The sequence below is a fragment of the Arhodomonas sp. SL1 genome (assembly GCF_052060015.1).
Classification (GTDB): Bacteria; Pseudomonadota; Gammaproteobacteria; order Nitrococcales; family Nitrococcaceae; genus Arhodomonas.
Genome location: NZ_JBPODZ010000005.1, coordinates 1 through 111677 on the forward strand (window position 1 = coordinate 1; position 111677 = coordinate 111677).

The following is a 111677-nucleotide window of genomic DNA, read 5'->3' on the forward strand; positions in this document are numbered from 1 at the left end:
CCTCGCGTAGTTGTGCCAAAAATGCCAACCGCCCACCGACGGATCAATAACTTATCGCTGTGGCTGTGGAACTTGAGGGCCCGGGCCCATGCGGCCACAGCTCTGTGGCGGTCTGGCGCGCATCGGACGGAATACGCGGCCACCAGGGCCCGGCGCCAGGCGCGACAATCATGTGGTCGGAGTAGTGAGGTGGTCGCCGTCATGCCCCACCTCCCTCGTCGGTCCGTTGGCGGAGGATATTGGCGGTTTCGGCTAGCCCCGCGGTATCAGCCTCCCGTGCCAGGGCATTGAGTGCCGCCCGCTGTTCCTCGGAGGAAAGCCAGTATCGCGTCGTGGTGGTCGGGGCGCCCATGTACCCACGTACCGTTTCGGATCGGCGGTCTACGGTGATCCCGTACTGGGCGGTGATAGCGCTGACCGTCGATGGCAACACCCAGTCGTGGAGGTGGCCCACCGCCTCGAAGCGATTGAGACTGCCACCGCGCGCCATGTAATGGAGGACGCGGCGACGCTTTGTCCACCAGCGGACGGGTGGGGTATGCTGCTCGCGAGTGCTCTTGCTGGCGCGCTCGCCCTCCGCCCCCGGCCCAGCGACGGCCGGGGGTTCTAGTTCGTGTTCGGCCATGATCCACCTCCCGGTTATTCCGCTGCCGCGGATAGGAAGGTCCGCCGGTCATGGTCATCGAGTACATCCACCGGCCAGCGCGCAGCGTTGGGCGCTATCTTCACGGGCCGCGGGATGACCCCGTCAGCCGCCCACTTCCACACAGTCGTCCGCGCGATCGAGTAGCGAGCTGCTACCTGGCGATCGGTGAGATATTTCGGGGCAATGTTCGCGTCGGGCATCTCCGTCTCCTGCGTTGGAGGACGGGGTACCGGACACGGTGGGGAGGTTGTAGCGCTGGATGGATCGGCGGTATCGTCATGGACGCACGCACGCCACCCCGTATCTACTCCGTCACCATCGGGCGTGGCTGTCGTTCGCAGCGGCCAGCCGGCGCCCTAAGCCGGTACCGGGCCCGGCGGTGTTGCCGCACCGTCGGGCCCTTTCTCGTCCTATGTTGTCGGTCGGAGACCACTTTAGGCGATCGCCTAACCCGTTGTGTAGATGCAGGATTTGCACATTACGTGCAGATGGCAGGAAACGAGATAACACGATTAATCATCTTTCATCGTTTCTTATCGCTGCACGCTTCCAGGCCCGATAATTCCCGACGAACGGTAGGTTTCGTTACGGTTCGGACTATCGTGATGCCGGGTCACCGCTGAGGGCAACGACGTTGTCCCACTGGGCGCTGCCGACTTCCCCGGTGAGTTCTGCGAGATGCGATGCCCAGGCGTGAAGCGGTGCGCGGGCCATGCGCTCACGCCGTTTGATATAGCTGGCGGTTACCGTCTTCGGCTGGTGGCCGAGGACCGCGGCGATCGCTTCCTCGGAGCACTCCAGGCATTCGGCCAGCTCGGTAGCCACTACACGGCGCGCGTCGTGTGTACCGGGCGGGCGCTCATAGTCCGCGAAGATCCGCCGTAAGGTCGCGCGCAATGCGCCGTCTACCCGTACCCCACCAGTCTCCGTCCTGTTCGGAAACAGGAAGCCATCAGCGGTAGTCTCCGCCATCGCCTGGTCAACAACGGCCCGGGCCGCATCGCTCAATGGTACCCGGTGCGGATGCCCCATCTTGCGGCGCTCGCCGGGGACATGCCAGACGCCGCCCTCGAGGTCCAGCTCCTCCACGCGCAGCCCACCTACTTCGCCGCCCCGTTGGCCGGTCAGGAGAAGCAACCGCAGCGCGAGCCTGGCAGGCAGGGCCCCGGTGGCCGGATCGAACGTGCCGGACCACCACCGCCGCACCTCGTCATGCGAGAGCGCGCGCGTCGGCCCTACCGGCTGCTTCACTGTCACGTAGACGGCCGGGCTCTGCTCGATCACCCCGCGCTCTACGGCGAAGCGGAGCATCCGACGGAACACGGCGAGTACCTTCCCGGGCTGCCGGCTGTTCCCGGCCTCGCGCACCTGGTCAATCACCGCTACCACGTCCCGGCGGTGCAGATCGCCGAGCGGCACCTTCCCGAGCTCCGGGATGACCCAGCGGTTCAGGATCTGCTCATCGACGCGCCAAGTCTTCTTGTTCGGTTTGGCGTGGAGGCGTATGTACTCGTCGGCGAAATCGGTCACCGTCGGCATAATCCGCCGCTCGTGCCGCGCGCGTTGCGCCTCCGCCGCCGGGCTCACCCCGGACCGTGCCAACCGACGCGCCTCCTCGGCCCGCTCCCGCGCCTTCGCGAGTGTCAGATCCGCGAGCGTTCCGAGCGTCATCACCTCGGTCTTGCCGTGCAGCTTGTAGCGGAGGCGCCAGGACTTCCCGCCGCCAGGATTCACGCGCAGCGATAGACCGTTGCCGCCGTCATACAGGTCGTAGGCCCGTTCCGCCGGCTTGGCCTGCTGAATCGCCTTCGCCGTGAGCTGATGCCTCGTTCCCGCCATGCTCCCTCCCGTAAGGGTCACTTCCAGGGTCACCTCAGGGTCACCCCGAGGGTCACCTTTACGAGGTTATGGCAGTAGACGCGGAGCGACAAGGATAGCCGATGAATGGCGGTATATCAGTTGGTTGCAGAGGTGTCGGACGGCGAGGATGGGACAGAAACGACGGCCGTAGTCAGGTCGCCTTGGATCTCATAATCCCTTGGTCGCTGGTTCGAATCCAGCCGGGCCCACCATATTTTTCAAGGAGATACGACAGTAGAAACCGGTGCGAGCGCTCTGCAGCGTCCACTTTGTGTCCACTGCGTTGAAGTATACCAAACCATGTTTCGCCTCCATGCTGTCGTGAATGCGGTTGTGAAAGAGGGACGCATCAGTTTCGACATAATGGGTCACTTCCGCTTCTGGACGCGCTGCGCTTCACGCCCAGTCACATTCGTCCGATTTTTCTGCGTAAGAGTGATCGGCCGTTGAAAACGTTCACCCGTTAGTAATACTAAAGCACTATGAGTAACAATTTCAAAGAGAAGACAAACGCCGCCACTCGGGTATACTTAATTCTTTCAAGTGCGGCGGGTAAAAACCCGAACACGTCAACAATCGACGTTTGGACAGATGTGTTTGGAGTCGAGGGAGGGCGACAAGCGGAACGGAACATGGCGGTAACGGATTCCCTAAATGCGCTTACAAGGGAGTTTCATAGTGCTCAAGCTAAGATGCAGGAGTCCGGGTTTTACGGCGATCTTTGGAACCCCTATTTTTCTCGAATAGAAAAAGCCCTTCAAATGGACAATTTGTCGACAAACTGGAATGACAAAAAAAAGTACTTGGACGAGGCAACGTTGCTATCGTTACAGTGGTGTGCTTCTGTGCTTCCGGATGACAATGGTTTAGTAGAAGAGGAGTTGCTATCAGAAATAGAAACAAACTTGGATACAATAAAGAATCTACTTCATGAGAAAACGTTCCCGGATGATTTGCGGACCTTTATAGAGCGACAGGTGCAAATAATTGAAACGGCGTTGCGTAAGTATAAAATTATGGGTGAGCGGGCTTTTCGTGACGCGTTTTTTGAGGGCTATAGCGAAGTCATCGACCATCCAGAAACAATAGATGAGTATGGTGCGGACGAAACCGTAAGCAGACTTGGTGAAATTTGGAAGGCCATTAAAAAAGTTCCCACAGCAGCCATCGCGGTTAATCGTACATTACAAGCCGGGGAAGGAATATCCTCTCGGGTTGCGGGGTTTTTGGAAAACTTTGGGGTTTCCGGAGGTGGCGTTTAGCAGAGGGAGGCAAAGCGGATCGGCTTAATACCTAGAGTCTCTTTATAGTTATCACATCGTGGCCATTAAAAATCCAGCGACAAAATATTATCGTGCTGCGTTCCGGGTTTACGATCAAAGTTGTTAGGCGTCGGCGTCATTGTCGGGGTGTACTATGATTGTGGACCGTGATTATCACGATTTGAGACGCCATCTCGCTTCTCTTCGGGGAGTGATTCATATAATTCAGCCACCTTTTTTGGATGCGATATCATTTGTTCCGCAATTAGATTAATTAGCTCAAAAAGGTGCTCGGCTATTTCTCGATTGTCATTCAGATCAATGTTTCCCGGATGGACCGCGTCATTGCCCACGATACGCACGTAATCTAAGGCCCTTTGAACCATAGGATTTAGGCCCTGTTGGACCATGCTGGCGATATCAGAATTGATATTTCGTCCAGGATAGCCAAGGTGAATACATAGATGTTGTAGGGCTAGCCGCAAAAGGGCAGCAGCACCTTTGGGAGAATCCTGTATGATGGCGCGCCCTTCGTTATATAGGTCTTTGATATGTTCAGGTAGATCACCATTCGGAGTGAGATCAAGAGAGTGTCGCGGATAGATTAGATTATCAAAAACCCATACGGAAAACTCTTTGCAATTATAGCATTGGGCTACGTGTAAATTCGCGAGTTTCGTAGTGAGATTTGATCCAGTAGATTCCCGGTCCGTGAACAGGCGCCCTGTATGTATACGCTCCATATAACGAAGCATTTCGTCTCTTGTGTGGGACGGTATATCCGCATGATCACGAATATATGCAATAGTTTTATCGGTCGGTATGTTTGGCGTCGGATTTTCTCCGGAAAGACGTTTTAGGTATAGAGAGCTCCACGTTTGAGTCGTAAATGCGGTGCAATGTGGGCACGCAAAAGCGGTTTTGGTTATTGCTGGGATATTAGACATATACCGTGACCATAAGCGTTTGATTAGGAATAGGAAAGGGCAACAAGTTGAATAGGTGAACTTGGGCGCGAGATTGTTGTATCTATTATTTCTTTGCCATGGGAATAACGGGTGTTTTGGTGAGTATGATTTCGCGGACGACTACTGTATTTGCTAATTTATCATGCCAGGATTGTTTCCGGGGATCGAAAGCGGCCCATAGGAAGCCAAGAAATAAGGGCAAAGCGGATATCACATAGGCTAAATATCGCCCGATATGCTGACCTAGTCCGGCGTGTTTCCCGCTATTAGCGTCGACGATCCGCGCACGGATTAGCATGTTTCCAGGTGTCGCCTGCGTTATTTCCCAAAAGCTGATAATGATAATGGCGGGCAGGAGCCAGTTAATAAAGAAATCGGCTTTGCCGATTATCATCTCACCCGAGTAGAAGTAGTAAGGGCCGTATACTAGCGAGGTGAGGAAGCCACAGATAACCATTAGAAGGAGGCTATCCACGAGCATGGCGAGTGCTCTTACCCAAAAGCCGGCGTACTCAAGATTCTTTTCCGTCATCCTTGAAGTTCCTTCTTCTTACTTTCACTTTTCGTTGACTCGGATTGGTCCTGTCCCCCAACAGCAGGCAACCGTTTTTTTGTTGCCGTTCTTATTTGGTCCCTTCTTGGTCGCCGTTCCTGGCTGCGAACCAGCGGCTAGCGGCTTTGCTGGCAGCTAGGAGGCTTCCGCTGCCCCATCCGAGTCCTTGCGCGCCTTCTCCGTCGCTGGGTTAATCTGGCCCTGCTCCGGCATGGTCTTCCCGGTGAGGAGCCAGTAGCTGTATTGAGGCCAGTGGTTAGCGATGGCCTCCATTACCTCTTGGCGTGGGGAGCTGCCGCGCTGTTCGATTCCCTGAATAGTCCGCATCGAGACGCCGAGGAGTTCGGCGAACTTCGTTCGGCCCAATCCCTCAGTCTCGCGGATCTCCTTAATCCTCATCCCTATGGTTGACATGCTACACCTGTGGCATATACTTGCCCGGTAAGTGCCACAGATGTAGCAGCTACAATCCGCGCACTGTGGGGCAACGTGGCTAACTATGTGAGATCGAGGATATGGAAGACCTCAACGCCCGGCAACCCGCAATGGTCCCCGTGATGTCCCGCCAGCGTTTCGCCGAGCTGGCCGGCGTCGAAGACGGGGTGGTGCGAGGCTGGATCGAGCGCGGCCAGATCCCGACGATCAAGGTCGGCAAGCACCGTCTCATCAACGTGGCGCTGCTCCACGACGAGTGCATGAAATCGGAGGACTGGTCATGACCGCCATGCCCTCCATCGACCCCCCGGAGCTCGAGCGCCTGCACGCCGCCGTCGATCGTGTCGCCCGTGCGGCGGAACCGTTCGACGACACCGCCCAGGCCCGGGCGAAGTCCGCCAACTGGTCCGGGGCGCTGGCCATGATGGTCCGCGATGGCGTCATCGCCCCGGAACGCCTGGCCGAGTACGCCGAGTACTTCGAGGCCCTGGCTGCCTTCAAGGAGGGCCGGCCATGACCGCCCCCGCCAGCGCCGCCCTACCCGTCAGCACCTACCGGGGCCGCTTCCAGACCCAGCGCGGCCACCGCTCCGTGCTGGTCGCCGCCCTGGATCACTGCCAGGTCCTCCTGGACGGCGAGGCCCGCACCGACACCGCCGGCGCCCCGATCCTCGGTGTCATCCGCACCACCCTGGCGGAATGCCAGGCTTACGCCCCCGAGCTCCGCCTGCCGGAGACCCGAGGCGAGGCCGCCCCGGCCATCGCCCGCGCCCGTAGGCGGCTGGTCGAACAGGGCGCCGATGCGGCCACCCCCACCAACTGGCGCGCCGACTTCGATGCCTGGCTCACCTTCGAGTGCGGACGCGGCTCCGACAACTACCGCCACGGCGAGGTGAAAGGCGAAACCGGCCCGCTCCTGGACGAACGCGCCCGGGCGACGATCCTGATGACCGGACTGGTCCACGCCGACGCCTGCGCCCAGCTCGCCGAAGGCGAAACCGCGGAATACGCCGCCCTGGTGCTCTGCCGCTCCGCGTTGAAGGCCTGCCGCGACTACTGCGCGGGCCTGCGCCACCCCATGAACCTCACCGAGGCCCGCCAGCTACTCAACAAAGCGGCGGACCAGCTCATCGCCGCCGGTGTCCCGGCGAACGGCTTTCCCGATGCCGAGCGCAGCACCGCCGAATGGCTCCGCGTCAGCCTCGGCGAAGACTGCGAACGCATCGCGCCTGAGTCCCTGGCAGGAGGCGTTTTGTCCGTGCTCCCCGCCTCCCCCGCCTTCACCCGGGCGCACCGGGTGTTTTCTACACCATCCCGGCCGGGACCGGCCTCTGCGGCCCGCCGGGGACCTGGTGAGGGCACCGAACGCCGACCGGTGCCCGGTTTGTAAACGTCGGCGCAAAGGAGCGTGCAACCATGATGCAGCAGGTATTGGATGTGGACGTCCTCGGCATTCGCCGGGTCCATGTCGACGGCAACACCTACACCAAGCTCTATCTCGCCGAGCGCGTCGATGATGGCGACGTCAAAGGCGTCATCCCCATGACCATGCCGGCGGACCCCAAGCTCGTCGACCAGCTCGACGCCACCCAGCTCCCGCGCCAGCACAAGCTCCGGGTCCGTCTCCAGATGGCCGGCGGGGGCAAGACCGGGATGTTCGCCCTGGAGGTCCTGCCCGACGATGCCGCCGGCAATGGCGGTGGGCGCAGTGGCGGCACCGCCAGTGCCGCGGCCGGCAGTGGTGCTAGCGCCTCCGCCGAGGCCCCGGCCTCCCGGAAGGGGGCGTAATCCCCCATGGCCGTACTCCTCACCTGCAGCGAGGACTGGCAGATCGACGCCCAAGGGGCGCCGGTGTGCCCCGGAACCGCTGCCGTGGTCGAGGAGACGGCCTACCAGGCATGGCCGGGGATCACCTACGACCAGGCGAATCAGCTGATTGCGGCGGCGCTGTTCGTCCTGGCCCTGGCCTTCATCGTCCGCCGCGTTCTGCGACTGCTCAGCTAAGGGAGGAAACCCCATGCAGCTCACCGACACCATCAAGCGCCATGCCGCCCGCACCGGGGCGGCGATGACCACCGCCCTGGCCTCCGGTGCGGCCATGGCCGAGTCCTCGGGTATCGACGTCTCCGAGGCCACCAACGCCATCAGCTCCGATGGCGCCTCGGCGATCTCCGCGGTCGGCGGCGCCATCATCGGCCTCGCCGGCCTGGCGGTCGTCTACAAGTGGGTCAAGGGCGCGATCTTCTCCTAATCGCGCCCTCTGGCCTCTCTCCCCCGGCAAGGGGCGGGCACCGCCCCGCCCCTTTCTTCATGCAGGGAGGAAAGCAATGCCCACCGATCCGCTGCCCTGGCTCTACATCGCCGTCGTCCTTTCGGCCGCCTACTTGATGGTCGGGGGGAGCTGATGGGGCGTGCCAGTTGGGTGCTCGTCGTGATGCTCGCCGCACCGGCGAGCGCGTTCGCGATCAGCATGGAGGGCCTGGAGGAGGCAAACCTGGGGGGTGCCGGTTGGTACAACTGGACCGACGACCAGGGGCAGTGGGAACAGGCCTTCAACAACTGCTACGCCGATCCGCTCAGGTTCGGCTGCACCGATGAGAAGACCATCCATCCCGGCGGCTATGACGCCTACCGGTTCGTGGAGTGGTGGTCGTGCGCGGAGGGCGAAGGCCAGGTCATGGATAACGGTACGGGCTATTGCCGCACCGAATGCCCCACCGACTACGAAACCAGCTTTTCGTTTCCAAATGCCTCTAGCCTTGCCGAGGTGCCCGAAAGCATTTGCTATCGCGGCTGCCAGCTCAGTGAAACCTTTGCGGCGGGTAACCAGGACGTCGGCTATTCGGCCAGTTACGTCTCGACCGGTGAGACCTGCCTGTATGAGGACGAGCAGCCCGAAATGGAGGAGGAGGAAGAGCCGCCGCCGGAGGATGACGACGACGGCCAGGACGATTCGAATAGCGATGACGACTCGGGCTCTGACGACGACTCCGGCTCGGACGATGATTCCGGTTCCGACGATGACTCGGGTTCCGGTGGCGGAGGCGGCGGAGGTGGTGGTGGTGACTCCGGCAGTGGTGACGGGGATTCCGGCGACGGCGGTGGAGGCGATGACGATTCCGGCTCCGGGGATGACTCCGAGGGCGGCGACGACAGCAGTGGCGGCGACGGTGACTCGGACCCCGATGGCGGTGGCACCGGCGGCGGTGGTGGCGATGGCGATGACTCCTCCGGCGGAGACGACTCCACCGGCGGCGAGGACGACGACAACAACGATGACGACTCCAATAACGACGATGATTCGAACAACGACGACGACTCCAACGACGACAGCAACCAGGACGGCGATGACCAGGAGGGCGGAGACGACGACACCGGCGGGGATGATGAATCCGGGGGCGATGACGACTCCGGCGGGGACGATGACAGCTCCGGCGGCGATGACGACTCCGGCGGCGGCGGTGGTGGCGACGGTGACGAGGGCGATGGCGAGGGGGAATGTGACCCGGCCACCGAGGAATGCGACGAGGGCGGCAATGAGTACGGGGAGGGTTCCTGCGAGAGTGCGCCGAGCTGCGACGGCGACCCCATCCTCTGCGCCATCGCCCACGAGCAATGGAAACAGCGCTGCGCCGCCGAGGAATGGCGCGAGGACCTGGAGGGCTCGGAGGAGTACAACAACCAGGACTCGCTGCTCGATGACTCCGAGGCCAACGCTCCCAATACCAAGGAGATCGATCTAAGCCAGGAAGTCGACCTCGATGCGTCCGGCTTCGAGCTCTCCGAGGCCTGCCCGGCCCCGCACACCGTCTCGCTGGGGCTACCGGGTATCGAGAGCTTCACCATCGAATACGATCCGTTCTGCGAGCTCGCCGACCTGATCCGGCCCCTGCTGCTCGCGTTCGCCTACTTCTTCGCGTCCGTCATCGTGCTTCGGGGGGTGAGCTAATGCCCGCGATCCTCGCACCCATCGCCGTGTTCCTCGCCGGCATCGCCGGCAGCCTCGTCGCCCGCGTGCTCACCGCACTCGGCCTGGGGCTCGTGACCTACGTCGGCGCGAGCGCCGCCGTCGAACAGCTGAAGGGCCAGATCTCGGGCGCCTTCGGCAACCTCGGCGCCAACACCGTGGCCATCGTCGGGCGCCTCGGCGTCGACGAGGCCATGACCATCATCCTCTCCGCCTGGGTCGCCACCCTGGCGGTGCAGGGCATCACCGGCGGGGCCAAGCACATCGCCCCGGTCAAGGGAGGGTAACCCATGCTCACCCTGGTCACCGGCACCCCCGGCGCGGGCAAGTCGCTGTATGTGATTCACACCCTCCAGGAGGTCACCGAGCGGCCGGTCTATTATCACGGTATCGAGGACCTGAAGCTCCCGTGGTATCCGCTCGAGGAACCGCGCAACTGGCCCGAGGAGGTCCCGGACGGGGCCATCGTCGTCCTCGATGAGGTGCAGCAGTACTTCGGCCCCCGGGGCCCGCAGCAGAAGGTCCCCGAAGGCGTCGCCGCCCTGGAGACCCACCGCCACCGGGGCATTGATCTGTACTTCATCACCCAGCACCCCAACCTCCTGGACCACCACGCCCGGCGCCTGGTCGGCGAACACGTGCACCTGAAGCGCAACTTCGGTGCGCCGTTTGCCACGCTCTACCACGGCAACGAGGTCATGGACCCCAAGGACCGCGGCGAGCTCGCCAAGGCGCAGAAGACCCAGTGGCGCTATCCCAAGAAGACCTTTTACCTGTACAAATCCGCCGAGGTCCACACCCACCGGTTCCGCCTGCCGAAGAAGCTCCTGTGGGCCATCCCCGCCCTGGCGGCGGTGGTGGGTGGTGCCTGGTACGGCTATCAAACCCTGTGGGGCGAGGATGGCATCGCCGGGGGTTCGGGGACCGATCCGGCCCCCACCGCCCCAGCGGAACCCGCACCGGGCCAGGCCCCGGCGCCGGAGCAATACGCCGGCACCGAACGCCGCCCGGCCCCGCGCCCGCAACCGGTGGACTGGCGCGAGCGCATGACCCCCGAGGTCCCGGGCCTGCCGTGGACCGCGCCGCTCTACGCCGAGGCGGCCAAGCCGAAGACCGTCCCCCGCATTAAGGCCTGTGTCGCGAGCGAGGACCGCTGCACCTGCTACACCCAGCAGGCCACGCGCATCAGCGGCGTCGATGACGCCACCTGCCGGCGCATCGTCGAGCATGGCTACTTCGACTTCATGCGCGACCCCGAAGGCAACGACCGCGAGCGCCAGCAGGCCGGCCGCGAACGCCTGCGCGAGCGCCTGGCGAGCTACCGCCGTGTGCGTGCTCTCCAGGAGCAGACCCGGCGCATCCGTGCCGGCGACTACGACGGTACCAACGTCCCCACTGGCGGCGGCGTCGGCCCGGCGGCCAGTCCCTCGGCGGGCGAGGGCTGGGAGAACGCCGAGCGCGGCGAGCCCGTGCGGGCCCGGCCCCACGGTGTGGAGATCACCGAATGACTGCCCGCACCGCCTGGCTCGATGGCCTGCGCGGCGCCGCGCTCGTGCTCATGGTCGTCGACCACCTGGCGGTCTTCGGGTATCTCCCCGACGAGCTCCGCGCCGTCACCCGCCTGGCCCTGCCGGGCTTCATGTTCGTTGCCGGCTGGCTCTGGCGCCCGGGCCTTCGCCCCCGGCTGCTGGAGGTCATCGTGGCGGCGGCGGCGAGCTGGGGACTGTGGTTCCTGGTGGCCGGCCCGATGGTCCCGGTCCTGGTGGTCTTCTGCCTCACCTACCCCCTACTCGGCCTCGCCCGCCGGGCGCCGGTCACCGCCCTGGCCGTCTCCGTCCTCCAGCTCTCGGCCTGGCCGATCCCCTGGGCGGGCTACCAGCCCGGCGCCGTGCTCGCCTTCCTGGTGCTCGGCCAGCTCGCCTGCGTCCACGGCCTCGGCGAATGGCAGGGCCTGGGCCAGCGCCTCGCCTGGCTCGCCCCGGCGGGGCGCTGGCCGCTGACCCTCTACCTCGGCCACCTGGCGGTGCTGGTGGCCCTGCACGGGGCGAGTACCGCAACCCCGCCCGCCAGCGGAAACGCCACAGCGGCCACCGCACCCGCTGCCAGCGCGGCCGCGCTCGTCCCCGTAGTCCACAGGCCGAGGGGTCCCTCGATAGACCCCGTGGCCTGTGGACCCACGGGGGCGAGCCTCGAGCTCTGGCCCTACCGGCCAGCCCAACGGCACCCCATCGGGGCCCGAATCCCGGCCCGGGCGCCACCCGCGCCCGCCCCGCCCGGCGGCGAAGCGGCGCAGGCGCGCAGCGCCGCGCCGCTCGCCGCCGGCGCGCCTTGCGCGCAGACGTACCTGTAGCACGTCTTAAGACGCACAGACCGGACCGGACGAAAGAACACAATGCGCCACAAAAGGAGCACGGCAGATGGCGAAGAAGTTTGCGGAACGGGTTAGCTTCGCATCCTTGATGGATGGCACCACCGACCCCCATGGCCGGGAATTCCTCATGCCCGACCGTCCGGTGGACCTCTCCGGGGTACGTATCCTCCATGTGGGGGTCGATACCATCCGCCAGCTCTACCACGGCCGCGTGAAGGTCGAATCGATCGGCCGCATCCATGCCGGGGCCCGCTTCGAGTCCAGCGACATCGTCCAATGGGCCGACCGGGAATGGCTCGTTGCCGGCGGCGGTCGAAGCGGCTACCGCTATCGCCTGCAGAACAACGAACTCGGCCTCATCGTCCTCCTGGGCAGTCGCTACAAGAACCTCCGTGACGCCGGCTCGCATCTCAAGATCGAGTGTTCCCCGCACTTCCTCAAAGACCAGGGTCCCGAGCAGGTGCAACGCCTCCTCGACGAGCTCGCGGCTACCCTCCTGGAGGAACCGACGCCCCACAGCTGCGCCGTCCACCTCGCCGTCGACGTCCAGGGCTGGAAACCGCCCAAGGACCTGGAAGAACGCCTCAAGACCAAGGCCCGGCGGAAGGTGGAGCACACCGGCATTGACCGCCTGGAGCTCGTCGGCGGTGAGACCTGCCAACGCTACGGCGGCGGCCAGTCCTACCTATTCGGCGGCGCCAACTCCGTACAGTTCGCCCTCTACCGCAAGGACCTGGAAGCCTACGCCCGCGACAAGCTCGACTATTGGGAAGGCGTATGGGCCGAGGCGCCCGAAAGGGGGCTGGATGACCGGGGCCACGACCCCGACAAGGCGGTATGGCGGCTGGAATGGCGCTTCCACCACAGCGTCGTCCAGCAGATCCAGACCGAGCAGGGCCAGGGCTTCGAGAGCTACCAGGCCATCGCCCCGTACCTCACCAGCCTCTATCAATACGGTCTCAACCTCTTTCGCCTCGACTACTCGTGCAGCTACATCGACCCGTTTTGGCAGTTGCTCACCGAGGACATCACCATTGCGGCCGAACAGGAAATGCTCACCGTCTGCCGCGTCTACAAGACCCCCGGACGGGGCAACGAAAAGAACCTGGCCCTCGCCCTGGGCAACATGCTCAGCCTCTACGCCCGCAAGGGCTACAAGGCCCACCGCGTCATTGCCCACCTGCGCCGTGCGGGCTTCTGGCAAGACCTCTGCGCCTACTGGCGCCAGCGAGACCTCGACCCCCAACAGGTCATCGAACACGGCCTGGCGGTGCGAAGACTCGCCACCTGAGCCTATGGCCATCAAGAAGACGAAAACGGGTTGGCAAGCGGATATCCGCCCTGGTGGTGGCCGTGGTCGTCGGATCCGTAAGACCTTCCGGACCAAAGGCGAGGCGAAGCGGTTCATTGCCTGGATCGAGACCGAGCATATCCAGGGACGCGAATGGAATCCGGGTCAGCAGGATAACCGGCGGCTCCTGGAGCTCGTGGCCTCCTGGTATCACCTGCATGGTCGCGAACTACAGGACAGCAAGGGTCGTCGGCGCAAGCTTGAGTGCATCGCGATCGAGCTGGGCAACCCCATCGCCCGCCACGTCACGGCCGAAGACTTTACCCGGTACCGTGCGCGGCGCCTCGAATCGGGCGTTACGGCCTCAACGGTCAACCATGAACACGCCTACCTCCGTGGCATGTTCAACGAACTCCGCCGCTTGGGCGACTGGAAGGGCGACAATCCCGTAGCCGGGATCCGCCAGATCCGGGTACGCGAACGCGAGCTGACCTACCTGACCAGTTCCGAGATTCAGGCGCTCTTGGTGGAGCTCCGGAAGGCCGACCGCCTTGACGCATACCACGTGGCACGAATCTGCCTCGCCACCGGGGCACGATGGTCAGAGGCCGAGACCCTGGAGGCCGACCAGGTGAAGGCCGACCGCATCGTTTTTGTGCGCACCAAAGGCGGCCGCGTGCGGACTGTGCCGGTGGACCCTGAGCTCCTGGAGGAAGTGAAGACTACAAACGAAGGCCGGCTATTCAGGTCCTGTTACTACACGTTCCGCGGCGCCGTGAAGCGTGCTGGCCTGGAGCTTCCCCGCGGCCAGCTGGCCCATGTGCTTCGCCACACCTTCGCCAGCCACTTCATCATGAACGGTGGCAACCTGCTGACCCTGCAACGGATCCTCGGCCATACCGACATTCACATGACCATGCGCTATGCCCACCTGGCACCGGATCACCTGACCGAAGCGCGGGAGTTCAACCCGCTGTGTCACGGTGTCCAGGGCGTGTCCTAGCATCCAGCCACAACAGTGGCGCCAAGTGGCGCATCGAGACCGTAACGCACTGATTCACCGCAGATAGTGGGCGACTGTGGCCCCTGGGGCCGCTCTCATAATCCCTTGGTCGCTGGTTCGAATCCAGCCGGGCCCACCAAGCCATGCCCAGGAAATGGCCACATTGTGGCCACCGAACCGAAGGGCACTGAACCATCACAGCGCCCAACACCGTCCCTTTTGCGCCGGCGCTGGGCCTGATTGCAGGCGCCGAGCCTCCTTCAACCCCCAGCGCGGCGGCTCGCACTGCCGGCTGGCCCGGCATTGATCTGCGAGAGCGGTTCGTTGACGTCCAGGATCTGCGCCTCTATTCCGGTGACGCCCATGTCCTGGAGGCGGGCGGTGTGCTTTTGCCGATAGGCCTCGGCATCCTCGCGGTTTGAGAATAGATAGACACCGCCGGCCCGCCGAGCCTGCGGGTCCTCGGTCCAGATCTTCCACAGCAGGCCGGGCTCATCATTGATCGATCTCGCCAGCGGGGTCATGGCCTCCACCATTGCCTCGCCGAAGGGGCCCTCGAAAGGGAAGTGAATCTGCAGGATTGCGGCCATCACGCCTCCCTGTGTCGCTCGGTTCGCATCCTAGCGGCGGCGCCGGAGCGCCGGTACGGAGTGACACGTATACCATACCCTACCCGGGTGCCGGTCTCATGGAGGGGAAACGTCAACGCGACCCCTCGTACCTGAACAGGAGACTATCATGAGCGCCGAGTACCACATCCAGACCCCGCCGCAGAGCCTGGACAACGCCGACGACAAGGCCCGACCGCTTCTGGAGCAGGCGCGGGAGAAGCTGGGCTTCCTACCCAATATGTACCAGCACATGGCCAAGGTGCCGGGCGTGCTGGACACTTACCTCCACGGCTACGAGCTGTTCCGCAATGAATCGGGGTTCTCGCCCCCGGAGCAGGAGGTGGTGTTCCTGACCATCAGCCGTGAAAACGGCTGTGCCTACTGCATGTCCGCCCACAGCATGCTTGCGGAGAAGGCCTCCCAGGTGCCCGGCGAGGTCACCGAGGCGCTACGCCAGAACCGGCCGGTGCCGGATGAACGCCTGGCGGCCCTATCGGAGTTCACCAGCCGTATGTTCCATACCCGCGGACGCCCGACACAGGCCGATGTGGACGCCTTCCTGGGCGCCGGCTTCGAGGAGCGCCACATCATGGACATCGTGCTGGCCTTGGCGGTGAAGACGCTGAGCAACTACTCCAACCACCTCAACCATCCGCCGGTGGATGACGTCTTCGCCGCCCACGCCTGGAACGGCTAAGCGCCAACGGGCCATGCGCCGCCCCAACGGAACGCCACCGCCGCCAGGGCAGCGGAATCGACTCACACCGCGAGGTACTCGTCCCGCAGCTCCTTGTTGTCGAGTACTTCCTTGGCGCTGCCCTGGTAGGCCACCTCGCCCATGTCGATGATTACCGCCGAGTCGGCAAGCTCCAGCGCCGCGATGGCGTTCTGCTCGACGATGACGGTGGTGATGCCGAGCGCCTTGACGTGGGCGACGATGCGCTCGATCTCGGCGACGATCTGCGGGGCCAGGCCCTCATAGGGCTCGTCGAGAAGCAGGAGCTTGACCTCCCTCGCCATCGCCCGGGCCACCGCCAGCATCTGCTGCTCACCGCCGGAGAGGGTGACGGCGTCCTGGCGGCGGCGCTCGGCGAGCCGGGGGAAGTGCTCGTAGATCTCCTCCAGCGGCCAGCCGATTGGGGGCGCCACCTGGGCGACGATAAGGTTCTCCTCCACGGTGATACCGGGGATGATCCGGCGATCCTCCGGGACGAGCTGGACACCGGCCCGCGCCGCCTGATTGGCATTGCACCGGTGCAGGGCCTGGCCGGCGAGGTGGATCTCACCCTGGCGCAGCGCCGGCTCGTGGGCCCGGGCGATGGTACGCAGGGTCGAGGTCTTGCCGGCGCCGTTGCGGCCGAGCAGGGCCATCACCCCGCCCTCCGCCACATCGAAGCTCATGCCCTGGAGGATGTAGCTCTCGCCGTAATAGGCATGCATGTCCCGGCAGGACAGGAAGGCCTGGTCGGCATGCGTCTGATCGAACTTCTCCGCGCTCGTGCTCATTGCTCCTCCCGTCCGCCGCCGAGATAGGCCTCGACCACCCGTGGGTCACCCCGTACGTCCTCCGGCCGGCCACTGGCGATGACCCGGCCCTGGGCGAGCACGGTGATCTGCTCGGCGAGGCTGAACACCACGTGCATGTCGTGCTCGATGACGATCTTGGTCATGCCCCGCTCGGCGATGCGGCCGAGCAACTCCACCGTGCGGTTGGTGTCGTGACGGGACATCCCCGCCGTGGGCTCGTCGAGCAGGAGCAGCTTGGGATGCGCGGCCAGGCATACCGCCAGCTCCAGGCGCCGCTTATCGCCCCGCGAAAGGCTCTGGGCGGGCTCGTCGAGGTGTTCGCCGAGCCCGACATCGGCCAGGGTCTCGGCCGCCTCGTCGGTTATCGCGTGCCCACGCCCGAGGCTCTCCCGCACCCGTACGGAGAATTGACCGTCACGCTTGGCCAACGCGGCGATGGAGACGTTCTCGAGCAAAGACAGCGCCGGGAAGATCTGCGGCGTCTGGAACACCCGGGCGATGCCCCGCTGGATGATGTCGTGGGGCTTGATGCCGCGAAGCTCGCGGCCGTCGAAGCGTACCGTGCCCTGATCCGCCTCGATCAGCCCGATGAGCACGTTCAGCAGCGTCGATTTACCCGCCCCGTTGGGCCCGATGATGGCGTGGACCGACCCCTCCGGCACCTGGAGATTCACGTCGCTCAGCGCCTGCAATCCGCTAAAGTGCTTGGAGACGCCCTGGACGTCGAGCAGATAGGACTCATTGGCTTGGCTCATGGGTGACTCCTCCGGATCATTCCGAGACGCCGGTCCGCGCCGCGCTGCCGCGCTCGCGGGTCTTGCGCATGGACTCCGGGGAGTCCGGGACATTGTGCCGCCGCCCCGGGACGCGATGGCCGAGGGCCTTGCGCACCCGCCGCCAACCGTCCACGAACCCGCCGGGCAGGAAGATCACGATCAGCACGAAGATCAGCCCGAGGATCAGCTTCCAGAGCTCACCGATCTCCGCCTGGACCACGTTCTCGAAGAACATCATGAATGCCGCGCCGATCATCGGCCCGATCAGGGTGTTCACACCGCCAATCACGGACATGATCACCACCTCGCCGGAGGTGGACCAGTGCAGGAACTTGGTGGCCACGTAGGGCTCATAGACCACCATCAACCAGCCCGCGAAACCGGCGTAAATGCCACTGATGAGGTAGGCCGTCATCTTATAGGCCATGACGTTGACGCCGGTGTACTCGAGCCGCATCTGGTTCTCCTTGATGGAGCGCAGCATCAGCCCGAACGGCGAACGCCGGAGCTGCCGCGCTGCAGCGAACCCGATAACCAGAACCACCGCCGCCAGGTAAAACACGTTAAGGCCGGTCATATGCAGGCCGAAGAGGTTCGGCTGCGCGCTCATGGTCAGGCCGTTATCCCCGCCGGTCCAATCCTGGAAGATCGACAGCGCCGCCGCGTGCAGCATCTGCGCGAAGGCGAGGGTCAGGATGGCGAAGTAGATGCCGCTGCGGCGCAGGGTGAGGAAACCGAGCACCAGCGAGAGCGCGATGATCACCACCAGGGTGACGATCAGTGCCAGGAGGATGTTCTCGGAAACGTGAAGGAACATCAGCCCGCTGGTGTAGCCGGCGGTGCCGAAGAAGGCCGCATGGCCAAAGGACAGGTACCCCGTGAACCCCAGCAGGACATCAAAGCCGAGGGCGAAGAGCGCCCAAATGAGGATCTTCGTGGCCAACGCCTCGTAACCGCCCAGCAAGGGCAGCCAGAATGGCATGCTGAAGACCAGCACGGCGAAGGCACCGAGGACCTTGATCTCCGTGACCCATCGGTTTTGGCTTTGCCCGGTGCTCATTCGAGTACCCCTTTCTTACCCAGCAGCCCGCGCGGGCGAACCAACAGCACGACCACAGCCACCAGGTAGATAACGATCTGCTGGATGGCCGAGTACTCCGCGGAGAACGATAGCGCCATCCCGAGTAATACCGCCGCGATCAGCGCCCCGGGCAGTGAGCCCATGCCACCGATGACCACCACCAGGAATGAGGGCACCAGCAAGTGCATGCCCACCTCCGGTGTAACCTGGGTGACCGGCCCCCCAAAGACGCCGGCGATGCCGGCGATCAGCGCACCGAGGCCGAAAACGATGGCGAAGCGGGCGGTGATATTGATGCCGAGGAAACGCAGCATCTCCGCGTCACGCATGCCCGAGCGCACCACCAGCCCGAAGCGGGTGAACTGCAGCAGCGAGAACAGCGCGGCAATGGCGAGCAAGGCGACCAGGACCAGGATGATCCGCCAGGTGGGATAGAAGAGCATGCCGTCGATAAACGGCATCCACACCGAGATCATCTCCTGGAAACGGGGGACATCAGGGATGGTGGCACCCGTGCCGTAGAACATCATCTGCCCCTGGCCCCAGTCGGGCACCGGATAGGGAATGTTGTTGGCGCCGAAGATCGCCTTGGCCCCCTCCTCCACCACCAGGGCGATACCGAAGGTTACGAGGATCTGATCCGTGTGCGGCCGGTCATAGAAACGCTGAATAATACCCCGTTCCAGGGCGATACCCACCACGAACAGCAGGGCGGGCACCAATACCACCGCCGCCCAAAAACCCAGATGGGCACCGATGGTGACGGCGGCGTAGATGGCGATTACGTACAGGGCCCCATGGGCGAAATTGACCACGCCCAGGGTGCCAAAGATCAAGGTCAGCCCCAGGGCGATCAGGGCGTAGATCGCCCCCATCTGCAGCCCAGTGACCAACTGGAGGAATACATCGTTCGCGGACATCATTTCACCTGTTGCGGCGCGCTGCGCAGCGCTGGCGCATTCGCGGGCAACCCCGATGCGGGGAGGAAGACCCGGCCCCGATAAGGGCCGGGTCCGGGCTCACACGCCCCGACTCAGGCCGGCTCGTAAGGACCGAGCTCCCCGGGGAAGGTGTCCACGGGGTACATGACGTCGTCGCGCTTGACCTGCTGGTGGACCTTGAGCAGGTCGAACTCGCCGCTCTTCTCGTCCGGGCCCTTGCCCTGCACCACCAGGATGTCCTTGAAGCACTGATGGTCGCCGCCGCGATAGAGGGCCTCGCCCGGGCCGGCGCCGGTGAAGCGGAAGTCCTCCAGCGCGCGGATCACTTCCGGCGGATAGAAGGTGCCCGCCCGCTCACAGGCATTGGCGTAGAGCAGGGTCTGGACGTAGCAGGTCTGCGCCGCCTGGGAGGGCGGGAAGCCGTACTCCGCCTCGAAGGACTTCACGAAGGCCTGGGAACCCGGGTCCTGGAGGGTCCAGTTCCAGTTCGTGGAGCCGAACACGCCGTCGATGTTCTCGGCGCCGGCGCCCTGGGCCATGAGGCGGCTGTACAGCGGGACCACCACCTGGACGTCCTTGCCGTTCTTCTGCATGTCGCGCACGCCGAACTGAACGGCCTGGGTGAGGGAGTTCACCATGTCGTTGCCGTAGTGGTTGAGCACCAGCACGTCGGCGTCGGAGTTCAGGAAGGCGGTGAGGAACTGCGAGTAGTCCGTGGACCCGAGGGGGGTCATGATGTTGTTGACTGTGCTCCAGCCCTCGGCCTCGGTGAACTGCTTGATGGACTCATACTGGGTGTGGCCCCAGGTGTAGTCCGCGGTCAGATGGAAGGCGCGGCGGTCCGTTCCGTATGCACCCGCGAGCACCGGCCCCAGGGCCTTGCCCGACATATAGGCGTTGAAGAAGTGGCGGAAGCCGTAGCGACGCTTGTCCTTTCCGGTGGTGTCGTTGGAGTGGGTGAGACCCGCCATGAAGATGATGCCCATCTCCTGGGCGAGGTACTGCTGGGCAATGGCCACCGCCGAGGAGGAGCCACCGCCGTACATGATCACCCCGTCGCGCTCGATCATCCGCCGGGCGCTGGTGCGGGCGGCATCGGGGTTGGTCTGGGTGTCGCCCTCGACGTAGTCGACCTTTTTGCCCAACACACCCTGACCGGTCAGGGCGCTCGGCTTGAGGGTCTCGAGCATGCCCCCGCCGTTGTTGAGGTGCTTGACGGCGAGCTTGTAGGCGCGCAGCTCATCGGCCCCCTCGTCGGCGTAAGCACCGGTCTGGGGCACGTTGAACCCGAGCATCACCGTGTCGCCCTTGACGGGGAAGTTACCGATCGCGTCCTGTGCCCAGGCGTTGCGGCTGAAGATCATGGGCCCGGCCCCGGCGATCAGCGCCGATGCGGCCCCCGCCTTGAGCACCCGGCGGCGGCTCCAGCCGCCCTGGGAATGGTCGTCGTTATGGTCGGTCATCGCTCTCTCCTCCTTTGCACCGGTTCGGCATTGCGAAGCCGGAAGGTACGCGGCCCGGGCGGGCCGCCTCTTGTTATCTGTGTTGAGACTACTGCGACTCTGTTAACACAACAATAACTACCTAAAAACTCGGGAGATATTTGTAAATAAATTGCACAGATACGAGTAAATCTGTAAAACTTGAAAATCGACAGGGAGCTTGAGGAGCGCGAATCCATGGCACACCACCCCCCGGTGGGTCAGCGGGTACGCCACCAGCGCCAGCACCTGGGCCTGACGCAAGCGGCGCTGGCCCGGTCAGTGGGCATATCGCCGAGCTACCTCAACCTCATCGAGCACAACCGCCGCCGGATCGGCGGCAGCCTGCTGCGGCGTCTCGCGGACGTGCTCGAGGTGGATCTGCACTCGCTGTCGGGCGCCGAGGAAGCACGCACCGAAGCGGACCTGGTGGAGGCGCTGGCGGATCCGGTCTTCGCAGAGACCTCACTGGGCACGGACGACGCCGCCCGCATCGCCGCCGAGCCGGAGCTCGCCCGGGCGGTCCTTACCCTGTATCGGGCCTATCACGACGCCAACGAACAGCTGCAGCTCCTCTGCGAGCGGGTGAGCTCGGACCCCTTCCTGGAACAGCTCAGCCACCGGATCCTCACGCTGATCACCTCCATCCGCTCGATCTCCGAGATCCTGCGCGACTATGGCGATCTCAGCGGCGAGCAGCGCCGGCAGTTCAGCACCGCCCTCGCGGAGGGGAGTGAGGCCCTGACCGCCCGCACCGCAGAGATGTTCGAGTTCATCAACGGCCGCGGCGCCCACAACCCGGCCCCCTCACCGGCCGAGGAGGTGGATGACGTCATCTACGACCATAGCGCCCACTTCCCCCGGCTGGAGGCCTCCGCGGACGCCGTGCGCGGACAACTCAGCGATGGGGCCCCTCCCGGGATTGCGGCCTTGCAGGAGCACCTCGAGCAACACCATGGCGTTACGGTGAGCGTCCGCGACCCCGCGGCTCTCGCCCCCCGGAGCACCCGCTTTCACACCAGCGAGCGGACGCTGCTCCTCTCCGAGGCGCTACCCGAGACCGGGGTGCGTTTCGAGCTCGCCCGCGCGATCGCCCGACTGGATGCCCCGGAAGTAGTAGCCGCCGCTGCCGAAGACCCACGGCTGACTACGGAAGAGGCCCGTCAGCGATGCCGCGAGGCGCTCTACAGCTATTTCGCCGGCGCATTGCTGTTCCCGTATGAACACTTCCTCACCGCCGCGGAAGGCCTCCGCTATGACATCGAACGCCTGCAGCAGCGCTTCGGTGCCAGCTTCGAGCAGGTCTGTCACCGCCTGTGCACGCTGCGACGCGCCGGCCGCGAGGGCATCCCGTTTCACTTCGTCCGCACCGACATCGCCGGCAACATCGACAAGCGCTTCAGCGCCTCGGGCCTGCGCCTGCCCCACTACGGCGGCGCCTGTCCGCGCTGGGTCCTGTACTCCGCGTTCCGCCATCCCGGCGAGATGCTGCGCCAGCTCGCGCGTATGCCCGATGGGACCAGCTACCTGTTCATCGCGCGCGCGCTCACCCGCGCCAACCATGGCTTCAATAGCCCACGGAGCCATTACTCGGTGATGATCGGCTGCGACATGGTCTACGCACGCGACATCGCCTACGCCGACGGTCTCAGCACCCACCCGGAGGCAACGGTGGAGGTGGGGGTGAGCTGCCGTCACTGCCCCCGCGAGGCCTGCGCCCAGCGCGCGCACGAGCGCCTGCCCCAGGGAGGCGAAGCGAACGGCTGAACGCGACGCGCCTGCGAGCATCGCGATCGTGATGATGAATGGCACACCGATATGGGCGTGTATACTCGGGGGCAAAGTCATAGCACCCAGCCTCCCCCGCCGAATGGAACGCAACCATGGAAAAGAACCCTGACAAAGGCTATGTCGCCCTGCTGGGCTGGAGCCTCAACGCCGTCGAGGCCGCCGAGAACTTCGACCGCCGCTACCTGGTGGTGGCCCCCGACTGGGCCGAGGAATACTGCGAGCAGCACAGCATCCCCTATATCCCCTGGAACTTCGAGCGCCTCAACGACCGTTCCATGGAGATAGCCGAGCTGTTGCGTGACAAGGGCGTAGACGTTGCCATCCCGCTGTTCGAGGAGACGGTGGAATGGGCCGGCGCCATCAACGCGGTGCTCATGGACAACCCACGTCTGCACGGGCAGGCGGTGCTGTTCCGCGACAAGGCCCTGATGAAGCGCCGCGCCCAGCTCGGCGGCATCCGCGTGGGCATCTTCGAGGAGGCCCATGACCATGATGACGTCATCCGCTTCCTCAAGCGCGTCAATCAGACCCTGCTCAAGCTCGACGGCGACCCCAACGATCCCATCCATCTCAAGGCCTTCGACAAGGCCGGCTGCCTCGGCCACCGGGTCATCCGCACGCCGGACGAGATCGACATGATCCCGGAGGAGGAATTCCCGGTGCTCATGGAGAGCCATCTGGACGGCTGGGAATTCGCCGTGGAGGCCTGGATCCACGACGGCAAGATCCGCTTCCTCAATATCTCCGAGTACGTGACCCTCGGCTATTCGGTGTTCGTGCCCGCCACGCCGGAGCTGGAGAGCTGGCGGCCGTTGATCGAGAAAGAGATCGAGAAGCTGATCAAGACCTTCGACATCCAATACGGCCAGATCCACCCGGAGTACTTCGTCACCTCGGATGGCACCATGTACTTCGGCGAGGTCGCCTACCGGCCACCGGGGTTCAAGGCCTTCGAGCTCATGGAGCGCGCCTACGGGTTTAACCCCTATCAGGCCTCGATCCTGGTATTCGACCCCAAGACCACCGAGGAAGAGGTCGAGGCGTTCTTCCCCACCCCCGTGGTGGGCGCCAAGGGCTATGCCGGTTGTTTCGGGGTCTACCCTCGGCGGCGGGTGGTCAGCCGCCTGGAGATCCCCGAGGAGACGGAGAACCATCCCTATTTCGACTACCACGAGCTGACCCCGCCTATGGAGGAGACCGTCACCAAGCGGACCGCCTTCGGTACCCACTGGGGGCTGGTATTCTTCTTCGGTGACGATCCCCACCGGATGCGGGACCTGCTCAAGCACCAGGAAGAGCTGGACTTCTACGTCTAGCAGCCCTGTCCGAACGCAGTGGAGAGCCTGCCAGCGTGACACCCCCCAGCGACGACGAGCGCAGCGGCGCCCCCCTGCCGGGCCTGCTGGTCAAGCTCGACGATGCCGGCGCCGCCCTCGCGGCGGCGCCGCCGTTCTCCAAACCGGCCAAGCTCGGGCGCGTGCTGGATACGGCGCGGCGGGTGATGCTCCAGGAAGGGGGCTGCGCGGCCATCGAGGCCCGCATCCAGGCCCTCGAGGAGGCGGGGCTGTTCGAAGGCTCGGACTGGGCCACGCCCCAGATCCTGGTGCCCTCGCTGACCACCCACGCCCTGCAGAGCCCGGATGCGAACACGGTAGTCATCGAGGCGCTCAGCGAGCTACGGATGCTGACAGTGGGGCGGGGGGAATACCTGCACCCACTGATCTCCATGGAACAGGCGCACCACTACCTGACCCAGGTGCTCGCCATCAACCTGGCGATGGTGTTCACCCCGCCCGGCGAGGCGGAGCGGGCCACCCAGGGACGGCTGGCCGAGCTCCCACGCGTGGTGCTCCGTCACCTCGCGGAGCGGATCGGCTACGAGCACATCATCGACCAGCTCATCGACGAGATCTGGCGGATGCTACGCCAGCGCCCGATCCAGGTGGACCCGATCAAGCAGATGATCACCCAGATCGCCATCTGCCGGGCGGATCCGGCGATCGACCTGGGCGCCAGCGGACACGGTGCCGAGCGGCTGGTGAGCAGCCTATTCGCCCCCACCAACGCCAGCCGGGACGACCCGGGACTGGAGGTCTTCGAGGAGCGACTCGCCTGCCTCGACAATGGGGCACTGCAGTCCGAGGCCACCGGCTTCGCCCGGGCCATGCACGACACCGGGCTCGCCTCCCCCTACCACGCGGCGTTCCTGCGCTTTTTGCGGGCGAACGCCGATCACCTCCTCGCCGATGCCCTCGGCCTGTCCAACACCGGCCGCGATGGCCTGCTTTGCTACCGTGAGCTGGTAATGGCCTTGATCGACGAGGCCGTCCTGCCCGCCACCGCGCAGTCGGTGTACGGGCTGGCGATGCTGCTGGAGCGGGGCATCCTCTACCAGTCCGCCGTCGCCCCCGCACTATGGCGCCAAATCGCCCTGCCACTGTCGGACTGGGCCGCCAACCGCCTGTGGCTGGCCTACGGCGACACCGTGGCGCCGCGCACCCGGCTGCTGGAAGGCGTACTCATGGTGCTCGGCCTGCCGTTAGGGGTGGGCCAGGGCAATAACCCCACCTGCCAGTCCGCCCGGGCGTTGTCCATGTGGTCGTACAACGATCCGGATTACCTGCTGCAGATCCTCGCGTGGGCCGCCCGGGATGACGAGGTGATCATGCACTTCGAGGGCCGGGCGATCTCTTCACGCAGCTGCCTGGACGGGCGACCGCTGCCCATCGACCTGGACCCGGCATCGCTCATCCTCGTCCCGCACCTGGACCACATCTACCATGAGATGGGAAGGCTGTGTGCCGAGCGCGGGGGCGACCCCCACCGCTGGGTAAACCCGGAGTTCCACGGCTGGTGGGTGGGGCGGGGCTTTCGCATCAACGTCGACGTGGCCACCGGCGAGATCACCGCCCTAGAGGACTTCCTCCGCCACTTCTATGGCTACTACCATCCCTACTACAACGGCAACCAACCGCTCATTCATCCCCAGCCGGCCGGGATCGCGGTCACCGATACTGCGGCCCGGTTCATCGGCTGGCATGCCATTGCCATCCAGCGGGTCGCCCTGGACCCGGCCGGCGCGATGCGCGTGTATTTCTTCAACCCCAACAACGACAGCGGCCAGGACTGGGGGGACGGGGTACGTGTCAGCACCGCGGACAACGGCGAGCTCTCCGGCGAGGCCTCGCTGCCCTTCGAGCAGTTCGCCTCGCGGCTGTACATCTTCCACTACGACCCACTGGAGCGCGGCGCGCCTGCCGCCGTCTCCGCCGCGGAGCTCGAGGCCGTCACCGGCTACATCCAGCGCAGCTGGGGCGCGGATCGCATGCCCGTCTCCGTGAAGGACGGGGACCCGTCGCCCTGAATCCCCCTCGCCGCCATGGCGGACTCGGCTTGATGGACGAATGCGCTTACGGCCTAGTAAGGCCACTGTAAGCGTGAACTGCTACGTTTTGGGGTGCATGGCAACGACAAAGCGGAGGGGAGAGATGATGCGAAAAACCCTGTTGCGCGCCACGATAGGGCCGATGCTGACCGCGTTCGTACTGGGGTCGACATCGGCTTTCGGGGCCCAGTCCGACGACATCAAGGTCAATCTGGAGCGCCCGGAGCAGGCCAGGATTACCACGGGCATCAACGTGATCCAAGGATGGGCCCTGGCACCCGACGGCATCGATCGCGTGGAGCTCTACATCGACGAGGATCCGGACGGATCGCCGAACCAGGTGCTCGCCTATGGTGGCTCGCGTTCCGATGTCTGCGCCGGGCGGACACCCACGCCGCCGGACTGCCCAAACGCCGGCTTCGCGGCTACGTTCAACTACAACCTATTTGACGACGGCCGGCACGAGTTCACGGTACGGGCGTACGACAATAACGGGGATCACAACGACGATTCGGTACGGTTCACGGTGAAGACCCTCGGCGAGGAGTTCGTCGACGGCGAGAGGATCTCCCTGCCGGCCTTCCAGATCCGCAATGTGCTCAAATCCAACTCGGGCGCCGACAACCAGCGCTACAACGTGGAGTTCGAGTGGAGCACGGCAGCCCAGGCGTTCGTGATGACCGACATTGAGGAGCGGGCCAGCCTCATCGCCTTTCTCCCGCCCACAGCCCCGAGTGGGCTTACCGCCACCAAGGCGAGCGGCAACGTCGAGCTGGAATGGACGGACACGACGAACAGCGGCGACATCGGCCAGGAGCAGTGGTTCGTCGTCGAACGGAAATTCAGCATCCTCCCCGGTGGCGGCGAATTTCGCGTCATTGGGGTGACGCGGGCGGAGGCCACCGAGTTCGTCGACGACGACGTCATCCTCACCGTCGGCATCGGCAGCCTCGCGGGCACCTATACCTACCGGGTAAGCGCCGCTGTGCCCTCCGGCACGAGTGCCAGCGGGGAGGTCGTGGTGAATCAGACCCAGGACTCCTTGGTTGACGACTCACCCGACCTGGATCTCTAAGGCCACACGCTGGGCGTAAAACGCGGGGGCCTCACTTTGGCCCCCGCCATCGTCATCGGATACCGCGGGCGTCCAGCTCCGCGCCGAGCTCGTCAATGAACGCCCGGGCACGATCCCGATCCCGCCGCGGAGTCATCAGGCTCACCGCCACGAACAGCGCCACTGAAAGCCCGGCCGACCAGAACGCCGGCGGCACGCCGAACGGCGCGTAGCCGCCGAGCTGCATCACCGTCACTGCGATACCGGCCACCAGGATGCTCGAGATGGCCCCGGCGGCGGTGCCGCGGCGCCAGAAAAAGGCGCCGACGATGGCCGGCACGGTGACCAGCAGCCCCGTGGAGGACGCCACCGACAGGATGGATATGAGGTCGAGCTCGAGCCGGGCGAAGAGCACGGCGATGACCGTCATCACCACCACCACCAGCTTGCCCGCGAGCAGCTCGCTCACCCGCCGATCGGTGCCGAGCCAGGGGCGATAGACGTCATGGGAGACCATGGCCCCGAGCGTGAGGAGGATGGAGTCCACGGTGGAGACCGCCGCGGCGAGGATCCCGACCATCAGCACCACGGCCACGGCGGTGGGGATCACCTCCGAGCCGATGAGCCGCGCCGTGGCGAGGTCCGGCTTGTCCAGCCCCGGCAGCAGCGCCAGCGCCGAGAAGCCGAAGACCACGGAAACCACCGTGTAGACAAACCCGAGCAGCAGGAAACCAGCGATCATGGTGCGCATCGCCCCCAGGCTCTCCGTGGTGTAGAGCCGCTGGCTCACCTGGGGATTGCTGATGGAGAAGAAGAACCAGGGCAGGGTCAACGCCAGGAAGGTCTTCAGGTCGAACAGCCCGGGACCGGGCACGGTGAGCCAGTCGCCGCGCTCGCTCTCGATCGTGTCGATGAAGCCCCCCACGCCACCGAGGGCGGCGAGGACGAAGCCCACGGCGATCAAGCTGGTGACCAGCATGATCACCACCTGCAGGACATCGGTCCACAACACCGAGCGCAGCCCCGCCACCAGCGTCCAGACCAGCGTGAACGCCGCTCCGAGCAAAATCCCCGCAGTAAACGGCACGGCACCATCGCTGGCCCCAGAGAGCAGATAACCGATACCCATGAGCTGGACCGCGCTGTAGGGGACCAGGAACACGCAGGAGGCGAGGGCGACGATGGCCGCCAGCGCCCGGCTACCGTAGCGGTCACCGAGCATCTCCGAGGGCGTGACATAGCCGAAGCGCCGGCCCACCAGCCAGAAGCGGGGGCCGAAAATCACCACCAGCCCGAGGCCGGAGAGATAAATGAGCTCGAAGCCCAGCGCGCCGACGCCACCGGCATAGGTCAGGCCCACCAGGCCCACCATCATGAAGGCACTGTAGGTGGTGGCACCGTAACTCAGCGCGGAGACGATGCCCCCAACCCGCCGGCCAGCGAGGTAATACTCGGTGACGCCCTCACCCAGGCGCCGCCGGGATGCCACGGCCACCGCCACGCCGAGCACCGCGTAGAGGATCAGGACGAACCACACCGCCGCGGTCATACCCGCCACCCCCGGAGAATGCGCAGTATGATGGCGATCGCCGCCGCCCCGAAGACGAGCCAGAACAGGAAGGCGGCGGCGAAGCGCTCCTGTCCCTGCAACAGGGCGTAGGGCACGACCACTGCCAGCACGATCAGCACCGCCAGCGTGATCAGCCAGCGCCCACCCCGTGTACGGTTGTCGTCCATTACACCCCCGTGTTGACGCCCCTTCGCACCCGCGGTCAGCCGGCGGCGAGCAGGCGGCGCGCCCGCTCCACGTGCGGGACCGTGTGCTGTGCCGGCAGGCCATCCAGCAACCGGGCAAGCCGCTCGCGCTCCTCACGGCCGTCGGCGGTGGCGGTGATACCGTAATCGAGACGCACGGACTGGATCCGGATCAGCTCCATTACGGCATCCTGCTCCGCCGCCAGGGCCTCGGCATGCCGGAGATCGACGTCGGCGGCCTCGCGATCGCGCTGCATCAGATAATCAATCTCGCCACGACGCCGGTAGAGCTCCGGAAGGAAACGTTTGTTGCCGATGCGTGCCACATCGGCCATGGCCTGGGCGAGCACCGAGCGCGCCGGCGCCAGCCGGCCAAGGCCGATAAGGGCATCGATCTGCAGCCGCAGCAGGATCGTGCTGACACCATACATCACATGACGGATGTCGCTCACCGCCTGCTGGAGGAGCCGAAGGCCGTCCCGATCCCCGCTGCGGGCCCGGGCCCAGCCCAGCAGCGCCTGTCCCGCCCGCCGCCACAGGGCATAATCGCGCTCCTCGGCGACCCGGAGGAGGCGCTTGGCGACCTCGGCCGTGGTCTCCACGTCCCCCCCATACTGGGCGATCAGGGCCTGAAACGTGTAGCAGAAGACCTGGCTCGGGGGGTGCCCCTCGGCGTCCGCCTTGGCCACGGCGGCATCGGTGACCTCCCGGGCCCGCCCCGTTTCCCCGAGGCACCACAGCGTGAGCGCCCCGAAGGACTCCCCCGCGAGCGCGGGGTCGTCGCCGAACGCCCCTACCAGGGCACCATGATCACCGTCATCGTAGAGGCCCGTCAGGGTCTCGAAATACTGGCGGGCGCCATGCAGATCGCCCCAGGAGAAACGGCAGTTGATCTGCGCGTAGTATGCGGCCAGCCGCCTCACCCGGTCATCCTCGCTGTCCGCGAGCTCCAGCATCCGGTCGGCGATGCGCTGGGCCTCGGCGAAACCGGCATGGGAGCTGGCACCGTGCCATTCCCCCCAGAGGAGGAGGAAGTGGCGGCCGGGGTCCGCCTGCCACGCGTGCAGGGCACGGGCCCGCTTGAAGGTGGCGTATACCCGGCCGTCGCCGTAGCCGCGGCTCGCCATATCGGCAAGGCCCAGACCCAACAGGCACTCCACCATGCGCGCCCGGCGGGTTTCCTCGTCTCCGAGCTCCTCAGCAACGGACAAGGCATCACGGAAATGTCGGGACGCCTCATCGTGGGCCGCCCGCGCCAGGGTCTGGTAGCCGGCCCGGATCCGGTAGGGCAGGGCAGCCACCGGCTGTTCCCCGCGAGTGAGATGGTGGGCCAGATAGCCCGGGCGCTGCCAGGCGATCTCCGGGTAGCGCTCCTGGATCACCTCAGCGATGCGCAGGTGCCTCTCGGCGCGCTCGCTGTCCAGCTGGCTATCATAGACCGCCTCCCGGATCAGGGCGTGACGGAAGCGGTACCAGTGGGTACCGCCCAGACCGCGGGCGCTACGTTCAACGAAACCCGCCGCCATAAGATGCTCCAACCCGGCCTCGATCTCGTCGCCGTCCAGGGTGGCAATGGCGGCGAGCATCTCCCCGTCGAACTCTCGGCCAAGGGTCGCGGCGAGCTGTGCCAGGCCCCTGGTGGACCCTAGGCCCTGCAATCGGGCGGAGAGCAGGTCCCGGAGCGTCGCCGGCACCGTGACCGCCATCGCATCCTGGCGATGCTGCCGGGCGAGCTCCTCGATGAACAACGGAATACCGTCGGCATAGTAGAGGATCTGCCGGCGCATCTCGGCGGGCATCTCGCCACCGGCGATGGCATCGAGGAGCTCCGCGCTCTCTGACTCGTTGAGGCGCTGCAGGTGCAGCCGTACTACGGGATCCTCGCTGCGCCAGGGATAGACGGTCCCGGGCCGGCCGCTCACGAGGAACAGCAACGGCCGTTCGGCAAGCCCCTCGATGGCCCGCCTCAACAGCATGACGGTAGTGGGGTCGATCCAATGCAAATCCTCGACCACAACCAGCAGTGGGGCACGGGCCGTGAACGCCGCAGTGACCTCCATCAAGAGGTCCAGGAGGCGGTCACGCTGTTCCACGGCGTCGGCGAGCGCCTCCGTCATCCCCTCACGGCACGCCGACGGGTCCGTGTCGAGCAACCGCCGCAGTCCCCGGGCGGCGTCATCCGGCAGGTCGCCACACTCGGCCAGGAACGCCTCCATGGCGGCATCCCAGTCCGTGCCATCGCCGGGCGTCAGCCTCCGCTCCAGATGGCGGCGCAGGGCGTCGATAACTGGGTACAAGGGCTGGCGGCGGTGCTCCGGGGAGCAGCGGAGGTGGAAAACGATCCCGCCACCGGCGTATACCTCGTTGAGCCACTCCTCGACGAGACGGGTCTTGCCCACCCCCGCCTCCCCCTCGACGATAACCCGCTGCAGCCCGTGGCGGGGCACCCGCCGCCATTCCCGGCGCAGGTGCTCGAGCTGGGCACGGCGCCCGATGAATGGCGACACACCACCGAGTTGCCGCGAGATCGCGATCCGGTCCTCGAGCTGGCGGTCCGCAGTCACCTGATAGAGGGCATGCTGCCCCGCCGGATCTTCCAGCGGCCGACTGTCGAAGCACGGGTACACGCGGGTATGAACGGCGGCGGTAATCACACACGCATTCGCAGGCGTGCGCTCGGCGAGACGGGAGACCGCCTCGGAGAGGTCCCCGGCGGGATCGGGGAGCGCCGGGCTGCCGGTGGTGAGCAGCCAGTCGGAATCGACGGCCACCTGGAGCGTTCCCCCCGCCTGCACGGTCCGGACGATGCGGAAGGCGGCGCGTACGGCCTGCATGGTAGTAGTGTCACCCGCCTCCGGCAGCCCGAAGTAGATGATCAGCCGCCCGCCGTGGGAGCGCCCCGGAAGCCCCCCGAATTCTTCCACGATCGCACCCACCTGCCGGCTCACGTCACTATAGACCCGCGCACGCTCTTCGGGACCATGGGTGGCGTCGGGGCGGAAGGTCACCGCTACCACGCTGACCAGACGGCGCTCGAGCCCAGAGCCTTCGTCGGCGAGCGCCAGGCGGCGCATCTGCTCACGGCGCGTCAGCAGCCGCTCGCCGAGGGCCACGGTCTCCGCCTCCGGCGTCCGCCCTTGCTCCTCGAACAGGCGCTCGGCAAGCGCATCATAATGGCGGATGGCCTCGTCCACGGCCTCGTTATGATGGAGCAGACGAAGGAGAATGCGGTGAGCCGCCTCGGCGTCAGGCTCTATGGTGATGAATCGACGTGTGTAGTCCAGGGCCCGCTGTATCGCCCCGGCCCGGGTCAGGCAGGCGGTGAAACGCTCCAGGACCGCCACCACGGCGTCACGGTAGTAACGGCGGCACCGGGTCAGCCATTCCGCCACCGACGGCGGCAGGTCGCCGGAATCGAAACCCTGGAGGAACGGGCCACCATAGGTGTCCAGCACGGCCTGCATCCCCTCCAACGCCGGACGGCAGGCCGCGGTGTGGCGCCCGTGACCACAGCAGGGCGGGTCCCGGGTCAATACTTCGACATCCACCCAGTGCGGTTCCTCGCTGCTGAAGCGCACCGCATCACGGCTGAGCTCGATCCAGTCATGGGCGCCATCGCAAGCTGTGGCCAGCCGCTGACGCAGCTGGTAGAGGGCCTGGCGAAGGTTGTTGCGGCCAGCACGATCGCTGAGCTCCGGCCAGAAATCCGCGGCGATCCGCGCCCGTGGCACGGCGACCGCCTTCTCAACGGCGAGATAGGCGAGCAGGGCACCGGATTTCGTCCCCTCGAGGCCCTCCACTGGCCGCCCGTCCACAGACACCGTCATGGGTCCGCAAAGTCGCAGGCTCAGACCCCTCATTCGGAAATCCCCCTCCGGCCCGGGAATGGGACAACCCCAAAGGCCACTACAGGATTGTCGTCAATCTTTCGTTCGTTTTGTTGTACAAACGGGTACTGTATCAAATATGGACTTCCGCACCCTCGAGACGTTCGTCTGGATCGCGCGGCTCGGCAGCTTCCGCGCCGCCGCCCAGCGGCTCTATGCCTCCCAACCTTCGGTGTCCTCGCGCATCGCCAACCTCGAACGCCGGCTCGGGGTGGCGCTGTTCGACCGCGCCGGCCGCGGCGTCTCGCTGACCCCCCGGGGCCGCGACATGCTCGTCTATGCCGAGCGACTGCTGGCGCTACAGAGCGAGATGCTGGACGCCGTGGCCGAGCCGGACGCGATCCAGGGAAGCATCCGCCTCGGCGTGGTGGAGACCATCGTCTACACCTGGCTACCCGAGCTCATCGAACAGGTGAATGAGGCCTATCCCGCCATCAGCCTGGAGCTGGATGTAGACACTTCGGTAAACCTCGCCGAGAAGCTGGCGAGCCACGACGTGGACATCGCCTTCCTCATGGGCCCCGTGAACCAACCGGACATCGCGAGCCAGGCGCTGTGCCGCTATCCCCTGGAGTGGGTGGCGAGCCCGACCCTGGCCCTGCCGCCGGAACCCGTCCCGCTGACGGAGCTGGCGCGCTGGCCGGTGATCACCTACCCTCGCCTGAGCCAGCCCCATCTTGCCCTGCAACGGCTGCTCAGCCGCGCGGGGGCGCGCCTGCGCATCCACGCCAGCTCCTCGCTGGCCACCATCATCCGCATGACCGTCGACGGCATAGGCGTCAGCGCCCTGCCCCCTGAGATCATCCGCAGCGAGCTCGACCGTGGGGCGCTGAGACCCTTTCGCGCCGAGGTAGCGCCGCCGGAGCTCGCCTTCCACGTCGCCTACACCGACACCCCCGAGTTCACCGTCTCCCGGGCGGTGGCCGATCTGGCCATTCAGATCGCGGCGGGGACATCGGGTGATAGAGATTCCTGATCAAAGTTGATCCGAAATATCGATTGGACCAAATAGGCGCTGTCGCCTAAGCCTATAGGGAGGCCAAATGGTGCAACGGCAACGCCTATGCGATCGGCAGAGCACAACGACACGGGGACCGGCACCGATGTCCGGCTCGCGTCCCGAGAGGGTCGGCTAACCGGCCAGACCGCCGGCCTCGCGCCTGGTTACGTGCAGGTCAATCTGGTCATCCTCCCAGAGGCAGAGGCGGCGGCATTCCTGCGCTTTTGTACGGCCAACCCCAAACCCTGCCCCCTCATCGCCGTCTCGGAACCGGGCGCCCGCGACTGCGCCGCCCTCGGCGCCGACCTGGACATCGCCCGGGACGTGCCCCGCTACCGCGTCTTCCGGGACGGCGAGGTGGTGGCAGAGCCCACGGCGGTGGACGAGCTCTGGAGGGATGACCTGGTCACCTTCGCCCTGGGCTGCTCGTTCACCTTCGAGCATGCCCTGCTCGCCGACGGCATCCCGCTGCGTCACGTGGCCGAGGGACGCAACGTGGCGATGTACCGCAGCAACATCCCACTGACCGCGGCAGGACCCTTCAGCGGCGAAATGGTCGTGTCCATGCGGCCGCTGCGCCCGGCGGACGCCATTCGCGCCATACAGATCTGCACCCGCTACCCCGGCGTGCACGGGGCGCCGCTGCACATCGGCTACCCGGAACACATCGGTATCGATGACCTGCAGCACCCCGACTACGGGGACCCGGTGGCCGTGGCCGAGGACGAGCTGGCGGTGTTCTGGGCCTGCGGGGTCACGCCGCAGCGCGCCCTGGAGGCGGCCGGCCTGCCTTTCGCGATCACCCACAGCCCGGGACACATGCTGGTCACCGATCGAAGCGACCACGAGCTCGCATTGCTGTGAGCCGCAACGACAACGATCGACGAGGAGCGAAGCGATGAAGAGACCAATCACTGCAACCGCCACTGCCGCCCTGTTGCTGGGCGGCGCCGCCCAGGCCCAGGACCTGCCGGCCACGGAGTTCGCCTACGTGGGGAGCTGGTCCAGCCTGTCGCTGTATCAGAACTTCGAGAAGCCCTTCTGGGGGGAGCACCTTGCCGACGCCTCCGACGGGCAGGTCACCGCCGAGGTCACTACCTTCGACCAGATGGGCCTCGGTGGCGGCGAGGTATTCCGCCTCCTCTCCCAGGGGGTGTTCGACGTGGGCTCCACCGTGGGCGACTACACCGTCTCCGACGCACCGGAGCTCGAGGGTATGGACATGCCCATGATGGCCCCGGACGTGGCCACCGCCCGCGAGGTGGTCGCCGCCTACAAGCCGGTGCTCGATGACATCCTCTCCGAGCGCTTCGGTGCCAAGCTCATCGCCGCAGTGCCCTACCCCTCCCAGGTGGTGTTCTGCAACGCCGAGATCGACGGCCTCGCCGATCTCGAAGGCAAGAAGATCCGCGCCAGCGGCCGCAGCACGGCGAACTTCCTCGAGGCCATCGGCGCGGAGGGAATCACCCTAAACTTCAGCGAGGTGCCCGGCGCGCTGGAGCGCGGGGTCATCGACTGCGCGGTCACCGGCTCGCTGTCCGGCTACAGCTCAGGCTGGCACGAGGTCTCCACCCACCTCTATCCCCTGCCGGTGGGCGGCTGGGACTACGTGGTCACGGCCATGAACGGCGACAAGTGGGACGGCCTCGCCCCGGAGGTCCAGGACTGGCTGATCACCCAGGCGGAGGACCACTACGAGGACCCGGTGTGGTCATCGGCGGTGGACGAGACCGAGGAGGGCGTCGCCTGCCTGACCGGCCACGGCGAGTGCGGCCGCGGTGATGCCGGCGACATGACCCTGGTGGAGGCCACCGAGGAGGACTTCACCTACGCCCGCAGCCGCCTCGAGGACGAGGTGCTGCCCGCCTGGGCGGAGACCGTCGATCCCGACGACCTCCGGCGCTGGAACGAAACCATCGGCGAGGTCACCGGCCTCACCGCCGAGGCGAAGTAAACCCACCGTTAGCCCCGGCCCCCCGCGGGGGGCCGGGTACGGGCGTCCCATGGCACGCATCGCACACCTACTCGACCGCCTGCTCGCCGGCATGAGGAGCATCTCCCTGTGGCTTGCAAGGCTCGGCGGCCTACTCATACTGGCCACGGTGGCCATGGTAGCCCTCGAGATCGCCAGCCGCGGCCTGTTCGGCCGCACCATGGGCGCCTCCACCGAGCTCTCCGGCTACGTGCTGGCCATTAGCGCGAGTTGGGCCTTCGCCTACTCGCTGCTGGAAAAGGCCCATATCCGCATCGACGTGGTCTATGTGCTCATGCCACGACCCGCCCGTGCCCTCATGGACCTGCTGGCCCTGACCGCCCTGGCACTGTTCTGCCTCTTCGTCGTGGGAGCGGCCGGCGAGGTCGCGATGAAGTCCTTTCTCGGCGGCTCCGAGGCCAACACCCCGCTACGGACACCGCTGTGGATCCCCCAGGGCCTGTGGGCCGCGGGGCTCGCCTGGTTCAGCCTGGTGGTGGCCGCACTGCTGCTGCGGGTGCTGGTAGCACTGGCCGGTGGTGACACCGCGAGCATCCAGCGCGTGGCCGGCAGCCGTACCCTCGACGAGCAGATCGCCACCGATACCGAGGAGGGACGGGCATGATCGGCATAGCCCTGCTCGTCCTGCTCGCGCTGCTGGTGCTGAGCATCCCGGTGGCGGCGACGCTCATCGCCCTGGCGCTGTTCCTCGACGAGTTCTACTCGCCCTTCCCCCTGTTCCGGGCCATGGGGGAGGTGCTCTGGTCGGCCTCCGACAGCTTCCTGCTGATCGCCATACCGCTGTTCATCCTCCTCGGTGAGGTGCTGGTCCGCACCGGGGTGGCCCGCAAGACCTACGAGGCCCTGGAGGCCTGGCTGTCCTGGCTGCCCGGCGGGCTGCTGCACGCCAACATCGGCACGGCGACGCTGTTCTCGGCCACCTCCGGCTCCAGCGTCGCCACCGCCGCCACCATCGGCACGGTGGCCATGCCCCAGGCCGGCCGGCTCGGCTACGACGAGCGGCTGTTCGCCGGCTCCATCGCCGCCGGCGGGACCCTGGGGATCATGATCCCGCCGTCGATCAATCTCATCGTCTACGGCTTCCTCACCGAGACCTCCATCCCGCGGCTGTTCGCGGCAGGGCTGCTGCCGGGGCTAATGCTCGCGGGCCTGTTCATACTCGGCACGGCGGTGATCTGCACCCTGCGGCCGGGGCTCGGCGGGCCGCGGCGCCATCACGACTGGAGACGGCGGATCACCGGGCTGTGGCACCTGGTGCCGGTGCTGGGCCTGTTCGCGCTGGTGGTCGGGTCGATCTATGCGGGCTGGGCCACCCCCACCGAGGCCGCGGCCCTCGGCGTTGTGGGCGCGCTGGCCATCGCCGCCGCGATGCGACGGCTCACCCTTCGGGTCCTCATCGACGCCGTCGACGGCACCATGCGCACCACCGGCATGATCATGCTGATCATCATCTCCTCGTACTTCCTCAATTTCGTGCTCGCCTCCGCCGGGGTCACCCGGGACCTGGAGGCACTCATCGAGGGGGCGGGCCTGGGGCCCTACGGCACGCTGGTGCTGGTGATCGGGCTCTACATCGTGCTGGGCTTCTTCGTGGAGACCCTGTCGCTGATGGTGATCACCATCCCCATCGTGGCGCCGCTGATCATCGCCCAGGGCTTCGACCCGGTATGGTTCGGCATCCTGCTGATCCTGCTCATCGAGATGGCGCTGATCACCCCGCCGGTGGGCCTCAACCTCTATGTGGTCCAGGGGGTGCGCGGCCACGGTTCGCTCAACGAGGTGATGCTCGGGGCCTTGCCCTACGTGGGGCTGATGCTGCTGACCGCCGTGCTACTGGTCCTCGCACCGGGAATCGCCCTGTTTTTGCCTTCGGTACTCAACTAGACAACGGAGACCCCCATGCTACGTTTCACCCTTGATGGCGAGGCCGACATCGAGGTCGACATCCGCGAGTTCGTCATCGCCGGCTGGGCCGGCCGCGACGATGCCGCCATCCAGGAACACATCGACGAGCTCCGTGCCATCGGCGTGACCCCACCCTCGGCCACCCCGCTGTTCTACCGGGTCGGCTGCAACCTGGCCACCACGGCCCCGGAGGTGGAGATGCTCGGCGAGCACACCAGCGGCGAGGTGGAGGTGCTGCTGGTGGGCACCCCCGACGGCACCTGCGTAGGCGTGGGTTCCGACCATACCGACCGGCAAGCGGAGTCCTGGTCGGTGGCCCATTCCAAGCAGTTGTGCCCCAAGCCGGTCGCCGCGGAGCTGTGGCGGCTCGAAGACGTCCTGCCCCATTGGGATCAGCTGCGACTCGCCTCCCACGTCGTCGCGGACGGCGACCGGGTGAGCTACCAGGAAGGCCCGGTCTCCGGCCTCCTCCCGCCGGGCGACCTGCTCGAGCGCTTCGGCCGCAAGGAGATCGCTCTGCCGACGGGCACCGCCATGCTCTGCGGCACCCTGCCGGTGGCCGGCGGGCCACGGCCGGCGGCGCGCTTTGAGATGGCACTCATCGATCCGGTCCGCGGCCGCCGCATCGAGCATGCCTATGCGGTGCGCCCCCTGCCAGTCATTGCCTGAAGGGCCAGCCCATGGAATCGCCACGCCCGCTCACCGAGCTCGCCGAGGCCATCGCCACCGGCCGGGAGACCGCCGCGGCCACCCTGGAGCGCGCCCTGATGGGCACCGAGGAGGCGCCGGACGCCCACACCGCCGTGTTCGCCGGCACGGCCCGCGCCCAGGCCGCGGCCTGCGACCGCCTGATCGCCGCCGGCGCCCCGGCCGGCCCCCTGGGCGGGGTCCCGGTATCCCTGAAGGCGCTGTTCGACGTCGCCGGCCGGGTCACCCATGCCGGCTCCCGGGTGCTCGCCGATACACCGCCGGCGGCGCGGGATGCGGCCGCTGTAACGCGGCTGCGCCGGGCAGGGGCGGTGTTTACCGGCCATACCGTTATGACCGAGTTCGCCTACTCCGGCCTGGGGCTCAACCCCCACTACGGCACCCCCGGAAACCCCCATGGCGAAGCCCGCATCCCCGGGGGGTCCACCTCCGGCGGCGCGGTGTCGGTGGCCCTGGGCATGGCCGCGGCGGCCCTGGGTACAGATACCGGCGGCTCGGTGCGCATCCCCGCGGCCTTCTGCGGGCTCACCGGCTTCAAGCCCACCCAGCACCGGGTGCCGCTGGAGGGGGCCTTTCCGCTGTCGTACAGCCTGGACTCCGTGGGCCCCATCGCCCCGCGGGTCGCGGACTGCGCGCTGATGGACGCCGTGCTCGCCGGCGAGCCGGAGCGGGCGTTCCATGCCGCCCCGGTGGCGGGGCTGCGCCTGGCCCTACCGGACCGCTACCTCCTCGACGACATGGACGACCCCGTGGCGGGGGCCTTCGAACGCGCGCTCTCCGTCCTCAGCGAGGCCGGTGCCCGCGTCACCACCGTGGCCCTGCCGGAGCTCGACGATCTCGGTGAGCTCCTCGCGGGCGGCGGCCTCACCGCCGCCGAGAGCTACCACGTCCACCGCCACCTCCTCGCTGAGCGGCGGGACCGCTACGACCCGCGGGTGTGCACGCGCATCGAGCGCGGGGCCGATCTCTCCGCCGCCGACTACCTGGCCCTGCGGGATGCCCGGCACCGACAGAAGGAGACCATGGACCAGCGCCTGCAGGAATTCGACGCCATCCTCGCACCGACCGTACCGGTGGTGCCTCCCGCCTTCGCCGAGCTCGACGCCGACGAGGACTACGCCCGGACCAACCTGCTGGTGCTGCGCAACCCCACCGTCGGCAACCTGCTGGATCTCTGCGGGATCACGCTGCCCTGTCACCGTCCCGGAGAGCTGCCTGTGGGGATGATGCTCCTCGGCCGGGGTGGCAATGACCGCCGGCTGCTGGCCCAGGCCGCCGGCGTGGAGGCAGTGCTGGACGACACGCGACGGTGATGACCCTTTCGCTGCTGGTGAAGATGGCCACCACGGCGGTGGTGGTCATCGGGGTCACCCTGGCGGTGGCCCGCCTCGGTCCGCGCCTGGGGGGCGTGATCGCCGGCACCCCCATCGTCCTCGGCCCGGCGTTCTTCTTCCTGGGCCTGGAGCGCTCCGCGGACTTCGTCGCCGAGGCAGCGCTAGCGGCCATTCATGCCCTGACCGCGACGCTGGTGTTCCTGATCACCTATGTGGCGGTAGCGGGTCGTCTGGGGCCGGTAACAAGCTTGCTCGCGGCAGTGACAGCCTGGGGCCTGTCGGCCAGCGCCTTCGCCACGCTCCCCGGGGGCTATCCCCTGGGTCTTGTGGTCTACGTGCTGGTGTTCGGCCTTGCCTTGGCCGCCCGTCGGTGGCTCCGGCTGTCCCAGCCGCGGGTACAGGCGCCGAACCGCTGGCTCGACCTGCTGCTGCGGGGGCTCGCCGCCGGCGTGCTCGTGGGGGTAGCGACCACCGTGGCGGCCGCCGCCGGGCCGAAGATCTCCGGGACGCTGACCGGGTTCCCAGTGGGCTTCACCGTCATCGCGCTCACCCTGCACCAGCGTTTCGGCGCGCCGGTAGCCCGGGCCACCCTGGCCGCCGCCCAGGGCGGCATGTTCAGCCTGGTAGCGTTCGCCGCCGCCGCGGCGGCCACCGCCCCCGCGCTGGGGGGCATGGGGGCATTCTGGCTGGCGCTGGGGAGCTCGCTGGCGGTGAGTACCGGCCTGTTCGCCCTGAGCCATTTCACCGACGAGCAACGGCCCCGCCGGGGCCGGGAGGCACCATGAGCGATGAACGCGGGGAGCGGGGCACCACCGACTCCCGGACCAGCGGCGAGAACAACCGACGGATCCTGCGCCGCGATCCGCATCCCCACCTGTTCCGGCCCGTGACCTTCCGCGGCGTGACGGCACGCAACCGCATCATGCTCTCACCGATGTGCCAGTACTCGGGCAGCGACGGCCTCGCCAACGACTGGCATTTCATGCACCTAGGTGCCCGCGCTGCCGGCGGTGCGGGGATCGTGTTCACCGAGGCGGTCCACCTGCAACCCCGGGGCCGAATCACCCCCCACTGCCTGGGCCTGTGGAACGACGAGCAACGCGACCGCCTCGCCCGGATCGCCGGTTTCATCGACGAACGCGACGCCGTAGCGGGCATCCAGCTCGGCCACGCCGGGCGCAAGGCATCGGTGGGCCGGCCCTGGGAGGGCTCGCGACCCATCCCGCCGGAACAAGGCGGCTGGCCGGTGGTCTCCGCCTCGGGGCTGCCCTACGCGGAGGGTTGGCCGGTGCCGCGGGCGATGAACGACAGGGACATCGCCGACGCCCTGGAGTCGCTGGCCGCGGCGACCCGACGGGCCCGGGAGGCGGGCTTCCGGATCCTGGAGCTCCACGGCGCCCACGGCTATCTCATCCACCAGTTCCTGTCACCGCTGAGCAATCAGCGGGGCGACGGCTACGGCGGCAGCTTCGACAACCGCATCCGCTTCCTGCTGGAATCGGTGGAGGCGGTGCGCAGCGAATGGCCGGCGGAGCTGCCGCTGTTCCTGCGCCTGTCGGTGACCGACTGGGTGGAAGGGGGCTGGGACGAGCGGCAGTCGCTGCGCCTGGCCCGGGAACTCGCCGCGCGGGGCGAGGTGGACCTCATCGACTGCTCCTCCGGGGGCAATGACCCCCGGCAACGCATACCGGTCCACCCCGGCTACCAGATCCCCTTCGCCCGCCGGCTGCGGGCCTCCGCTGGCATGCCCACCGGCGCGGTGGGGCTGATCCACAGCGCGGACCTGGCGGAATCGGTGATCGCCAACGGCGACGCCGATCTGGTCATCCTCGGGCGCGCCCTGCTCGCGGATCCGGTCTGGCCACTGCGGGCCGCCGCCACCCTGAAGACCGAGGACGCGGACTGGCCGGTGCAGTACGAGCGCTCCAATATCTTCTGAGCAGCGTCGTCACCCCTCGCCGCGGATCCGCCGAAGTGCCGCCTCCGCAACGTCCACCCGTACGGTGCCGGCGGCGACCAGCTCGTCGGCCACGCGATCCACCTCGTCGCCCACGGCGCCGGCCATCACCGCGATGTTCTTGGCATGGAGGGCCATGTGGCCCTTCTGGATACCGGTAGTGGCGAGTGCCTTCAGCGCAGCGAAGTTCTGGGCCAGGCCCACCGCGGCGATGTTCCGGGCCAAGCGCTCCGCGGAGGTCACCCCCATGATCTCCAGGCACGCCCGCGCCGTTGGATGGGAGCGGGTCGCACCGCCGATCAACCCCACCGCCAGGGGCATCTCCAGGGTCCCCGTGAGGTTGCCATGGGCATCGACCTCCCAGCGGGTGAGCGAGCGATACTGACCGGTGCGGGCCGCGTAGGCGTGGGCCCCCGCCTCCACCGCCCGGGTATCGTTGCCGGTTGCCAGCGTGACCGCGGTGACACCGTTCATGATGCCCTTGTTGTGGGTGGTGGCGCGGTACGGATCGGCCTCTGCGAAGTCATAGGCGGCGATCATGCCGTCACGCACCGACTCACCGCCGATCGTCGCCGTGTTCCAAGTAGCCCGGGCGCGGGCGAGACGACGGTCGGCAAGGTTGGAGAGGATGCGCAGGTTGGTACGCCCGCCGGTCCACTCCGCGATGGCCGGTGCCACCGCCTCGGCCATGGAGTTCACGGCGTTCGCCCCCATGGCATCACGGGTGTCGACCACCAGGTGGGTCACCACCATCGAACCGGTACGGGAGGCGAGCACGCGGACCTCGATATCCCGGAAGCCACCGCCGTATTGCAGCAGCACCGGATCCGTATCGTCGCAGATCGCCTTGATGTCATCGCGGTGCTCGAGGATCCGCAGCCGGGCGAACTCCGGGTTGGGCACATCCACCAGCTGGACCTGGGCGATCATCAGCGCCCCGGACATGGCGGTATGGAAGCCCCCGCTGTCGCGGCACTGGCGGGCCGCGTTGCTCACCGCCGCCACCACCGAGGATTCCTCGGTGGCCATGGGCACCAGCACCTCCTCGCCGTCGATCATCAGGTTGGTGGCGATGCCGAGGGGGACGTTGAACGTCCCGATGACGTTCTCGATCATTGAATCCGCGACCTCGGCGGGGAGGTTGCCGGTATCACGGAGCCGCTGCCGCGTCGGATCGTCAAGGCCGGTGATCTCCGCCACCCGCGCCAGGCGCTCGTCGGGGGGCAGCTTGAAGAATCCGGGTATACGGGAAGTCCTCTCGGCCATTGCCGTCTCTCCTCGTGGTCAGGAACGCACGGACTGCGCCAATCGCTCGGGCAGCCACGTGACGATCTCCGGGAACATCATGAACAACGCCAGCGCCGCCGCCTGCAGGAGCAGGAAGGGGATGATGGCGCGGTAGACCGTTTCCATGCCGATGCCGGGCGGCAGCACCCCCTTGAGGTAGAACAGGGTGTAGCCGAACGGCGGGGTGATGTAGGCCATCTGCGCGGTGATCAGGAACAGCACCCCGAACCACAGGGCATCGAAGCCCAGGGCGTTGATCACCGGCAGGAAAACGGGGACGCACAGCAGGATGATGCCGATCTCGTCGAGGAACAGCCCCAGGAAGACCAGCACCCCGATCATTGCCAGTAACACCAGCCAGCGGTTGACCTCCAGGTCCTGGATGAATCCGAGCAGGAAATCACCGCCGCCGGTGCCCGTGAAAATGGACACGAAGGCCTTAGCGCCGATGGTGATCCACATGATCATCGCCGTAACCCGCAGGGTATCCCAGGCCGCGCCCTGGAGATTGGCCAACGTCAGCTCGCGCTGAACCGCCGCCGAAAGCAGCGCCCCCAGGACACCGATGGCCGCGGCCTCGGTGGGTGTGGCGATGCCGCCGTAGATGCTGCCGAGCACCCCGACGACGATGACCGTGGGCAGGATCAGCGAGCGCAGGGCCATCAGCCGCTCGGCCAGGCCGGCCGGGGGCTCGTCCGGCCGCGGCGCCATGTCCGGTCGGAGGCTCGCCAGGGTGACCGCGTAGGCCATGTACAACCCGGCGAGGATGAGGCCGGGGACGATACCGGCGGCGAACATGCGACCCACCGAGATCTGCGCGGTGGCCGCGTACACGATGGTGATCACCGACGGCGGGATGAGGATGCCCAGCGTGCCGCCCGCGCAGATCGTGCCCAATGCGAGTCGTGGATCGTAGCCCCGGCGCAGCATCGAGGGCAGCGCCAGGATGCCCATGGCCGCCACGGCGGCGCCGACGATGCCGGTCATCGCCGCCATCAGGGTGCAGATGGCGACGGTACCCACGGCCAGGCCCCCGGGCAGGCGGCGGAACCAGACCTCCATGGCCCGGTAGAGGGAATCGATCAGCCCCGATCGCTGCAGGACGCTGGCCATGAGCACATACAGGGGAATGGCGAGCAGTACCTCCGAGGTCATGGTGTCCACGGTCTGCAGGACCGTGAGCACCAGGGCCTGGCTGCCCCACAGGGAGAGCGTGAAGAACACCGCCAGCGAGGCGAGGACGAAGGCCAGCGGCATGCCGCTGAGCAGCAGGACCAGCAGTCCCAGGAACATCACCGCGAGCACGCCGCTGGAGGTCATGCCTTTTGCCCCCCGCTACGCGCCCGCTCCACGGCCGCGATGGTCTCGGCCAGCGCCTGGGCCAACAGCAGAGCGAAGGTCACCGGGATGAGGAGCTTGACTGGCCAGATCGGCGGGTTCCACGCGGAGAACGAGGTCTCGCCGCTGGCATAGGCGTCCATGGCCACGGGCCAGCTTTCCCGCACGACGATCACCGCCAGGGCGATGATTATCGGGAAGGTCAGGCAGTCGAGCAGGGCCGCCACCCGCGGCGGCAGCCGATTGTAGAGGATGTCCACGTTGACGTGGCCGCCGACGTGCAACAGGTAGGGGCCGGCGAGCATGAAGTAGGGCCCGAGCAGCAGGGTCGAAAGCTCCAGCGCCCACACCGTCGGATCGTTGAAGAAATAACGCAGGACCACCTCATAGGCGATCACCGCCACCATTACGAACACCAGCACCGAGACGACGCCGGCGAGCCAGCGGTTGAGCGTGGTAACCACGGTGCAGTAGCCGCGAAGCCAGGCCATCATGGAGATCCCGTGAAGGCGCCGCCGCCCGTACGGGCGGCGGCGGTAGCCGCTCAGCCGATCAGGCCGAGCTCGCGCATGAACGAAAGCTGGCTGTCGAGGATGCGCCCGGCGAGCTCGTCATCGCCGGCGGTCTCGCGCCAGACCTCCATCGCCGTGGGACGGCCGTTCTTGGCGATTTCCGGACCCAGGTGGATGATCTCGCAGCCCCGCTCCTCGAACTCGCGCAGGGCGATGACGTCCTGGGCCAGGATATGCTGGCGTAGCGCCGCCGAGATCTCCCGTGCCGCCACCTCCAGCGCCGCCTTGTAGCTGTCGGGTAGCTCATCGTGGGCCGACTGGTTGGCGACGTAGCTGGTGGCGGTAGTGGGTTGGTGGAACCCGGGGACGATCACGTACTTGGCCACCTCGTCGAGGCCCGCCTCCAGGTTGGCGGTCAGGTCGCCGCGGTCAGCGAAATCGATTACGCCCTTCTCCAGCGCCTGGTAGACCTCTGCGGTCGCCATCGGGGTCACGGAGACATCGAAGGCGCCCATCACGGCGCTGGCCAGCCCCACGAAACGCCCCTTCTTGCCCGCCATGTCGTCCAGCGAGTGCAGTGGGAACTTGGAGTGGATCGGCTCCTGGCCATAGACCGTGGGGGCGATGTAGTGCATGCCCGCCTGGGCGTAAGCCTCGCGGGCCATCTCCAGGCCGCCGCGCTCGTAGAACCAGGCCTCGTATTGATCCGGCTGCTCGAAGCCGAAGGGGATGGTGCTGGTAAAGGCGAAGGCCGGGATGGTGCCCGCCTTGTAGCCGTCGAAGGTCTTCATCATCTCGAAGGCCCCACCGCGCACCGCCTCGAAGGCCTGGGCGGACGGGGCGAGCTGGCCACCGGAGAACAAGCGGATGTTGAAACGACCGCCGGTCAGCTCCGAGACCCGCTCCACGTAGCGCTTCTCGAATTCGTAGGGCGTCGTGCCGGCATCCCAGAGCGCCTGCATGCGCCAGGACACCTCGGGCCCATCCTGGGCGAGGGTGAGTGAAGGAAGCCCCAAAGTGGACGCGGCGGCGCCGCCGGCGATACCCGCCTTGAGAAACGAACGGCGATTGAGCCTGCGCTCGGTCATGACCTCTCCTCCCGTTTTGGCTGTTGTATTGTCAGGCTCGGACAATCCGGACCCTCGAACAAGGCACAGTTTCGGGATTCGTACTCCATACTGTACCTTCCCGAAATTGGTACAGTTGAGGGACGGGATGATGGAGAATGGCTCCCGGGCCGATCGCATCGCCGCCCGGATCAGGGCAAGTATAGACGCCGGACAGCTCCCTGCCGGCAGCCGCCTTGCCTCCGTACGGGCCGCCGCCCGGGAGTACGGCGTATCGAAGAACACCGTGGTCGAGGCCTACGACCGGTTGGTGGCCACCGGCCACATCGAGGCACGGCGCGGCTCCGGGTTCTATGTCGCGCGGCCCGTGCGCCATCCGGCAAGCGCACCGCCGCCGCACTTCACCGAGGCCATCGACCTGGTGTCTCTGCTGCGCGAGCAGCTCAACCAGCACTACGAGGTCCGCGCCGGGGACGGCCGGCCACCGGTGAGCTGGATGGAGACCTCGGAGCTCGGACGGTACCTGCGTCGCGGCAACCGCCAGGGCGTGGAAGCGGACGATTTCGAGTACGGCCATCCGCGCGGCTATCCGCCACTGCGCGAGACCATCGCCCGGACACTGACCGAGCGCGCCATCAACGCCGGCGCCGAGCAGGTACTGCTGACCTTCGGCGCCAACCATGCCCTCGACCTGCTGGTCCGCCACTTCGTGACCCCCGGCGAGACCGTGCTCGTGGAGACCCCGGGCTATTACCCGCTGTTCGGCAAGCTCCGGCTGCACCGCGCTGCCATGGCCGGGGTACCCCGCGGCCACGACGGCCCGGATCCGGCGGCGCTGGAGGCGGCCATACAGCGCCACCGTCCCCGCCTGATGTTCGTCCAGCCGCTAGCCCACAACCCCACTGGCACATCCATGTCCCTGGCGGCCATGCACCGGCTGCTGCGTATCGCCGAGCGCCACGACCTGATCCTCATCGAGGACGACCCCTTCGCCGATCTCATTCCCCATGTCACCCCGCGGCTGGCCGCACTGGACGGCCTGCAGCGGGTGATCTATCTGGGTACGTTCTCCAAGACCCTATCCGCGGGCCTGCGTAGCGGCTATATCGCCGCCGGCGAGGGGCTGATCGACTCGCTCACGGACATCAAGATGCTCACGGTGGTCACCAGCTCGGGGGCCGTGGAGCGGATGATCCACGACATGATCCTGCGCGGTCGCTACCGCCGACACCTGGCCCGCCTCCGCGAGCGGGTGGCGCGGGCCGGTGCCGAGGCCATCACCGCGCTGGAGGGCATCGGCATCCACGGCATCGAGCCGCCCGCCGGCGGCTATTACCTGTGGTGTCCGCTGCCCGAGGGCATGGACGACGTGGCCCTGGCCCGGCGGGCCTCGGCGGAGGGTATCTTCCTCGCCCCGGGCACGCTGTTCCGACAGCCCGACGGCCCGGGGCCGCCGGCGCTGCGCATCAATATCTGCTATGCCACCGATGCCCGCCTACTCGACTTCCTGCGCCGGGAGATCACCCCACGGCTCAGCGCCGGCGGTAGCGCGCCAGGGTGAGCCCCTCCAGGTCGATCTCCGGATCCCGGCCCAGCACACAATCGGCCACCACACGGCCGGCACCGGCGGCATAGGTCCAGCCCAGATGGCCGGCGCCGGTGTTGAGGAACAGCCCGGGTACGCCGCTGTCACCGAGGATGGGCGGGCCGTCCACGGTCATGGGCCGGAGGCAGGCCCAGTGCTCGGCGCTGCGCCGATCGACCCGGGCGGCAAAGCCGGGGAAGTTGGACAGGGCCTGGCGGATGACGATATCCACCCGGCGGGAGACGATTTCCCGGTCCATGCCGGCGAATTCCGCGGTGCCGGCCAGGCGCAGGCGCTGGCCCAGGCGGGTGATGACCACCTTGCGCTCCTCGTCGATGATGGGCACCCGCGGCACATCGTCACCGTCATCCGCCGCCAGGGTGGCGGAGTAGCCCTTCACCGGCCGTATCGGGAGCTTGATGCCCAGGGGACGCAACAGGGCGGGTGCGTCCACGCCGGCAGCCATCACGTAGGCGTCCGCCGTGATCTCGCCGCGGTCGGTGACCACCCGGCGGACCCCGCCGGCATCGCCGTCAATGCGCTCGATGGTCTCATTGAGGCGCAACTCGCCACCGCGCTCCACCACCGCCGCGCCCAGGGCCTCGGTGAAACGGCGGGCATCACCGGATTCATCATCGGGATAGTGGATGCCACCGGCGATCTCCTCGCGGACCCCGGCGAGGGCCGGCTCCAGTTCCGTCACGCCGGTGGGCTCCAGGTGGGCAAAGCGCACACCGAGGGATTCCGTCAGCGCCGAGGCCTCCACCGCCTTGTCCAGCTCCCGACGGCTGTGGAAGAGCTTGAGGATGCCGCGAGAATCGGCATCGTAGTCCAGCCCGAGGGCCTCGCGCAGGGCCTGTGTCTCGCGCAGGCTGTATACCGCGAGGCGGGTATTCACCCGGGTGCTGTGCTCATGGTGGCGGGCGCGACTGTAGCGCAGAAAACCCAACCCCCAGCCGGCGAGGTTGGGGATCTGGCCGGGGCGCAGCAGCAACGGGGAGTCCTCCCTACCGATCCAGCCGATCAGCTGGCGAATGGCATCGGGGGTGTTCCAGGGCTCGGTATGGCTGGCATGGAGCATGCCGCCATTGGCATGGCTGCCTTCGGCGGCCAGCTCCGATTGCCGGTCCAGCAGGGTCACGGCATGCCCCGCCTCCGCAAGGTAATACGCCGTCGCGGTGCCCATCAGCCCGCCACCCATGACCAGTACGTGCACGATCGCCTCCTGTTCGTGGTGCACCGGCAGTGTAGGGGGACGGACGTCGTCGTGACCAGCATGGCGAACTTGTCGGACAAATATGTTTGATTTAGGCTTTCCGCCTAATAAGATCTGACAATTACCCGTGGGAGTCGATTGGCGGTGACACAGCCGGGGATCAAGCCGTTTGCGGCCGCCTTGCGAGGGGCCGGGTTCGAGGGCGATGTGCTCGACGGCATCGGCGATCGCCTGGCCATGGCCACGGACAACAGCGTCTATCAGGTGCTCCCGGCCCTGGTGATCGCCCCCCATCACCGCGAGGACTGCGAGCGGCTGATGGCGGTGGCGGCCGACCAACGCTTCCGTGATATCCGCTTCGCCCCCCGGGGCGGCGGCACCGGCACCAATGGACAGTCGCTGACCGATCAGGTGGTGATCGACACCAGCCGGCACATGAACCGCATCCTCACCCTGGACCCGGAGGCCGGCGAGGCCCGCGTGGAACCGGGGGTGGTGCTCGGCCAGCTGAACGCCGCCCTCGCCCCCCATGGGCTATTCTTCCCGCCGCACACGTCGACGGCGAGCCGGGCCACCGTGGGCGGCATGGTCGGGACCGACGCCTGCGGCAAGGGATCCCGGCGTTACGGGCGCACGGGGGATTACCTGCTGGAGGTCGCAGTGGCGCTGCCCGACGGCCGCCGGTACCGGTTCCGGCGGCTGTCCACTGAGACCACCGGCGCCGCGGAGACCGCGGGGGCCCGGGCGGCCAGCGCGCTCCGCGCCATCGTGGAGCCGCATCGGGAGGCGATCCGTTCGCGGTTCCCGGCCATGAGCCGGTCGCTGACCGGCTACAACCTCCGCGACGCCTTCCCGGACAGCGGCGACGTGGATCTCGGGCGTCTGGTGGCCGGGGCCGAAGGCACCCTGGGCCTGGTCACGGAGCTGGTGCTGCGGATCGTCCCGCTACCCCGGCACCAATCACTGGTGGTGGTCCGCTACCCGGATTTCGATGACGCCCTCGCGGATGCGCAGCGTCTGCTCGTCCACGAACCCGCCGCGGTGGAGACCCTGGATCAGCGCATCTTCTCCCTGGCCCGCAGCGACAGCGACTGGCCGCGGGTCCGCGAAGCCCTCGCTGGCGACCGGGGCGACGACGCACCACCGCTGGTCACCAACTTCATCGAGATCAGCGACACGGACCCGGAGGTGGTGGAGCGGCGGGTGGCCGCGCTGCGCGGGGAGCTGGAGGCGCGCGAGGATCACGCGGGCTTTCACGTCACCGCCGACGAAGCGCTGATCCGGCGGCTCTGGGGGGTCCGGGCGAAGGGCGTCGGCCTGCTCGGCCGCACCCCCGGCAGGCGCAAGCCGGTGCCCTTCGTCGAGGACACGGTGGTGCCCCCCGAGCACCTAGCGGACTACATCCGCGAGTTCCGCGCCCTGCTCGACCACCACGGCGTGGACTACGGCATGTTCGGGCATGTGGACGTGGGCTGCCTGCATGTCCGGCCCACCCTGGACCTTACCGACCCCTCGGACGCCGAGCGCCTGCGGGTGATCAGCGACGAGGTGGTGGCGCTGGTGCAGCGCTATCGGGGGCTGCTCTGGGGGGAGCACGGCAAGGGGGTGCGGGGCGAGTACACCGAGACCTTCTTCGGCCGGGAGCTCTATGGCGTCCTTGCCGCGGTAAAGCGCTTCTTCGACCCGGACAATCGAATGAACCCGGGCAAGATCGTGAGCCCCGACGGTGACGCGGACACCATCTGGCGAGTCGACGGGGTGACCCTGCGCGGCGAACTCGACCGGCAGGTGGATCCGAGCGTGCGCGAGCGCTGGGGCAAGGCCTTCGAGTGCAACGGCAACGGGGCCTGCTTTGACTGGGACATTTCCCAGGTGATCTGCCCGAGCTACAAGGCCACCCGGGACCGCGTGCATTCCCCCAAGGGGCGTGCCATGCTCCTGCGGGAGTGGCTGCGCAGTGACCGGCTCCCCGCCGAGGAACGGGCGGCCCTGGAGGCGGTGACCCATGAGTCCATGCAGGGCTGTCTCGGCTGCCGTGCCTGCGCCACGCAGTGCCCGGTCCATGTGGATATCCCCGCCATGCGGGCGCGCTTCCTGGATGCCTATCATCGTCGCCACCGACGGCCGGCGCGGGACTACCTCCTCGCCGGCATGGAACACCTGTTACCCACCCTGGCCCGGCTGCCGCGCATGGCGAACGCCCTGATCCACGCCCGCCCGGGGCAGGATCTGGCCCGGCGCATGGGGCTGCGCGCCCTGCCCCCGCTGCCAAGCGCCCACCGTTGGCGGGCGGCGGCGGACTGGCCCGCCCGTCACGCGACGGCCCTGGGGCTGCTACGGGCCGATTCGCGGGCCGTCGCGGTGGTGCCGGACGCCTTCACCCGCTATCTGGAGCCCATGGTGCTGGATGCGGCGCTGCAAGCGATCCAGGGCACCGGCCATCGGCCGGTGGTGTTGCCCTACCAGCCATCGGGGAAGGCGCAGCACGTGCACGGGTTCATGAAGGCCTTCCGGCGCAGCGCCACCCGCCTTGGCCGGCACCTCGCCGAGGTCTCCGCCACCGGGCGACCGGTGGTGGCCGTCGAGCCGAGCGTGGCGGTGGCCCTCGAAGAAGAGCATTCCCAAGGGGGTGGCACGGTACGCCATCTCCCCGAATGGCTGGCGGCACAGCCGCCCCTGCGGGGGTCGGCCCCGTCATCCGGGCCCGGCTACCGGCTGGCGCTGCACTGTACTGAGCAGACCGCCGAGCCCGCGAGCGCCGAGCACTGGCGGACCCTGTTCGCCCGCGCCGGGCTGGAGCTGGAGATCCTCTCCACCGGCTGCTGCGGGATGGCGGGCAGCTACGGACATCTTCGCGAGCACGAACACACCAGTACCTGGCTGTTCCGGCAGGGCTGGCAGCCCCACCTGGAGGCCGCGGATCCGCGGCCGGTCCTGGCGACGGGCTATTCCTGCCGGCATCAATCCCACAACGTGGCGGGCATCCGTCCCGCCCATCCCATCGAGATACTGGCGCGTCGCCTCGACGGCCAGTGGCAACCGCAACGGAGCGAAGGAGCGAGAGATGAGCAAGCCGCATAACCGCAGCCACCGGCTGGTCACCGCACTGCTGGCCGCCGCCACCCTGGGCCTGGCGAGCGTCGCCCACGCAGAGACAACCATCCGCCTCGGCTGGACCACCGCCGACAGCGAGGTCGATCCCTACGCCATCGCCGCGCACTACTTCGCCGAGGAGCTGGAGAACGAGGCCCCCGGCGAGTTCGACGTGAAGTTCTTCCCCAACCATCAGCTCGGCAATGACACCGAGATGCTGCAGGGCATGCAACTCGGCACCCTGGACGCCGGGGTGATCACCGGTACCCAGGTGGGCCAGCTGGACTCGGGCTTCCAGCTCAACGACCTGCCCTTCCTCTACGCCAACAACGCCCAGGCCCACGCGGTGCTGGACGGCGAGGTGGGCCAAGAGCTCCTGGACCGCCTCGCCTCCCAGGGCATCGTCGGGCTGGGCTTCCCGGAGGCGGGCTTCCGGCACGCCATTAACAACGTCCGCCCCATCCACGAGCCGGCGGATTTCGAGGGCGTGAAGCTGCGGGTGCAGCCCAGTGATCTGTTCATCGCGAGCTTCCGCGCCATCGGTGCCAACCCGGTACCCATGGCGTGGAGCGACGTCTTCACCGCCGTCCAGCAGGGCACCGTCGACGGCCTGGAGATCCCGCTGCCGGTGATCTACGCCAACAAGTACCCGGAGGTCACCGATTACCTCTCGCTGACCCGGCACACCTACAACGCCCTGGCCCTGCTGATGTCCAAGCAGACCTTCGACGCACTCAGCCCGGAGCTCCAGGAGGCGGTGCGCAGCGCGGCGGAGACGGCCATCGAGCGCCAGCGGGAGACGGTAGCGGGCAACAACGACGAGATCCTGGCCAACATTCGTGAGGCCGGCATGGAGGTGAACGACGTCGAGGACGTCGAGGCCTTCCGCGACCGCGTCAGCGGGGTCTACGAGGAATACCGCGACGCCATCGGCCCGGAGCTCCTGGACCGCGCCCTGGAGCAGGTCAGCGAGTAGCCATCGCCCGATGTACCGGCACCTAGATCGCGCGGACCGCTGGGTCGCCGGCGCCACCATCGTAGTCGGCGTGCTCAGCGCCGTGACGATGGTGGCGAGCCTGCTGCTCGGCGTCTTCTACCGCTATGTCCTCCAGGCCTCCCTGGCCTGGAGCGACGAGGCCGCGCAGCTCGCCTTCACCTGGACGGTATTCCTGTTCGCCAGTGTCCTGGTGCGGGAGATGGGCCACGTGCGGGTGTCCGTCCTCATCAGCCTCCTGCCCGCCGCCCTGGAGGAAGCACTGGAACGGGCGATCATGCTGCTGGTGCTCGCCTTCGGCGTGCTGCTGGCGTGGGTCGGCTGGCAGTTCATGGAGTTCACCGCCAACCAGGTATCGGCGGCCATGCGCTATCCGCTGTGGCTGCGTAACGCGGCGCTCCCCGCCGGGGGCGCGCTGATCGCACTCCACGCGGCCGTGCTGGTGCTGCGGCCGACGCCCTTGCGGGCCGCCGGCGGCGGAGGCGACGCAGATGGGTGACATCGGCACCGTCCTCGTCGTCGGGCTGTTTGCGCTGCTGTTGCTCGGTGTCCCCATCGCGGTGACCCTGGGGTTGCTGGCGGCGCTCGGCATCTGGCTCGCCGATCTCAACCCGCTGATCCTCGCCCAGCGGGTCATCGCGGGGAGCACGGTCAATAGTCTGCTGGCCATCCCCGGCTTTATCCTCGCCGGCGAGCTCATGAGCGCCGGCGGGCTGTCGCGACGGTTGGTACGGGTGGCCTCGGCCCTGGTAGGCCACCTGCCCGGCGGTCTTTCCATGTCCACCGTCGCCGCAGGCACCTTCTTCGGGGCCATCTCCGGCTCCGCCCCCGCCACCACCGCGGCGGTGGGATCGATCATGGTCGACGAGCTCGAGGAGCGCGGCTACCGGCGCGGCTACGCCGCGGCGCTCGCCACGGCGGTCGGCCCCCTCGGGCAGATGATCCCGCCGTCGATCCCCATGGTGATCTGGGGTGTGCTCGCCGAGGAATCCATCGCCCGGCTGTTCCTTGCCGGGGTGATCCCGGGACTGCTCGCCGCCGCCGGATTCTGTGTGGTGAGTGTCGTCTACGCCCGCCGTAACGGCATCGCCATGGAGGCCCGTGCCTCGGGACGGGAGATCCTGACGGCGCTACGCCAGGGCTTCTGGGCGCTGATGGCACCGGTGGTGATCCTCGGCGGCATCTACGGGGGCATCTTCACGCCCACCGAGGCGGCCATGGTGGGGGCGCTCTACAGCGCCGTCGTGGGCCTGCTCCTCTACCGGGACCTGGACTGGCGCGCCCTGCCCGGGATCCTGGTGCGCTCGATGCGCACCACGGCGGTGATCATGTTCATCATCGCCGTCGCCTATGCCTTCGCGTGGATCGTGGCCAGCGAGCAGATCCCCGCCCGGGTCACCGAGGCCTTGGTGGGGCTGACCGGCAACCCCATCCTGCTGCTGCTCATGCTCAACGTCATGCTGCTGGTGCTCGGTGCGGTGATGGACAACATCTCCGCCATGGTCATCCTGAGCGGGGTGCTCATGGGCGTGGGCGCGCAGATCGGCCTCGATCCCATCCAACTAGGCGCCATGGTGGTGATCAACTTCGCCGTCGGCATGGTCACGCCGCCGGTGGGGTATTCGATCTTCGTTGCCTCGAGCGTCAGCGGCCTGCGCATCGAGACGGTGGCCCGGCACCTGTGGCCATTCCTGCTAGTGCTGATCGCGGTAGTGGGCCTGATCGCCTACGTGCCGGCGGTGACGCTGTGGCTGCCCGGTCTTCTCGACTAGGATATCGGGGGGCACGCCCCTGGCACGGCATACGGGAGGGAGAGGGATGACCCGACAGCACCGCCGGCTGCCCGGCGAGGTGGCCAGCGTCCTCGAGCGCGAGATCCGCGGCGGGGACCATCCGCCAGGCACACGGCTGCCCACGGAGGCGGCCCTGGCCGGCCGCTTCGCGATCAGCCGCGCGGCGGTCCGGGAGGCCATCGCCGAGCTCCGCCGGGCGGGTCTGGTGACGACGCACCAGGGCCGTGGCACCTTCGTCGCCGAGCAGCTCCCGGAACGGCCGGTCTTTTCCCTGTCCAACGACACACTGGACCTGGAGGAGCTCCGCCACGTCTACGAGATCCGGCGGGAGGTGGAGGCCGGGGCTGCGGCCCTTGCCGCGTCCAATGCCGGCAGCGAGGACCTGTCGGCCATGCGCATCGCCGTCGAGGCGCTGGAGCGCTCCGTACACGAGGACCGCCCCGGCGCCCACCACGACCTCGCCTTCCACCAGGCCATCGCCGGTGCCACCGGCAACCGCTTCTTCCCCGAGTTCCTTTCTTTTTTCTATGCCCGCGTCGCCGAGTCCATCACCACCGCGCGCACCAACACCGCCCGGATCTCGGGGCGCTCGCGGACGGTGCAGGCCGAGCATCGCGCCGTGCTCGACGGCATCGTCGCCGGCGAGCCGGAGGAGGCACGGGCGGCCATGCGCGTGCATCTCACCAACGCCATGCGCCGGCTCGGCCTCGACCGCACCGCCACCGAGGAGGACATCGCATGACCACTCCCCCCGACATCCCCGGCCCCGATCCCCGAGTTCGGCCACCGGCGGAACCGCTGCCGGCCGGCGCCTGCGACACCCACGCCCACTTGTTCGGGCCCCAGGCGCAATACCCCTACCAGGCGGAGCGGAGCTACACGCCCCCCGATGCCAGCGAGGCCGACTACCGGCATCTACTGACCACGCTGGGGTTCCAGCGCGCAGTGCTGGTCCAACCCAGTGTCTACGGCACGGACAACCGGCGGATGCTGGATACCCTGGCCGCGAGCGCCCCGGATGACCCGATTCAGTGGCGGGGCGTCGCGGTGGTGGACCGGGACGTCCCCGATACGGAGCTCGAGCGCATGCACGCCCTCGGGGTCCGGGGGATCCGCATCAACCTGGTCTTTCGCGGCGGGATCCGTTTCGACGACGTCATGGCCCTGGCCGACCGCATCGCCCCCGCCGGCTGGCATATCCAGCTGCTCATCGACGTATCCCGCTTCGAGCGCCTGGGCGAGCGCCTCGCCGGCCTCCCGGTGCCCTTCGTCGTCGACCATATGGGCCACGTGCCCGCCGAGCGTGGCCCCGAGGATCCCGGTTTCCGGACGCTGGTCCGACTCCTCGCCGAGGGCCAGGGCTGGGTCAAGCTGACCGGCCCCAATCGGACCAGTGCCCTGGCCCGCCCCCCGTTCACGGACGTCGCGCCGTTCTTCCATGCCCTGCACGAGGCGCGGCCGGACCGGTGCCTGTTCGGCACCGACTGGCCCCACGTGCAACTGCCGGGACCGATGCCCAATGACGCCGAGCTGGTCGATGAGTTCCTGCACCTGGTGCCCGACCCGGCGGAGCGACGGGCGATACTGGTGGACAACCCGGCAAGGTTGTACGGTTTCCCGGAAACCCCGTAAGCGGAGGCAACATGGCGGAGACGCAGGCACCGGTGGCCATTGTCACCGGCGGCGCCAGGGGCATCGGCCGGGCCATCGCCCGGCGCCTGCTCGATGATGGCAGCCGTGTGGTCATCGCGGACCTGGATACCACCGCGGCGGAGGTCACCGCGCGGGAGCTGGCCGAGCACGGCGAGGTCGCCCACCTCATCGTGGATGTGGGCGATGAACCCGCCGTGGGACGGCTCCTCGACACCGTGGTCCACCGTTTCGGCCGCCTGGACGCCCTGGTCAACAACGCCGGTCACGGCGCCCCGGAGAGGCCGATCGCCGAGCAGGACGCTGCCGACTGGCATCGGGTCATCGCCACCAATCTCACCGGGGCCTATCTGTGCAGCCGCGCCGCCGCCCCGGCGCTGGCGGACTCCGGGGGCGCCATCGTCAATATCGCCTCCACCCGGGCGCTGCAGTCCGAGCCGAATACCGAGGCCTATGCGGCGAGCAAGGGGGGCATCCTGGCGCTCACCCATGCCCTGGCGGTGAGCCTGGGGCCGGCGGTTCGCGTCAATGCAGTCAGCCCCGGATGGATCGCCGTGGAGCAGTGGCAGCCGGACGGACGCCGGGAGAACCCGGCGCTGAGCGAGACCGACCACGCCCAGCATCCCGCCGGACGCGTGGGCCGCCCGGAAGACGTCGCCGCGATGGTGGCCTATCTCCTCGGCGACGAGGCGGGTTTCATCACCGGCCAGAATTTCGTCGTCGATGGCGGCATGACCCGACGCATGATCTACGAGGACTAAGGGGGAGGAACCATGGACCTTCAGCTAGAGGGCCGCACCGCGGTGGTGCTCGCCGCCAGTCGCGGCCTCGGCTTCGCCTGCGCCCGCGCCCTTGCCGCCGAAGGGGCGCGGGTGGTGTTGGCGGGACGCCACGAGGGGACCATTGCCGAGGCTGCCGAGCATATCCGGCGGGAGACCGGCGCGGAGGCGCTGGGCCAGGCGGCCGACATCACCCGCGCCGAGGACATCCATAACCTGTTCGGCACCGCCATCACCCATTTCGGCGGTATCGACAGCCTTATCCTCAACGCCGGCGGTCCACCGCCGGGGCGCTTCGACGACTTCGACGACGAGACCTGGCAGCAGGCCTTCGAGCTCAACCTGCTGAGCGCGGTGCGCAGCGTGCGCGCCGCGCTGCCGAGCCTGCGTGCCAGCGACGCCGGGCGTGTCGTCTCCATTGCCAGCTCCTCCATCCGCGAGCCCATCGACGGGCTGCTGCTGTCCAACGTCTTCCGCGCCGGACTGCTGGGGTTGACCAAGACCCTGGCGGCTGAGCTCGCCGGTGACGGCATCCTGGTCAACACCATCGGCCCCGGGCGCATCGACACCGAACGGGTCCGCGAGCTCGACGCCGCCCGCGCCGAACGCGAGCAGCGCTCGCTGGAGGCGGTGCGCGGGGAGAGCCTGTCCCGCATCCCCCTGGGGCGGCACGGGGAACCCGCGGAGCTGGCACGGGTCGTGGCGTTCCTGGCCTCGCCGGCCAACGGCTATGTCACCAGCCAGGCGTTGCTAGTGGACGGCGGCATGGTCCGCGCGCTGTAGCTGGCGGCGACGGGGTGGTACCCTGCCCGCCGTTGTCTCGGCACGGGCGTGGATGGTGCTTCAAGCCAGCGAGCTGCTGATCTCCCGGGGGGAGCGGATCCTCATCGACGGCCTGGACCTCGCTGTGGAACCCGGCGAGGTCCTGCTGGTCGCGGGGCCCAACGGCAGCGGCAAGACCACCCTGTTGCGCACCCTCGCCGGCCTGAGCCTGCCCGAGGAAGGCGTCGTACGCTGGAAGGGCACGGACATCCGCGGTGATGGCGGCGAGTTCCGCGCCGCGCTGATCTGGGTCGGTCACCAGCCCGGCATCAAGCTCGAGCTCAGCCCCCGGGAAAACCTCCGGGTGTTCTCCGCCCTGCACGGCGAGGCCACGATGGGCATCGACGCAGCGCTGGCGCGGATGGGGCTGGGTGAGCACCGGGATGTCCCCTGCCGGCACCTTTCCGCCGGCCAGCGGCGGCGGGTCCTGCTCGCACGGCTGCTCAGCGAACGCGCCGCCGCCTGGATCCTGGACGAGCCCTACACCGCTCTGGACCGCCGTGCCATCGAGGCCCTGGAGGCACGACTCGCGGAGCATGCCGCCGGCGGTGGTGTCACCGTGATGACCTCCCATCAGCCGGTGCTCCTCGAAGGGGTGGCGCTACGGCACCTGGAGCTGGACCATGGGTGAGGCACCGCTGGCCGCGGCCTTTACCGCGATACTCCGCCGGGATCTTGCACTGGCGCTGCGCGCGCCCGGGGAGATCGTCAACCCGGTGATCTTCTTCGTGATGATCGCCACACTGTTTCCCCTCGCCGTCAGCGCCGCCCCCGAGACGCTCCGTCAGATCGCCCCCGGCGTAATCTGGGTCGCCGCGTTGCTGGCCTCGCTGATCTCCATGGAGCCCCTGTTCCGCAGCGACTTCGAGGACGGATCCCTGGAACAGCTGGCGCTGGCGCCGCAGCCACTCGCCTGGCTGGTGCTCGCCAAGCTCGTTGCCCACTGGCTGATCACCGGGCTTCCGCTGGTGGTGTTCTCGCCGCTGCTGGCGCTGTTCATGCAGTATCCCTGGGCGGCACTGCCCCAGCTCATGGCCGGCCTCGCCCTGGGGACACCGGTGCTGGGGGCGCTGGGCGCCATCGGGTTGTCACTCACCGTCGGGGTCCGGCGCGGGGGGCTATTGCTGGCCTTGTTGGTGCTGCCGCTGTACGTGCCGGTGCTGATCTTCGGTGCCAGCTCCGCCGACGCCGCCGCCAGTGGCCTGCCGGTAAGCGGACAGCTCCAGCTCCTTGGGGCCATGGCGGCACTGGCGCTGACCCTCGCCCCGTTGGCGGCGGCCGCCGGGTTGCGGATCAGCCTGGACTGACCAGCTCAGAGCCGGCGGTCGATGACCAGCTCGGCGGGCTCATCGCCGCCCACTGGCACCGGTCCGGTCTCGCCCTGCAGGTCGCCGCTCTCCGCCTGCGCCCCGCCGGAGCGCGAGACCCGCGCCACCAGTTGGACCGAATCCACGTCGGCCAGCGTGCGGCCAGCCATGCCACCGGAGAGCTCGACGCGGGCGGGGAGCTGGCTCAAGGTAAGCCGCTGCACGGTCACCGGGGCCGGGGGACCTTCCGGATCCCGGGCGAAGACGAATACCGTCGTCTCCGGGGAAAGCCCCTCCGCGAGCCCGTCACCCACACGCACGTCCACTTGCACCCGGGCGGTGCCCGCCGCGGGCTGCCCCTGCTGGCTGTCGCCGCTGCCGCCCCCGAGGCGGGCGATGGCACCCTCGAGGCGTTGTGCCGACTCGCTGCCCTCCGGGAGCTCGGTGAGCAGCCGTTGCCAGAGGGCCCGAGCCCGCGCCGTATCCCCGGCCTGGGCGGCGGCGAGCCCGGCGAACCAGAGGGCGTCCGGATAGCCGGGGGCGATCTCTAGGGCCTGCTCCAGCAGCCGGCGGGGCTCACCGGTGAAGCCCCGTTCACCGGCCATGGCCAGTGCCCGCGCCCGGTCCACCAGCAGGGTCGGCTCCGCGCCGCCCGCGTCGATGGTTCGTCCCAGCACCCGTGCCGCGTCCGAGGGCCGTTCCATCACTAGGTAGGCCCGGGCCAGCATCCGGGCCGCCTCGGCATCCGTCGGGTTCTCCTCGGCGCGGCGCTCCAGGGCCGGCAGGTTCTCCTCGATAAAGGCCCGGCGCTCGGCCTCGGTATCCCCCGCCTCGGCCAGATCCGGCACCGGTTCCACCGGCGCCAGCACCGCCTCGGGATGGCCCCAGACCAGATAGACCCCCAACGCCACCGCCGGCACCAGCGCCCCGGCGAGCCAGGCCATCCACCGTCCGCCGCCCGCCGTATGGGTCTTCTCCCCGGGCGCGGAGGCGCCCTCCAGGATCTGACGCTCCAACTCCTCACGGGCCTCGCGGTACTCCGCCTCGGTGATGTTGCCCGACTCCCGGTCGGCGTCCAGCTCCACGAAACGCGCGCGATGCGCGGCCAGGATCGCCTGGCGCTCGTCCAGGGCCTCGGCGCGGCGGCGGCGCAGCAGCGGCGGCAACACAAAGGCAAGGGCCAGTGCCATCGCTGCCAGGATGGCAAGGGTGTAGATCACCTGGGTCATGCCCGGTCTCCGGTATCGCGATGGCCGTCTTCACGGAGCAGCCGCTCGGCACGGCGGTGCTCCTCTGCCGAGAGCGCCGGCTCCGGCCGTCGGCCGCGTACACGACGGATGGCGAACAGTAGGGCGAACACGGCCACGGCGATGAGCGCGAACGGCCCGAACCACAGCAGCCAGGTACGCTGGTCCACCGGCGGGCGGTAGAGGACGAAATCCCCGTAGCGGGCCGTCATGTACTCGATCACCCCCTCCTCGCCACGACCCTCGCGGACCAGCTCTTGGACCTTGGCGCGCATGTCCTTGGCGAGGTCCGCATTGGACTCGGCGATACTCTGGCCCTGGCACACCAGGCAGCGCAGGTGATTGATCAGCTGCGTGTACTGCGCCCGCTGCTCCTCGCTCTCGAACTCATATACCGTGCCCGCGGCCCCGGCCACCGTCGCCCAGGCCAGCGCTGCGGCCAACAACAGCCATCTCATGCCTCGCCTCCGTCGCGCAGTCGGCGGATGCGGGGCAGGATCTCCTCGTTGAGATCCTGCTGGCTGATGGCGCCGATATGCTTGTAGTCGATGCGGCCGTCGGCATCGAGGATGAACGTTTCGGGCACCCCGTAGACCCCCCACTCCATGCCGATATCACCGGAGAGATCGTGGACACTCGCGGTATAGGGGTTGCCGAAGCGCTCCAGCCAGCCCAGGGCGTCGGCACGCTCGTCCTTGTAGTTGATCCCGTAGACCGGGATACCCCGATCTGACAGCGCGGAGATATACGCGTGTTCATCGCGGCAGGCGGCGCACCAGCTCGCCCAGACATTGACCAGGGCCACCTCGCCACGCACGTCGGCGAGACGCAGCCGGCCCTCCGGCTCGAACAGCCGGGGACCGCCCAACTCCGGCGCGGGCTTACCTACCAGTGGTGAAGGCACCTCGCCGCGGGTATCCACCCGCTGTAGCGCCATCGCCAGCACCGCCGCCAGGGCTGCAAACACCGCCACGGGGATCAGGAAGCGCTTCATGCCGGTGCCTCACCGCCGGAGACGGCCGCCGCGCGCTCCCGGGCGAGCAGCCGGCGATAGCGCGGATCCGTGGCCCCGAGCAGGCCACCAATGGCCATAATCAGGGCCCCGCCCCAGATCCAGCGCAGTAGCGGCTTGTACTGGACGCGAAGGGTCCAGCTGCCGTCGGGCCTGGCCTCACCGAGGGCAACGAACAGGTCGCGGGTGAAGCCCGCGTCGATCCCCGCCTCGGTCATGACATTGCGCTGGACGAGATAGCGGCGCTTCTGCGGATACAGGGTAGCCACCGTCTCGCCGTCGCGGCGGATGGTCACCTCGCCCTCCTGCGCGGTGTAGTTGGGCCCCTGCACTTGGCGTACGCCATTGAGCTGCCAGACATAGCCGGCGGCCTCGTAGGACTCGCCCGGGGCCAGTCTGAGATCACCCTGCCAGTCGAAATTGCCGACACCGGTGCCGCCAATCACGAACACCGCCACCCCGACATGGGCCATGGTCATGCCCCAGAACCCGCGGGGGATGGCGCGCAGGGCCCGCAGCGGCTCGCGGCGGCCGCGCACCCGCTCGAAGACGGCCTGCGCCGAGGTCCAGAGGATCCAGATGGCCAGGGCGATCCCCAGCACACCGAAGGGATGCAGCCCGGCGAGCCACCAGGCGGCACCGATGCCCGCCACCACAGCGGCCAGCGCGCCCCAGCACAGGGTACGCAGCAACGGGCCGGCGGCGTGGCGCTTCCAGCGGATGAGCACGCCCACGCCAAGGAGGGCGAACAACGGCAGCATCAACGGGATGAACACGGCGTTAAAATACGGCGGACCCACGGAGATCTTGCCGAGCCCCAGGGCGTCGGTGGCGAGGGGGTACAGCGTGCCCGCCAGGACCGTGGCCGCCGCCACCGTCAGCACCGCATTGTTGAGCAGCAGCAGGGTCTCCCGGGAGAGCAGGTCGAAGCGCCCGCCCCCCGCGAGCCGGGGCGCCCGCCAGGCGTAGATCCCCAGCGAGGCCCCCACCACAACGATCAGCAAGGCCAGGATGAACAGTCCACGCTGGGGGTCAGTGGCGAAGGCGTGTACCGAGTTAAGCACCCCGGAGCGCACCAGGAAGGTCCCGAGCAGCGATAGCGAGAAGGCGAAGATCGCCAGCAGCACCGTCCAGCTCCGGAAGGCCCCGCGCTTCTCGGTCACGGCCAGGGAGTGGATCAGTGCCGTGCCCACCAGCCAGGGCATGAACGAGGCGTTCTCCACCGGATCCCAGAACCACCAGCCGCCCCAACCGAGCTCGTAGTAGGCCCACCAGCTGCCCAGCGTGATGCCGAGGGTCAGGAAGATCCACGCGGTGGTGGTCCAGGGCCGCGCCCAACGCGCCCAGGCCGCATCAAGCCGACCCCCGAGGAGGGCGGCGATGGCGAAGGCGAAGGCAACCGCGAAACCCACATAGCCCATGTACAGCAGCGGCGGGTGGAAGATCAGGCCCGGATCCTGGAGCAGGGGGTTGAGGTCACGGCCGTCTGCGGCCGGCGGCAGCATCCGCGTGAAGGGATTGGAGGTGGCGATGGTGAAGAGCAGGAAACCGAAGCTCACCGCGCCGAGCACGCCGAGCACGCGGGCGGTGAAGGCCAGGGGCAGCTCGCGGCTGAACGCCGCCACCGCCACCGTCCAGCCGCCCAGGGTCGCCGCCCACAACAACAGCGAGCCCTCATGGGAGCCCCACACCGCGGAGAGGCGGTAGTACCAGGGCAGGGCACTATTCGAGTTGTTGGCCACGTACTCCACGGAGAAATCGTTGGCGTAGAACGCCCAACTCAGTGCCGCGAAGGCGAGCAGCAGGAACACGAACTGCCCCGCCGCCATGGGCCGGGCCGCCGCCATCCAGGCCACGCGGCCGCGCGCGGCACCGGCGAGGGGCACCACCGTCTGCGCGAGCGCCAGCGCCAGCGCCAGCGCAAGGGCGAACTGACCGAGCTCCGGGATCATCCGCCACCCCCCTCCACCGACTGGGCCGCCTTCGCCGCGGCCATCGCGTCCGCCACTTCCGGCGGCATGTAGTTCTCGTCGTGCTTGGCGAGGACCTCATCGGCGGTGAATGCGCCGTTGCCGTCGAGCCGCCCGCGCACGACTACGCCCTGACCCTCCCGGAAGAGATCCGGCAGCACGCCTTCATAACGTACCGGTATGGCCACCGCGCCATCGGTCACCTCGAAGCGCACCTCCACGCCGTCGCCGTGGGCGACGCTGTCATCGGCGACCATCCCCCCCATGCGGAAGGGGTAATCCACCGGCGCCTCACCGGCGGCCACCTCGCTCGGCGGATAGAAATAGAGCATGTTCTCGCTGAACGCCGAGAGCATCAGGGCCGCGGCCACACCGACGCCCGCCAGCAACAGCCCCACCAGGGACAGACGTTTCTTTCGTGCCGGGGTCATTGCCGTTTCCTCCTCGCCAGCCGCCGCACGATGGACCGTCGTCGCTGCAGCGGGATCCACCAGTTGGCGACCAACACCGCCGCCGTCAGCAGGTACGACGGCCACACATAGGCGGCATAGCCGCCCATCTCCAGAAACTCCCTCATCCCCCCTCCTCGGCGATCACCTGCTCCACCCAGCGGCTGCGGCGCTCCCGCTCCAGGAGCTCACAGCGTGCCCGCAGCAGCCAGACGGCCGCGAAATACGTCATAAATGCGAACGCCATCACCAGCAGCGGGACGAGCATGGACAGCTCGATCGCCGGCGCGTCGAAACGTGTCACGGTGGGCCCTTGGTGGAGGGTGTTCCACCACTCCACGGAGAAATGGATGATGGGAATGTTGACCACCCCCACCAGCGCCAGGATCGCCGAGGCCCGGGCCGCCTGGCGCGGCTCCTCGATGGCCGCGTTCAACGCGATAAAACCCAGGTACAGGAACAGCAGGATGAGCTCGGAGGTCAGCCGCGCATCCCACACCCACCAGGTCCCCCACATGGGCTTGCCCCACAGCGAGCCGGTGACCAACGCGAGGAAGGTAAACCAGGCACCTAGCGGGGCGGCCGCCCGGGCCATGACCTCGGCAACCTTCATCCGCCAGACCAGGCCGATAGCTGCAGACACGGCCATGACCACGTAGACCATCATGGACATCCATGCGGCCGGCACGTGAATGAAGATGATCCGATAGCTCTCACCCTGCTGGTAGTCCGGCGGAGCGAGCACCAGCCCCTGGTAGAGCCCCCAGGCGAAGAGCAATGCGCTGAGCGCGCCGAGCCAGCGTGCCCATCGGCCCGCTATGCCGTAGAAATGGGGCGGCGAGCCCAGCCGATGAAACCATGTCCACATGGGTAAATCTTTTCGGGAGCCGGCGATTGTCAACCGCCAATTGTGCATTGCACGCATCCTGCTGTCGATCGGCGGCCAAGGTGCCGGAGGCCTCCTGGGTAAGTGACTGCACGGCGCCCCACGGGGTTCCCAACCGTAGTCACCACCAGGCCCGGGTGACTTTCAACTTCCCGGCACAATACCTGTGCCTGATTTCCCGTTTTCAGTTCGGGGTCGGACCGTTATCATTCATACCATCGTAACGGCGCAGGCCGTTACCACCGACTCTCCTCCTCTTGGCCGGCCTTTACAGGTCGGCTTTTTTTTGTCCGCACGCCGCGGCCGGCTATCCCACCAGTACGACATCGTCCGGCAGGCTCACCTCCATGGTAATCGGGAGATGATCTGACAGCGGATAATCGAGCACCTCGGCGGCGCGCACCCGCAGGGTCGAGGAAACCAGGATGTGGTCGATGTTCCGACGGGGCCGCCAACTCGGATACGTCAGCAGGTCGTGCAATGGTTCCCGCAGGTCGGTGTGGTCCCGCAGCAGCCGCAGCTCGCGGCTGTCGGAGAGGCAATTGAGGTCGCCCATGATCACCGTGTGGCGGTTACGGTTGACCAGCTCCGCGATGTAGGCGAGCTGGCGCAGGCGGGTGCGCCGGCCCAGCGCCAGGTGCACCAGGATCACGTCGAGGCTCTCCGCCGGGCCGCCGAAGCGCAGTACCAGGGCGCCACGGCCGGGGATCATCCCGGGGAGCTTGTGCTCGCGTACCTCCAAGGGCCGATAGCGGGAAAGCACGCCGTTGCTGTGCCGGGCGATCTGGCCGATGCGCCGATTGGTCTGGAAATGCCAGTAGGGGAAATCGGCACACTCCGCCAGGTAGGCCGTCTGGTTGACGAACCCGCTGCGCAGGCTACCGGCGTCGATCTCCTGAAGGCCGACGATGTCGAAGCCGCGGATGATCCCGCCGATCCGCTCCAGGTTGTCCGCCCGGGAGCCGTGGGGCAGGACATGGCGCCAGCCCCGGGTGAGGTAATGGTGATAGTAGCGGGTTTCGATCCCCGTCTGGATGTTGTAGCTCATCAGCCGCAACACCCCGCCCGCCCGAGGCTCACCCTGCCGGCGGGGGGGCGGTGCGGCGGCTACATCGGGGCCGTTCAATCCGCTTCCTGCTCCTGCTCCACCAGGTAACCGGCCACGTCCAGCATCCCGTGCTGGCCGCCGGCCTCGCGGACGTCGATGACGTAGCGCCCCGCCACCGCCAGGGTGGGCGTGCCCTGAATGCCGTAGTCCCGCGCCAGGCGTTCGGCACGACGCATCTTCATGGTGACCGCGAAGGAGTCGAAGGCGTCCAGGGCGGCCTGCTCGTCGGCGCCGTGATCGGCGAGGAAGGCGGCGATGGCGGCGCGGTCACTGAAACGCCGCCCCTCCTCGTGGACGGCCCGAAACAGCGCGCCGTGGGCCTCGCCGAGCACATCCAAGGCCTCCGCCACGTAATACGCCTCCGCCAACAGCCGCCAGGAATCGCGGCCGAAGGTCACGGGGACATGCTCGACGGACACCGCCTGGCCCATCTCCTCCTGCCAGTCGGCGAGCAGCGGATGGAAGTCATGGCAATGGGGGCAACCGTAGGAGAAGAACTCGCGGACCTGCACGGCATCACCAGCATCCACCGGCTGCGGCTCGGAGAGCACTCGGTATTCCCGGCCCGCCTCGGGGGCCGCCAGCGCCGCGGCAGGAATCGCCAGTGCCAGCAAAAGCACGAACCAACGCATCATCAATGACCCCTGTCTGTTGTTGGTCGATGGATTACGGAAGACCACGCCACGTTGGCCGCGGTTCCCGGCATCCCGATGGATCCTGTGCCAGCACTACATGGGCGTCAATGAAAAAAGGGCGGTGCAGGACCGCCCCTTTCAGCGATAGCGTGCCGGTCCCGCGAGCTACTCGACGCCCTCGAGATACAGGCCGTAGGCGAACGAGGCCACGGCCTCGATCTCCTCGTCCGTAAGCTCGGCGGCGATACCGTTCATGATCTGCGCGTTCTGATAGCCGCTGCGCTCGCCGTCGCGATAGGCACGCAGTTGCATGGCCAGGTAGGTCGCCTTCTGCCCGCTGATCTTGGGGTAACCGGCCCCCTTCATGCCATCGCCCGCCGGGCCGTGGCAGCCAGCGCACGAGGGGACGTCCCGCTCGGGGATGCCCCCGCGCCAGAGCTGCTCGCCGAGCTCGACGGCTTCCTCACTGGTCTCGCCCACCTCCATCTGCCCGCCGGCATAGTAGGCTGCGAGGTCCTGCATGTCCTGGTCCGAGAGGTTCGCCACCTGCCCCGCCATCAGGGCGTTCTCGCGGGTGCCGTCCTTGAAGTGCCGGAGCTGCTCGTAGAGATACTCCTCATGCTGCCCGGCGAGGTTCGGCCACTCGGGGTTGCCGCTGTTGCCGTCCGCTCCGTGACAGGCCACACAGGGCTGGGACTTGCTCTCGCCCGCCTGCGGATCCCCCTCCGCCTGGGCGATGCCGGCCACCATGAACGGCAAGGCGGCCAACACGGCTAGCAACCGGCGTGTCATCATGATGCGGTGTTCTCCTGTACCGGCTGGGCTCGTCGGTGTGCAAGGCAGGGCAATTTATACCAGCCGCCCCTTGGGGGGTCAATTTGACACGGTTGGCGCTCGGTGCATTGCGCTGTCACAATTACAGCCTCCCGATCCGCCGGACGAGCGCCCGTGAACCCGCTCTATCACAAGGCCCGATTCCTGCTAAGCGCCCCGGATATCACCCACCTACCCCCGGACACAGGCGCGGAGGTGGCGTTCGCGGGGCGATCCAACGCGGGGAAATCCAGCGCCATCAATGCACTGACCGGCCAGAAATCCCTCGCGCGCATCAGCAAGACCCCGGGGCGGACCCAGGCCATCAATGTCTTTCCCCTCGACGAGGAGCGCCGCCTCATCGACCTACCGGGCTACGGCTATGCCAAGGTCCCTGAGCGGATCCGCGCCCACTGGCGCCAGGCCCTGCCGCGCTATCTCGCCGAACGCGAGAGCCTTCGGGGGCTGGTGATCATTATGGACGTGCGCCGGCCACTCACCGAGCAGGACGCCCAGATGCTGGAGTGGTGCACACACGCCGGGCTATCGGTCCATGTCCTGCTGACCAAGGCGGACAAGCTCAAGCGCGGCCCCGCGCTGAACGCGCTGCAGCGGCTGCGCGCCCGCCTCGACGCGGAATACCCGGCTACCACCGCGCAGCTGTTCTCCGCCAGCCATGGCACCGGCATTGACGAGATTCACCGCAAGCTCGATGAATGGCTGGAGGTGGCAGGGCACGCCGGATAGACGCCTATAAAAATGCCCCGAGTCCCATGGGGGATGGCGACTCGGGGCAAGCGACCCGGACTTGGGGGCAGGACCGGGCCGTTGGCCTCACGCCGCCCAAGCGGGCGCTACGTGAGTCGCGCCGGGCACTGGCGCACCTATAATGACAGCACAGCTGCGCGGTGGTTCCAGCGCGTTCCGGAGCTGATGGCCACCGTTCATCGGATCCCTAGTGCGCCGCCTCCCAGTTCCCGCCGACACCGACATCCACCTCCAGGGGTACGTCGAGCTCGGCCGCCTCGCGCATGAACGCGCTCACCCGGTCGGCGAGCTCGTCGACCTTGGCGGCGGGGACCTCGAAAACCAGCTCGTCGTGCACCTGCATGACCATGTAGCAGTCCGGGTGCTCGGCGGCGAGCCAGCCGTCCACCGCCACCATGGCCCGCTTGATGATATCCGCGGCACTACCCTGCATGGGCGCGTTGATGGCGGTGCGCTCGGCATACTGGCGACGCTGGCCGTTACGGCTGCGGATCTCCGGCAGGTACAGCCGCCGGCCGTAGACCGTCTCCACGTAGCCCTGCTCGCGGGCCTGCTCCCGGGTGGCGTCCATGAATGCCCGCACCCCCGGGTAGCGCTCGAAGTAGCGATCCACGTAGGCCTGGGCCTCGCCACGCTCGATGCCGAGCTGGCGCGCGAGCCCATAGGCGGACATGCCGTAGATCAGGCCGAAGTTGATGGCCTTGGCGGCGCGGCGCTGCTCGTCGCTGACCGCCCCCAGCGAGGCCCCGAACACCTCCGCGGCGGTGGCCCGGTGGATGTCCTCGCCCCGGGAGAAGGCATCACGAAGACCGGCATCACCGGAGAGATGGGCCATGATCCGCAGCTCCACCTGGGAATAGTCCGCGGCCATCAGCCGACAGCCCTCCCGTGGGATGAACGCCCGGCGGATACGTCGCCCCTCGGGGGTGCGCACGGGGATGTTCTGCAGGTTCGGATCCGAGGAGGACAGCCGCCCGGTGGCCGCCACCGCCTGGTGGAAGGAGGTGTGCACCCGGCCCGTGCCCGGATGGATCAGCCGCGGGAGCTTGTCGGTGTAGGTGGACTTCAACTTGGCCAACCCGCGGTGGGCGAGGATCAGCCGCGGGAGCTCGTGGCCGCGGGCAGCGAGCTCCTCGAGCACGGACTCCGCAGTGGAGGGCTGGCCCTTGGGCGTTTTCTGCAGCACCGGCAGGCCCTGGCGCTCGAAGAGGATTTCCTGGATCTGCTTGGGCGAGGAGAGGTTGAAAGGCCCTCCGGCAGCCTCGTGGGCCTGCCCCTCGAGGCGATCCATCTCCGCGGCGAGCTCCTCGCTCTGCTCGGCGAGCAGCGCCTCGTCGATGCGCACGCCGGTGCGCTCCATCCGCGAGAGCACCGGTACCAGCGGCATCTCGATCTCGCGGAATACCCGCGCCGGACCCGCCAGCGCCTCGAGCCGCGGCCACAGCACCTCGTGCAGGCGCAGGGTGACGTCGGCGTCCTCGGCGGCGTAGGCGCAGGCGCGTTCCAACGCCACCTGGTCGAAGGTGACCTGCTTCGCGCCCTTGCCGGCCACCTCCTCGAAGGTGATGGTGCGGTGACCGAGGTAGCGCATGGCCAAGGAATCCATGTCGTGGCGAGTGGCGGTCGCATCCAGGCAGTAGGACTCCAGCATGGTGTCGAAGGCCACCCCGCGCAGGGTGATGCCGTGGCGGGCGAGCACCGTCATGTCGTACTTGAGGTTCTGACCCACCTTGGCGCGCTCCGGCGCCTCCAGCACAGGGCGCAGCCGCTCGAGTACCCGTTCGCGGTCGAGCTGTGCCGGCACGTCCTCGCCGACATGGGCGACGGGGATATAACAGGCCGCACCGACGTTGTCAGCGAGGCAGACACCGACGATGGCCGCATCCATGTAGGCGAGGCTGTCCGTCTCCAGGTCCACGGCGAAGCATTCCGCCGACTCCACCCGCCCCACCCAGCGCTCCAGGGCCGCCTCGTCGAGCACGCATTCGTAGTCCGCGCTGTCCTCGGCCGCCGCCGGCGCCGGGTCGTCCCCGCCCTCGTCCAATTCCTGCAGCCACTTCGAGAACTCATAGCGCCGGTAGAGCTCGGCGAGGTGCTCGCGCCGGGGCGTCTCCCGGCGGATCTCGGCGGGCTCCGGGGCCAGGTCCAGGTCGCAGCGGATGGTGGCCAGATCCCGGGAGAGGAAGGCCTGCTCACGATGGGCCTCCAGCTTGGCACCGAGGGATTTCGCCCCGCGTACCGCCACCTCGGCGACCTCGTCGAGGCGCGCGTAGAGCGCGTCCAGATCACCGAAATGGCGCAGCAATGCCACCGCGGTCTTCGGCCCGACACCGGGCACGCCGGGGATGTTGTCGGAGGTATCGCCCACCAGGGCCAGGTAGTCGATGATCTGGCCCGGCTCGACGCCGAACTTCTCCCGCACCCCCTGCGGGTCCAGTACCGTGCCGGACATGGTGTTGAGCAGGGTCACGGAGTCGTTGACCAACTGCGCCATGTCCTTGTCGCCGGTGGAGACCAGCAGCCGCCCGCCCTCGCGGCTCACCCGCCGGGCCAGGGTGCCGATGACGTCGTCGGCCTCCACCCCCTCGATCTCTATGACCGGCAGCCCCAGGGCCTCGACGATCTCCACCAGCGGCGCCCGCTGCTCGCGCAGCTCCTCCGGCATGGGCGGCCGATTGGCTTTGTACTCGGCGAACAGCTCATCACGGAAGGTCCGGCCGGGGGCATCGAATACCACGCCGATGTGGCTCGGCTCGTATTTCTCGAGGAGCTTGCGCAGCATGTTCACCACGCCGTAGATGGCGCCGGTGGGCCGGCCGTCCGCCGTGGACAGCGGCGGCAGGGCATGGAAGGCACGATAGAGGTAGGACGATCCATCGACCAGGATCAGGGCATCGGGCTCGCTCATGGGTGTTTCCGTCGCAGGGCCTCGGCGGCATGGCCATATGGTACAAGAGCGCCCCCGGGGTTACAGTGAGGCCGTGAGGCCATGGCCCCCAACAGCGCCGGGAGGGAGGAAGTTGACGCATAAGCGCCGGGACATCTTCGATCATCGCGAGCGCACGCCGGTCAATGACACGGTCATGACCCGGGAGTCCTGGAAGATCTTCCAGATCATGGCGGAGTTCGTGGAGGGCTTCGAGCGCCTCGCCCGGATCAAGCCCTCGGTGAGCATGTTCGGCTCCGCGCGCACGCCGCCGGATCACCCACGCTACCGCCTCGCCGAGGAGATCGCCCATGCCCTCTCCGATGCGGGGTTTTCGGTGGTCAGTGGCGGCGGCCCGGGCATCATGGAGGCGGCGAACAAGGGGGCCTTCGCCGGCAAATCGCCGAGCATCGGGCTGAATATCCAGCTCCCCCATGAACAGGCGGGCAATCCATACCAGGATATATCGCTGAATTTCCGGCATTTCTTTTCCCGGAAGGTGATGTTCGTCAAGTACGCCTCGGCCTACGTGGTCCTGCCCGGCGGCTTCGGAACGCTGGATGAGCTCGCCGAGATCCTGACCCTGGTGCAGACGGGCAAGACGCGGCGCATCCCGATCATCCTGGTCTGCGCGGACTACTGGCAGGGCTTCGTGGACTGGCTGGAAGGCACCCTGGTTACGGAAGGCACCATCGACGCCGAGGACCTCTCCCTGTTCCGCATCATCGATGAGCCCCAGGCCGTGGTGGACGCCATCTTCGATCACTACGAGAACCGCGGCTTCGAGCCCTCGCGCGCCGAGGCCGACATACTGCTGGACCTGTGACCATGCCGAGAACCGCTGCCGCGCTTGTGCTGACCCTGCTGCTCGCCACCGCCCCCGCAACGGCCCAGGACGGCGAGGGCGAACCGCCCGAGGTGCCGCCACCGCCCCCTGAAGAGCTCACCCGGGGCGAGCCCATTGAGCCGGCGGTGGAGATCATCTCCCGACCCTGGGCGGAGATCCGCGAGTACAGTATCAATGGGCAGGTGTACGCGGTGCGCATCGATCCGCGCGGTGCACCGGCGTACTACCTGTACGACTCCGACGGCGACGGCCAGCTGGACAACCGCCATCCCACCAACCTCGACGCGCCGGACATCCATCAGTGGGAGCTGTTCCGCTGGTAGGCTGCTGCGCTGCGACTTGACGCTGTGGGGGCCGATCGCTAGCGTTTGCCGCGGAAATCCGTGGTCCGACCACGGCAGCCACCGGGGCAACCGGCGCGCGATCCGCGCCGGGGCGATCAGGTCAGGGACAATTACAAGAGGCGGGGCCTTCCCAACCGGAACGCCCGCCCACAGGGAGCCTTAATGCGGTTTCTTCTGAGATTGGCCGGGGGGATCGACCGCCTGAACATGTGGATCGGCAAGGCGGTCTATTGGCTGGCCCTGCTCATGATCCTGTTCGGCGTCTACAACGCCACCGTACGTTATCTTGGATCGTTCATCGGGCAGAATCTCTCCTCCAATGCGTACTTGGAGGCGCAGTGGTACCTGTTCGGCATTATCTTCCTGCTAGGCGCCGCCTACACCCTCCGCACCGACGGCCACGTCCGCGTGGATGTGCTCTACGGGCGGCTGTCCCCGCGCGGCCAGGCCTGGGTGGACCTGGCCGGCTCGATACTTTTCCTGGTGCCGTTCTGCTTCATCGTGCTGTGGCTCTCGGTGCAATGGGCGGCCTTCTCTTGGCAGACCCTCGAGACCTCGGGCAATCCCGGCGGGCTGCCCCGCTATCCCATTAAGACCGTGGTGCCGGTGGCCTTTGCCCTGCTCCTGCTCCAGGGGGTCTCCCAGGCGATCAAGTCGGCGGCCGTACTCACCGGTGACCGGCGGCCGGACGCCGATGGCGGCGGGGAGGGCTTCGGGAAGGTGGACACGCCATGATGATGGAGCACTACGCGGGGCTGATGTTCCTCGCGGCACTGGTATTCATCTTCTCGGGCTACCCGGTGGCCTTCGCCCTCGCCGGCGCCGCCATCGCCTTCATCCCCATCGGCTTCGGCATCGACGCCTTCGGCCCCAACCTCCTGTCCGCCCTCCCCCAGGGGGTGTACTCCATCATGGAGAACTATACCCTGCTGGCGGTCCCCTACTTCATCTTCATGGGGACCATGCTGGAGCGCTCCGGGCTCGCCGAGGATCTACTAAAGACCATGGGCCAGGTATTTGGCCCCGTGCGTGGCGGGCTCGCGCTGTCGGTGATCGTCGTCGGCACGCTCCTCGCCGCGGCTACTGGCGTGGTCGGCGCCACGGTGGTGGCCATGGGGTTGATCTCGCTGCCGGTGATGCTCCGCTATGGCTATTCCCGAAGCCTGACCACGGGGGTGATCGCCGCCTCCGGCACCCTGGGCCAGGTCATACCGCCGAGCGTGGTGCTCATCGTGCTCGCCGATCAGATCGGGGTTTCCGTCGGCGACATGTTCCGCGGCTCGTTGCTCCCGGGCATCGCCCTGGCCAGCATGTACGCGCTCTATGCCGGCGGTGTGGCCCTGTTCCGGCCCTCGGCGGCACCAGCCCTGCCCCCGGAGGAACGGCCCTCGAACATCCCGGCGCTCCTCGGCCGCGTGGTCTTGGTGATGATCCCCCCGTTGGTGCTCATCGTGGTGGTGCTCGGCACCATCTTCGCCGGCATCGCCACCCCCACCGAGGCAGGCGCCTTCGGTGCCGTGGGGGCGATGATACTGGCGGCGGTGAACCGGCGGCTGACGCTACGGGCACTCACGGGCACCCTCGAGGCCACCACCAAGCTTACTGCCATGGTGCTCTTCATCCTGGTGGGCTCGCGGGCCTTTAGCCTGATCTTCCGCGGTTTCTACGGCGATCTCTGGATCGAGGACATGCTCACCAACCTGCCCGGTGGCGAGATCGGCTTCCTGATCATCGCCAACCTGGTGGTCTTCGGGCTGGGCTTTTTCATCGACTTCTTCGAGATCGCCTTCATCGTCCTCCCGCTGCTGGTGCCAGCCGCGGCGATGCTCGACATCGATCTGGTCTGGTTCGGCGTAATCATCGCCATGAACCTGCAGACCTCGTTCTTGACACCGCCGTTCGGCTTCTCGCTGTTCTACCTGCGCGGCGTGACACCGGCGACCGTGCAGACCACGGAGATCTACAAGGGCGTGATCCCGTTCATCCTGATACAGATCTTCGCCCTGACCCTGGTGATCGTGTATCCACCGCTGGTTACCTGGCTGGTACCCACTAGCGGCTACTAAGGACCCATGTTGGCACAATCGAGACTACACAACCCTGATGAGGAGAGCAGCCATGAAACGTCGTGATTTCGTCAAGTCCGCTGGTGTGGGCGCGGTGGCCGGTGCCGCCGCCGTCGGTGCACCGTACGTCCACGCCCAGGGCCCGCGGCTACGCTGGCGAATGGTCACCAGCTGGCCCACCAGCCTGGAGACCCTGTACGGCGGTGCCGAGGACTTCGCCGAGCGCCTGTCCATCCTCACCGACGGGCGCTTCGACGTCCGCGTCTATCCCGCCGGCGAGTTGGTGGGCGGACTCGAGGTGCTGGATGCCTGCCAGGCCGGCACCGCGGAGATGGGCCACACGGCCTCCTACTACTACGTGGGCAAGGAACCGACCATCGCCATCGACACCGCCATCCCCTTCGGCATGACCACGCGCATGCAGAACGCCTGGATGTACTACGGCGGCGGCAACGAGCTCCTCAACCAGGAGGTGTTCTCGAACTTCAACGTGCTGGCCTTCCCCGGCGGCAACACCACCACCCAGATGGGCGGTTGGTTCCGCGAGCCCGTCGAGGGGCTCGATGACCTCAAGGGCCTGAAGATGCGCATCCCGGGCTTCGGCGGCGAGATCATGTCCGAGCTCGGCGTGAACGTGCAGACCCTGGCCGCCGCCGAGATCTATCCCGCGCTGGAGCGCGGCGTCATCGACGCCACGGAATTCGTCGGCCCCTACGACGACGAGCGCCTGGGCTTCTGGCAGGTAGCGAAGAACTACTACTACCCGTCCTGGTGGGAGCCGAGCGCCATGTTCTCGATCTACGTGAACAAGGACGCCTACGACAAGCTCCCCGATCAGTACAAGGAGGCCATCCGGATCGCCGCCGCGGACTCCAACGTGCGCATGATCGCACATTACGACTACCTCAACCCCATCGCCGTGGACAAGCTCCTGGAGCGGGGCGTGACCCTGCGCCGGTTCAGCGACGACATCATGTCGGCCGCCCAGACGACGGCCTTCGAGATGTACGAGGACATGGCTGCCGAGAACAAGACCTGGGAGAAGGTCTACCGGCACTGGAAGAAGTTCCGCGACAGCCAGTACGCCTGGCACGGCACCAACGAGCTCGCCTACGCGGACTTCGCCCTTCCCCGCGTGGATACCGAAAAGGTGGGCGCCTCCCGCAACGAGGGCTGAGCCCCGCCTAGCCGACCGAGCCCCCACCCTGGCCGGGTCGGGGGCTCGTCTATCATCCCCTGGCAACGCTTCCTGTCTACCGTTTCTACGATTTCTGTGGTCAATTTTCTGCCTCAGTTGTCGACAAAGCGGCCCGCGTGTTCTTCAATTGGCGGAAAGCATCGCACCGGCCAGCGACCGTAGCGCGTTGCCGATGGCATGACGATTGCTGCCAGGACCCGGGGTATACCGGGACATGTCAACAGGCCCCGAAAAAACCGGCACACTATCGGTCGGGCCGCACCGGCGGCGGGCAGCATGCACCGTGACGGGGCTAGGACGGGGCCAGTACCAGCAGCACCTCGAAGGGGGAGAGGCCGAGCATGCGAGAAAGGGCCAGTGACGCCGGGGATCCACCACCGATCCCCCGCCTCGAGCTCACCGGCGTGACCAAGCGCTTCCCCGGTGTGGTGGCCAACGAGAACGTGAGCCTGCGCATTCTGCCCGGCGAGATCCATGCCCTGCTCGGCGAGAACGGGGCGGGCAAGTCCACCCTGGTGAAGTGCATCTACGGCGTCCACGAACCCGACGAGGGGACGATCCACTGGGAGGGGGATCCGGTCACGATCAAGACCCCGGCCCAGGCCCGACACCTGGGCATCGGCATGGTCTTTCAGCACTTCTCGCTGTTCGAGACCCTGACCATCGCCGAAAACATCGCCCTGGGACTGGACGACGTACGCGACCCCAAGGCCCTGGATGAACGGATCGTAGAGGTCTCGGAGCTCTACGGGCTACCCCTGGACCCACGGCGGACGGTGCTCAAGCTCTCCGTGGGCGAGCGCCAGCGCGTGGAAATCGTCCGCTGCCTGCTCCAGCACCCCGGCCTGCTGATCATGGACGAGCCCACCTCGGTGCTCACACCAGCGGAAGTGGAGCGGCTGTTCGCCACCCTGCGCCAGCTCCGTGACGAGGGCATCAGTATCCTCTACATCAGCCACAAGCTCGCCGAGATCCGGGGGCTCTGCGACACGGCCACCGTCCTCCGCCATGGACGTGTCTCCGCCCACTGCGACCCACGCGAAGAGACGCCGCGGTCGCTGGCGGAGATGATGATCGGCAGCGAGATCCCGCGCGCGGAGCGACCACCGGCGGAGACCACCGAGAAACCGGTGTTGACCCTGGAGAAGCTCACCCGCCGCACTGACGACCCCTTCGGCGTGAGCCTGGAGGACATGAGCCTGGCGGTCCATGGCGGGGAGGTGGTGGGGATCGCAGGGGTCTCCGGTAATGGCCAGGCTGAGCTCATGCGCCTGCTCTCGGGGGAGGATCTTGCCGATACTCCGGGAGAGATCCGCATCGAGGACAGCTCCGTGGGACGACTACGGCCCGCGGCCCGGCGCCGGCGTGGCCTCGCCTTCGTCCCCGAGGAACGCCTCGGCCGTGGCTCGGTGCCGGAGATGAGCCTGGTGGAGAACAGCCTCCTCACCGGCGCCTACCAGGGGATGGTGCGACGCGGCTTCATCCGCTATCACAAGGCCCGGGCCTTCGCGGAGCAGGTACGCGAGCGCTTCGACGTACGCACGCCGAACGTGGGCTCACAGGCCCGCAGCCTCTCCGGCGGCAATCTGCAGAAGTTCATCGTCGGCCGGGAAATCCTCCACCGCCCCCGGGTGCTCATCGCCGGACAGCCCACCTGGGGGGTGGACGTAGGCGCCGCCGCGGCCATCCACCAGGCGCTAGTGGACCTGCGCCGCGAGGGCTGCGGGATCCTGGTGTTCTCCGAGGACCTCGACGAGCTCTTTGAGATCAGCGACCGTATCGCGGTGATCTTCCACGGCCGATTGTCGCCGGCGCGACCGGTCGCCGAGACCTCCTACGAAGAGATCGGCCGTTGGATGGGCGGCCTGTTTCCGGAGGCCGACGCCAAACCCACAGCGGAACCGACGGAGGCGCGACGCGACCATGCCGGTTAGCTTCGAGAAGCGCCCCGAACCCTCCCGGGCGATGCTCTATGCTGCGCCGCTGATCGCCGGCGCACTGACCCTGGTCTTCGGGCTCATCGTCTTCGCCGCCCTGGGCAAGGCCCCCCTCAACGCCTTCTACGTATTCTTCATCCAGCCACTGAGCACCCTCTACGGCCTCGGCGAGCTCACCATCAAGGCGGCGCCGCTGATCCTCATCGCCGCCGGGCTGACCGTGGGCTTCCGTGCCGGGGTCTGGAACATCGGCGCCGAGGGCCAACTCATCCTGGGCGGCATTTGTGCCGGCGTGGTGGCGCTAGCCTTCCACGGCGTCGACGCCTGGTGGCTGCTGCCGCTGATGCTCGTCGCCGGCACCGCCGGGGGCATGGCCTGGGCGGCGGTACCGGCGCTGCTGCGGACGCGGTTCAACACCAACGAGATCCTGGTCAGCCTGATGCTGGTCTACGTCGCCGAGCTGCTGCTCGTCTACCTGGTCAACGGTCCGCTGCGCAATCCCGAGGGCTTCGGCTTCCCGGAGTCGCGCATGTTCCACGAGGCCGCCACCTGGTCACCGCTGATCCTCGGCATCCGTATGAACTTCTCCTTCCTCATCGCCATCGCCGCCCTGATCGCGCTGTATTTCCTACTCGCCCGGCTGTATCTCGGCTTCCAGATCCGTACCGCGGGGCTCGCCCCGGCCGCCGCCCACTATGCCGGCATCAATGCCAACCGAATGACCTGGCTGAGCCTGCTGATCGGCGGTGGCGCCGCGGGGCTCGCCGGGGTCAACGAGGTGGCCGGGCCCATCGGCCAGCTGTTGCCGGACATCTCACCGGAGTATGGCTTTGCCGCCATCATCGTCGCCTACCTGGGGCGGTTGCACCCGGTCGGCATCCTCTTTGCCGGGCTGCTCATGGCACTGATCTACCTGGGCGGCGAGACCGCGCAGATCGCGCTGCAGGTCCCGGACTCGGTGACCGGCGTCTTCCAGGGGATGCTGCTGTTCTTCATCCTGGCGGTGGATTTCTTCGTCAACTTCCGCCTGCGTGTCGCCGGCCGCGGCCGCGAGGGGGTGTCATGATCGAGATCGCGGGGTTCAACGTAGTCACCTGGCTGGCGGCCACCCTGGTCATGGGTACGCCGCTGGTGCTCGCGGGGCTCGGCGAGTACATCTCGGAGAAGACCGGGGTACTCAACCTCGGCACCGAGGGGATGATGCTGGTGGGCGCGGTGAGCGGTTTCATTGCCTTCGTGGAGCTGGATAGCCGCTTCCTCGGCTTCGTGGTGTCAATAGTCGCGGGCGCCGCGATGGCCTTCCTCTTCGCCGTGCTTACCCAGACCTTCCGGGCGAACCAGGTGGCGTCGGGGCTGGCGCTGACCATCTTCGGGGTGGGGCTGTCGGCCTTCATGGGCCGGCCGTACGAGGGCGCGGGCATATCCGCCCTCACCAAGGTGGACCTCCCCCTGCTCTCGGAGCTGCCGGTGCTTGGACCCATCCTCTTCCGCCAGGACCCGATGGTCTACGTCAGCGTCGCCATCGGCATCGCGGTGATCTACTTCACCTACCACACCCGCGCCGGTCTGGTGATGCGCGCGGTGGGCGAGTCCCCCGAATCGGCCCATGCCATGGGCTATCGGGTGGTTGCCATCCGCTACCTGGCGGTGCTCACCGGCGGCAGCCTCGCCGGCCTCGGCGGGGCCTACATGTCTTTGGTGGAACCCCACCTGTGGGTGGAGGGGCTGGTGGCAGGGCGCGGCTGGATCGCGGTGGCGCTGGTGGTCTTCGCCTCCTGGCGCCCGGGGCGGGTGCTGCTGGGGGCCTATCTCTTCGGCGGCATCACTCGGCTCGGCTTCGAGCTCCAGGGCATGGGCATCCCGATCCCCTCCCAGGCGCTGTCGAGCCTCCCGTATCTGGCCACCATCGTGGTCCTGGTGATCCTCTCCCGGGATCAGACCAAGCTCCGGCTGAACCGGCCGGCATCACTAACGAAACCGTTCTTCGCCACCGGCTGACGGCGACCGCCGCGGCCGAACCCCCATCAGGAGGAAAACCATGCTGCACCGGAAGATGAAACGCGCGTTGACCACCCTCACCGCCGGCCTTGCGGCGGCCACGTTCTCCGCGGCGGTCAGCGCCCAGGACGACGGCATCAAGGTGGGCTTCGTCTACGTCAGCCCGATCGGCGACGCGGGCTGGACCTACCAGCACGACCAGGGGCGCAAGGCCCTGGAGGAAAACCTCGGCGACCGCGTGGAAACGCAATACGTGGAGAACGTCCCCGAGGGCGCGGACGCCGAGCGGGTCATCCAGCAGCTCGCCAGTGGCGGGGCGGACCTGATCTTCACCACCTCCTTCGGCTACATGAACCCCACCGTCAAGGTGGCCCAACGCTTCCCGGACACGGTCTTCGAGCACGCCACCGGCTACAAGCGCGCCGAGAACGTGGGCACCTACATGCCCCGGCTCTATGAGGGCCGCTACCTTGCCGGGATGGTCGCCGGCGCCATGACGGAATCCGACCGGCTCGGCTTCGTCGCCGCCTTCCCCATCCCGGAGGTGATCCGGGCGATCAACGCCTTCACCCGCGGGGCGCGCGCCAGCAATCCGGACGCCACCGTACGGGTGATCTGGATTAACGCCTGGTACGATCCCTCCAAGGCCCGCCAGGCCGCGGAGACGCTGATGGACCAGGGCGCGGACGTGGTGACCCACCACACCGACTCCCACGCGGTGGTCCAGGCGGCCGCCGAGCGGGAGAATTACGCCATCGCCTACCATTCCGACATGGCCGCCTACGGCGACGAGTATCACCTGACTTCCGTGGCCCACCACTGGGGCGACTTCTACACCCAGCGCGCCGAGGAAGTGCTCAACGGCGAGTGGACCTCCCGCAATGTCTGGGGCGGCATCGCCTCCGGCATGGTGGACATCGGTGATTTCAGCGCCGAGGTCCCGGAGGCCGTGCGCGAGGAGGTGATGGCGGCCCGGCAGGCCATGATCGACGGCGAGCTCCATCCCTTCGCCGGGCCCGTGATCGCCAAGGACGGCACGGAGAAGGTCGCCGAGGGCGAGACCCTGTCCGACGAGGCCCTGCTCAACATGGACTACTACGTGGAGGGCGTCGCCTCCGACCTGCCGGAGGACTAAACGGCGGGCAATCGTTCGCGAGCGGGGCTCGCTCCTACATTGAGGTGTAGGGGCTGGCCCTGCCAGCGGGCGATCGGCCGCGATTCGCGAGCGGGGCTCGCCCCTACGGCCCTGTAGGAGCCTGCCCCGCAGGCGAAGGGTTCGCGGGCCCCGCGGGCGAGCGAGTACACCCGCGCGGTGGCGGGTCGCCGCCGCGCTAACAGGCCTCCAAGTTGGCGTAGGCCGCGACCAGCCACTTGGTACCCGCGGCGTCGAAGTGGACCTGGATGCGGGCGCCGGCGCCGTTCCCTTCCAGGGTGAGCACGGTACCCTCGCCGAACTTCCGGTGCTGGACCCGCTGGCCTAGCTGGAAGGGCACACTGGCCTCCGCTTCGGGTTCCACCGCAGGTCCAGATACCGCCGCGCGGACACCGGGACCACTCACTGCAAAGCGGGCACGGATCTCCTCGACGAGCTCCGGCGGCAGCTCGTCGACGAACCGAGAGGGGACGGTGTATTCATCGCGACCGTGCAGCCGCCGCCGCTCCGCGTGGCTGAGCAACAGCCGCTCCTGGGCGCGGGTAATGCCCACGTAGGCCAGCCGCCTCTCCTCCTCGAGCCGGCCCGGCTCGTCCAGGGACATACGATGGGGGAACAGCCCCTCCTCCATACCGGCCAGGAACACCACCCGAAACTCCAGTCCCTTGGCGGAGTGCAGGGTCATCAGCTGCACGCAGTCGTCCCAGTCCCCGCCCTGCCCCTCGCCGGCCTCGAGCGCGGCATGGGCGAGAAAGGCGGTGATAGGGTCCATATCCTCCGGGATCTCGCCCTCCTGCTCGAAGGTCCGCGCCGCGCTGATGAGCTCGTCCAGGTTCTCGATACGGTCCTGGGCGCGCTCTGAACCCTCACGCTGCAAGGCGCCCCGCAGGCCGCTCGCCGTAAGCACCGCCTCCACCTGCTCGGGCAGCACCAAGCCGTCGAGCTGCGCCGCCAGGCCCTCCACCAGCTCCAGGAAGCCGGCCACGGCGCGGGCAGCACGCCCGCCAAGGCCGCCGGCGGAAACCAGCGCACGGGCGGCATCCCATAGGCTGCGCCCCTGCTCCCGGGCCGCTGTTCGCAGTGCCTCGACCGTCCGCGCCCCGATCCCCCGGGCCGGGGTGTTGATCACCCGCTCGAGCGAGGCGTCGTCATGGCGGTTGTCCACCAGGCGCAGATAGGCAAGGGCGTCCTTGATCTCGGCGCGCTCGAAGAATCGCAGCCCGCCGTAGACCCGATAGGGGATGCGGTGGCCGATGAGCGCCTCCTCGAAGCTCCGGGACTGGGCGTTGGAGCGATAGAGGATGGCGAAATCGCCGCGGGCATAACCCTCCGATTCGGTCATGGCGCGGATACGCTCGACCACGAAGCGGGCCTCATCCTGTTCGTTGAACGCCGCGTACACCCGGATCGGCTCGCCGCGGGCCCCCTCGGTCCACAGGGACTTGCCCAGGCGGTCATGGTTGTGGATGATGAGGTGATTGGCGGCATCCAGGATGGTGCCGGTGGAGCGGTAATTCTGCTCCAGGCGCAGCACCCGCGTGTCCGGATAGTCACGCTGGAGACGCTGCAGGTTCTCCACCCGGGCACCGCGCCAGCCATAGATGGACTGATCGTCATCGCCGACCACGAAGACGTCGGCGTCGTCGCCGGCGATCAGCCGCAACCAGTCGTATTGGATGCCGTTGGTGTCCTGGAACTCATCGATGAGCACGTGACGGAAGCGCCGCCGATAGTGGCCGAGGAGCTCCGCGTTACCACGCAGCAGCTCGCAGCAGCGCAGCAGCAACTCCGCGAAATCCACCACGCCGGCGCTGCGGCAGGCCTGCTCGTAGGCCTCGTAGACCTGGCCCATTTCGGCGACGTAGGCATCCTCGGTGTCAAGACTGGCGGGGCGCACGCCCTGGTCCTTGCGTGCATTGATGAAGCCCTGGACCTGACGCACCGGGTAGCGCTTGTCGTCCACGCCGAGCTCGCGCATCACCCGCCGGACCAGGCGGCGCTGGTCCTCGCTGTCGAGGATCTGAAAGCCCCGGGGCAGGCCGGCCTCGTCGGCGTGCAACCTCAGCAGTCGGTGGGCGATGCCGTGGAAGGTACCCACCCACATGCCGCCGCCGCTGATGCCCAGCAGGCCCTCAATGCGGCCACGCATCTCACCGGCGGCCTTGTTGGTGAAGGTCACCGCCAGGACCGACCAGGGCGAGGCGCCATGTACCCGCACCAACCAGGCGGCCCGATGGGTGAGCACGCGGGTCTTGCCGCTGCCCGCCCCGGCCAGCACCAGGGCATGACCGAGCGGCACGCCCACCGCCTCGCGCTGGGCGTCGTTGAGGGGATCGATGAGATCCGAGACGTCGTCTAGGGCTTCCATGCGCTGGGATTGTAGCAAACGCGGGGATGGCACCGGCCCTAGGCCACGGCCTCCACGCCCTCGCCGGCGAGGGCCCGCACGGCGTCGAGGCCACGGATGATCTCCGCGATGGCCCGGACGGTGGGCTCCCGTGCCGAGCCCTTGCGCCAGTACAACGCCATCTCCCGGCTCGGGCGCACGTCGTCGAAGCGGCGCAGCACCACGGCACTACCCTCCGGGAGACCGGAGGCCGCCTTCGCCGCCAGGGCCGGCAGCAGGGTTATGCCGGCACCGGCCGCCACCATCTGCCGCAGGGTCTCCATGCTGGTGGCGCGGAAACCCGTATCCTCACTGGCACCGACCATGTTGCAGACATCCAGTGCCTGGTCGCGCAGGCAGTGCCCCTCCTCGAGGAGCAGGATGTGCTCGGACTCGATATCCCGTAACTCCAGGCGCTCCTTCTCCGCCAGGGGGTGATCCTCCGGTACCGCCAGGTAGAAGGGTTCATGGAAGAGGCTCGCCTGCAGCAGCCCCTCCCCGGGCACCGGTACGGCCATCACCGCGGCATCCAGCTCGCCACGCCGCAGGCGCTCCAGCAACTCCGCGGTCTGCTGCTCGTAGAGCAGCGGGCGCAGCCGCGGGTAGGCCTCGCGCAGCGGCGGGATGAGATGGGGCAGCAGATAGGGACCGATGGTGGGAATAAGGCCGAGCCGGAGGTCCCCCACCATGGGATCACCAGCGGCCCGCGCGGTATCCACGATATCCGAGACCTCATTGAGGACATGCCGCGCCCGCTCGGCGATCATCTTCCCCGTCGGGGTCAGCATGACCTGCTTATTGGTGCGCTCGACGAGTTGCACCCCGAGATACTGCTCCAGCTTCTTGATCTGGGTGCTCAGCGTCGGCTGACTGACATAACAGGCCGCTGCCGCCCTGCCGAAATGCCGGTGGTCGGCCACGGCGACCAGGTAGCGGAGATCCCGGAAATTGATGTGAACCATCTCGACCCTATCAATCAAAGTCTATGAACCAATTGATAGGGATTATTCTAGCCCCCCAAGGCCATGGTGCCTAGTAGCGGGTCAGTGGCCCTCCAGCGCCTCCTCCGAGGCCACCCGCTCCCGGAAATCCGGATGGGCAAGGACACTGCGCACCAGCTGCGAGACGTTGTCCACCTCCATCTTGTGCAACACCCGGGCGCGGTGAATCTCCACGGTACGGGTGGAGCAGTTGAGCTCCCGGGCGACGATCTTGTTCACCTTTCCCTCGACGAGCTTGTCCATCACCTCGCGCTCGCGGGGCGTCAGCAGGCGCAGGCGATCATCGAGCTCGCGGGTACGGGCCAGCTCGCTACGGCGTTCCGCGTCGATGGCCAGGGCCCGATCCACGCAGTCCAGCACCGACTGCTCACTGAAGGGCTTCTCGAGGAAGTCCAGGGCGCCGTTACGTACCGCCCGCACGGCCATGGGGATGTCGCCGTGCCCGGAGATGAAGATCACCGGCAGGTGGAAGCCACGTCGGGCGAGCTCGCCGTGGGCGGTGAGCCCGTTCATGCCCGGAAGGCGCACGTCCAGTATCAGGCAGCCGGGGCGCTCGGGGTCGCACTCGGCGAGGAATTCGTCGGCGCTGGCCCAGGTTTCCACCGGACGGCCCACCGCGCTCAGCAGCAGGGCCAGGGAATCGCGCACATCCGGGTCATCGTCCACCACGAACACCGTGGGCTGGATATCATCCTTGCTCGGCATCGCTCGGCCTCCCGTCGGCTCTCGGCAGATCGAAACGGAACAGCGCCCCGCCACCGGGACGCTCGGTCACGCTCAGGTGGCCCTCATGGTGCTCGATAATTGAGCGACTGATGGAAAGCCCCAGGCCCATGCCGCCCCCACGCCCGGTGACGAAGGGCTCAAACAGGCTTTCCCGCACGCCCTCCGGCACACCCGGCCCCGTATCCGCAACGCTGACCACCACGCGCTCCCCGCCGTCGCGGCGGGTGCGGATCTCCAGGCGCCGTCGCTCCCGGGGGGTCTCGCGGAGCGCCTCCACCGCGTTGCGCACGAGATTGACGAGCACCTGGTGGATCTGCACCGGTGCGACGCGTACGGCGGGCTCCTCCGGGTCCAGGTCCAACTCCACCCGTACCCCGGCCTGACGCAGCGTGGCCGCGGTGAGCTCCAGGCCGTCCCGGACCAGGATATTGACGTCCACCGCCTCGGTCCGCGGCGGCTCGCCACTGACGAAGCCCCGCATCTGACGGATGATGCCGCCGGCACGGCGGGAATTATCGTCCAGTCGCTCCAGCGCCCGGACCAGGGTCGGATCGGCGTCGGCGTCAAGGAGGTGCCGCGCCGCCTGGGCATAGGTGGCAATGGCGCAGAGGGGCTGGTTGAGCTCATGGGCGAGCCCGCCGGCCATCTCCCCCATGGCACTGACGCGCCCGGCGTGGGAGAGCTCGTGCAGATACTCCCGTGCCTGCTCCTCCGCAAGGCGGCGCCCAGCAATGGTGGCCGCCAGGAGCAGTCCCGTAAGGCTGACCATGGCCAGGTGGGCGTGCAGGGAGAGCAGCTCGTAGCGCAGGCCGCCGTCGGCGAAGGGCCCGCTCTCCGCGGCGGTGAAGCCCACGGCGACGCCAGCGTGGATCAGCAGCAGCCAGGCGGTCAGCGCCGGGCCAAAGCGCATGGCCGCCCAGATCACCAAGGGGAAGATGGCGTAGGACAGCGGCCGCCCGAGCATGGCGTCGGGGGGAAGGAGATCGCCGTAAATGATCCCTCCCGCCACCACGGTAGCCGCCACCAGTACCGTCGCCTCCGCCATGAGACGACCCGTCGCGGGACGAGGGGGCGCCACCAGCAGCGCCGGTGCGAGCAGGAGGATGCCCATGAAATCCGCCACCCAGCAGATCCACCAGAGGGAGGCGAAGCCCTGCCACTGGGTCATACCGGCAAGCCACAGTACCCCCGAGCCCACCAGCGAGCTCGCGACGCTGGCAGGCAGGGCCCCCACGAGCAGGAAACGGAGTACATCACCGGGGCGGTCCAGCTGGAAGCGCACGCGGGCACGGGCCAGCAGCATGGCGCCCAGCCAGGCCGCGGCGAACACGCCCAGGGCGACGGAGAGACCGACCAACGCGGTGTGCCCCTGGCCGATATGGGTCAGGAACGCCCCCATAGCGGCGCCGGCCGCCGCGGGCACGCCGAGCCGGCAGGTCAGCGCCAGGGCGAGCCCGGCCCCCGGCCAGAGCAGGCTGACGTTCGCGCGCTCCAGCAGGAACAACATCCCCACCTGGGCAGCCAGCCAATAGCAAACCGCCGCCAGGGCGATCACCCCCGCGATCTGAAGGCCCGGAGCGACAGGGACTCCGGCGGTACCCATGAGCGGCATGCGATGGATCATCATGACCGCAGTCTAGCCAGCGGCCCCTCGCCCACCAATACGTAGTCCCCACAATGGCCTATGTAGTGGCGCGAATGGCGGCACCGGCCTCATCGCGTAGCCTGGATCACAATGACGCTGTCCACTCGGGGAGGAGCCATGCCCGCCAACCGAACCGCGCTGCTCTACGGGATCCTGCTCGGCGCCGCCGGCGCCACCGTCGGCGCGGCGACCGCCATGGAGGGGCCCAAGGAGAAGTGCTACGGGATTGCCCGCGCCGGCATGAACGATTGCGCCACGCTACAGAACGACTGCGCCGGCACGGTCTCCGAGGGCGGCGCACGACATGCCTTCGTCGTGGTACCCCGGGGCACCTGCGAGCAGATCGTTGGTGGCCACCCGCAACCACCGGAGGCCGAAGATCGCGTGGACCCGGCTACTCCACGGTAACGGATTTGGCCAGGTTCCGCGGCTTGTCCACGTCGGTACCCTTGAGTACGGCCACGTGGTAGGCGAGCAACTGCAGCGGCACGGTATAGAGTATGGGCGCGGTCACCTCGTCGCCGGCCGGCACGGTAATGACATCGCAGTCCTCGTCGGCGGCCGGTGCGGTGGCCGCGTCGGCAAAGACGATCAGCCGCCCGCCGCGGGCACGTACCTCCTGCAGGTTGGACTTGAGTTTCTCCACCACGTGATCCCGCGGTGCGACGGCGACCACCGGCATCTCCGCGTCCACCAGGGCCAGGGGCCCGTGCTTGAGCTCCCCGGCGGGGTAGGCCTCGGCGTGGATGTAGGAGATTTCCTTGAGTTTCAGCGCCCCTTCCAGGGCGATGGGATAGTGCTCGCCGCGCCCCAGGAACAGGCTGTGGCGCTTGTCGACAAACCCTTCGGCCACCCGCCGGACCTCCGGCTCCAAGGCGAGCATGGCCTCCAGCTGGCCGGGCAGGCGGCGCAGGGCAGCGACGATGTTCGCCTCCATCGCGGCGTTCAGGCCATGGTGACGCCCGAGCGCCACCACCGCCAGCAACAGCGCGGAGAGCTGGGTGGTGAACGCCTTGGTGGAGGCGACCCCGATCTCCGGGCCCGCGCGGGTCATCAGCACCAGGTCGGACTCACGCACCAGTGAGCTCTCGGGGACGTTACAGATGGCCAGCGCCCCAGCGTAGCCCAGGTTACGTGCCTCGCGCAGCGCCGCCAGGGTGTCGGCGGTTTCCCCGGATTGGGAGATGGTGATGAACAGCGTCCCCGGGGCCACCACGTGGCGGCGGTAGCGGAACTCACTGGCCACCTCCACATCACAGGGGACGCCGGCGAGGCCCTCGAACCAGTAACGGGCCACCAGCCCCGCGTGGTAACTGGTCCCGCAGGCGACGATCTGCACCCGTTGGGTGGCGGCCAGCACCTCGGCCGCGCCGGGTCCCAAGGATTCCACCAACAGGCGGTCGGTGGTGAGCCGCCCCTCCAAGGTGTCCGCCACGGCCTGGGGCTGCTCATGGATCTCCTTGGCCATAAAGTGCCGGTAGGCGCCACGTTCCACGGCGTCCGCGGATAGCTCGGAGGTCTTGACCGCCCGCTCGACCGGCTCGCCATCCCGGTCGTAGATCACCACCCGGTCACGGGTCAGCAGCGCGATATCCCCCTCCTCGAGGAAGATGAAGCGACGGGTCACCGGCAGTAGCGCCGCCACGTCGGAGGCGATGAAGTGCTCGCCGATCCCGATCCCGATCACCAGCGGGCTGCCCTTGCGCGCGGCGACCAGGCGGTCCGGCTCCCGCGCGTCGATGACGCCGAGGGCGTAGGCCCCGTCGAGCTCGCGGACGGCGGTGCGCACGGCCTTGAGCAGGTCATCACCGCGGTCGGTGCGGGCGTGAATCGCGTTGACCACCACCTCGGTGTCGGTCTCGGAAGCGAAGCGGTAACCCTGGCGGCTGAGGCCGTCGCGCATGGCCTCGTGGTTCTCGATGATGCCGTTGTGGACCAGGGCAATACGCTCTTCCGCCCAGTGGGGATGGGCGTTCGCCTCCGTCGGACGGCCATGGGTGGCCCAGCGCGTATGGGCGATGCCCAGCTGGCCGGCGAGTGGTTCTTCGGCCAGGCGCTCGGCGAGCCCGGCGACCTTACCCACGACGCGGTGTCGCAGCAGCCCCCCGGCCTCCGGGACCACCGCGAGGCCGGCGGAGTCGTAGCCCCGGTATTCCAGCCTGCGCAGCCCCTCGAGGAGGATCGGCGCAACATCCCTCTGAGCCACTGCACCTACGATTCCACACATGTGCCCTGTCCCTGCCGTTGCCGCCTCGGCGGACCTTGGAGCGGGTTACTTGTCGTGTCCCGGCCGCCGCCACCCCGGGATGGTCCGCTGGGGGATGCCCGTGAGCGTCAGCGCGTCATCCGGCGCATCTTCGCGGATCACCGAGCCCGCGCCAATGGTCGCATCCCGTCCCACCCGGACCGGCGCGACCAGCGCCGTGTTGGAGCCGATGAAGGCACCGGCGCCGATCACCGTGCGGTGCTTGGCCGCGCCGTCGTAGTTGCAGGTAATGGTCCCGGCGCCGACGTTGGCGTCGGCGCCGACCTCCGCGTCGCCGACGTAGGAGAGGTGGTTGACCTTCGCCCCCTCCCCGATCTGGGCGTTCTTGGTCTCGACGAAATTCCCTACCCGGGCACCGTGGGCCAGCACGGTGCCGGGTCGCAACCGCGCGAACGGGCCGACGGTGGCCCCGCTGGCGACCACCGCCCCCTCGAGGACGCAGCCGGAGGCGATGACCGCCCCGTCGCCGATCACGGTGTCGCGGATCCAGCAGTTGGGACCGACGCTGACGTCGCGGCCGAGCCGCACCTCGCCGAGGAACTGGCAGTTCACGTCAATCACACAGTCCTCGCCGCAATCCAGGCTTCCCCGCACATCCAGCCGCGCCGGGTCCAGGAGGCTAACCCCGGCGGCCATCAGGCGCTCGGCCTCTCTGCGCTGCCAGGCGCGCTCCGCGGCGGCGAGTTGGGTGCGATTGTTGATGCCCAGGATCTCCCCCGAATCAGCCGCGGCCACACCGGCCACCGGGCCGCCATCGGCCACCGCCATGGCGATGGTGTCGGTGAGGTAGTACTCGCCCTGGGCGTTGTCGGGGGACAGGGATTGCAGCCAACCACGGAGCCGGCCAGCGGGGAAGCACATGACACCGGTGTTGATCTCGCCGATGCCTCGCTGCCGGTCGTCGGCGTCCTTTTCCTCAACGATGCCGCGGACCCGGTCGTCGGCGTCGCGCAGTATACGGCCGTAGCCGGTGGGATCCGGCGGGAAGGCGGTAAGGAGACCGACGCCGTCGCCCGCCTCCCGGAGGAGCGCCTGGAGGCTCTGCGCGCGGATCAACGGCGTGTCCCCGCAGAGGACCAGCACCTGGTGCCCGTCCGGGACGGCGGGCAGCGCGCGCGCCACCGCATCACCGGTTCCGAGCTGCTCCGCCTGCTCCACCCAGTGCAGGTCCGCCCCATCCAGGCTCCGGATCACCTGATCACCGCCGTGGCCGTACACCACCCGGATCGCGGCCGGCTCCAGGGCGCGGGCCACCGCCAGCACGTGTCCAAGCATCGGGCGTCCAGCCACTGGATGGAGCACCTTCGGCACTCGGGAGCGCATCCGGGTCCCGGCGCCGGCGGCCAGCACCACAACCGAAAGGGGTTGGTTCATCGCACGTGCCTCCCTCACAATCGAAAACGCGCGGCGGCCCGGGCGGACCGTCGCGCGTCGATGCCCCTCTCCATGGCGCTGCCGTCAGGCGTTCCGGCCCCGTTGCCGCCGGATCTTGTCCAACGCGCGCAGCTGTGCCACGGCCTCGGCGAGCTCCGCCTGGGCACGGGCATAGTCCATCTCGGCGGTCCGTTCCGACAGTGCCTCCTCGGCCCGGCGCTTGGCCTCCTTGGCGGCGGCCTCGTCGATGTCCCGGGCGCGAACGGCCGTGTCCGCGAGCACGGTGATCACGTGGGGCTGGACCTCCATAAGGCCCCCGGAGACATAGTACAGCGACTCCTCGCCGTTCTGGGAACGGACCATGACCTCACCGGGCTGGAGCTGGACGAGCATCGGTGCATGCCTGGGCAACACACCGACCTCACCGTCCGTGGCCCGTGCGAGCAGGAAGGTCGCCGTCCCTGAGAAGATAGATTCCTCCGCGCTCGCGATGTCCACGTGCATGGTCATGGCCATATGCTCACCTGCCTGTTCGTTGCCGGCCTGCGATTACAGGGACTGCGCCTTCTCGCGGGCCTCGTCAATGGTACCGACCATGTAGAAGGCCTGCTCCGGCAGGTCGTCGCACTCACCATCCACGATCGCGCGGAAGCCACGGATGGTGTCCTTCAGGGACACGAACTTGCCAGGGGTGTTGGTGAACACCTCGGCGACGAAGAACGGCTGCGAGAGGAAGCGCTGGATCTTACGCGCCCGGGCCACGGTGAGCTTATCGTCCTCGGAGAGCTCGTCCATACCCAGGATCGCGATGATGTCCTTGAGCTCCTTGTAGCGCTGCAGCACCGTCTGCACCGAGCGCGCGGTGTCGTAGTGCTCCTCGCCGATGACCAATGGGTCGAGCTGCCGGGACGTGGAGTCCAGCGGATCCACTGCCGGATAGATGCCGAGCTCCGCGATGGAGCGGGCGAGCACCACCGTGGCGTCCAAGTGGGCGAACGTGGTGGCCGGCGACGGGTCGGTGAGGTCGTCGGCGGGCACGTAGACCGCCTGCACCGAGGTGATGGAGCCGGTGCGGGTGGAGGTGATGCGCTCCTGGAGCACACCCATCTCCTCGGCGAGCGTTGGCTGGTAGCCCACCGCCGAGGGCATGCGGCCGAGCAGTGCCGAGACCTCCTGGCCGGCCAGGGTATAACGGTAGATGTTGTCGATGAACATCAGCACGTCCCGACCCTCGTCACGGAAGTACTCCGCCATGGTCAGCCCGGTGAGCGCCACGCGCAGCCGGTTGCCCGGGGGCTCGTTCATCTGGCCATAGACCAGGGCCACCTTGTCGAGGACGTCCGACTCCTTCATCTCGTGGTAGAAGTCGTTGCCCTCGCGGGTGCGCTCGCCGACGCCGGCAAAGACCGAATAGCCGGAGTGCTCGATGGCGATGTTACGGATGAGCTCCATCATATTGACGGTTTTGCCCACGCCGGCGCCCCCGAACAGGCCGACCTTGCCACCCTTCGCGAAGGGGCAGAGCAGGTCGATGACCTTGATACCCGTCTCCAGCAGCTCCTGGCTCGCGGCCTGGTCCTCGTAGGCCGGGGCCTTGCGGTGGATCGGCCAGCGTTCCTCCTCACCGATATGGCCGCTCTCGTCCACGGGCCGGCCGAGGACGTCCATGATCCGACCGAGCGTCTTCTCGCCTACGGGCACGGAGATCGCCGCTCCGGTGTTGGACACCTCCACGTTGCGCTTGACGCCGTCGGTGCTGCCCATGGCGATGCAACGCACCACACCGTCGCCGACCTGCTGCTGCACCTCCAGCGTGAGGTCGTAGTCCGCCACGTAGAGGGCGTCATAGACCTTCGGAACCTGGTCGCGAGGGAACTCTACCTCCACGACGGCACCGATGATCTGAACGATCTTTCCTGAACTCATATCCCAGTTCCTCTTCGCGAATTCCTGCACTTCCGCACGGCGGCACCGTCGGCGCTAGACCGCCTCCGCACCGGAGACGATCTCGGAGAGCTCCTTGGTGATCGCAGCCTGACGGGCCTTGTTGTAAGCGAGCTGGAGGTCGTCGATGAGGTTACCCGCGTTATCCGACGCGGCCTTCATCGCCACCATTCGGGCCGCCTGCTCACAAGCGATGTTCTCAACCACGGCGTGGTAGATCAGCGACTCCGCATAGCGGGTGAGCAGCATGTCCAAGGCCTCCACCGCATTGGGCTCGTAGATGTAGTCCCAGCGGTGGTGGCGCTCCTCCTCGAGCTCCTCGGCCGGCAACGGCAGCACCCGCTCCTGGGTGGGCCGCTGCGTCATCGTATTGACGAACTCGTTGTAGCAGAGATAGAGCTCATCGATCTCGCCGGCCTCGTAGCGGTCGAGCATCACCTTGATGGTGCCCAACAGGTCCTCGAGGTGCGGCCTATCACCGAGCTGTGAGGTCTCCGCGACCACATTGGCCCCCAGGCGACCGAAGAACTGGACGGCCTTGGAACCGATGGTGGCCACCGAAACCTCGCGCCCCGAGTCACTGTTCTCCTTCATGGAGCGCACGATGGAGCGGAACAGGTTGTTGTTCAGGCCGCCGCAGAGTCCGCGGTCGCTGGAGATGATGATGTAGCCGACCCGCTTTACCTCCCGTTCCTGGAGGAACGGATGGGTATACTCCGGATTGGCATGGGCCAAATGCCGGATGACCTGACGGATCTTCTCCGCGTACGGGCGAGTCGCCTGCATGCGCTGCTGCGCATTACGCATCTTCGAAGCGGCCACCATTTCCATGGCGGTCGTGATCTTCTGCGTATTCTGTACGCTCTTGATCTTCGTGCGGATCTCTTTAGCGCCGGACATGTGATCCCCGCCGTCGGTTTACCAGGTGCCGTGGGCCTTGAAGTCCTCAATGCCCTTCTTGAGCCCGCTTTCGATCTCGTCGTTGTAATCGCCGGTCTCGTTGATCTTCTTCAGTAGATCGGCATAGTTGGAGTCGAAGTGCTTGTGCAGCTCCGCCTCGAAGTCGCCGATCTTCTCGATCTCGATGTCGTCGAGGTGACCGCCCTCAAGGGCGTACAAGGACAGCGCCATGTGGGCGACCGACAGCGGCATGTACTGGGGCTGCTTGAGCAACTCCATGGCGCGCTGGCCGCGCTCGAGCTGCTTGCGCGTCGCCTCGTCGAGGTCGGAAGCGAACTGGGCAAAGGCCGCGAGCTCCCGGTACTGGGCGAGGGCCAGTCGGATGCCGGCACCGAGCTTCTTGACGATCTTCGTCTGCGCCGAACCGCCGACCCGGGAGACCGACAGACCCGCGTTGATCGCCGGACGCACGCCAGCGTTGAACAGATCCGACTCCAGGTAGATCTGGCCGTCGGTGATCGAAATGACGTTGGTGGGCACGAAGGCCGAAACGTCGCCGGCCTGGGTCTCGATGATGGGCAGCGCGGTCAGGGAACCGGTCTTGCCTTTCACCTCACCGTTGGTTCGGCGCTCGACCTCGGCCTCATTGATGCGCGCCGCGCGCTCAAGCAGCCGGGAGTGCAGGTAGAACACATCGCCGGGATAGGCCTCGCGCCCCGGCGGCCGGCGCAGCAGCAGCGATACCTGCCGGTACGCCCACGCCTGCTTGGTGAGGTCGTCATAGATGATCAGGGCGTCCTCACCGCGGTCGCGGAAGTACTCGCCCATCGCACAGCCGGCGTAGGGCGCAATGTACTGCAGCGCCGCGGACTCGGAGGCGGACGCTGCGATCACGACGGTGTGCTCCATGGCGTCGTGCTCCTCGAGCTTCCGCACAACGTTAGCGATGGAGGAGTTCTTCTGCCCCACCGCCACATAGATGCACTTAATCCCCGAGCCCTTTTGATTGATGATGGTGTCCACGGCGATCGCGGTCTTGCCGGTCTGGCGGTCACCGATGATCAGCTCGCGCTGGCCCCGGCCGATGGGCACCATGGAGTCAATGGACTTCAGGCCCGTCTGCACCGGCTGATCGACGCCCTGGCGGGTGATCACACCGGGCGCGACCTTCTCCACCGGCTCGCTGCCTTCGGCCTCGATGGGACCCTTGCCGTCGATGGGGCTGCCCAGTGGATCGACCACCCGGCCGAGCAGGCTGCCCCCCACCGGCACCTCGAGGATCCGGCCGGTGGCGCGCACCGAATCGCCCTCGGAGAGATGCGAGTAGTCGCCGAGTATGACCGCGCCGACCGAATCCCGCTCCAGGTTGAGGGCCATGCCGAAGGTGTCCTTCGGGAACTCCAGCATCTCGCCCTGCATGGCATCGGCGAGGCCGTGAATGCGCACGATACCGTCGGTGACACTGACCACGGTACCCTCGTTGCGCGCCTCGGCAACGGCCTCGAAGTTCTCGATACGCTGCTTGATGAGGTCGCTGATTTCGCTCGGATTAAGTTGCATCGTTGAATCTTCCCCTTAGCGGCCCAGCGCACCGGTGAGGCGCTTGAGCCTGCCCTGCACGGACCCGTCTATGACCAGATCGCCGGCCCGGATCACGGCCCCGCCGATCAGCGACTCGTCGGTCTCACTGACCAGGTGCACCGTGCGATCGAGTCGCTTGGCGAGGGCATCCTCGAGCCCGGCACGAACCGACTCCTCGACCTCTTGGGCGGCGATCAGCCGCGCCTCGACGGTGCGCTCGGCATCCGCCCGCAGGCGCCGATACTCGGCGGCGATCTCCGGCAACATCCGCATGCGCCGATTGTCGGCCAGCAGGCGGAGCAGGTTGCGCCCCTCCTCGCTGAGTCGGTCGCCGCAGATCCCGATCAACAGGTCCACTTGCTCCGCCCCGCTAAGGCGCGGGCTGCCGAGGATCTGCGCCATCTCGGGATGTCCGGCGACCGCCGCGAGCAGGTCGAGCTGCTCCGACCACGCCGCCAACGCATCCTGCTCCCGGGCGAGCTCGAATATGCCCTTGGCGTATGGCCGGGCGACGGTAGTGCTCTCCGTCATGATCCCCTCGCCTTAGAGTTGCTTGGCCAGCTTATCGAGCATGGCCTTATGCGCCTTGGCATCGACTTCACGCTCGAGGATGCGCGAGGCGCCCAGGATCGCGAGATCGGAGACCTGCTTGCGCAGCTCGGCGCGCGCGTGGGCCACCTCCTGCTCGATACGGGCCTCCGCCGACTTATGCTCCCGCGCAGCGGCCTGCTTGGCCTCTTCGCGGGCCTCGTCAACGATCTCCGCGGAGCGACGATTCGCCTGCTCGATGATCTCCGCCGCCTGCTGCTTCGCCTCGCGGACCTGCTCGGCACCACGCTTCTTGGCCAGCTCGAGCTCGTGCTGCCCCCGTTCGGCGGAAGCCAACCCGTCGGCAATCCGCTTCTCCCGGTCTTCCATGGCCTTCCGGATGGGCGGCCAGACGAACTTCATCGTAAACAGGATGAACACGAGGAACGTGATCATCTGTCCGATCAGGGTTGCATTGATGCCCACGGCTGAGACTCCCGTTTACTGCTGCGTTAGGCGTTTGAACAACGGACCCTCAGGGGATCAGCCGCCGAGCGCACCAAGCAGGGGATTCGCGAACATCAGCAGCGCGGCGAAGGCGACGCCGATGATCGCCAGGGCGTCCAACAGACCCGCGACGATGAACATCCGCACCTGCAGGTCACCGGTAAGCTCCGGCTGGCGCGCGGCGCCCTCCAGAAACTTGCCGCCGAGCAGTCCGAAGCCGACGCCCGTGCCAAGGGCTGCGAAGGCGAAGATCAGACCGACGCCGATGGCGGTGAAGGCCTGAACCTGAGCGATGATTTCTTCCATGGTTCCTCCCGACTCTCGATGATGGGGCGTTGAAGGTGAAAAGAAACGTTGGCGATCCCGTCGTCAGTGCTCCTCGTAGGCGAGGCTCAGGTAGACGATGGTCAGCACCATGAAGATGAAGGCCTGAAGCGGGATCACGAGAATATGGAATATCGCCCACGCCGCGCCCGGGATCCACTGGATCCAGAAGGGCAGCATGGCGATGAGGATAAAGATCATCTCCGCGGCGTAGAGGTTGCCGAACAGTCGAAGCGCCAGTGAAACCGGCTTGGCGATCATCTCCACCAGATTGAGGATCAGATTCGCCGGGATGAGCAGCGGGAACTTGCCGAAGGGATGGAACAGCAGCTCCTTGCCGAAACCGGAGAAGCCCTTACCCTTGACGCTGTAGATGATGACCAGCGCGAGCACCGTCAGCGAGAGCCCGAAGGTCGCATTCATATCCGCCGAAGGGAGCACTCGCAGGTAGGGGATGCCGAGCGCCATGGCGATGTTCGGCAGCAGGTCCACGGGGATGAGGTCCATCAGGTTCCAGAACAGCACCCACACGAAGATGGTCAGCGCCAGCGGGGTGACGAATTCCCGGGGACCATGGAAGCTCTCCCGGACGGTCTTATCGACGAACTCGACCACCACCTCGATGAAGCTCTGCAGGCGCCCCGGGGGACCGCTGGTGACGCTGCGTGCGACGCCGTAGAAGAGGCCGAGGAACACCAGGCCGAGGATCCAGGAAAAGATCAGGGTATCGATGTTGAGAGTCCAGAAACCCTCACCGATGGTCAGGTGCTGGAGGTGGTGCTGGACGTATTCGGTCGGAGAATTCGCGGCCATACCTTGGTCTTCTCGTCGTGACGTCGAAGTTTCAGTCCCGGTCGCCGAGCAGCGCCAGCCAGTAGGCGCTCAGGGTTGCCGCCAGCGTACTGATCACCGGGATCGGATGTTCGCGGAACCCGAGTATCGCCAGCGAGGTCAGAACCACGGCGAGCAAAAGCTTAACCGCCTCCGCCCGATATAGCGCCCCTAAGGCGGCCTGCGGATTCGCCTTCGCATCATGGGCGAAGACCCGAACGGCGACGTACAGGCTCAACGCGGCGCTTATCCCCCCGCCGGCTGTCGCAGCAAGCGCGGCGCGCCCGCCCACTGTGACCAGCCAGATCAGAGCCAGGGCCGCCGTTATGGCGAGCTGCAGGCGTATCACCCGCCATGCGATCCGCATCGGTCGCCGCAACTCCCTTATCGCCAAAGGGCCCCTAGCAAGCCGGAGGGGAGTATAATGAAGGGGTGGTCCGGGTTCAACAGCGGATGTCGCGCTGCGGAAACGCACTAGTGGATATGCTCGAGGATGCCGTCCAGCTCATCGAGGCTGTTGTATTCGATCACCAGCCGTCCCTTACCGCTGCGGCCGTGACGGATCGCCACCCGGGCGCCCAGCCGTCCGCTGAGATCGTCCTGCAGGCGCCGGAGATTCGGATCGGAACTCTCGGAAGGCGCCGTCGACGGGCGGGCGGGCTCGCCGGCACGACGCACCAAGGCCTCGGTTTCGCGAACCGACAACCCCTTCTCGGCGACCTGACGCGCGATCCTCGCCTGGTCGGCGGCCGGGAGGGCCAGCAGCGCACGGGCATGGCCCATTTCGAGGCGGCGCTCGGCGATCAGCGCCTTGACCTCGGGCGCGAGCTCGAGCAGGCGCAGGAGGTTGGAGACACTCGCTCGGGAGCGGCCCACCGCATCGGCGACGCCCTGGTGGGTCATCCCGAACTCGCCGGTCAGGCGCTTTAACGCCGAGGCCTCCTCCAGCGGGTTGAGGTCCTCGCGCTGGATGTTCTCGATCAGCGCCACCGCGATGGCGGTCTCGTCGGGGACATCCCGAACGAGCGCCGGTATGTCCTCGATGCCGGCCAGCTGTGCGGCCCGCCAGCGCCGCTCGCCGGCGATGATCTCGTAGCGTTCGTCGGGTAAGGGGCGCACGACGATGGGCTGGACCACGCCCTGGGCCCGGATGGAGTCCGCGAGCTCCTGCAACGCGGCTGGATCGAACTCCGTACGCGGCTGAAAGCGTCCACGCTCCAAGAGGTCGATGGGGAGCTTGCGCAGCTCGCCCCGGGCCTCCGCCGCCTCGCTCGCCTCCTCGGGCTCGGCGCCGAGCAGCGCGTCCAGACCTCGCCCTAGTCCCCTTCGCTTCTGGCTCATGCCTGCCCCCTAGGCCTCGGCGACGCTGCGTCGTTCCCGGCGCAGTAGCTCAGAGGCCAGTGCCATATAGGCGATGGCCCCGCGGGAGGAGCGGTCGTACTGCAGCGCCGGGCGACCATGGCTGGGTGCCTCGGCGAGGCGCACATTGCGCGGGATCTGGGTGCGATAGACCTGTTCGTCGAAGTGCGCGAGCAGCTGCGCGCCCACCTGGTTGGCCAAGTTGTTGCGCGGGTCGAACATCGTCCGCAGCAACCCCTCGATCTGCAGTGCCGGATTCGCCGACTGCTGCACCCGGCGAATGGTATTGAGCAGCGCGGTAAGGCCTTCGAGGGCGTAGTACTCGCACTGGATGGGGATGAGCACCCGGTCGGCAGCCACCAGGGCGTTGACGGTGAGGATGTTCAGCGCCGGCGGGCAGTCGATGATCGCGTAGTCATAGTCGCCGGCCACCGGGGCCAGGGCGTCGGCGAGGCGACGCTCGCGCCCCTCGGCCTCGAGCAGTGCCACCTCCGCGGCGGTGAGGTCGCCGTTGGCCGGCAGCAGGTCGAAGCCCGCCTCCGGCAGGGCGAGGCGGACGTCAGCGGCATCGGCGAGCCCCATCAGAAGCTCGTAGTTGGTGGCCTCCAGGGTCTCCTTGTCGGCGCCGGCACCCACCGTGGCATTACCCTGGGGGTCCATGTCCACGAGCAGTACGCGCCGGCGGTTGGCGGCCAGGGAGGCGGCGAGGTTCACGCAGGTGGTGGTCTTTCCGACCCCGCCCTTCTGGTTGGTCACGGCGATGATCCGAGTCATTGTTCAGCCCTGAGCTCGACGAGGTGGCGCTCGGCGTCCAGACCGGGGATCTGGAGCGGAAAGATCTGCCATGATACCCCCATACCGGCGAGGGCCGACAACTCCGCCTGCGGGTAGCGCCCCTTCATGGCCAGTGCGCGGCCGTCAGCGGTCAGGCGGGGAGCGGCGAGGCGCCAGAATCCGGGGAGGTCGGTGAAGGCCCGGGCAATCACCCGCGTGTAACGGCCGTCCAGATCCTCCGCCCGCGCCTGGATCACCTGGCAGTTGTCGAGGTCGAGGGTCATCACCGCCTGGCGCAGGAAACGCACCTTCTTGCCGTTGCTATCCAATAGGGTCACCGCAAGCCCCCGCCGGGCGATGGCCAGCGGGATCCCGGGTAGCCCGGGGCCGGTACCGACGTCCAGGAGGCTGCCCGGCGCGACCCAGGGCAGGACGGCGAGACTGTCGAGCAGGTGCCGGGTGACCATCTCCCGTGGCTCGCGTACCGCGGAGAGATTATAGGCACGGTTCCAGCGCGCGAGCAGCATGACGTAGTCGATGAGCTGTTCCCGCGTCGGTTCGCTGACGTCCAGGGCCATGATCGCGAGGCCTTCCTCGAGGCGTGCGCGGAGCACGGCACGTTCGGGCTCAGGCACTGCGGCGCAGCGCCCCCCGTCGCTTGAGATGGACCAGAAGCAACGACACCGCCGCCGGGGTGACCCCGTCGATGCGACCGGCCTGGCCGAGAGTGGCGGGCCGATGGCGGACGAGCTTCTCGCGGGCCTCGGCGGACAGCCCCGGTACTGCGTCATAATCGAGATCCGAGGGTATAGTCACGTCCTCGTGACGACCGGCCTGCTCCACCTGGCGGCGCTGGCGCTCGAGATAACCGGCGTACTTCGCCTGGATCGAGACCTGCTCAGCACTGCGCCCCGGCGGCAGCCCGGCCTCCATCCCCGGGAACGCCCGCAACGCCTCATAGCCCACCCCGGGCCGGCGCAGCAGATCGAGCAGGTTCTGCTCCCGGGCCAGGGGCTCGCCGAGCACCTCTTCGGCTACCGCGGCCGGCAGCCGGGAAGGGGTCACCACCGTGGAGCGCAGTCGTTGGGTCTCGCGCTCCACCGCCTCGGCGTGGGCCTCGATCGCCGCCCATTGGGCCTCATCGATCAGGCCATAGTCCCGGGCGACGACGCCGAGGCGTAGATCGGCGTTGTCCTCGCGCAGGTGCAGACGGTACTCGGCGCGGGAGGTGAACATACGATAGGGCTCGCGGGTGCCCCGCGTTACCAGGTCGTCGATGAGCACGCCGGTATAGGCCTGGTCCCGGCGCGGGCACCAGGGATCGCGGCCGGCGGCCGCGGCGGCGGCGTTCATCCCCGCGACCAGGCCCTGGGCCGCGGCCTCCTCGTAACCGGTGGTGCCATTGATCTGACCGGCGAGATACAGGCCGGGGAGATAGCACGTCTCCAGGCCGGGCTGCAGGTCGCGGGGGTCAAGGAAGTCGTACTCGATGGCATAACCCGGACGGGTCACGTGGGCCGCTTCGAAGCCCGGGATGCGGCGCACCATCTCGAGCTGGGCCTCGAAGGGCAGACTGGTGGAGATGCCGTTGGGATAGACCTCGTGGGTGTCCAGCCCCTCGGGCTCGACGAAGATCTGATGGGAGTCACGATCGGGGAAGCGTACCACCTTGTCCTCGATGGACGGGCAGTACCGCGGCCCCACCCCCTCGATCTCGCCGGAGAACATGGGCGAACGCGCGAGCGCCGCGCGGATGACCTCGTGGGCCGTCTCGCTCGTCCGGGTGATGTGGCAGGGGAGTTGGCGCGGGTGCTCATCGCCGCGGCTCCATAGGGAGAAGTAGGGGACCGGCTCGTCACCGGGCTGCTCCGCGAGCCGGGAGTAATCGATGGAACGCCCGTCAATGCGCGGCGGGGTGCCGGTCTTGAGCCGCTCCACCGTGGTCGGCAGCTCGCGTAGCCGGCGGGCGAGGGCGTTGGCCGGCGGATCGCCGGCGCGCCCCCCCTGGTGGCTGCGCTCGCCGATGTGGATGCACCCGCCGAGGAAGGTCCCCACGGTGAGCACCACCCGGGGTGCGCGGAACACCACCCCCATCTGGGTGATCACGCCGGCGATCCGACCCCCCTCCACCAGCAGATCCTCCACCCCCTGCTGGAAGAGCTCCAGCCCCGGTTGCGCCTCCAGCGCCGCCCGCACCGCCTGGCGATACAGGCTGCGGTCGGCCTGGGCCCGCGTCGCCCGCACCGCCGGCCCCTTGCGACCATTCAGGGTGCGGAACTGGATCCCGGCGCGATCGATGGCCCGAGGCATGATCCCGCCAAGGGCATCGATCTCGCGGACCAGATGGCCCTTGCCGATACCGCCGATGGCGGGATTGCAGCTCATCTGCCCGATGGTCTCGATATTCTGGGTGAGCAGCAGCGTGCGCGCGCCCATACGTGCCGCAGCGGCCGCCGCCTCGGTGCCGGCATGGCCACCGCCGACCACGATGACCTGATACTCACGTCCGAATTCCACAACGCCTCTCCCGCTGATACGTCGCCCTGGCCAGGTTCGGCAAACGCGCCCGCTCACTTGCCGATGCAGAAGGTGGCGAAGATCCGCCCCAGCAGCTCCTCGCTGGTCACCCTACCGGTGATCTCCCCGAGGGCCTCCTGGGCGAGACGGAGCTCCTCGGCCACGACCTCGCCGGCGGCCTCCCCGGCGAGGACGCCCGCGGCCACCTGTAGATGCCCCCCCGCAGTCTCCAGGGCCTCGATATGCCGGCGGCGGGCGGTAAACGTCGAATCCCCGGGACTGTACCCCATCACCGCCTTTAGATGGGAGGCCAGGGCCTCCATGCCGGCCCCCGTATGCGCCGACAGCCGCACCTCGTCGCCGAGCGAGCCCGGCCCCGTGCCGGGGGCGACGCCCGTGAGGTCGATCTTGTTGCGAATCACACTGAGCGCGGTGCCCGCCGGCAGCCGCGCCGCGAGCTCGCACTCCGCCGGCCCCGGCCCGGCGGTGTCGTCGACCACCAGCAACACGCGATCGGCACGCTCAATGGCCTGCCAGGCGCGGCGCACGCCCTCGAGCTCCACCGGGTTGTCGGTGTCCCGCAGCCCGGCGGTATCCAGCACCTCCATGGGGAGCCCGTCGATGCGGATCTGCTCGCGTAGCACGTCCCGTGTGGTGCCGGGGATCTCGGTGACGATAGCCGTCTCGCCGCCGGCGAGACGATTGAGCAGGCTCGACTTCCCGGTGTTCGGCCGGCCGATGATCACCACCGTCATGCCTTCCCCCAGGGCCCGGCCGCGACGCGCCGCGGCGAGTGTCTGCTCCAGGTCCTCCTGCAGGCCGGCGAGGCGGTGGGCAACGGCCGGGTCCGCCAGGAAGTCGATATCCTCGTCGGCGAAGTCGATGGCCGACTCGACATGGATGCGCAGCCTCGTCACACCCTCCACCAGCGCCTCCACCCGCTGCGAGAACTCCCCGGTCAACGAGCGCATCGCCGCCCGTGCCCCCGCCTCGGTGCGCGCGTTAATCAGGTCGGCCACCGCCTCCGCCTGGGCCAGATCGAGGCGGTCATTGAGGAAGGCCCGCTGGGAGAATTCCCCGGGCTCGGCATGCCGGGCGCCGAGCGCCACCACCCGTGCCAGCAGCCGGCCCATCACCACCGGCCCACCATGGCCCTGCAGCTCGAGCACGTCCTCGCCCGTGAATGAACGCGGCCCCGGGAAGTACAGGGCGATGCCCTCATCGAGGACTTCACCGGCTTCGCCCCGGAACGCCGCGAAGCGCGCGAATCGTGGCCGGGGCACGGTGCCGAGCACGCCCTCGGCGATGACGGGGACCGCGGGACCGGAGACACGCACGATGCCGACGCCGCCGTGGCCCGGCGGCGTGGCAATGGCGCAGATGGTATCGGTCGCCAGCTTTGCTCCTCCTAGGAGGCCCGCTTCTTCGCCTCCTCGCCCTCGATGCGCCGGGTGATCAGCCACTGCTGCAGGATGGACAGCGTGTTGTTGGTCACCCAGTACAGCACCAGACCGGCGGGGAAGAACAGGAAGAACACCGTGAACACCACCGGGAGGAAGGTCATCAGCCGCTTCTGGATCGGATCCATGGGTGCGGGATTGAGCTGCTGCTGCAGCAGCATGGTCGCGCCCATGATCAGCGGCAGGATGTAATAGGGGTCCGGCGAGGAGAGGTCGCGGATCCACAGGACCCAGGGGGCATGGCGGAGCTCCACACTCTCCAGCAGCACCCAGTACAGGGCGATGAACACGGGGATCTGGATGAGGATGGGCAGACAGCCGCCCAGCGGATTGACCTTCTCCTCCTTGTAGAGCTTCATCAGCTCCTGATTCATCCCCTGGCGGTCATCGCCATAGCGCTCCTTGAGCTGCTGCATGCGCGGCTGGAGCTTGCGCATCCGCGCCATCGAGCGATAGCTGGTCTCGGAGAGCTTGTAGAAGACTGCCTTAATGCCCAGGGTCAGGATAATGATCGCCCAACCCCAGTTGCCGACCACGCCGTGGATCCAGTCCAGGGCGATGAACAACGGCTTGGACAGCACGGTGAACCAGCCGTAGTCCACGGTCAGCTCGAGCCCTTCGGCGATGGCCGCCAGGCGGTCCTGGTCCTTGGGTCCGATGAAGAGTTGGCTGGAATAGGTGGCCTCCCCACCGGGCGCGACACTCTGCCACGGCGAGCTCATACCCAGGACATACTCCCCGTGGCGGACGCGGGTGTAGAAGCGCTGGGTGTGCTCCCGGGGCGGAATCCAGGCGGCCACGAAATAGTGCTGGATGAACGCCAGCCAGCCATCGGTGACATCCCGCGAGAGGTCCGAGTCGCGCATGTCGCCGAAGTCGTACTTCTGGTAACGGTCCTCGGGGGTGAAAATCACGCCGCCGACGTAGCTGCGAGCACCGAGGAAGGCCTGGCCGCTACCGCTTTCCTCACGCCGCAGCTGGGCATACTGGTAGGCCCGGTACGGGGATTCAGAGGCATTGCGTACCCGGTGCTCGACGCGGAGCACGTAGTCATCGCGACCGAACACATACCGCCGGGTGATCTCGACGCCGTTATCACCGGTCCAAGTCAAGGGCACGACCAGCGCGTCGTCGCCTTCCGAGAGCCGGTATTCGGCCTGCTCCGCACGCCAACGGGCACCGGCATCCGGCGCCGGGACCCCGTCACCTACCAGCCCCGCCTCGGCGACGAACAGGGGGGATTCCGGGCGCAGGAGGGGGAAGGGGGACTCGTCCTCCATGGACACCGTGTGCTGGCGAAGGCGCGCGGAGGCGATTCGACCGCCGTTGGCATCAATGCGGATATCGAAGAGATCGGTGAGCACCCGGATCGTGTCCGGCCCCGCCCCGGTTTCCGCCTGCGATGCCTCACCCGCGCCGTCCGCCGGTGACGAGCGCTCCGCTTCGGGGGCGTCCTCCGGCGCTGCCGCCACGGGGGAGGCCTCCTCGTCGCCCCCTGCGACCGGTTGGCCGTAATCCTCTTGCCAGGCGCTCCACAGCAGCAGCAGCAAGGCGCCAAGGGCGGCGAACAGGAACAGCCTTACGTTTTCCATCGACGGTTATCCTGTGGGTCAGGGACGGGATCGAGGCCACCGGGATGGCCAGGGTGGCAACGCAACAGCCGGCGCAGCGCCAGCCCAATACCGCGCAACGGCCCGTGGCGCTCAATGGCCTCCACCGCGTAGTGCGAGCAGGAAGGGAGGAAGCGGCAACGCGGACCGATAAGGGGGCTTATTAGATACTGGTAAGCACGTAGCAGCCCGATCAAGACGGCGCGCAAGAACGCTGCACCCGCTCGAGCAACCGCTCGCAGGCCGCGGCGAGATCGCGCCGGCCCGCGGTGCGCGCCGGCGGGCGCGCGATCACCACAATATCGACAGGGGGCATTCGGTGGCGTTGATGGCGAAAGCATTCCCGGATGATCCGCTTGATCCGATTGCGGTCCGCGGCACGGGGCGCCGTGCGCCGCGAAACCGCTAGCCCAAGGCGCGCCCCGCACGGCCACTCCTGGCGGCGGTAGAGCAGCGTAAAGCGGGAGTCGGCGACGCGCACCGCATCGGCGAAGACGCGGGAGAACGCCCGGGAATCGGTGAGTCGGGCGCTGCGCGGAAACGCGAAGCGCGAGCCGCCACCAGCCGCGCCGGACGCCAAGCCTACGGCGTCAGCCGGGCGCGCCCCTTGGCACGGCGCCGGGCGAGCACTTTGCGCCCGTTTCGGGTGGCCATCCGCGCGCGAAACCCGTGGGTGCGCTTGCGCCGGATCACACTGGGTTGAAACGTCCTCTTCATGACGTGGTACCGCTCTCGATTCGGTCGTATTTAGGGGAAGCGGCCGGCGGCAACGTGCCGGCGGGCCGGGGTTCGGCCGAGCACGCGACAGTACTCACAGACCCGGGGCATGTCAATGGCCTGCGGCTGTGGATAACCTGGGGGTTAGCAATTAGACTTCCGCCATTACACGCCCTTCATCCCGACCACAGTGAGGTAGGACGCCCGTGGCCGAGTCGCTATGGAAGGATTGTCTGCGTCGCCTCGAACGCGAAATCCCCGACCAGCAGCTCAATACTTGGATCAGGCCGTTGCAGGCCCGGGAGGACACGGAGCAGCTGTGCCTGTACGCACCCAATCGCTTCGTTCTTGACTGGGTGCGCGAGCACTTCGCCGCGCGCATTCAGGAGCTTCTGGCGAGCCAGCGACCCGATGCGCCGCCGGCGCTGCGCCTGGAGATCGGGACCAGCACGGTCCCGCGAAGCGAGCCGGAGACGCCCCGGGAAGAGGCCCCGGTAGCTGAGGAGCGCCGGGTTCGGCCGTCCGCATCGAGCCTGAACCCGAACTTCACCTTCGATACCTTCGTAGAGGGCAAATCCAACCAGCTAGCCCGGGCGGCGAGCATGCAGGTGGTCGAGAACCCCGGCGGCGCCTATAACCCATTGTTTATCTACGGCGGCGTCGGCCTCGGCAAGACCCATCTGATGCACGCCATCGGTAACCGCTTGCTCGCCGGCCGGCAGGGGGGACAGGTTCTTTACCTGCATTCCGAGCGGTTTGTCGCGGATATGGTCAAGGCCCTCCAGCACAACGCGATCAACGAATTCAAGCGCCACTACCGGGGCGTGGACGCCCTGCTCATCGATGACATCCAGTTCTTCGCGGGCAAAGAGCGTTCTCAGGAGGAATTCTTCCATACCTTCAACGCGCTGCTGGAGGGACAGCAACAGATCGTAATGACCTGCGATCGTTACCCGAAGGAAGTCAATGGCTTAGAGGAACGGCTGAAGTCACGATTCGGCTGGGGGCTGACCATCGCCATCGAACCACCGGAGCTGGAGACCCGGGTCGCCATCCTCATGAGCAAGGCCAGCCAAGAGGGCGTCGAACTGCCGGACGAGGTCGCGTTCTTCATCGCCAAGCGCATCCGCTCGAATATTCGCGAGCTGGAGGGCGCACTGCGCCGCGTGCTCGCAAACGCGCAGTTCACCGGTCAAGCCATCACGGTGGATTTCACCAAAGAGGCACTACGGGACCTGCTCGCGCTACAGGACAAGCTGGTCACGATAGAGAACATCCAGAAAACCGTAGCGGACTATTACAAGATCCGGGTTGCCGACCTTCTCTCGAAGCGGCGCAGTCGCTCGATCACACGGCCGCGACAGGTAGCGATGGCCCTGGCGAAAGAGCTAACGAGCCATTCGCTACCGGAGATCGGGGACGCCTTTGGCGGACGCGACCACACTACCGTTTTGCACGCCTGCCGGAAGGTAGTCGCCCTGCGCGAAGAAGATCGGCGGCTCGATGAAGACTATGACAACCTGTTGAGGACCCTGACCGCATGATGTGGAAAAGCTGTGTGAGAAGTTTGCAGCAGCGCGACGCCGGATTTTATCCACAACGTACACACAAGAGGGAGAATCACGGGCGAGCCATCATCCACAGCTTATAAACGATCTAACGGCCTGAGTAAAAAGGGATACTTATGCTTAATCACAAGTATCGCTCGACCCAATAACAACAACAGGCTTAGGTTTATACACAGTATTGAGATAGGGCGAAGATACATGCAGCTCCACATACCACGCGAGAACCTGCTAAAGCCCCTTCAGTCCGTGATTGGAGTCGTCGAGCGCCGTCAGACGCTCCCGGTACTCAGCAATGTGCTGCTGATCGCCGATGAAGAAGGACTCTCGATTACGGCAACGGACCTGGAGGTGGAGCTCCAGGCAAGGGTAACCAACCCGGTCGACGAACCCGGACAGATCACTGTTCCAGCAAGAAAGCTTCTGGATATCGTGCGCAACCTGCCCGAGGAAAGCACCATCACCTTGCGCATCGAACAAGATCGGATGGTCATACAGTCCGGACGGAGCCGATTCAATCTTGCGACGCTCCCGGCCGGGGATTTCCCGAACGTGGAGGATATCGGTGAGACCGAGACACTCGAGATCAGCCAGGCCAACTTGCGCTGGCTCGTCGACAAGACCCATTTCGCCATGGCACTCCAGGATGTCCGCTACTACCTCAACGGAATGCTCCTGGAACTGGAGAGCAGCCACCTACGAAGCGTGGCAACAGACGGACATCGCCTGGCGATCGCCGATCTGGAGGTACAACTGGAGCTTTCGGGTGCCCGGCAAGTGATCGTGCCCCGAAAGGGCGTCCAAGAGGTGCTGCGCCTACTTGAGCACTCCGACGAACCGGTCCGAGTAGAACTAGGGGACAATCACGTCCGCGCGCATCTACGAGGGATACGGTTCACATCGAAGCTCATCGATGGCCGATTCCCGGAGTATCAGCGCGTCATACCCGAGGCTAGTGCACAACCGCTAGAGCTCGACCGAGAGAGTTTCCGACAGGCCCTCGTGCGCGCCTCCATACTCTCCAACGAAAAGTATCGGGGCGTACGTCTCGTACTGGACAAGGATCGGCTTACGATTCGCTCCGAGAACCCAGAACAGGAGATGGCCGAGGAGGAGGTAGCGGCGGACTACCCTGGCGAGGGAGTGGAGATCGGTTTTAACGCCGGTTACCTGCTTGATGCGGTCGGGGCGATCGAACAACCGGTGGTGGTTCTACATGTTACCGACGCGAACGCCAGCGCCCTGATCCAGGGACAGGGTGAGGATCAGGTTCGTTACGTTGTCATGCCCATGCGCCTGTAGGGACGCAAGTTGGCGGCCGAGATCGCGGAGGGTCAACGCGCCTGGCTAAAAAGGGTGCATATCGAAGGATTCCGAAACATCGCACGGGCGGATCTTACGTTGGATGCCGCTACCACGCTGGTTACCGGGAGCAATGGTGCCGGCAAATCAGCGCTCCTCGAAGCGATCGCATTCCTCGGTTGGGGGCGAAGCTTTCGTCGAACCCCAGCCAAGGGGCTACTCCAACGGGGGAAGGAACAATTCGTCGTGCGTGGGGAACTGACGGGAAGCGCCGGGGATACCGAGCAGCGCCTAGTGAGCATATCTGAGGAAGCGGGGCTGCGGCTGCGGTTGAATGGGCGAGAAGAGCGCTCGATCGCGCGGTTCGCACGGCTACTCCCGATACAGGTCATCACAACCGAGTGCACGCGGGTGCTGACGGAGGGGCCGGGGGAGCGTCGGGCGTTACTGAACTGGGGTGTGTTCCACGTGGAACACGGTTTTGCGGATGCTTGGCGCAACTACCGACGAGCCCTTCGACAGCGAAACCACAGCCTCCGCCAGAGGGATGCCCGCACAACGATCGCCTGGGAGCCCACCCTCGCCCGCGCCGGCGAAGCGGTACACCGGGCCTATTCTCGGTACTTGGAGCGCATGCTACCCAAAGCCGAACGCCTCGCAGCCTCCTGGCTTCCCGAGCTATCCCTCTCCTGGATTTACCGTCGGGGGTGGGGGGAGAACCAGGAACTCCGTGGTGCCCTCGCGAGCAACCGCGACCGAGAACTCGAACGCGGATACACCCTTGCCGGCCCTCACCGCGCCGACCTCCGTCTCCGCGCCCTCGGTACCGATGCGCGCTCCGTCCTGTCCCGAGGTCAGCTAAAGCTCGCTGTTATCGCACTACAGCTCGCGCAACTGGGCCTACACGGCGAGCTAGCACAAACGACGCCGGTGCTGTTGCTCGACGATCTCGCCGCCGAGCTAGACGATCAACACTTGCGCGACATCCTTGCTGTGCTCGATTTGAGTAACGCACAAACGGTCTTAACCACCCTCGAGCCGGACCGTCTCCGTAGCATTACCTCCCCCGGTAAGATGTTCCACGTGGAACAAGGTCATGTCACCGAAATGATATAATGCAGCGGTTAACTGCAGGAACCGCCCTATGAGCGCACAGACCCAGTACGATTCGCACCAAATCAAGGTCCTCCGCGGCCTCGACGCCGTCCGTAAACGCCCCGGCATGTATATCGGTGATACCGATGACGGAACCGGCCTCCATCACATGGTCTTCGAGGTGGCAGATAATTCCATCGACGAGGCCCTTGCCGGCTACTGCACCGAAGTCGGAATCACCATCCACGACGACAACTCCGTCACCGTGGTCGACAACGGTCGTGGTATACCCGTCGACATCCACACAGAGGAGGGCCGCTCCGCCGCCGAAGTGATCATGACGGTCCTCCATGCCGGCGGCAAGTTCGATAACAACTCCTATAAGGTCTCCGGCGGCCTCCATGGCGTCGGCGTCTCGGTGGTCAATGCGCTCTCCTCGCGCCTGCGTCTGCTCATCAAGAAGCAAGGGCAGATCCACGTCCAGGAATACCGCGACGGCGAGCCGGTATCCCCGTTGCGGGTCGTGGGTGAAACCGACGAGCAAGGCACTCAGCTCACGTTTCATCCGAGTCCCGACGTCTTCACCAACATCGACTTCAACTACGACATCCTCGCGAAGCGCTTCCGAGAGCTCTCGTTCCTTAACCCAGGGGTGCGGATCATCCTCAAGGACGAGCGCACCGGCAAAGAGGATGTCTTCGAGTATGCGGGTGGTATCCGCGCCTTTGTCGAACACCTCAACAAGAACAAGCACCCCCTCCACCCGGCGGTATTCCACCTGTCCACGGAACGCGACGAGGTCCAGGTCGAGGTCGCCATGCAGTGGAACGACTCCTATCAGGAGGCGATCTTCTGCTTTACCAACAACATCCCCCAGCGCGACGGCGGGACCCATATGGCCGGCTTCCGCGCCGGGCTCACCCGAACCCTGAATGCGTTTATGGACAGCGAGGGCTACAGCCGCAAGCTCAAGGTCCATCCCTCCGGGGACGATATCCGCGAAGGCCTCACTGCGGTCGTCTCGGTCAAGGTCCCGGACCCGAAGTTCTCCTCCCAGACCAAGGACAAGCTCGTCTCCTCAGAGGTAAAGGGGCCGGTGGAGAGCACCCTGGCCGAGGCCCTGCATGACTTCCTCTATGAGCACCCCAATGACGCGCGGGCCATCGTCGAGAAGGTGATCGACGCCGCGCGGGCGCGGGACGCCGCCCGCCGGGCCCGGGAAATGACTCGCCGCAAGGGTGCGTTGGACGTCGCCGGCCTGCCCGGCAAGCTCGCCGATTGCCAAGAGCGTGACCCCGCGAACTCCGAGATCTATCTCGTCGAGGGCGACTCCGCAGGGGGCTCCGCGAAGCAGGGCCGCGACCGCCGCACCCAGGCGATATTGCCGTTGAAGGGGAAGATCCTTAACGTCGAGAAGGCGCGTTTCGACAAGATGCTCTCCTCGGTGGAGGTCGGAACCCTGATCACCGCCCTCGGCTGTGGTATCGGCAAGGACGAATTCGACCCGGATAAGCTGCGCTATCACCGCATCATCATCATGACCGACGCGGACGTGGACGGATCGCATATCCGGACCCTGCTGTTGACCTTCTTCTATCGCCAGATGGCGCAGCTGGTAGAGCGCGGCCATGTCTACATAGCCCAGCCGCCGCTGTACAAGGTCAAGCGTGGCAAGCAGGAGCATTACGTCAAGGACGATCAAGAGCTTACCGAATACCTGCTTACGTTGGCGCTGGACAAGGCCAGCCTCGCCCCCGGTGGCGGCGCTCCAGAGATCGGCCCGGAGCCGCTCGGGCGCCTGATCCGGCAGTACTTTCGAACCATGGACATGATCGATCACCTGGGACGCCGCAGTGACCCGGCAATCCTCCGCGCCATGACCAGCCTGCGGCCCCTTTGGGAGGACGATCTCAGGGATGGCACCACTGTCGGTGAATGGTTCGAGCGCCTGACGGCCACTGTGAACGAAAACCAGCCGACCGGCACGGAATACCGGGTGCAAGTTCGAACCGGCAGCGATGGTGGATTCCAGGATGCCGTCATCACCAAACGCATGCACGGTATCCTCTACCCATACACCTTCCCGGCCCAATTCTTCCTGTCCCAGGAATACGAGACCCTGCGCGGCCTTAGCGCAGCGCTGGAAGGTCTGCTGCACAGTGATGCGGAGGTCCGCCGCGGCGAGCGCAGCACCTCGGTGAGCCGGTTTGAACAGGCGGTGCACTGGTTGATGGAAGAGGCCAAGCGTGGGCTCTCGGTGCAGCGCTACAAAGGCCTTGGCGAAATGAATCCGGAACAGCTGTGGGAGACCACTATGGACCCGAGCACCCGGCGCCTCCTGCAGGTCCGTATTGAGGATGTGGTCGCCGCAGACGAGATCTTCACCACATTGATGGGCGATCACGTCGATCCGAGACGTGATTTCATTGAGAAGAACGCCCTACAAGTCAGTAACTTGGACGTTTAATCGGACTTATCTCCGGCGTCGCTTCCTGGGCCGCTCGTAGAGCTCGCCGCTGTAGGCATTGCGGGAAAGCGCCGCCGTACGAGACTCGATCCAGGCCTCTACCTCCGCGAGCAGCGCCTCCGGGGTTTTGCCAGCGCTTGGGATGGGCTCGCCGATCTCGGCCTCCACCACGCCCGGCATCATCCGCAGGCCGTCACGCGGCCAGTGTTCCCCGGCGTTGTGGGCCACCGGCACCACGGGTACCCCCGCCTCGCAGGCGAGTATCGCCCCGCCGAGGCGGTAGCGACCCTTATGCCCGGCGGGCACCCGTGTGCCCTCCGGATAGACCACGACCCAGCGCCCGGCGGCGAGGCGCTCTCGACCCTGCCGAATCACCTCGCGCACCGCATTGCGGCCGGCGGCACGGTCTATGGCGATGGGGCGCAGCAGTCCGAGCGCCCAGCCGAACACCGGAACC

108 protein-coding genes (1 of these 108 running past the window's edge) are annotated in these 111677 nt (G+C 67.2%); 53 read left to right on the forward strand and 55 right to left on the reverse strand.

From position 1 onward, the window contains the following. Window positions 1-199: 199 nt before the first annotated feature. A complete protein-coding gene (locus ACQ754_RS08490) occupies window positions 200-625 on the reverse strand; it encodes a hypothetical protein (RefSeq protein WP_440996585.1) in 426 nt (141 codons plus the stop codon). Between the two features lie 618 nt (window positions 626-1243). Then, window positions 1244-2485 (reverse strand): tyrosine-type recombinase/integrase, encoded by a 1242-nt coding sequence (locus ACQ754_RS08495; protein ID WP_440996586.1) that lies wholly within the window; start codon window positions 2483-2485, stop codon window positions 1244-1246. Window positions 2486-2988: 503 nt separating this feature from the next. Between ACQ754_RS08495 and ACQ754_RS08500 the strand changes: the two genes are divergently transcribed. Beyond that, window positions 2989-3768, forward strand: coding sequence for a hypothetical protein (locus ACQ754_RS08500; RefSeq protein ID WP_440996587.1), 780 nt, complete (start codon window positions 2989-2991; stop codon window positions 3766-3768). Between the two features lie 152 nt (window positions 3769-3920). On the opposite strand, the gene ACQ754_RS08505 is transcribed toward ACQ754_RS08500, so the two are convergent. From ACQ754_RS08505 to ACQ754_RS08515, 3 genes are all read right to left on the reverse strand, one after another. Beyond that, window positions 3921-4523 (reverse strand): DUF4145 domain-containing protein, encoded by a 603-nt coding sequence (locus ACQ754_RS08505; protein ID WP_440996588.1) that lies wholly within the window; start codon window positions 4521-4523, stop codon window positions 3921-3923. Between the two features lie 277 nt (window positions 4524-4800). Then, window positions 4801-5268, reverse strand: coding sequence for an RDD family protein (locus ACQ754_RS08510; protein ID WP_440996589.1), 468 nt, complete (start codon window positions 5266-5268; stop codon window positions 4801-4803). A 156-nt stretch (window positions 5269-5424) separates the two neighbouring features. Beyond that, on the reverse strand, window positions 5425-5703 hold the full coding sequence (locus ACQ754_RS08515; RefSeq protein WP_440996590.1) for a helix-turn-helix domain-containing protein: 279 nt from the start codon (window positions 5701-5703) through the stop codon (window positions 5425-5427). Window positions 5704-5804: 101 nt separating this feature from the next. Here ACQ754_RS08515 and ACQ754_RS08520 point away from each other — a divergent pair, with 101 nt between their 5' ends. The 12 genes from ACQ754_RS08520 (at window position 5805) to ACQ754_RS08575 (ending at window position 14355) form a co-directional block, all read left to right on the forward strand. Continuing rightward, complete coding sequence (locus ACQ754_RS08520; protein ID WP_440996591.1) at window positions 5805-6008, forward strand: hypothetical protein; 204 nt, start codon at window positions 5805-5807, stop codon at window positions 6006-6008. Next, entirely contained in the window at window positions 6005-6241 is a 237-nt protein-coding gene (locus tag ACQ754_RS08525; RefSeq protein ID WP_440996592.1) for a hypothetical protein, read from the forward strand. Before ACQ754_RS08520 ends, ACQ754_RS08525 begins: the two co-directional genes overlap by 4 nt. Further along, complete coding sequence (locus ACQ754_RS08530) at window positions 6238-7113, forward strand: hypothetical protein (RefSeq protein ID WP_440996593.1); 876 nt, start codon at window positions 6238-6240, stop codon at window positions 7111-7113. Before ACQ754_RS08525 ends, ACQ754_RS08530 begins: the two co-directional genes overlap by 4 nt. Window positions 7114-7139: 26 nt before the next feature. Beyond that, window positions 7140-7511 (forward strand): hypothetical protein, encoded by a 372-nt coding sequence (locus ACQ754_RS08535; RefSeq protein ID WP_440996594.1) that lies wholly within the window; start codon window positions 7140-7142, stop codon window positions 7509-7511. A 6-nt stretch (window positions 7512-7517) separates the two neighbouring features. Then, window positions 7518-7727, forward strand: a complete 210-nt coding sequence (locus ACQ754_RS08540) for a hypothetical protein (RefSeq protein ID WP_440996595.1) — start codon at window positions 7518-7520, stop codon at window positions 7725-7727. A 13-nt stretch (window positions 7728-7740) separates the two neighbouring features. Then, the gene (locus ACQ754_RS08545) at window positions 7741-7974 is read left to right on the forward strand and encodes a major capsid protein (RefSeq protein ID WP_440996596.1); all 234 of its coding nucleotides are present in this window, start codon (window positions 7741-7743) and stop codon (window positions 7972-7974) included. Between the two features lie 153 nt (window positions 7975-8127). Further along, a complete protein-coding gene (locus ACQ754_RS08550; RefSeq protein WP_440996597.1) occupies window positions 8128-9672 on the forward strand; it encodes a virulence factor TspB C-terminal domain-related protein in 1545 nt (514 codons plus the stop codon). Beyond that, window positions 9672-9977, forward strand: a complete 306-nt coding sequence (locus ACQ754_RS08555; protein WP_440996598.1) for a DUF2523 domain-containing protein — start codon at window positions 9672-9674, stop codon at window positions 9975-9977. The genes ACQ754_RS08550 and ACQ754_RS08555 overlap by 1 nt, the downstream gene beginning before the upstream one ends. A 3-nt stretch (window positions 9978-9980) precedes the next feature. Continuing rightward, window positions 9981-11198, forward strand: coding sequence for a zonular occludens toxin domain-containing protein (locus tag ACQ754_RS08560; protein ID WP_440996599.1), 1218 nt, complete (start codon window positions 9981-9983; stop codon window positions 11196-11198). Beyond that, entirely contained in the window at window positions 11195-12040 is an 846-nt protein-coding gene (locus ACQ754_RS08565; RefSeq protein WP_440996600.1) for a hypothetical protein, read from the forward strand. Before ACQ754_RS08560 ends, ACQ754_RS08565 begins: the two co-directional genes overlap by 4 nt. 67 nt (window positions 12041-12107) lie before the next feature. Continuing rightward, on the forward strand, window positions 12108-13352 hold the full coding sequence (locus ACQ754_RS08570; protein WP_440996601.1) for a hypothetical protein: 1245 nt from the start codon (window positions 12108-12110) through the stop codon (window positions 13350-13352). 4 nt (window positions 13353-13356) lie between these two features. Further along, complete coding sequence (locus ACQ754_RS08575) at window positions 13357-14355, forward strand: phage integrase (RefSeq protein ID WP_440996602.1); 999 nt, start codon at window positions 13357-13359, stop codon at window positions 14353-14355. Window positions 14356-14615: 260 nt separating this feature from the next. Here ACQ754_RS08575 and ACQ754_RS08580 read toward each other — a convergent pair whose 3' ends face one another. After that, the gene (locus tag ACQ754_RS08580; protein WP_440996603.1) at window positions 14616-14945 is read right to left on the reverse strand and encodes a monooxygenase; all 330 of its coding nucleotides are present in this window, start codon (window positions 14943-14945) and stop codon (window positions 14616-14618) included. 148 nt (window positions 14946-15093) lie between these two features. On the opposite strand from ACQ754_RS08580, the gene ACQ754_RS08585 reads away from it, so the two are divergent. Further along, window positions 15094-15663, forward strand: a complete 570-nt coding sequence (locus ACQ754_RS08585) for a carboxymuconolactone decarboxylase family protein (RefSeq protein WP_440996604.1) — start codon at window positions 15094-15096, stop codon at window positions 15661-15663. Between the two features lie 62 nt (window positions 15664-15725). Here ACQ754_RS08585 and ACQ754_RS08590 read toward each other — a convergent pair whose 3' ends face one another. The 5 genes from ACQ754_RS08590 to ACQ754_RS08610 all read right to left on the reverse strand — a co-directional run bounded on the left by ACQ754_RS08590 (window position 15726) and on the right by ACQ754_RS08610 (window position 20754). After that, a complete protein-coding gene (locus ACQ754_RS08590) occupies window positions 15726-16472 on the reverse strand; it encodes an ABC transporter ATP-binding protein (RefSeq protein WP_440996605.1) in 747 nt (248 codons plus the stop codon). After that, entirely contained in the window at window positions 16469-17248 is a 780-nt protein-coding gene (locus ACQ754_RS08595) for an ABC transporter ATP-binding protein (RefSeq protein WP_440996606.1), read from the reverse strand. The genes ACQ754_RS08590 and ACQ754_RS08595 overlap by 4 nt, the downstream gene beginning before the upstream one ends. A 16-nt stretch (window positions 17249-17264) precedes the next feature. Next, window positions 17265-18329: a branched-chain amino acid ABC transporter permease gene (locus ACQ754_RS08600; RefSeq protein ID WP_440996607.1), complete on the reverse strand. Its 1065-nt coding sequence runs from the start codon at window positions 18327-18329 to the stop codon at window positions 17265-17267. Then, window positions 18326-19270, reverse strand: a complete 945-nt coding sequence (locus ACQ754_RS08605; protein WP_440996608.1) for a branched-chain amino acid ABC transporter permease — start codon at window positions 19268-19270, stop codon at window positions 18326-18328. Before ACQ754_RS08605 ends, ACQ754_RS08600 begins: the two co-directional genes overlap by 4 nt. A gap of 113 nt (window positions 19271-19383) precedes the next feature. Beyond that, window positions 19384-20754: a substrate-binding protein gene (locus ACQ754_RS08610; protein WP_440996609.1), complete on the reverse strand. Its 1371-nt coding sequence runs from the start codon at window positions 20752-20754 to the stop codon at window positions 19384-19386. A gap of 216 nt (window positions 20755-20970) precedes the next feature. Between ACQ754_RS08610 and ACQ754_RS08615 the strand changes: the two genes are divergently transcribed. The 4 genes from ACQ754_RS08615 (at window position 20971) to ACQ754_RS08630 (ending at window position 27023) form a co-directional block, all read left to right on the forward strand. Beyond that, entirely contained in the window at window positions 20971-22539 is a 1569-nt protein-coding gene (locus ACQ754_RS08615) for a short-chain fatty acyl-CoA regulator family protein (RefSeq protein WP_440996610.1), read from the forward strand. A gap of 116 nt (window positions 22540-22655) precedes the next feature. Next, the gene (locus ACQ754_RS08620; protein WP_440996611.1) at window positions 22656-23879 is read left to right on the forward strand and encodes a carboxylate--amine ligase; all 1224 of its coding nucleotides are present in this window, start codon (window positions 22656-22658) and stop codon (window positions 23877-23879) included. 35 nt (window positions 23880-23914) lie between these two features. After that, entirely contained in the window at window positions 23915-25927 is a 2013-nt protein-coding gene (locus ACQ754_RS08625; protein WP_440996612.1) for a hypothetical protein, read from the forward strand. 124 nt (window positions 25928-26051) lie between these two features. Continuing rightward, window positions 26052-27023: a hypothetical protein gene (locus ACQ754_RS08630; protein WP_440996613.1), complete on the forward strand. Its 972-nt coding sequence runs from the start codon at window positions 26052-26054 to the stop codon at window positions 27021-27023. 52 nt (window positions 27024-27075) lie between these two features. Here ACQ754_RS08630 and ACQ754_RS08635 read toward each other — a convergent pair whose 3' ends face one another. The 3 genes from ACQ754_RS08635 to ACQ754_RS08645 are packed head-to-tail and all read right to left on the reverse strand — an operon-like array spanning window position 27076 to window position 32617. Further along, entirely contained in the window at window positions 27076-28551 is a 1476-nt protein-coding gene (locus tag ACQ754_RS08635; RefSeq protein WP_440996614.1) for a sodium:solute symporter family protein, read from the reverse strand. Further along, the gene (locus ACQ754_RS08640) at window positions 28548-28739 is read right to left on the reverse strand and encodes a hypothetical protein (protein ID WP_440996615.1); all 192 of its coding nucleotides are present in this window, start codon (window positions 28737-28739) and stop codon (window positions 28548-28550) included. Before ACQ754_RS08640 ends, ACQ754_RS08635 begins: the two co-directional genes overlap by 4 nt. A gap of 35 nt (window positions 28740-28774) precedes the next feature. Next, window positions 28775-32617 (reverse strand): AAA family ATPase, encoded by a 3843-nt coding sequence (locus tag ACQ754_RS08645; RefSeq protein WP_440996616.1) that lies wholly within the window; start codon window positions 32615-32617, stop codon window positions 28775-28777. Between the two features lie 106 nt (window positions 32618-32723). On the opposite strand from ACQ754_RS08645, the gene ACQ754_RS08650 reads away from it, so the two are divergent. From ACQ754_RS08650 to ACQ754_RS08690, 9 genes are all read left to right on the forward strand, one after another. Next, complete coding sequence (locus tag ACQ754_RS08650) at window positions 32724-33620, forward strand: LysR family transcriptional regulator (protein WP_440996617.1); 897 nt, start codon at window positions 32724-32726, stop codon at window positions 33618-33620. An 87-nt stretch (window positions 33621-33707) separates the two neighbouring features. Then, window positions 33708-34508, forward strand: a complete 801-nt coding sequence (locus tag ACQ754_RS08655) for a putative hydro-lyase (protein WP_440996618.1) — start codon at window positions 33708-33710, stop codon at window positions 34506-34508. 34 nt (window positions 34509-34542) lie between these two features. Continuing rightward, window positions 34543-35598 (forward strand): TRAP transporter substrate-binding protein, encoded by a 1056-nt coding sequence (locus ACQ754_RS08660; RefSeq protein ID WP_440996619.1) that lies wholly within the window; start codon window positions 34543-34545, stop codon window positions 35596-35598. A gap of 49 nt (window positions 35599-35647) precedes the next feature. Continuing rightward, window positions 35648-36241, forward strand: a complete 594-nt coding sequence (locus ACQ754_RS08665) for a TRAP transporter small permease subunit (protein WP_440996620.1) — start codon at window positions 35648-35650, stop codon at window positions 36239-36241. Next, on the forward strand, window positions 36238-37521 hold the full coding sequence (locus ACQ754_RS08670) for a TRAP transporter large permease (RefSeq protein WP_440996621.1): 1284 nt from the start codon (window positions 36238-36240) through the stop codon (window positions 37519-37521). The genes ACQ754_RS08665 and ACQ754_RS08670 overlap by 4 nt, the downstream gene beginning before the upstream one ends. A gap of 15 nt (window positions 37522-37536) precedes the next feature. Next, on the forward strand, window positions 37537-38211 hold the full coding sequence (locus ACQ754_RS08675; protein WP_440996622.1) for a DUF2848 domain-containing protein: 675 nt from the start codon (window positions 37537-37539) through the stop codon (window positions 38209-38211). Between the two features lie 11 nt (window positions 38212-38222). After that, a complete protein-coding gene (locus ACQ754_RS08680) occupies window positions 38223-39563 on the forward strand; it encodes an amidase (RefSeq protein WP_440996623.1) in 1341 nt (446 codons plus the stop codon). After that, window positions 39563-40369: a hypothetical protein gene (locus ACQ754_RS08685; protein WP_440996624.1), complete on the forward strand. Its 807-nt coding sequence runs from the start codon at window positions 39563-39565 to the stop codon at window positions 40367-40369. Before ACQ754_RS08680 ends, ACQ754_RS08685 begins: the two co-directional genes overlap by 1 nt. Beyond that, the gene (locus tag ACQ754_RS08690; RefSeq protein WP_440996625.1) at window positions 40366-41523 is read left to right on the forward strand and encodes an NADH:flavin oxidoreductase/NADH oxidase; all 1158 of its coding nucleotides are present in this window, start codon (window positions 40366-40368) and stop codon (window positions 41521-41523) included. The genes ACQ754_RS08685 and ACQ754_RS08690 overlap by 4 nt, the downstream gene beginning before the upstream one ends. 9 nt (window positions 41524-41532) lie before the next feature. On the opposite strand, the gene ACQ754_RS08695 is transcribed toward ACQ754_RS08690, so the two are convergent. Genes ACQ754_RS08695 through dctP form a run of 4 tightly spaced genes read right to left on the reverse strand, consistent with a single transcriptional unit; the run spans window position 41533 to window position 45766 of the window. Then, complete coding sequence (locus tag ACQ754_RS08695) at window positions 41533-42807, reverse strand: hydroxymethylglutaryl-CoA reductase, degradative (protein ID WP_440996626.1); 1275 nt, start codon at window positions 42805-42807, stop codon at window positions 41533-41535. Between the two features lie 18 nt (window positions 42808-42825). After that, window positions 42826-44148 carry a TRAP transporter large permease gene (locus ACQ754_RS08700; RefSeq protein ID WP_440996627.1) on the reverse strand — a complete coding sequence of 441 codons (1323 nt, stop codon included), beginning with the start codon at window positions 44146-44148 and terminating at the stop codon, window positions 42826-42828. Further along, window positions 44145-44660 (reverse strand): TRAP transporter small permease subunit, encoded by a 516-nt coding sequence (locus tag ACQ754_RS08705; protein WP_440996628.1) that lies wholly within the window; start codon window positions 44658-44660, stop codon window positions 44145-44147. The genes ACQ754_RS08700 and ACQ754_RS08705 overlap by 4 nt, the downstream gene beginning before the upstream one ends. Before the next feature lie 50 nt (window positions 44661-44710). Further along, window positions 44711-45766 (reverse strand): TRAP transporter substrate-binding protein DctP, encoded by a 1056-nt coding sequence (gene dctP, locus ACQ754_RS08710; protein WP_440996629.1) that lies wholly within the window; start codon window positions 45764-45766, stop codon window positions 44711-44713. Window positions 45767-45893: 127 nt separating this feature from the next. On the opposite strand from dctP, the gene ACQ754_RS08715 reads away from it, so the two are divergent. Continuing rightward, the gene (locus ACQ754_RS08715; RefSeq protein ID WP_440996630.1) at window positions 45894-47306 is read left to right on the forward strand and encodes a PLP-dependent aminotransferase family protein; all 1413 of its coding nucleotides are present in this window, start codon (window positions 45894-45896) and stop codon (window positions 47304-47306) included. Here ACQ754_RS08715 and ACQ754_RS08720 read toward each other — a convergent pair. Beyond that, window positions 47278-48546, reverse strand: coding sequence for a D-amino acid dehydrogenase (locus tag ACQ754_RS08720; protein WP_440996631.1), 1269 nt, complete (start codon window positions 48544-48546; stop codon window positions 47278-47280). The genes ACQ754_RS08715 and ACQ754_RS08720 overlap by 29 nt on opposite strands. 144 nt (window positions 48547-48690) lie before the next feature. On the opposite strand from ACQ754_RS08720, the gene ACQ754_RS08725 reads away from it, so the two are divergent. The 10 genes from ACQ754_RS08725 to ccmB are packed head-to-tail and all read left to right on the forward strand — an operon-like array spanning window position 48691 to window position 58984. Further along, on the forward strand, window positions 48691-51627 hold the full coding sequence (locus tag ACQ754_RS08725) for an FAD-binding and (Fe-S)-binding domain-containing protein (RefSeq protein ID WP_440996843.1): 2937 nt from the start codon (window positions 48691-48693) through the stop codon (window positions 51625-51627). Continuing rightward, the gene (locus ACQ754_RS08730) at window positions 51611-52615 is read left to right on the forward strand and encodes a TRAP transporter substrate-binding protein (RefSeq protein WP_440996632.1); all 1005 of its coding nucleotides are present in this window, start codon (window positions 51611-51613) and stop codon (window positions 52613-52615) included. The genes ACQ754_RS08725 and ACQ754_RS08730 overlap by 17 nt, the downstream gene beginning before the upstream one ends. Before the next feature lie 10 nt (window positions 52616-52625). Continuing rightward, the gene (locus tag ACQ754_RS08735) at window positions 52626-53132 is read left to right on the forward strand and encodes a TRAP transporter small permease (RefSeq protein ID WP_440996633.1); all 507 of its coding nucleotides are present in this window, start codon (window positions 52626-52628) and stop codon (window positions 53130-53132) included. Beyond that, window positions 53125-54405, forward strand: a complete 1281-nt coding sequence (locus ACQ754_RS08740) for a TRAP transporter large permease (RefSeq protein WP_440996634.1) — start codon at window positions 53125-53127, stop codon at window positions 54403-54405. Before ACQ754_RS08735 ends, ACQ754_RS08740 begins: the two co-directional genes overlap by 8 nt. A 46-nt stretch (window positions 54406-54451) precedes the next feature. Next, window positions 54452-55168, forward strand: a complete 717-nt coding sequence (locus ACQ754_RS08745; protein ID WP_440996635.1) for a FadR/GntR family transcriptional regulator — start codon at window positions 54452-54454, stop codon at window positions 55166-55168. Further along, window positions 55165-56058, forward strand: coding sequence for an amidohydrolase family protein (locus tag ACQ754_RS08750; RefSeq protein WP_440996636.1), 894 nt, complete (start codon window positions 55165-55167; stop codon window positions 56056-56058). Before ACQ754_RS08745 ends, ACQ754_RS08750 begins: the two co-directional genes overlap by 4 nt. Before the next feature lie 11 nt (window positions 56059-56069). Next, complete coding sequence (locus tag ACQ754_RS08755) at window positions 56070-56837, forward strand: glucose 1-dehydrogenase (protein WP_440996637.1); 768 nt, start codon at window positions 56070-56072, stop codon at window positions 56835-56837. A gap of 12 nt (window positions 56838-56849) precedes the next feature. Beyond that, the gene (locus ACQ754_RS08760; RefSeq protein ID WP_440996638.1) at window positions 56850-57638 is read left to right on the forward strand and encodes an SDR family oxidoreductase; all 789 of its coding nucleotides are present in this window, start codon (window positions 56850-56852) and stop codon (window positions 57636-57638) included. Between the two features lie 52 nt (window positions 57639-57690). Then, complete coding sequence (gene ccmA, locus ACQ754_RS08765) at window positions 57691-58308, forward strand: cytochrome c biogenesis heme-transporting ATPase CcmA (protein WP_440996639.1); 618 nt, start codon at window positions 57691-57693, stop codon at window positions 58306-58308. Then, on the forward strand, window positions 58301-58984 hold the full coding sequence (gene ccmB, locus ACQ754_RS08770; protein ID WP_440996640.1) for a heme exporter protein CcmB: 684 nt from the start codon (window positions 58301-58303) through the stop codon (window positions 58982-58984). Before ccmA ends, ccmB begins: the two co-directional genes overlap by 8 nt. A 5-nt stretch (window positions 58985-58989) precedes the next feature. Here ccmB and ccmI read toward each other — a convergent pair whose 3' ends face one another. The 10 genes from ccmI to ACQ754_RS08820 all read right to left on the reverse strand — a co-directional run bounded on the left by ccmI (window position 58990) and on the right by ACQ754_RS08820 (window position 67083). Beyond that, on the reverse strand, window positions 58990-60213 hold the full coding sequence (ccmI, locus tag ACQ754_RS08775; RefSeq protein ID WP_440996641.1) for a c-type cytochrome biogenesis protein CcmI: 1224 nt from the start codon (window positions 60211-60213) through the stop codon (window positions 58990-58992). Beyond that, a complete protein-coding gene (locus tag ACQ754_RS08780) occupies window positions 60210-60689 on the reverse strand; it encodes a cytochrome c-type biogenesis protein (RefSeq protein ID WP_440996642.1) in 480 nt (159 codons plus the stop codon). The genes ccmI and ACQ754_RS08780 overlap by 4 nt, the downstream gene beginning before the upstream one ends. Beyond that, window positions 60686-61225: a DsbE family thiol:disulfide interchange protein gene (locus ACQ754_RS08785; RefSeq protein ID WP_440996643.1), complete on the reverse strand. Its 540-nt coding sequence runs from the start codon at window positions 61223-61225 to the stop codon at window positions 60686-60688. Before ACQ754_RS08785 ends, ACQ754_RS08780 begins: the two co-directional genes overlap by 4 nt. Next, a complete protein-coding gene (locus tag ACQ754_RS08790; protein ID WP_440996644.1) occupies window positions 61222-63195 on the reverse strand; it encodes a heme lyase CcmF/NrfE family subunit in 1974 nt (657 codons plus the stop codon). Before ACQ754_RS08790 ends, ACQ754_RS08785 begins: the two co-directional genes overlap by 4 nt. Then, complete coding sequence (gene ccmE, locus ACQ754_RS08795; protein WP_440996645.1) at window positions 63192-63644, reverse strand: cytochrome c maturation protein CcmE; 453 nt, start codon at window positions 63642-63644, stop codon at window positions 63192-63194. The genes ACQ754_RS08790 and ccmE overlap by 4 nt, the downstream gene beginning before the upstream one ends. Beyond that, window positions 63641-63790: a heme exporter protein CcmD gene (gene ccmD, locus ACQ754_RS08800; protein ID WP_440996646.1), complete on the reverse strand. Its 150-nt coding sequence runs from the start codon at window positions 63788-63790 to the stop codon at window positions 63641-63643. The genes ccmE and ccmD overlap by 4 nt, the downstream gene beginning before the upstream one ends. Beyond that, window positions 63787-64530 carry a heme ABC transporter permease CcmC gene (gene ccmC / locus ACQ754_RS08805; RefSeq protein WP_440996647.1) on the reverse strand — a complete coding sequence of 248 codons (744 nt, stop codon included), beginning with the start codon at window positions 64528-64530 and terminating at the stop codon, window positions 63787-63789. The genes ccmD and ccmC overlap by 4 nt, the downstream gene beginning before the upstream one ends. Before the next feature lie 325 nt (window positions 64531-64855). Beyond that, window positions 64856-65596, reverse strand: coding sequence for an endonuclease/exonuclease/phosphatase family protein (locus ACQ754_RS08810; protein WP_440996648.1), 741 nt, complete (start codon window positions 65594-65596; stop codon window positions 64856-64858). 74 nt (window positions 65597-65670) lie between these two features. Continuing rightward, window positions 65671-66291: a thiol:disulfide interchange protein DsbA/DsbL gene (locus ACQ754_RS08815; RefSeq protein WP_440996649.1), complete on the reverse strand. Its 621-nt coding sequence runs from the start codon at window positions 66289-66291 to the stop codon at window positions 65671-65673. A gap of 165 nt (window positions 66292-66456) precedes the next feature. Beyond that, window positions 66457-67083, reverse strand: a complete 627-nt coding sequence (locus ACQ754_RS08820; RefSeq protein WP_440996844.1) for a c-type cytochrome — start codon at window positions 67081-67083, stop codon at window positions 66457-66459. Between the two features lie 156 nt (window positions 67084-67239). Here ACQ754_RS08820 and yihA point away from each other — a divergent pair, with 156 nt between their 5' ends. After that, window positions 67240-67851, forward strand: a complete 612-nt coding sequence (gene yihA, locus ACQ754_RS08825) for a ribosome biogenesis GTP-binding protein YihA/YsxC (protein WP_440996650.1) — start codon at window positions 67240-67242, stop codon at window positions 67849-67851. 208 nt (window positions 67852-68059) lie between these two features. Here yihA and polA read toward each other — a convergent pair whose 3' ends face one another. Beyond that, window positions 68060-70780, reverse strand: coding sequence for a DNA polymerase I (polA, locus tag ACQ754_RS08830; RefSeq protein WP_440996651.1), 2721 nt, complete (start codon window positions 70778-70780; stop codon window positions 68060-68062). Between the two features lie 175 nt (window positions 70781-70955). Here polA and ACQ754_RS08835 point away from each other — a divergent pair, with 175 nt between their 5' ends. From ACQ754_RS08835 to ACQ754_RS08875, 9 genes are all read left to right on the forward strand, one after another. Then, a complete protein-coding gene (locus tag ACQ754_RS08835; RefSeq protein WP_440996845.1) occupies window positions 70956-71624 on the forward strand; it encodes a TIGR00730 family Rossman fold protein in 669 nt (222 codons plus the stop codon). Between the two features lie 2 nt (window positions 71625-71626). After that, window positions 71627-71968, forward strand: coding sequence for a DUF2782 domain-containing protein (locus ACQ754_RS08840; RefSeq protein WP_440996652.1), 342 nt, complete (start codon window positions 71627-71629; stop codon window positions 71966-71968). Between the two features lie 183 nt (window positions 71969-72151). After that, window positions 72152-72724 (forward strand): TRAP transporter small permease subunit, encoded by a 573-nt coding sequence (locus ACQ754_RS08845; RefSeq protein ID WP_440996653.1) that lies wholly within the window; start codon window positions 72152-72154, stop codon window positions 72722-72724. Further along, window positions 72721-74055, forward strand: coding sequence for a TRAP transporter large permease (locus ACQ754_RS08850; RefSeq protein WP_440996654.1), 1335 nt, complete (start codon window positions 72721-72723; stop codon window positions 74053-74055). The genes ACQ754_RS08845 and ACQ754_RS08850 overlap by 4 nt, the downstream gene beginning before the upstream one ends. Window positions 74056-74107: 52 nt before the next feature. Further along, complete coding sequence (locus ACQ754_RS08855; RefSeq protein ID WP_440996655.1) at window positions 74108-75232, forward strand: TRAP transporter substrate-binding protein; 1125 nt, start codon at window positions 74108-74110, stop codon at window positions 75230-75232. Window positions 75233-75594: 362 nt separating this feature from the next. Next, on the forward strand, window positions 75595-77187 hold the full coding sequence (locus ACQ754_RS08860; RefSeq protein WP_440996656.1) for an ABC transporter ATP-binding protein: 1593 nt from the start codon (window positions 75595-75597) through the stop codon (window positions 77185-77187). After that, window positions 77177-78256: an ABC transporter permease gene (locus ACQ754_RS08865; protein ID WP_440996657.1), complete on the forward strand. Its 1080-nt coding sequence runs from the start codon at window positions 77177-77179 to the stop codon at window positions 78254-78256. Before ACQ754_RS08860 ends, ACQ754_RS08865 begins: the two co-directional genes overlap by 11 nt. Continuing rightward, complete coding sequence (locus tag ACQ754_RS08870; protein ID WP_440996658.1) at window positions 78253-79188, forward strand: ABC transporter permease; 936 nt, start codon at window positions 78253-78255, stop codon at window positions 79186-79188. The genes ACQ754_RS08865 and ACQ754_RS08870 overlap by 4 nt, the downstream gene beginning before the upstream one ends. 40 nt (window positions 79189-79228) lie before the next feature. Then, window positions 79229-80323, forward strand: a complete 1095-nt coding sequence (locus tag ACQ754_RS08875) for a BMP family ABC transporter substrate-binding protein (protein WP_440996659.1) — start codon at window positions 79229-79231, stop codon at window positions 80321-80323. A gap of 196 nt (window positions 80324-80519) precedes the next feature. Here ACQ754_RS08875 and uvrD read toward each other — a convergent pair whose 3' ends face one another. From uvrD to ACQ754_RS08895, 4 genes are all read right to left on the reverse strand, one after another. Then, window positions 80520-82709: a DNA helicase II gene (gene uvrD, locus ACQ754_RS08880; protein WP_440996660.1), complete on the reverse strand. Its 2190-nt coding sequence runs from the start codon at window positions 82707-82709 to the stop codon at window positions 80520-80522. A gap of 38 nt (window positions 82710-82747) precedes the next feature. Then, complete coding sequence (locus ACQ754_RS08885; RefSeq protein ID WP_440996661.1) at window positions 82748-83689, reverse strand: LysR substrate-binding domain-containing protein; 942 nt, start codon at window positions 83687-83689, stop codon at window positions 82748-82750. An 81-nt stretch (window positions 83690-83770) separates the two neighbouring features. Beyond that, window positions 83771-84433, reverse strand: coding sequence for a response regulator transcription factor (locus ACQ754_RS08890; protein WP_440996662.1), 663 nt, complete (start codon window positions 84431-84433; stop codon window positions 83771-83773). Then, the gene (locus ACQ754_RS08895; RefSeq protein WP_440996663.1) at window positions 84417-86081 is read right to left on the reverse strand and encodes an ATP-binding protein; all 1665 of its coding nucleotides are present in this window, start codon (window positions 86079-86081) and stop codon (window positions 84417-84419) included. Before ACQ754_RS08895 ends, ACQ754_RS08890 begins: the two co-directional genes overlap by 17 nt. A 135-nt stretch (window positions 86082-86216) precedes the next feature. Between ACQ754_RS08895 and bufA1 the strand changes: the two genes are divergently transcribed. Next, window positions 86217-86507 (forward strand): BufA1 family periplasmic bufferin-type metallophore, encoded by a 291-nt coding sequence (bufA1, locus tag ACQ754_RS08900; protein ID WP_440996664.1) that lies wholly within the window; start codon window positions 86217-86219, stop codon window positions 86505-86507. Here the strand turns inward: bufA1 and glmS are convergent. The 20 genes from glmS to rpmH form a co-directional block, all read right to left on the reverse strand. Continuing rightward, entirely contained in the window at window positions 86494-88326 is a 1833-nt protein-coding gene (gene glmS / locus ACQ754_RS08905) for a glutamine--fructose-6-phosphate transaminase (isomerizing) (protein WP_440996665.1), read from the reverse strand. The genes bufA1 and glmS overlap by 14 nt on opposite strands. Window positions 88327-88371: 45 nt before the next feature. Then, entirely contained in the window at window positions 88372-89739 is a 1368-nt protein-coding gene (glmU, locus tag ACQ754_RS08910; RefSeq protein WP_440996666.1) for a bifunctional UDP-N-acetylglucosamine diphosphorylase/glucosamine-1-phosphate N-acetyltransferase GlmU, read from the reverse strand. 84 nt (window positions 89740-89823) lie between these two features. Further along, on the reverse strand, window positions 89824-90255 hold the full coding sequence (locus tag ACQ754_RS08915) for a F0F1 ATP synthase subunit epsilon (RefSeq protein WP_440996667.1): 432 nt from the start codon (window positions 90253-90255) through the stop codon (window positions 89824-89826). A 33-nt stretch (window positions 90256-90288) separates the two neighbouring features. Beyond that, window positions 90289-91665: a F0F1 ATP synthase subunit beta gene (gene atpD, locus ACQ754_RS08920; RefSeq protein WP_440996668.1), complete on the reverse strand. Its 1377-nt coding sequence runs from the start codon at window positions 91663-91665 to the stop codon at window positions 90289-90291. A 54-nt stretch (window positions 91666-91719) separates the two neighbouring features. After that, complete coding sequence (atpG, locus tag ACQ754_RS08925; protein WP_440996669.1) at window positions 91720-92583, reverse strand: F0F1 ATP synthase subunit gamma; 864 nt, start codon at window positions 92581-92583, stop codon at window positions 91720-91722. Window positions 92584-92601: 18 nt separating this feature from the next. Continuing rightward, the gene (gene atpA, locus ACQ754_RS08930; protein WP_440996670.1) at window positions 92602-94143 is read right to left on the reverse strand and encodes a F0F1 ATP synthase subunit alpha; all 1542 of its coding nucleotides are present in this window, start codon (window positions 94141-94143) and stop codon (window positions 92602-92604) included. A 15-nt stretch (window positions 94144-94158) separates the two neighbouring features. Next, window positions 94159-94695 carry a F0F1 ATP synthase subunit delta gene (locus tag ACQ754_RS08935; RefSeq protein WP_440996671.1) on the reverse strand — a complete coding sequence of 179 codons (537 nt, stop codon included), beginning with the start codon at window positions 94693-94695 and terminating at the stop codon, window positions 94159-94161. A gap of 12 nt (window positions 94696-94707) precedes the next feature. Next, a complete protein-coding gene (locus ACQ754_RS08940) occupies window positions 94708-95178 on the reverse strand; it encodes a F0F1 ATP synthase subunit B (RefSeq protein ID WP_440996672.1) in 471 nt (156 codons plus the stop codon). A gap of 57 nt (window positions 95179-95235) precedes the next feature. Further along, window positions 95236-95505 carry a F0F1 ATP synthase subunit C gene (atpE, locus tag ACQ754_RS08945; RefSeq protein WP_440996673.1) on the reverse strand — a complete coding sequence of 90 codons (270 nt, stop codon included), beginning with the start codon at window positions 95503-95505 and terminating at the stop codon, window positions 95236-95238. 63 nt (window positions 95506-95568) lie between these two features. After that, a complete protein-coding gene (atpB, locus tag ACQ754_RS08950) occupies window positions 95569-96336 on the reverse strand; it encodes a F0F1 ATP synthase subunit A (RefSeq protein ID WP_440996674.1) in 768 nt (255 codons plus the stop codon). A 31-nt stretch (window positions 96337-96367) separates the two neighbouring features. Next, entirely contained in the window at window positions 96368-96721 is a 354-nt protein-coding gene (locus ACQ754_RS08955) for an ATP synthase subunit I (protein ID WP_440996675.1), read from the reverse strand. 107 nt (window positions 96722-96828) lie between these two features. After that, on the reverse strand, window positions 96829-97695 hold the full coding sequence (locus ACQ754_RS08960) for a ParB/RepB/Spo0J family partition protein (RefSeq protein WP_440996676.1): 867 nt from the start codon (window positions 97693-97695) through the stop codon (window positions 96829-96831). A 9-nt stretch (window positions 97696-97704) separates the two neighbouring features. After that, window positions 97705-98487 (reverse strand): ParA family protein, encoded by a 783-nt coding sequence (locus ACQ754_RS08965; RefSeq protein WP_440996677.1) that lies wholly within the window; start codon window positions 98485-98487, stop codon window positions 97705-97707. Further along, entirely contained in the window at window positions 98484-99122 is a 639-nt protein-coding gene (rsmG, locus tag ACQ754_RS08970; RefSeq protein ID WP_440996678.1) for a 16S rRNA (guanine(527)-N(7))-methyltransferase RsmG, read from the reverse strand. The genes ACQ754_RS08965 and rsmG overlap by 4 nt, the downstream gene beginning before the upstream one ends. Then, window positions 99115-101004 carry a tRNA uridine-5-carboxymethylaminomethyl(34) synthesis enzyme MnmG gene (gene mnmG, locus ACQ754_RS08975; protein ID WP_440996679.1) on the reverse strand — a complete coding sequence of 630 codons (1890 nt, stop codon included), beginning with the start codon at window positions 101002-101004 and terminating at the stop codon, window positions 99115-99117. The genes rsmG and mnmG overlap by 8 nt, the downstream gene beginning before the upstream one ends. Before the next feature lie 53 nt (window positions 101005-101057). Then, the gene (mnmE, locus tag ACQ754_RS08980; RefSeq protein WP_440996846.1) at window positions 101058-102401 is read right to left on the reverse strand and encodes a tRNA uridine-5-carboxymethylaminomethyl(34) synthesis GTPase MnmE; all 1344 of its coding nucleotides are present in this window, start codon (window positions 102399-102401) and stop codon (window positions 101058-101060) included. An 11-nt stretch (window positions 102402-102412) separates the two neighbouring features. Continuing rightward, window positions 102413-104056: a membrane protein insertase YidC gene (yidC, locus tag ACQ754_RS08985; protein WP_440996680.1), complete on the reverse strand. Its 1644-nt coding sequence runs from the start codon at window positions 104054-104056 to the stop codon at window positions 102413-102415. After that, window positions 104044-104283: a membrane protein insertion efficiency factor YidD gene (gene yidD / locus ACQ754_RS08990; RefSeq protein ID WP_440996681.1), complete on the reverse strand. Its 240-nt coding sequence runs from the start codon at window positions 104281-104283 to the stop codon at window positions 104044-104046. The genes yidC and yidD overlap by 13 nt, the downstream gene beginning before the upstream one ends. Further along, window positions 104268-104654, reverse strand: coding sequence for a ribonuclease P protein component (gene rnpA / locus ACQ754_RS08995; protein ID WP_440996682.1), 387 nt, complete (start codon window positions 104652-104654; stop codon window positions 104268-104270). The genes yidD and rnpA overlap by 16 nt, the downstream gene beginning before the upstream one ends. Window positions 104655-104656: 2 nt before the next feature. Then, the gene (gene rpmH, locus ACQ754_RS09000) at window positions 104657-104791 is read right to left on the reverse strand and encodes a 50S ribosomal protein L34 (RefSeq protein WP_018717450.1); all 135 of its coding nucleotides are present in this window, start codon (window positions 104789-104791) and stop codon (window positions 104657-104659) included. A gap of 206 nt (window positions 104792-104997) precedes the next feature. On the opposite strand from rpmH, the gene dnaA reads away from it, so the two are divergent. The 4 genes from dnaA to gyrB all read left to right on the forward strand — a co-directional run bounded on the left by dnaA (window position 104998) and on the right by gyrB (window position 111220). Beyond that, complete coding sequence (gene dnaA / locus ACQ754_RS09005) at window positions 104998-106335, forward strand: chromosomal replication initiator protein DnaA (protein WP_440996683.1); 1338 nt, start codon at window positions 104998-105000, stop codon at window positions 106333-106335. 222 nt (window positions 106336-106557) lie between these two features. Then, window positions 106558-107658 carry a DNA polymerase III subunit beta gene (gene dnaN, locus ACQ754_RS09010; protein ID WP_440996684.1) on the forward strand — a complete coding sequence of 367 codons (1101 nt, stop codon included), beginning with the start codon at window positions 106558-106560 and terminating at the stop codon, window positions 107656-107658. A 9-nt stretch (window positions 107659-107667) separates the two neighbouring features. After that, a complete protein-coding gene (recF, locus tag ACQ754_RS09015) occupies window positions 107668-108774 on the forward strand; it encodes a DNA replication/repair protein RecF (RefSeq protein ID WP_440996685.1) in 1107 nt (368 codons plus the stop codon). Window positions 108775-108802: 28 nt separating this feature from the next. Further along, window positions 108803-111220, forward strand: a complete 2418-nt coding sequence (gene gyrB / locus ACQ754_RS09020; RefSeq protein WP_440996686.1) for a DNA topoisomerase (ATP-hydrolyzing) subunit B — start codon at window positions 108803-108805, stop codon at window positions 111218-111220. 6 nt (window positions 111221-111226) lie between these two features. Here gyrB and ACQ754_RS09025 read toward each other — a convergent pair whose 3' ends face one another. Further along, a protein-coding gene (locus ACQ754_RS09025; protein ID WP_440996687.1) for a lysophospholipid acyltransferase family protein crosses the window boundary here: on the reverse strand, window positions 111227-111677 show its 3' portion. Its footprint extends 317 nt past the window's final position; the window shows 451 of its 768 coding nt (coding positions 318-768); its start codon lies off the right edge, out of view; it ends in the stop codon at window positions 111227-111229.

Excerpts from the sequence above, each read along its gene's own strand:
- ACQ754_RS08690 (WP_440996625.1), top strand. The coding sequence starts at position 40,366 with ATGAGCGATGAACGCGGGGAGCGGGGCACCACCGACTCCCGGACCAGC.
- dctP (WP_440996629.1), bottom strand. The coding sequence starts at position 45,766 with ATGACCGAGCGCAGGCTCAATCGCCGTTCGTTTCTCAAGGCGGGTATC.
- atpE (WP_440996673.1), bottom strand. The coding sequence starts at position 95,505 with ATGGAAGAAATCATCGCTCAGGTTCAGGCCTTCACCGCCATCGGCGTC.
- ACQ754_RS08585 (WP_440996604.1), top strand. The coding sequence starts at position 15,094 with ATGAGCGCCGAGTACCACATCCAGACCCCGCCGCAGAGCCTGGACAAC.
- ACQ754_RS08965 (WP_440996677.1), bottom strand. The coding sequence starts at position 98,487 with ATGACTCGGATCATCGCCGTGACCAACCAGAAGGGCGGGGTCGGAAAG.
- ccmC (WP_440996647.1), bottom strand. The coding sequence starts at position 64,530 with ATGTGGACATGGTTTCATCGGCTGGGCTCGCCGCCCCATTTCTACGGC.
- ACQ754_RS08755 (WP_440996637.1), top strand. The coding sequence starts at position 56,070 with ATGGCGGAGACGCAGGCACCGGTGGCCATTGTCACCGGCGGCGCCAGG.
- ACQ754_RS08605 (WP_440996608.1), bottom strand. The coding sequence starts at position 19,270 with ATGTCCGCGAACGATGTATTCCTCCAGTTGGTCACTGGGCTGCAGATG.
- ACQ754_RS08515 (WP_440996590.1), bottom strand. The coding sequence starts at position 5,703 with ATGTCAACCATAGGGATGAGGATTAAGGAGATCCGCGAGACTGAGGGA.
- ACQ754_RS08890 (WP_440996662.1), bottom strand. The coding sequence starts at position 84,433 with ATGCCGAGCAAGGATGATATCCAGCCCACGGTGTTCGTGGTGGACGAT.
- polA (WP_440996651.1), bottom strand. The coding sequence starts at position 70,780 with ATGAGCGAGCCCGATGCCCTGATCCTGGTCGATGGATCGTCCTACCTC.
- ACQ754_RS08540 (WP_440996595.1), top strand. The coding sequence starts at position 7,518 with ATGGCCGTACTCCTCACCTGCAGCGAGGACTGGCAGATCGACGCCCAA.
- ACQ754_RS08705 (WP_440996628.1), bottom strand. The coding sequence starts at position 44,660 with ATGATGGCCTGGCTTCGCGGCTACTGCACCGTGGTTACCACGCTCAAC.
- ACQ754_RS08695 (WP_440996626.1), bottom strand. The coding sequence starts at position 42,807 with ATGGCCGAGAGGACTTCCCGTATACCCGGATTCTTCAAGCTGCCCCCC.
- ACQ754_RS08575 (WP_440996602.1), top strand. The coding sequence starts at position 13,357 with ATGGCCATCAAGAAGACGAAAACGGGTTGGCAAGCGGATATCCGCCCT.
- bufA1 (WP_440996664.1), top strand. The coding sequence starts at position 86,217 with ATGCCCGCCAACCGAACCGCGCTGCTCTACGGGATCCTGCTCGGCGCC.
- ACQ754_RS08820 (WP_440996844.1), bottom strand. The coding sequence starts at position 67,083 with ATGACACGCCGGTTGCTAGCCGTGTTGGCCGCCTTGCCGTTCATGGTG.
- ACQ754_RS08785 (WP_440996643.1), bottom strand. The coding sequence starts at position 61,225 with ATGAAGCGCTTCCTGATCCCCGTGGCGGTGTTTGCAGCCCTGGCGGCG.
- ACQ754_RS08895 (WP_440996663.1), bottom strand. The coding sequence starts at position 86,081 with ATGATGATCCATCGCATGCCGCTCATGGGTACCGCCGGAGTCCCTGTC.
- ccmA (WP_440996639.1), top strand. The coding sequence starts at position 57,691 with ATGGTGCTTCAAGCCAGCGAGCTGCTGATCTCCCGGGGGGAGCGGATC.
- ACQ754_RS08525 (WP_440996592.1), top strand. The coding sequence starts at position 6,005 with ATGACCGCCATGCCCTCCATCGACCCCCCGGAGCTCGAGCGCCTGCAC.
- ACQ754_RS08875 (WP_440996659.1), top strand. The coding sequence starts at position 79,229 with ATGCTGCACCGGAAGATGAAACGCGCGTTGACCACCCTCACCGCCGGC.
- ACQ754_RS08600 (WP_440996607.1), bottom strand. The coding sequence starts at position 18,329 with ATGAGCACCGGGCAAAGCCAAAACCGATGGGTCACGGAGATCAAGGTC.
- atpD (WP_440996668.1), bottom strand. The coding sequence starts at position 91,665 with ATGAGTTCAGGAAAGATCGTTCAGATCATCGGTGCCGTCGTGGAGGTA.
- ACQ754_RS08520 (WP_440996591.1), top strand. The coding sequence starts at position 5,805 with ATGGAAGACCTCAACGCCCGGCAACCCGCAATGGTCCCCGTGATGTCC.
- ACQ754_RS08570 (WP_440996601.1), top strand. The coding sequence starts at position 12,108 with ATGGCGAAGAAGTTTGCGGAACGGGTTAGCTTCGCATCCTTGATGGAT.
- ACQ754_RS08610 (WP_440996609.1), bottom strand. The coding sequence starts at position 20,754 with ATGACCGACCATAACGACGACCATTCCCAGGGCGGCTGGAGCCGCCGC.
- ACQ754_RS08665 (WP_440996620.1), top strand. The coding sequence starts at position 35,648 with ATGGCACGCATCGCACACCTACTCGACCGCCTGCTCGCCGGCATGAGG.
- ACQ754_RS08680 (WP_440996623.1), top strand. The coding sequence starts at position 38,223 with ATGGAATCGCCACGCCCGCTCACCGAGCTCGCCGAGGCCATCGCCACC.
- ACQ754_RS08935 (WP_440996671.1), bottom strand. The coding sequence starts at position 94,695 with ATGACGGAGAGCACTACCGTCGCCCGGCCATACGCCAAGGGCATATTC.
- ACQ754_RS08635 (WP_440996614.1), bottom strand. The coding sequence starts at position 28,551 with ATGACCGCGGCGGTGTGGTTCGTCCTGATCCTCTACGCGGTGCTCGGC.
- ACQ754_RS08955 (WP_440996675.1), bottom strand. The coding sequence starts at position 96,721 with ATGCGGATCGCATGGCGGGTGATACGCCTGCAGCTCGCCATAACGGCG.
- ACQ754_RS08560 (WP_440996599.1), top strand. The coding sequence starts at position 9,981 with ATGCTCACCCTGGTCACCGGCACCCCCGGCGCGGGCAAGTCGCTGTAT.
- ACQ754_RS08870 (WP_440996658.1), top strand. The coding sequence starts at position 78,253 with ATGATCGAGATCGCGGGGTTCAACGTAGTCACCTGGCTGGCGGCCACC.
- ACQ754_RS08505 (WP_440996588.1), bottom strand. The coding sequence starts at position 4,523 with ATGCTTCGTTATATGGAGCGTATACATACAGGGCGCCTGTTCACGGAC.
- ACQ754_RS08850 (WP_440996654.1), top strand. The coding sequence starts at position 72,721 with ATGATGATGGAGCACTACGCGGGGCTGATGTTCCTCGCGGCACTGGTA.
- ACQ754_RS08550 (WP_440996597.1), top strand. The coding sequence starts at position 8,128 with ATGGGGCGTGCCAGTTGGGTGCTCGTCGTGATGCTCGCCGCACCGGCG.
- ACQ754_RS08510 (WP_440996589.1), bottom strand. The coding sequence starts at position 5,268 with ATGACGGAAAAGAATCTTGAGTACGCCGGCTTTTGGGTAAGAGCACTC.
- ACQ754_RS08530 (WP_440996593.1), top strand. The coding sequence starts at position 6,238 with ATGACCGCCCCCGCCAGCGCCGCCCTACCCGTCAGCACCTACCGGGGC.
- yidC (WP_440996680.1), bottom strand. The coding sequence starts at position 104,056 with ATGGAAAACGTAAGGCTGTTCCTGTTCGCCGCCCTTGGCGCCTTGCTG.
- ACQ754_RS08715 (WP_440996630.1), top strand. The coding sequence starts at position 45,894 with ATGATGGAGAATGGCTCCCGGGCCGATCGCATCGCCGCCCGGATCAGG.
- uvrD (WP_440996660.1), bottom strand. The coding sequence starts at position 82,709 with ATGGAAGCCCTAGACGACGTCTCGGATCTCATCGATCCCCTCAACGAC.
- atpA (WP_440996670.1), bottom strand. The coding sequence starts at position 94,143 with ATGCAACTTAATCCGAGCGAAATCAGCGACCTCATCAAGCAGCGTATC.
- ACQ754_RS08580 (WP_440996603.1), bottom strand. The coding sequence starts at position 14,945 with ATGGCCGCAATCCTGCAGATTCACTTCCCTTTCGAGGGCCCCTTCGGC.
- ACQ754_RS08650 (WP_440996617.1), top strand. The coding sequence starts at position 32,724 with ATGGACTTCCGCACCCTCGAGACGTTCGTCTGGATCGCGCGGCTCGGC.
- ACQ754_RS08535 (WP_440996594.1), top strand. The coding sequence starts at position 7,140 with ATGATGCAGCAGGTATTGGATGTGGACGTCCTCGGCATTCGCCGGGTC.
- ACQ754_RS08885 (WP_440996661.1), bottom strand. The coding sequence starts at position 83,689 with ATGGTTCACATCAATTTCCGGGATCTCCGCTACCTGGTCGCCGTGGCC.
- ACQ754_RS08565 (WP_440996600.1), top strand. The coding sequence starts at position 11,195 with ATGACTGCCCGCACCGCCTGGCTCGATGGCCTGCGCGGCGCCGCGCTC.
- glmS (WP_440996665.1), bottom strand. The coding sequence starts at position 88,326 with ATGTGTGGAATCGTAGGTGCAGTGGCTCAGAGGGATGTTGCGCCGATC.
- ACQ754_RS08685 (WP_440996624.1), top strand. The coding sequence starts at position 39,563 with ATGACCCTTTCGCTGCTGGTGAAGATGGCCACCACGGCGGTGGTGGTC.
- ACQ754_RS08855 (WP_440996655.1), top strand. The coding sequence starts at position 74,108 with ATGAAACGTCGTGATTTCGTCAAGTCCGCTGGTGTGGGCGCGGTGGCC.
- ACQ754_RS08640 (WP_440996615.1), bottom strand. The coding sequence starts at position 28,739 with ATGGACGACAACCGTACACGGGGTGGGCGCTGGCTGATCACGCTGGCG.
- ACQ754_RS08590 (WP_440996605.1), bottom strand. The coding sequence starts at position 16,472 with ATGAGCACGAGCGCGGAGAAGTTCGATCAGACGCATGCCGACCAGGCC.
- ACQ754_RS08745 (WP_440996635.1), top strand. The coding sequence starts at position 54,452 with ATGACCCGACAGCACCGCCGGCTGCCCGGCGAGGTGGCCAGCGTCCTC.
- ACQ754_RS08790 (WP_440996644.1), bottom strand. The coding sequence starts at position 63,195 with ATGATCCCGGAGCTCGGTCAGTTCGCCCTTGCGCTGGCGCTGGCGCTG.
- ACQ754_RS08700 (WP_440996627.1), bottom strand. The coding sequence starts at position 44,148 with ATGACCTCCAGCGGCGTGCTCGCGGTGATGTTCCTGGGACTGCTGGTC.
- glmU (WP_440996666.1), bottom strand. The coding sequence starts at position 89,739 with ATGAACCAACCCCTTTCGGTTGTGGTGCTGGCCGCCGGCGCCGGGACC.
- gyrB (WP_440996686.1), top strand. The coding sequence starts at position 108,803 with ATGAGCGCACAGACCCAGTACGATTCGCACCAAATCAAGGTCCTCCGC.
- ACQ754_RS08545 (WP_440996596.1), top strand. The coding sequence starts at position 7,741 with ATGCAGCTCACCGACACCATCAAGCGCCATGCCGCCCGCACCGGGGCG.
- ACQ754_RS08915 (WP_440996667.1), bottom strand. The coding sequence starts at position 90,255 with ATGGCCATGACCATGCACGTGGACATCGCGAGCGCGGAGGAATCTATC.
- ACQ754_RS08620 (WP_440996611.1), top strand. The coding sequence starts at position 22,656 with ATGGAAAAGAACCCTGACAAAGGCTATGTCGCCCTGCTGGGCTGGAGC.
- ACQ754_RS08760 (WP_440996638.1), top strand. The coding sequence starts at position 56,850 with ATGGACCTTCAGCTAGAGGGCCGCACCGCGGTGGTGCTCGCCGCCAGT.
- ACQ754_RS08500 (WP_440996587.1), top strand. The coding sequence starts at position 2,989 with ATGAGTAACAATTTCAAAGAGAAGACAAACGCCGCCACTCGGGTATAC.
- ACQ754_RS08630 (WP_440996613.1), top strand. The coding sequence starts at position 26,052 with ATGATGCGAAAAACCCTGTTGCGCGCCACGATAGGGCCGATGCTGACC.
- ACQ754_RS08860 (WP_440996656.1), top strand. The coding sequence starts at position 75,595 with ATGCGAGAAAGGGCCAGTGACGCCGGGGATCCACCACCGATCCCCCGC.
- ccmD (WP_440996646.1), bottom strand. The coding sequence starts at position 63,790 with ATGAGGGAGTTTCTGGAGATGGGCGGCTATGCCGCCTATGTGTGGCCG.
- ACQ754_RS08740 (WP_440996634.1), top strand. The coding sequence starts at position 53,125 with ATGGGTGACATCGGCACCGTCCTCGTCGTCGGGCTGTTTGCGCTGCTG.
- ACQ754_RS08675 (WP_440996622.1), top strand. The coding sequence starts at position 37,537 with ATGCTACGTTTCACCCTTGATGGCGAGGCCGACATCGAGGTCGACATC.
- ccmB (WP_440996640.1), top strand. The coding sequence starts at position 58,301 with ATGGGTGAGGCACCGCTGGCCGCGGCCTTTACCGCGATACTCCGCCGG.
- ACQ754_RS08845 (WP_440996653.1), top strand. The coding sequence starts at position 72,152 with ATGCGGTTTCTTCTGAGATTGGCCGGGGGGATCGACCGCCTGAACATG.
- ccmI (WP_440996641.1), bottom strand. The coding sequence starts at position 60,213 with ATGACCCAGGTGATCTACACCCTTGCCATCCTGGCAGCGATGGCACTG.
- ACQ754_RS08660 (WP_440996619.1), top strand. The coding sequence starts at position 34,543 with ATGAAGAGACCAATCACTGCAACCGCCACTGCCGCCCTGTTGCTGGGC.
- rpmH (WP_018717450.1), bottom strand. The coding sequence starts at position 104,791 with ATGAAGAGGACGTTTCAACCCAGTGTGATCCGGCGCAAGCGCACCCAC.
- ACQ754_RS08615 (WP_440996610.1), top strand. The coding sequence starts at position 20,971 with ATGGCACACCACCCCCCGGTGGGTCAGCGGGTACGCCACCAGCGCCAG.
- ACQ754_RS08595 (WP_440996606.1), bottom strand. The coding sequence starts at position 17,248 with ATGAGCCAAGCCAATGAGTCCTATCTGCTCGACGTCCAGGGCGTCTCC.
- atpB (WP_440996674.1), bottom strand. The coding sequence starts at position 96,336 with ATGGCCGCGAATTCTCCGACCGAATACGTCCAGCACCACCTCCAGCAC.
- ACQ754_RS08810 (WP_440996648.1), bottom strand. The coding sequence starts at position 65,596 with ATGAGCTACAACATCCAGACGGGGATCGAAACCCGCTACTATCACCAT.
- ACQ754_RS08780 (WP_440996642.1), bottom strand. The coding sequence starts at position 60,689 with ATGAGATGGCTGTTGTTGGCCGCAGCGCTGGCCTGGGCGACGGTGGCC.
- atpG (WP_440996669.1), bottom strand. The coding sequence starts at position 92,583 with ATGTCCGGCGCTAAAGAGATCCGCACGAAGATCAAGAGCGTACAGAAT.
- ACQ754_RS08750 (WP_440996636.1), top strand. The coding sequence starts at position 55,165 with ATGACCACTCCCCCCGACATCCCCGGCCCCGATCCCCGAGTTCGGCCA.
- ACQ754_RS08815 (WP_440996649.1), bottom strand. The coding sequence starts at position 66,291 with ATGATGCGTTGGTTCGTGCTTTTGCTGGCACTGGCGATTCCTGCCGCG.
- ACQ754_RS08835 (WP_440996845.1), top strand. The coding sequence starts at position 70,956 with ATGACCCGGGAGTCCTGGAAGATCTTCCAGATCATGGCGGAGTTCGTG.
- ACQ754_RS08735 (WP_440996633.1), top strand. The coding sequence starts at position 52,626 with ATGTACCGGCACCTAGATCGCGCGGACCGCTGGGTCGCCGGCGCCACC.
- ACQ754_RS08645 (WP_440996616.1), bottom strand. The coding sequence starts at position 32,617 with ATGAGGGGTCTGAGCCTGCGACTTTGCGGACCCATGACGGTGTCTGTG.
- ACQ754_RS08495 (WP_440996586.1), bottom strand. The coding sequence starts at position 2,485 with ATGGCGGGAACGAGGCATCAGCTCACGGCGAAGGCGATTCAGCAGGCC.
- ACQ754_RS08960 (WP_440996676.1), bottom strand. The coding sequence starts at position 97,695 with ATGAGCCAGAAGCGAAGGGGACTAGGGCGAGGTCTGGACGCGCTGCTC.
- ACQ754_RS08655 (WP_440996618.1), top strand. The coding sequence starts at position 33,708 with ATGCGATCGGCAGAGCACAACGACACGGGGACCGGCACCGATGTCCGG.
- ACQ754_RS08555 (WP_440996598.1), top strand. The coding sequence starts at position 9,672 with ATGCCCGCGATCCTCGCACCCATCGCCGTGTTCCTCGCCGGCATCGCC.
- ccmE (WP_440996645.1), bottom strand. The coding sequence starts at position 63,644 with ATGACCCCGGCACGAAAGAAACGTCTGTCCCTGGTGGGGCTGTTGCTG.
- ACQ754_RS08730 (WP_440996632.1), top strand. The coding sequence starts at position 51,611 with ATGAGCAAGCCGCATAACCGCAGCCACCGGCTGGTCACCGCACTGCTG.
- ACQ754_RS08840 (WP_440996652.1), top strand. The coding sequence starts at position 71,627 with ATGCCGAGAACCGCTGCCGCGCTTGTGCTGACCCTGCTGCTCGCCACC.
- ACQ754_RS08865 (WP_440996657.1), top strand. The coding sequence starts at position 77,177 with ATGCCGGTTAGCTTCGAGAAGCGCCCCGAACCCTCCCGGGCGATGCTC.
- ACQ754_RS08670 (WP_440996621.1), top strand. The coding sequence starts at position 36,238 with ATGATCGGCATAGCCCTGCTCGTCCTGCTCGCGCTGCTGGTGCTGAGC.
- dnaN (WP_440996684.1), top strand. The coding sequence starts at position 106,558 with ATGCAGCTCCACATACCACGCGAGAACCTGCTAAAGCCCCTTCAGTCC.
- ACQ754_RS08490 (WP_440996585.1), bottom strand. The coding sequence starts at position 625 with ATGGCCGAACACGAACTAGAACCCCCGGCCGTCGCTGGGCCGGGGGCG.